The organism is Mixta mediterraneensis (assembly GCF_030283135.1).
Taxonomy (GTDB): Bacteria; Pseudomonadota; Gammaproteobacteria; order Enterobacterales; family Enterobacteriaceae; genus Pantoea; species Pantoea mediterraneensis.
Map to the genome: position 1 here is coordinate 1 of NZ_JASUAZ010000005.1, position 115,343 is coordinate 115,343.

At 52.6% G+C, this 115,343-nt stretch carries 98 protein-coding genes, 4 tRNA genes, 2 other RNA genes and 2 pseudogenes (1 of these 106 running past the window's edge); 30 read left to right on the forward strand and 76 right to left on the reverse strand.

Annotated elements, in window-relative coordinates:
• Positions 1–100 precede the first annotated feature (100 nt).
• From dnaA to QRY16_RS05235, 10 genes are all read left to right on the forward strand, one after another.
• The gene (gene dnaA / locus QRY16_RS05190; protein ID WP_193406678.1) at positions 101–1,507 is read left to right on the forward strand and encodes a chromosomal replication initiator protein DnaA; all 1,407 of its coding nucleotides are present in this window, start codon (positions 101–103) and stop codon (positions 1,505–1,507) included.
• A 4-nt stretch (positions 1,508–1,511) separates the two neighbouring features.
• Positions 1,512–2,612, forward strand: a complete 1,101-nt coding sequence (dnaN, locus tag QRY16_RS05195; protein WP_289775871.1) for a DNA polymerase III subunit beta — start codon at positions 1,512–1,514, stop codon at positions 2,610–2,612.
• Positions 2,613–2,780: 168 nt separating this feature from the next.
• Entirely contained in the window at positions 2,781–3,866 is a 1,086-nt protein-coding gene (gene recF, locus QRY16_RS05200) for a DNA replication/repair protein RecF (RefSeq protein WP_289775872.1), read from the forward strand.
• A 17-nt stretch (positions 3,867–3,883) separates the two neighbouring features.
• On the forward strand, positions 3,884–6,292 hold the full coding sequence (gene gyrB / locus QRY16_RS05205) for a DNA topoisomerase (ATP-hydrolyzing) subunit B (RefSeq protein ID WP_289775873.1): 2,409 nt from the start codon (positions 3,884–3,886) through the stop codon (positions 6,290–6,292).
• Between the two features lie 247 nt (positions 6,293–6,539).
• Complete coding sequence (gene yidA / locus QRY16_RS05210) at positions 6,540–7,346, forward strand: sugar-phosphatase (RefSeq protein WP_289775874.1); 807 nt, start codon at positions 6,540–6,542, stop codon at positions 7,344–7,346.
• Positions 7,347–7,501: 155 nt separating this feature from the next.
• Positions 7,502–8,191 carry a FadR/GntR family transcriptional regulator gene (locus QRY16_RS05215; protein WP_193406709.1) on the forward strand — a complete coding sequence of 230 codons (690 nt, stop codon included), beginning with the start codon at positions 7,502–7,504 and terminating at the stop codon, positions 8,189–8,191.
• Positions 8,185–9,063 carry a 2-dehydro-3-deoxygalactonokinase gene (locus tag QRY16_RS05220; RefSeq protein WP_289775956.1) on the forward strand — a complete coding sequence of 293 codons (879 nt, stop codon included), beginning with the start codon at positions 8,185–8,187 and terminating at the stop codon, positions 9,061–9,063. Before QRY16_RS05215 ends, QRY16_RS05220 begins: the two co-directional genes overlap by 7 nt.
• The gene (locus tag QRY16_RS05225) at positions 9,047–9,664 is read left to right on the forward strand and encodes a 2-dehydro-3-deoxy-6-phosphogalactonate aldolase (protein WP_289775875.1); all 618 of its coding nucleotides are present in this window, start codon (positions 9,047–9,049) and stop codon (positions 9,662–9,664) included. Before QRY16_RS05220 ends, QRY16_RS05225 begins: the two co-directional genes overlap by 17 nt.
• Positions 9,661–10,809, forward strand: coding sequence for a galactonate dehydratase (gene dgoD, locus QRY16_RS05230; RefSeq protein ID WP_289775876.1), 1,149 nt, complete (start codon positions 9,661–9,663; stop codon positions 10,807–10,809). Before QRY16_RS05225 ends, dgoD begins: the two co-directional genes overlap by 4 nt.
• Positions 10,810–11,069: 260 nt before the next feature.
• A complete protein-coding gene (locus QRY16_RS05235; RefSeq protein WP_289775877.1) occupies positions 11,070–11,843 on the forward strand; it encodes an MFS transporter in 774 nt (257 codons plus the stop codon).
• 75 nt (positions 11,844–11,918) lie between these two features.
• Here QRY16_RS05235 and QRY16_RS05240 read toward each other — a convergent pair whose 3' ends face one another.
• Positions 11,919–12,500 (reverse strand): recombinase family protein, encoded by a 582-nt coding sequence (locus QRY16_RS05240; RefSeq protein ID WP_289775878.1) that lies wholly within the window; start codon positions 12,498–12,500, stop codon positions 11,919–11,921.
• A 49-nt stretch (positions 12,501–12,549) separates the two neighbouring features.
• On the opposite strand from QRY16_RS05240, the gene QRY16_RS05245 reads away from it, so the two are divergent.
• Together QRY16_RS05245 and QRY16_RS05250 are read left to right on the forward strand one after the other, a co-directional pair.
• Positions 12,550–13,035, forward strand: coding sequence for a phage tail protein (locus tag QRY16_RS05245; RefSeq protein WP_289775957.1), 486 nt, complete (start codon positions 12,550–12,552; stop codon positions 13,033–13,035).
• On the forward strand, positions 13,035–13,634 hold the full coding sequence (locus QRY16_RS05250) for a tail fiber assembly protein (RefSeq protein ID WP_289775879.1): 600 nt from the start codon (positions 13,035–13,037) through the stop codon (positions 13,632–13,634). The genes QRY16_RS05245 and QRY16_RS05250 overlap by 1 nt, the downstream gene beginning before the upstream one ends.
• Here QRY16_RS05250 and QRY16_RS05255 read toward each other — a convergent pair.
• The 14 genes and pseudogenes from QRY16_RS05255 to pepQ all read right to left on the reverse strand — a co-directional run bounded on the left by QRY16_RS05255 (position 13,606) and on the right by pepQ (position 26,708).
• Positions 13,606–14,052 carry a tail fiber assembly protein gene (locus QRY16_RS05255; RefSeq protein WP_419776111.1) on the reverse strand — a complete coding sequence of 149 codons (447 nt, stop codon included), beginning with the start codon at positions 14,050–14,052 and terminating at the stop codon, positions 13,606–13,608. The genes QRY16_RS05250 and QRY16_RS05255 overlap by 29 nt on opposite strands.
• A 320-nt stretch (positions 14,053–14,372) precedes the next feature.
• Positions 14,373–14,894: pseudogene (locus QRY16_RS05260) on the reverse strand (phage tail protein); the annotation flags it as partial.
• A gap of 2 nt (positions 14,895–14,896) precedes the next feature.
• Complete coding sequence (locus tag QRY16_RS05265) at positions 14,897–15,475, reverse strand: phage tail protein I (RefSeq protein WP_289775880.1); 579 nt, start codon at positions 15,473–15,475, stop codon at positions 14,897–14,899.
• Positions 15,468–16,571: a baseplate assembly protein gene (locus QRY16_RS05270; RefSeq protein WP_021544459.1), complete on the reverse strand. Its 1,104-nt coding sequence runs from the start codon at positions 16,569–16,571 to the stop codon at positions 15,468–15,470. Before QRY16_RS05270 ends, QRY16_RS05265 begins: the two co-directional genes overlap by 8 nt.
• On the reverse strand, positions 16,562–16,909 hold the full coding sequence (locus QRY16_RS05275; RefSeq protein WP_000859115.1) for a GPW/gp25 family protein: 348 nt from the start codon (positions 16,907–16,909) through the stop codon (positions 16,562–16,564). The genes QRY16_RS05270 and QRY16_RS05275 overlap by 10 nt, the downstream gene beginning before the upstream one ends.
• Before the next feature lie 54 nt (positions 16,910–16,963).
• On the reverse strand, positions 16,964–17,476 hold the full coding sequence (locus QRY16_RS05280; RefSeq protein WP_289775881.1) for a phage baseplate assembly protein V: 513 nt from the start codon (positions 17,474–17,476) through the stop codon (positions 16,964–16,966).
• Entirely contained in the window at positions 17,476–18,645 is a 1,170-nt protein-coding gene (locus QRY16_RS05285; RefSeq protein ID WP_289775882.1) for a phage late control D family protein, read from the reverse strand. Before QRY16_RS05285 ends, QRY16_RS05280 begins: the two co-directional genes overlap by 1 nt.
• Positions 18,633–18,845: a tail protein X gene (locus QRY16_RS05290; RefSeq protein ID WP_021544461.1), complete on the reverse strand. Its 213-nt coding sequence runs from the start codon at positions 18,843–18,845 to the stop codon at positions 18,633–18,635. The genes QRY16_RS05285 and QRY16_RS05290 overlap by 13 nt, the downstream gene beginning before the upstream one ends.
• On the reverse strand, positions 18,845–19,729 hold the full coding sequence (locus tag QRY16_RS05295) for a phage tail protein (RefSeq protein WP_006687304.1): 885 nt from the start codon (positions 19,727–19,729) through the stop codon (positions 18,845–18,847). Before QRY16_RS05295 ends, QRY16_RS05290 begins: the two co-directional genes overlap by 1 nt.
• On the reverse strand, positions 19,729–22,167 hold the full coding sequence (locus tag QRY16_RS05300; protein WP_289775959.1) for a phage tail tape measure protein: 2,439 nt from the start codon (positions 22,165–22,167) through the stop codon (positions 19,729–19,731). The genes QRY16_RS05295 and QRY16_RS05300 overlap by 1 nt, the downstream gene beginning before the upstream one ends.
• 552 nt (positions 22,168–22,719) lie before the next feature.
• Positions 22,720–23,256, reverse strand: coding sequence for a menaquinone-dependent protoporphyrinogen IX dehydrogenase (gene hemG / locus QRY16_RS05305; protein ID WP_289775883.1), 537 nt, complete (start codon positions 23,254–23,256; stop codon positions 22,720–22,722).
• 19 nt (positions 23,257–23,275) lie between these two features.
• Positions 23,276–24,727 (reverse strand): Trk system potassium transporter TrkH, encoded by a 1,452-nt coding sequence (trkH, locus tag QRY16_RS05310; protein WP_289775884.1) that lies wholly within the window; start codon positions 24,725–24,727, stop codon positions 23,276–23,278.
• A 32-nt stretch (positions 24,728–24,759) separates the two neighbouring features.
• Positions 24,760–25,377 carry an IMPACT family protein gene (locus tag QRY16_RS05315; RefSeq protein ID WP_289775885.1) on the reverse strand — a complete coding sequence of 206 codons (618 nt, stop codon included), beginning with the start codon at positions 25,375–25,377 and terminating at the stop codon, positions 24,760–24,762.
• Positions 25,377–26,708 (reverse strand): Xaa-Pro dipeptidase, encoded by a 1,332-nt coding sequence (gene pepQ, locus QRY16_RS05320; protein WP_289775886.1) that lies wholly within the window; start codon positions 26,706–26,708, stop codon positions 25,377–25,379. Before pepQ ends, QRY16_RS05315 begins: the two co-directional genes overlap by 1 nt.
• Before the next feature lie 186 nt (positions 26,709–26,894).
• Between pepQ and fadB the strand changes: the two genes are divergently transcribed.
• Complete coding sequence (gene fadB, locus QRY16_RS05325; RefSeq protein WP_289775887.1) at positions 26,895–29,078, forward strand: fatty acid oxidation complex subunit alpha FadB; 2,184 nt, start codon at positions 26,895–26,897, stop codon at positions 29,076–29,078.
• A gap of 10 nt (positions 29,079–29,088) precedes the next feature.
• Positions 29,089–30,252 carry an acetyl-CoA C-acyltransferase FadA gene (fadA, locus tag QRY16_RS05330; protein ID WP_289775888.1) on the forward strand — a complete coding sequence of 388 codons (1,164 nt, stop codon included), beginning with the start codon at positions 29,089–29,091 and terminating at the stop codon, positions 30,250–30,252.
• 72 nt (positions 30,253–30,324) lie between these two features.
• Here the strand turns inward: fadA and fre are convergent, their stop codons facing one another.
• The 3 genes from fre to pepE all read right to left on the reverse strand — a co-directional run bounded on the left by fre (position 30,325) and on the right by pepE (position 33,358).
• Positions 30,325–31,026: an NAD(P)H-flavin reductase gene (gene fre / locus QRY16_RS05335; protein WP_193405753.1), complete on the reverse strand. Its 702-nt coding sequence runs from the start codon at positions 31,024–31,026 to the stop codon at positions 30,325–30,327.
• 41 nt (positions 31,027–31,067) lie between these two features.
• Positions 31,068–32,552, reverse strand: coding sequence for a 4-hydroxy-3-polyprenylbenzoate decarboxylase (gene ubiD / locus QRY16_RS05340; protein WP_193405752.1), 1,485 nt, complete (start codon positions 32,550–32,552; stop codon positions 31,068–31,070).
• An 80-nt stretch (positions 32,553–32,632) separates the two neighbouring features.
• Positions 32,633–33,358: a dipeptidase PepE gene (gene pepE, locus QRY16_RS05345; protein WP_289775889.1), complete on the reverse strand. Its 726-nt coding sequence runs from the start codon at positions 33,356–33,358 to the stop codon at positions 32,633–32,635.
• 208 nt (positions 33,359–33,566) lie between these two features.
• On the opposite strand from pepE, the gene rfaH reads away from it, so the two are divergent.
• Complete coding sequence (gene rfaH / locus QRY16_RS05350; protein ID WP_289775890.1) at positions 33,567–34,055, forward strand: transcription/translation regulatory transformer protein RfaH; 489 nt, start codon at positions 33,567–33,569, stop codon at positions 34,053–34,055.
• Here rfaH and tatD read toward each other — a convergent pair.
• The 9 genes from tatD to udp all read right to left on the reverse strand — a co-directional run bounded on the left by tatD (position 34,052) and on the right by udp (position 42,244).
• The gene (gene tatD, locus QRY16_RS05355) at positions 34,052–34,834 is read right to left on the reverse strand and encodes a 3'-5' ssDNA/RNA exonuclease TatD (RefSeq protein ID WP_289775891.1); all 783 of its coding nucleotides are present in this window, start codon (positions 34,832–34,834) and stop codon (positions 34,052–34,054) included. The two genes, rfaH and tatD, sit on opposite strands and share 4 nt — an antisense overlap.
• A gap of 104 nt (positions 34,835–34,938) precedes the next feature.
• Complete coding sequence (tatC, locus tag QRY16_RS05360) at positions 34,939–35,697, reverse strand: Sec-independent protein translocase subunit TatC (RefSeq protein ID WP_193405749.1); 759 nt, start codon at positions 35,695–35,697, stop codon at positions 34,939–34,941.
• Entirely contained in the window at positions 35,697–36,218 is a 522-nt protein-coding gene (gene tatB / locus QRY16_RS05365; RefSeq protein ID WP_289775892.1) for a Sec-independent protein translocase protein TatB, read from the reverse strand. The genes tatC and tatB overlap by 1 nt, the downstream gene beginning before the upstream one ends.
• A gap of 3 nt (positions 36,219–36,221) precedes the next feature.
• Positions 36,222–36,476 (reverse strand): twin-arginine translocase TatA/TatE family subunit, encoded by a 255-nt coding sequence (gene tatA, locus QRY16_RS05370; protein WP_193405747.1) that lies wholly within the window; start codon positions 36,474–36,476, stop codon positions 36,222–36,224.
• A gap of 110 nt (positions 36,477–36,586) precedes the next feature.
• Positions 36,587–38,224, reverse strand: coding sequence for a ubiquinone biosynthesis regulatory protein kinase UbiB (gene ubiB, locus QRY16_RS05375; RefSeq protein WP_289775893.1), 1,638 nt, complete (start codon positions 38,222–38,224; stop codon positions 36,587–36,589).
• A complete protein-coding gene (ubiJ, locus tag QRY16_RS05380; RefSeq protein ID WP_289775894.1) occupies positions 38,221–38,826 on the reverse strand; it encodes a ubiquinone biosynthesis protein UbiJ in 606 nt (201 codons plus the stop codon). The genes ubiB and ubiJ overlap by 4 nt, the downstream gene beginning before the upstream one ends.
• Before the next feature lie 11 nt (positions 38,827–38,837).
• The gene (gene ubiE / locus QRY16_RS05385) at positions 38,838–39,596 is read right to left on the reverse strand and encodes a bifunctional demethylmenaquinone methyltransferase/2-methoxy-6-polyprenyl-1,4-benzoquinol methylase UbiE (protein ID WP_193405744.1); all 759 of its coding nucleotides are present in this window, start codon (positions 39,594–39,596) and stop codon (positions 38,838–38,840) included.
• Positions 39,597–39,670: 74 nt separating this feature from the next.
• A complete protein-coding gene (rmuC, locus tag QRY16_RS05390) occupies positions 39,671–41,170 on the reverse strand; it encodes a DNA recombination protein RmuC (protein ID WP_193405743.1) in 1,500 nt (499 codons plus the stop codon).
• Between the two features lie 312 nt (positions 41,171–41,482).
• On the reverse strand, positions 41,483–42,244 hold the full coding sequence (udp, locus tag QRY16_RS05395; RefSeq protein ID WP_289775895.1) for a uridine phosphorylase: 762 nt from the start codon (positions 42,242–42,244) through the stop codon (positions 41,483–41,485).
• Between the two features lie 305 nt (positions 42,245–42,549).
• Between udp and QRY16_RS05400 the strand changes: the two genes are divergently transcribed.
• Complete coding sequence (locus QRY16_RS05400; RefSeq protein WP_193405742.1) at positions 42,550–43,386, forward strand: dienelactone hydrolase family protein; 837 nt, start codon at positions 42,550–42,552, stop codon at positions 43,384–43,386.
• Positions 43,387–43,432: 46 nt separating this feature from the next.
• Here the strand turns inward: QRY16_RS05400 and metE are convergent, their stop codons facing one another.
• A complete protein-coding gene (metE, locus tag QRY16_RS05405) occupies positions 43,433–45,703 on the reverse strand; it encodes a 5-methyltetrahydropteroyltriglutamate--homocysteine S-methyltransferase (RefSeq protein ID WP_289775896.1) in 2,271 nt (756 codons plus the stop codon).
• Positions 45,704–45,847: 144 nt separating this feature from the next.
• Here metE and metR point away from each other — a divergent pair, with 144 nt between their 5' ends.
• Together metR and QRY16_RS05415 are read left to right on the forward strand one after the other, a co-directional pair.
• Positions 45,848–46,774, forward strand: a complete 927-nt coding sequence (gene metR, locus QRY16_RS05410; RefSeq protein WP_289775897.1) for an HTH-type transcriptional regulator MetR — start codon at positions 45,848–45,850, stop codon at positions 46,772–46,774.
• 81 nt (positions 46,775–46,855) lie between these two features.
• Entirely contained in the window at positions 46,856–47,335 is a 480-nt protein-coding gene (locus QRY16_RS05415; RefSeq protein WP_193405739.1) for a YehS family protein, read from the forward strand.
• A 106-nt stretch (positions 47,336–47,441) separates the two neighbouring features.
• Here QRY16_RS05415 and QRY16_RS05420 read toward each other — a convergent pair whose 3' ends face one another.
• The 3 genes from QRY16_RS05420 to pldB form a co-directional block, all read right to left on the reverse strand.
• Complete coding sequence (locus tag QRY16_RS05420) at positions 47,442–48,302, reverse strand: carboxylate/amino acid/amine transporter (RefSeq protein WP_289775898.1); 861 nt, start codon at positions 48,300–48,302, stop codon at positions 47,442–47,444.
• Positions 48,303–48,858: 556 nt separating this feature from the next.
• On the reverse strand, positions 48,859–49,659 hold the full coding sequence (gene yigL / locus QRY16_RS05425; RefSeq protein ID WP_289775899.1) for a sugar/pyridoxal phosphate phosphatase YigL: 801 nt from the start codon (positions 49,657–49,659) through the stop codon (positions 48,859–48,861).
• 56 nt (positions 49,660–49,715) lie between these two features.
• The gene (gene pldB, locus QRY16_RS05430; protein WP_289775900.1) at positions 49,716–50,708 is read right to left on the reverse strand and encodes a lysophospholipase L2; all 993 of its coding nucleotides are present in this window, start codon (positions 50,706–50,708) and stop codon (positions 49,716–49,718) included.
• Positions 50,709–50,821: 113 nt separating this feature from the next.
• Between pldB and rhtB the strand changes: the two genes are divergently transcribed.
• Positions 50,822–51,445: a homoserine/homoserine lactone efflux protein gene (rhtB, locus tag QRY16_RS05435; RefSeq protein WP_289775901.1), complete on the forward strand. Its 624-nt coding sequence runs from the start codon at positions 50,822–50,824 to the stop codon at positions 51,443–51,445.
• 132 nt (positions 51,446–51,577) lie between these two features.
• Here rhtB and rhtC read toward each other — a convergent pair whose 3' ends face one another.
• Genes rhtC through pldA form a run of 3 tightly spaced genes read right to left on the reverse strand, consistent with a single transcriptional unit; the run spans position 51,578 to position 54,943 of the window.
• A complete protein-coding gene (rhtC, locus tag QRY16_RS05440) occupies positions 51,578–52,201 on the reverse strand; it encodes a threonine export protein RhtC (RefSeq protein WP_289775902.1) in 624 nt (207 codons plus the stop codon).
• A 12-nt stretch (positions 52,202–52,213) separates the two neighbouring features.
• Positions 52,214–54,040 (reverse strand): ATP-dependent DNA helicase RecQ, encoded by a 1,827-nt coding sequence (recQ, locus tag QRY16_RS05445; protein WP_289775903.1) that lies wholly within the window; start codon positions 54,038–54,040, stop codon positions 52,214–52,216.
• Between the two features lie 24 nt (positions 54,041–54,064).
• Positions 54,065–54,943 (reverse strand): phospholipase A, encoded by an 879-nt coding sequence (gene pldA, locus QRY16_RS05450; protein WP_289775904.1) that lies wholly within the window; start codon positions 54,941–54,943, stop codon positions 54,065–54,067.
• A 193-nt stretch (positions 54,944–55,136) separates the two neighbouring features.
• On the opposite strand from pldA, the gene QRY16_RS05455 reads away from it, so the two are divergent.
• Positions 55,137–55,607 carry a thioesterase family protein gene (locus QRY16_RS05455; protein WP_193405731.1) on the forward strand — a complete coding sequence of 157 codons (471 nt, stop codon included), beginning with the start codon at positions 55,137–55,139 and terminating at the stop codon, positions 55,605–55,607.
• Between the two features lie 41 nt (positions 55,608–55,648).
• Entirely contained in the window at positions 55,649–56,554 is a 906-nt protein-coding gene (gene rarD / locus QRY16_RS05460) for an EamA family transporter RarD (RefSeq protein WP_289775905.1), read from the forward strand.
• Here rarD and QRY16_RS05465 read toward each other — a convergent pair.
• The 10 genes from QRY16_RS05465 to QRY16_RS05505 form a co-directional block, all read right to left on the reverse strand.
• Complete coding sequence (locus QRY16_RS05465) at positions 56,519–57,577, reverse strand: AbrB family transcriptional regulator (protein WP_289775906.1); 1,059 nt, start codon at positions 57,575–57,577, stop codon at positions 56,519–56,521. The genes rarD and QRY16_RS05465 overlap by 36 nt on opposite strands.
• A gap of 98 nt (positions 57,578–57,675) precedes the next feature.
• A complete protein-coding gene (gene corA / locus QRY16_RS05470) occupies positions 57,676–58,629 on the reverse strand; it encodes a magnesium/cobalt transporter CorA (RefSeq protein WP_193406266.1) in 954 nt (317 codons plus the stop codon).
• A gap of 187 nt (positions 58,630–58,816) precedes the next feature.
• Positions 58,817–58,873, reverse strand: coding sequence for a YsgD/CorL family protein (gene ysgD, locus QRY16_RS22195; RefSeq protein WP_419776112.1), 57 nt, complete (start codon positions 58,871–58,873; stop codon positions 58,817–58,819).
• Between the two features lie 66 nt (positions 58,874–58,939).
• On the reverse strand, positions 58,940–61,102 hold the full coding sequence (uvrD, locus tag QRY16_RS05475) for a DNA helicase II (RefSeq protein WP_193406267.1): 2,163 nt from the start codon (positions 61,100–61,102) through the stop codon (positions 58,940–58,942).
• Between the two features lie 54 nt (positions 61,103–61,156).
• Positions 61,157–61,873, reverse strand: a complete 717-nt coding sequence (gene yigB, locus QRY16_RS05480; protein WP_193406268.1) for a 5-amino-6-(5-phospho-D-ribitylamino)uracil phosphatase YigB — start codon at positions 61,871–61,873, stop codon at positions 61,157–61,159.
• Positions 61,870–62,775, reverse strand: a complete 906-nt coding sequence (gene xerC, locus QRY16_RS05485; RefSeq protein ID WP_193406269.1) for a tyrosine recombinase XerC — start codon at positions 62,773–62,775, stop codon at positions 61,870–61,872. Before xerC ends, yigB begins: the two co-directional genes overlap by 4 nt.
• Complete coding sequence (locus QRY16_RS05490) at positions 62,772–63,476, reverse strand: DUF484 domain-containing protein (protein WP_289775907.1); 705 nt, start codon at positions 63,474–63,476, stop codon at positions 62,772–62,774. The genes xerC and QRY16_RS05490 overlap by 4 nt, the downstream gene beginning before the upstream one ends.
• Positions 63,473–64,297, reverse strand: coding sequence for a diaminopimelate epimerase (dapF, locus tag QRY16_RS05495; RefSeq protein ID WP_289775908.1), 825 nt, complete (start codon positions 64,295–64,297; stop codon positions 63,473–63,475). The genes QRY16_RS05490 and dapF overlap by 4 nt, the downstream gene beginning before the upstream one ends.
• Before the next feature lie 29 nt (positions 64,298–64,326).
• Positions 64,327–64,527, reverse strand: coding sequence for an LPS translocon maturation chaperone LptM (gene lptM, locus QRY16_RS05500; protein ID WP_193406272.1), 201 nt, complete (start codon positions 64,525–64,527; stop codon positions 64,327–64,329).
• 147 nt (positions 64,528–64,674) lie between these two features.
• Entirely contained in the window at positions 64,675–67,233 is a 2,559-nt protein-coding gene (locus QRY16_RS05505) for a class I adenylate cyclase (protein WP_289775909.1), read from the reverse strand.
• Positions 67,234–67,547: 314 nt separating this feature from the next.
• Between QRY16_RS05505 and hemC the strand changes: the two genes are divergently transcribed.
• Genes hemC through hemY form a run of 4 tightly spaced genes read left to right on the forward strand, consistent with a single transcriptional unit; the run spans position 67,548 to position 71,583 of the window.
• Entirely contained in the window at positions 67,548–68,489 is a 942-nt protein-coding gene (hemC, locus tag QRY16_RS05510; RefSeq protein WP_289775910.1) for a hydroxymethylbilane synthase, read from the forward strand.
• Entirely contained in the window at positions 68,486–69,226 is a 741-nt protein-coding gene (gene hemD, locus QRY16_RS05515) for a uroporphyrinogen-III synthase (protein WP_193406275.1), read from the forward strand. The genes hemC and hemD overlap by 4 nt, the downstream gene beginning before the upstream one ends.
• A gap of 24 nt (positions 69,227–69,250) precedes the next feature.
• Complete coding sequence (gene hemX / locus QRY16_RS05520; protein WP_289775911.1) at positions 69,251–70,384, forward strand: uroporphyrinogen-III C-methyltransferase; 1,134 nt, start codon at positions 69,251–69,253, stop codon at positions 70,382–70,384.
• Between the two features lie 2 nt (positions 70,385–70,386).
• The gene (gene hemY / locus QRY16_RS05525) at positions 70,387–71,583 is read left to right on the forward strand and encodes a protoheme IX biogenesis protein HemY (protein ID WP_289775912.1); all 1,197 of its coding nucleotides are present in this window, start codon (positions 70,387–70,389) and stop codon (positions 71,581–71,583) included.
• A 538-nt stretch (positions 71,584–72,121) separates the two neighbouring features.
• Here hemY and QRY16_RS05530 read toward each other — a convergent pair.
• From QRY16_RS05530 to trxA, 20 genes are all read right to left on the reverse strand, one after another.
• A non-coding RNA gene (locus QRY16_RS05530) (RtT sRNA) lies at positions 72,122–72,251 on the reverse strand.
• A 33-nt stretch (positions 72,252–72,284) separates the two neighbouring features.
• Positions 72,285–72,414: non-coding RNA, RtT sRNA (locus QRY16_RS05535), on the reverse strand.
• A gap of 32 nt (positions 72,415–72,446) precedes the next feature.
• Positions 72,447–72,523 (reverse strand) — tRNA-Pro (locus tag QRY16_RS05540).
• 21 nt (positions 72,524–72,544) lie between these two features.
• Positions 72,545–72,631 (reverse strand) — tRNA-Leu (locus QRY16_RS05545).
• A gap of 16 nt (positions 72,632–72,647) precedes the next feature.
• A tRNA-His gene (locus QRY16_RS05550) sits at positions 72,648–72,723 on the reverse strand.
• 102 nt (positions 72,724–72,825) lie between these two features.
• Positions 72,826–72,902: transfer RNA gene (locus QRY16_RS05555), tRNA-Arg, on the reverse strand.
• 158 nt (positions 72,903–73,060) lie between these two features.
• Entirely contained in the window at positions 73,061–73,801 is a 741-nt protein-coding gene (gene wecG, locus QRY16_RS05560; RefSeq protein WP_193406278.1) for a lipopolysaccharide N-acetylmannosaminouronosyltransferase, read from the reverse strand.
• A 37-nt stretch (positions 73,802–73,838) separates the two neighbouring features.
• A complete protein-coding gene (gene wzyE / locus QRY16_RS05565; RefSeq protein ID WP_289775913.1) occupies positions 73,839–75,182 on the reverse strand; it encodes an ECA oligosaccharide polymerase in 1,344 nt (447 codons plus the stop codon).
• Positions 75,179–76,246: a TDP-N-acetylfucosamine:lipid II N-acetylfucosaminyltransferase gene (gene wecF, locus QRY16_RS05570; RefSeq protein WP_289775914.1), complete on the reverse strand. Its 1,068-nt coding sequence runs from the start codon at positions 76,244–76,246 to the stop codon at positions 75,179–75,181. The genes wzyE and wecF overlap by 4 nt, the downstream gene beginning before the upstream one ends.
• The gene (gene wzxE, locus QRY16_RS05575; protein ID WP_289775915.1) at positions 76,243–77,493 is read right to left on the reverse strand and encodes a lipid III flippase WzxE; all 1,251 of its coding nucleotides are present in this window, start codon (positions 77,491–77,493) and stop codon (positions 76,243–76,245) included. The genes wecF and wzxE overlap by 4 nt, the downstream gene beginning before the upstream one ends.
• Complete coding sequence (gene rffA, locus QRY16_RS05580) at positions 77,493–78,623, reverse strand: dTDP-4-amino-4,6-dideoxygalactose transaminase (protein WP_193406282.1); 1,131 nt, start codon at positions 78,621–78,623, stop codon at positions 77,493–77,495. The genes wzxE and rffA overlap by 1 nt, the downstream gene beginning before the upstream one ends.
• Complete coding sequence (gene rffC / locus QRY16_RS05585; RefSeq protein WP_289775916.1) at positions 78,610–79,317, reverse strand: dTDP-4-amino-4,6-dideoxy-D-galactose acyltransferase; 708 nt, start codon at positions 79,315–79,317, stop codon at positions 78,610–78,612. Before rffC ends, rffA begins: the two co-directional genes overlap by 14 nt.
• Entirely contained in the window at positions 79,295–80,176 is an 882-nt protein-coding gene (rfbA, locus tag QRY16_RS05590) for a glucose-1-phosphate thymidylyltransferase RfbA (RefSeq protein ID WP_289775917.1), read from the reverse strand. The genes rffC and rfbA overlap by 23 nt, the downstream gene beginning before the upstream one ends.
• Before the next feature lie 18 nt (positions 80,177–80,194).
• Entirely contained in the window at positions 80,195–81,265 is a 1,071-nt protein-coding gene (rfbB, locus tag QRY16_RS05595; protein ID WP_289775918.1) for a dTDP-glucose 4,6-dehydratase, read from the reverse strand.
• Positions 81,262–82,521, reverse strand: a complete 1,260-nt coding sequence (wecC, locus tag QRY16_RS05600; RefSeq protein WP_289775919.1) for a UDP-N-acetyl-D-mannosamine dehydrogenase — start codon at positions 82,519–82,521, stop codon at positions 81,262–81,264. The genes rfbB and wecC overlap by 4 nt, the downstream gene beginning before the upstream one ends.
• A complete protein-coding gene (gene wecB, locus QRY16_RS05605) occupies positions 82,518–83,648 on the reverse strand; it encodes a non-hydrolyzing UDP-N-acetylglucosamine 2-epimerase (protein ID WP_289775920.1) in 1,131 nt (376 codons plus the stop codon). The genes wecC and wecB overlap by 4 nt, the downstream gene beginning before the upstream one ends.
• Positions 83,649–83,658: 10 nt before the next feature.
• Positions 83,659–84,708: an ECA polysaccharide chain length modulation protein gene (gene wzzE, locus QRY16_RS05610; RefSeq protein WP_289775921.1), complete on the reverse strand. Its 1,050-nt coding sequence runs from the start codon at positions 84,706–84,708 to the stop codon at positions 83,659–83,661.
• Positions 84,709–84,735: 27 nt separating this feature from the next.
• Entirely contained in the window at positions 84,736–85,821 is a 1,086-nt protein-coding gene (gene wecA / locus QRY16_RS05615) for a UDP-N-acetylglucosamine--undecaprenyl-phosphate N-acetylglucosaminephosphotransferase (protein WP_289775922.1), read from the reverse strand.
• Between the two features lie 281 nt (positions 85,822–86,102).
• Positions 86,103–87,362 (reverse strand): transcription termination factor Rho, encoded by a 1,260-nt coding sequence (gene rho, locus QRY16_RS05620; protein ID WP_193406289.1) that lies wholly within the window; start codon positions 87,360–87,362, stop codon positions 86,103–86,105.
• A 345-nt stretch (positions 87,363–87,707) separates the two neighbouring features.
• Positions 87,708–88,040, reverse strand: a complete 333-nt coding sequence (gene trxA, locus QRY16_RS05625; protein ID WP_003851963.1) for a thioredoxin TrxA — start codon at positions 88,038–88,040, stop codon at positions 87,708–87,710.
• A 117-nt stretch (positions 88,041–88,157) separates the two neighbouring features.
• On the opposite strand from trxA, the gene rhlB reads away from it, so the two are divergent.
• Together rhlB and ppx are read left to right on the forward strand one after the other, a co-directional pair.
• Entirely contained in the window at positions 88,158–89,450 is a 1,293-nt protein-coding gene (gene rhlB / locus QRY16_RS05630; RefSeq protein ID WP_289775923.1) for an ATP-dependent RNA helicase RhlB, read from the forward strand.
• Between the two features lie 7 nt (positions 89,451–89,457).
• A complete protein-coding gene (ppx, locus tag QRY16_RS05635) occupies positions 89,458–90,942 on the forward strand; it encodes an exopolyphosphatase (protein WP_193406356.1) in 1,485 nt (494 codons plus the stop codon).
• Between the two features lie 64 nt (positions 90,943–91,006).
• Here ppx and rep read toward each other — a convergent pair whose 3' ends face one another.
• On the reverse strand, positions 91,007–93,028 hold the full coding sequence (gene rep / locus QRY16_RS05640) for a DNA helicase Rep (protein ID WP_193406291.1): 2,022 nt from the start codon (positions 93,026–93,028) through the stop codon (positions 91,007–91,009).
• A 175-nt stretch (positions 93,029–93,203) separates the two neighbouring features.
• Here rep and ppiC point away from each other — a divergent pair, with 175 nt between their 5' ends.
• Positions 93,204–93,485, forward strand: coding sequence for a peptidylprolyl isomerase PpiC (gene ppiC, locus QRY16_RS05645; protein ID WP_193406357.1), 282 nt, complete (start codon positions 93,204–93,206; stop codon positions 93,483–93,485).
• Here the strand turns inward: ppiC and QRY16_RS05650 are convergent, their stop codons facing one another.
• Positions 93,486–95,549 carry an AsmA family protein gene (locus QRY16_RS05650; RefSeq protein ID WP_289775924.1) on the reverse strand — a complete coding sequence of 688 codons (2,064 nt, stop codon included), beginning with the start codon at positions 95,547–95,549 and terminating at the stop codon, positions 93,486–93,488.
• A 63-nt stretch (positions 95,550–95,612) separates the two neighbouring features.
• Positions 95,613–96,385: pseudogene (pdeH, locus tag QRY16_RS05655) on the reverse strand (cyclic-guanylate-specific phosphodiesterase).
• Between the two features lie 283 nt (positions 96,386–96,668).
• Here pdeH and kdgK point away from each other — a divergent pair.
• The gene (gene kdgK, locus QRY16_RS05660) at positions 96,669–97,601 is read left to right on the forward strand and encodes a 2-dehydro-3-deoxygluconokinase (RefSeq protein ID WP_289775925.1); all 933 of its coding nucleotides are present in this window, start codon (positions 96,669–96,671) and stop codon (positions 97,599–97,601) included.
• Positions 97,602–98,580: 979 nt separating this feature from the next.
• Entirely contained in the window at positions 98,581–99,453 is an 873-nt protein-coding gene (locus QRY16_RS05665) for an alpha/beta hydrolase (RefSeq protein ID WP_289775926.1), read from the forward strand.
• A gap of 4 nt (positions 99,454–99,457) precedes the next feature.
• Here QRY16_RS05665 and QRY16_RS05670 read toward each other — a convergent pair whose 3' ends face one another.
• The 9 genes from QRY16_RS05670 to bcsQ form a co-directional block, all read right to left on the reverse strand.
• A complete protein-coding gene (locus tag QRY16_RS05670) occupies positions 99,458–100,945 on the reverse strand; it encodes a M16 family metallopeptidase (protein WP_289775927.1) in 1,488 nt (495 codons plus the stop codon).
• Positions 100,946–101,182: 237 nt separating this feature from the next.
• Positions 101,183–102,469 (reverse strand): dicarboxylate/amino acid:cation symporter, encoded by a 1,287-nt coding sequence (locus tag QRY16_RS05675; RefSeq protein ID WP_289775928.1) that lies wholly within the window; start codon positions 102,467–102,469, stop codon positions 101,183–101,185.
• Positions 102,470–102,697: 228 nt separating this feature from the next.
• Complete coding sequence (hmsP, locus tag QRY16_RS05680) at positions 102,698–104,704, reverse strand: biofilm formation regulator HmsP (protein WP_193406941.1); 2,007 nt, start codon at positions 104,702–104,704, stop codon at positions 102,698–102,700.
• A gap of 294 nt (positions 104,705–104,998) precedes the next feature.
• The gene (locus QRY16_RS05685; RefSeq protein ID WP_289775929.1) at positions 104,999–106,003 is read right to left on the reverse strand and encodes a family 8 glycosyl hydrolase; all 1,005 of its coding nucleotides are present in this window, start codon (positions 106,001–106,003) and stop codon (positions 104,999–105,001) included.
• A 12-nt stretch (positions 106,004–106,015) separates the two neighbouring features.
• Positions 106,016–106,459, reverse strand: a complete 444-nt coding sequence (bcsD, locus tag QRY16_RS05690) for a cellulose biosynthesis protein BcsD (protein WP_289775930.1) — start codon at positions 106,457–106,459, stop codon at positions 106,016–106,018.
• On the reverse strand, positions 106,459–110,253 hold the full coding sequence (locus tag QRY16_RS05695; RefSeq protein WP_289775931.1) for a cellulose biosynthesis protein BcsC: 3,795 nt from the start codon (positions 110,251–110,253) through the stop codon (positions 106,459–106,461). Before QRY16_RS05695 ends, bcsD begins: the two co-directional genes overlap by 1 nt.
• A gap of 9 nt (positions 110,254–110,262) precedes the next feature.
• Positions 110,263–112,719, reverse strand: coding sequence for a cellulose biosynthesis cyclic di-GMP-binding regulatory protein BcsB (gene bcsB / locus QRY16_RS05700; RefSeq protein WP_289775932.1), 2,457 nt, complete (start codon positions 112,717–112,719; stop codon positions 110,263–110,265).
• Positions 112,716–114,824, reverse strand: a complete 2,109-nt coding sequence (gene bcsA, locus QRY16_RS05705; protein WP_289775933.1) for a UDP-forming cellulose synthase catalytic subunit — start codon at positions 114,822–114,824, stop codon at positions 112,716–112,718. The genes bcsB and bcsA overlap by 4 nt, the downstream gene beginning before the upstream one ends.
• Positions 114,825–114,873: 49 nt before the next feature.
• On the reverse strand, positions 114,874–115,343 hold the 3' portion of the coding sequence (gene bcsQ / locus QRY16_RS05710) for a cellulose biosynthesis protein BcsQ (protein WP_289775934.1). It continues 334 nt past the right edge of the window; the window shows 470 of its 804 coding nt (coding positions 335–804); its start codon lies beyond the right edge, outside the window; it ends in the stop codon at positions 114,874–114,876.

Here is a 115,343-nt window from a genome sequence, read left to right on the forward strand (position 1 = left end):
GATAGCGGTCGCAGACGCTTTCTTTCGTCTGTGTCAAATATGAACGTTTCTTAGTCTAGCGCCTACTATTCTTATCGAATTTGTACGAGTGGAGTCCGCCGTGTCACTTACGCTTTGGCAACAGTGTCTTGCCCGTTTGCAGGATGAGCTTCCCGCCACCGAATTCAGCATGTGGATTCGTCCGCTGCAGGCTGAGTTAAACGACAATACGCTTGCCTTGTATGCTCCAAATCGCTTCGTACTCGACTGGGTTCGGGATAAATACCTTAACAGCATCAATGCCTTACTAAACGAATTTTGTGGGCCAGATGTGCCTTTACTGCGTTTTGAAGTGGGCACACGTCCGGTTCAACACCCCGCAGCCATCAGCCAGCCTGTTATGGCCAGCGTGAGCACACCTGCTGCGCCTGTGCAGAGTCGTCCGGCACCGACACAAATTCTGCGTCCAAGCTGGGATAACGTCCCTGCTCCTGCCGACGTTACTTATCGGTCTAATGTGAATAACCGCCATAACTTCGACAACTTTGTCGAAGGTAAATCTAACCAGCTGGCGCGCGCGGCGGCACGCCAGGTGGCAGATAACCCAGGCGGGGCCTATAACCCCCTGTTCCTTTATGGCGGAACCGGTTTAGGTAAAACGCACCTGCTGCATGCTGTCGGCAACGGCATCATCGCGCGTAAGCCAAATGCGAAAGTGGTTTACATGCATTCCGAACGTTTTGTGCAGGACATGGTAAAAGCGTTGCAAAACAACGCCATTGAAGAGTTTAAGCGCTACTACCGCTCGGTTGACGCATTGCTTATTGATGACATCCAGTTCTTTGCCAATAAAGAACGTTCCCAGGAAGAGTTTTTCCATACCTTTAATGCATTATTAGAAGGCAATCAGCAGATCATCCTGACGTCAGATCGTTATCCTAAAGAGATCAACGGGGTTGAGGATCGCCTGAAATCGCGCTTTGGCTGGGGATTAACGGTCGCGATCGAGCCACCGGAGCTGGAAACGCGGGTGGCGATCCTGATGAAAAAAGCCGACGAAAACGATATTCGCCTGCCGGGTGAAGTGGCCTTTTTTATCGCTAAACGTTTGCGCTCAAACGTCCGTGAGCTGGAGGGCGCGCTGAATCGGGTCATTGCCAACGCCAATTTTACCGGCCGCGCCATTACTATCGATTTCGTGCGCGAAGCTTTGCGTGATTTGCTGGCGTTGCAGGAAAAGCTGGTCACCATCGATAATATTCAAAAGACGGTTGCTGAGTACTACAAAATCAAGGTTGCGGACCTGCTGTCTAAACGCCGTTCACGCTCAGTCGCGCGCCCACGCCAGATGGCAATGGCGATGGCGAAAGAGCTGACTAACCACAGCTTACCGGAAATCGGCGATGCGTTTGGTGGTCGCGACCATACCACGGTGCTTCATGCCTGCCGCAAGATTGAGCAACTGCGTGAAGAGAGCCACGATATTAAAGAAGATTTCTCTAATCTCATCAGAACATTATCTTCCTGACGCTATGAAATTTATTGTTGAACGTGAGCATTTACTAAAGCCGCTGCAACAAGTCAGCGGCCCGCTAGGAGGTCGCCCGACGCTGCCGATCCTTGGAAATCTGCTGATGCAGGTTAATGAAGGATCGTTATTGCTGACCGGCACCGATTTAGAAATGGAAATGGTGGCGCGCGTAGCATTGACGCAAGCGCATGAGCCGGGTGCCACCACCGTTCCGGCGCGGAAATTCCTCGACATCTGTCGTGGTTTACCGGAAGGCGCGGAAATTAACGTCACGCTGGAAGGCGATCGCATGTTAGTGCGTTCGGGCCGTAGCCGCTTTTCGCTATCGACTCTGCCAGCCAGCGATTTCCCGAATCTGGATGACTGGCAAAGCGAAGTGGAGTTTACGCTGCCACAGGCCACGCTGAAACGCCTGATCGAAGCGACGCAGTTCTCAATGGCGCATCAGGATGTGCGTTATTACCTCAACGGCATGATGTTTGAAACCGAAGGTGAAGAGCTGCGCACCGTTGCAACTGATGGTCACCGTTTAGCCGTTTGCTCTATGCCTGTTGGACAGGCTTTACCGAGCCATTCGGTGATTGTGCCACGTAAAGGCGTTATTGAATTGCTCCGTCTGCTGGACGGGGGAGAAACGCCGCTACAGGTGCAGATTGGGAGCAGCAATATTCGCGCCCACGTTGGTGAATTTATTTTCACCTCAAAACTGGTTGATGGTCGTTTCCCTGATTATCGCCGCGTATTGCCAAAGAACCCCGACAAAATACTGGAAGCGGGTTGTGACGTGTTAAAGCAAGCCTTTGCCCGTGCGGCCATTCTCTCTAATGAGAAGTTCCGCGGTGTGCGTCTGTATATCACTGAAAACCAGTTGAAAATTACGGCGAACAATCCTGAACAGGAAGAAGCCGAAGAGATGCTGGACGTCTCCTACAATGGTAGCGAACTGGAAATTGGCTTTAACGTCAGTTATGTGCTGGATGTGCTCAACGCGCTGAAGTGCGAAAATGTCCGTTTGCTGCTGACTGATTCCGTATCCAGCGTGCAGATCGAAGACGTCGCCAGCCCGGCAGCGGCCTATGTCGTGATGCCAATGCGGTTGTAGAAAATATCGGCCTGGCTTACTTGCCAGTCTGGCCCCGGGCAGTGCTCGTCCCTGGTCACATACTTCAGTATGCTCCCAGGTTCTGCGCGCTGGCCGTAACCAGACTGGCTGCGCCGCCGGGCCTAGATTGCAAATGTTAGGTAAAATCCCCTTCAAGCTGGATTCAATATGGCTTTAACCCGCCTCCTGATTAAAGATTTTCGCAACATTGAACAGGTTGATTTAGCGCTCGCGCCGGGATTTAACTTTCTGGTCGGTGCCAACGGCAGCGGGAAAACCAGCGTGCTGGAAGCGATTTATACCCTCGGACATGGCCGCGCCTTTCGCAGTCTGCAAGCCGGGCGCGTCATTCGCCACGACCAGGCTGCGTTTATTCTGCATGGTCGCCTGGAAGGTAAAGAGCGTGAGTTATCGGTGGGATTGACCAAAAACCGCGCCGGGGAAAGTAAGGTGCGCATTGATGGCAGCGACGGGCATAAAGCCGCTGAACTCGCGCAGCTGCTGCCGATGCAACTTATTACGCCCGAGGGCTTTACTTTACTCAACGGCGGCCCCAAATACCGTAGAGCCTACATTGACTGGGGCTGCTTCCATAACACACCCGGCTTTTTTACTGCCTGGAGTAATCTGCGGCGATTGTTAAAGCAGCGCAATGCCGCATTGCGTCAGGTATCGCGTTACAGCCAGATCCGACCCTGGGACCAGGAACTGGTGCCACTGGCCGAACAAATCAGCCAGTGGCGAGCAGATTACAGCGCGGCGATTTCCGCTGAGATTACCGCCACCTGCGGTCAGTTTTTACCGGAATTTGAATTAGCCTTCTCATTCCAGCGCGGCTGGGACAAAGAGAGCGATTACGGCGAGCTGCTGGAACGCAATTTCGAGCGCGATCGCGCCTTAACTTACACCGCCAGCGGCCCGCACAAAGCAGATTTTCGCATTCGTGCTGAAGGGACGCCGGTAGAAGATTTACTCTCACGCGGCCAGTTAAAACTGCTGATGTGTGCATTACGTCTGGCGCAGGGCGAGTTCCTGACGTGCCAGAGCGGACGCCGCTGTCTTTACCTGATTGACGACTTTGCTTCTGAGCTGGATGACAGCCGCCGCCGCCTGTTAGCGGAGCGGTTAAAAGCCACACAGGCGCAAGTATTTGTCAGCGCCATTTCTGCCGATCATGTAATCGACATGACTGACGAAAAGGGCAAGATGTTCCGCGTGGAACAAGGTAAAATAGCGGTTCAACCTGAAGATTAAATGAGCGAGAAACGTTGATGTCGAATTCTTATGACTCCTCAAGTATTAAAGTCCTGAAAGGGCTTGATGCGGTACGCAAGCGCCCGGGTATGTATATCGGCGATACGGATGACGGCACCGGTCTGCATCACATGGTATTCGAGGTCGTGGATAACGCAATCGACGAAGCGCTCGCCGGTCACTGTAGTGACATTATCGTGACCATTCATGCGGATAATTCCGTATCCGTACAAGATGATGGACGCGGTATTCCAACCGGCATTCACGAAGAAGAAGGTGTCTCTGCCGCTGAAGTTATCATGACGGTGCTGCATGCGGGCGGTAAGTTCGACGATAACTCTTATAAAGTTTCTGGCGGCCTGCACGGCGTGGGCGTTTCCGTCGTTAACGCCCTGTCAGAAAAGCTGGAGCTGACCATTCGCCGCGAAGGCAAAGTGCATCAGCAGATTTATCAGCATGGTGTGCCGCAGGCTCCGCTGACGGTTACTGGTGATACTGAAGCAACCGGTACGCGCGTGCGCTTCTGGCCGAGCCATCAAACCTTTACGAACGTCACCGATTTTGAATACGAGATTCTGGCGAAGCGCCTGCGGGAACTGTCATTCCTCAACTCAGGGGTGTCGATTCGTCTGGAAGACAAACGCGATGCGAAAAGCGACCATTTCCACTATGAAGGTGGCATCAAGGCGTTTGTTGAATACCTGAATAAAAACAAAACCCCGATTCACCCCACGGTGTTCTACTTCTCCACCGAAAAAGACGGCATCGGTGTTGAAGTGGCGTTGCAGTGGAACGATGGTTTCCAGGAAAACATTTACTGCTTTACTAACAACATTCCACAGCGTGACGGCGGTACGCACCTGGCGGGCTTCCGCGCAGCGATGACACGTACTCTGAATGCCTATATGGATAAAGAGGGCTACAGCAAAAAAGCCAAAGTCAGCGCTACTGGTGATGATGCGCGTGAAGGCCTGATTGCTGTAGTTTCGGTTAAAGTACCGGATCCAAAGTTCTCCTCGCAGACCAAAGACAAACTGGTTTCGTCCGAAGTGAAATCAGCCGTTGAGCAGCAGATGAACGAACTGCTGGCGGAATACCTGCTGGAAAACCCAGGCGACGCGAAAATTGTGGTAGGCAAAATCATCGATGCCGCACGGGCTCGCGAAGCAGCGCGTCGTGCGCGTGAGATGACTCGCCGTAAAGGCGCGCTGGATCTGGCGGGTCTGCCAGGCAAACTGGCAGATTGTCAGGAGCGCGACCCGGCGTTATCAGAAATTTACCTGGTGGAGGGGGACTCCGCAGGCGGCTCGGCTAAACAGGGTCGTAATCGTAAAAACCAGGCCATCCTGCCGCTGAAGGGAAAAATCCTTAATGTTGAGAAAGCGCGCTTTGATAAAATGCTCTCCTCACAGGAAGTCGCAACGCTGATCACCGCGCTGGGTTGCGGCATTGGTCGTGATGAATACAACCCGGATAAACTGCGCTATCACAGCATTATCATCATGACCGATGCTGACGTGGACGGCTCACACATCCGTACCCTGCTGTTGACCTTCTTCTATCGTCAGATGCCGGAAATTGTCGAACGGGGTCACGTCTATATTGCGCAGCCGCCTTTGTACAAAGTGAAAAAAGGCAAGCAAGAGCAATACATCAAAGATGACGAAGCAATGGATCAATATCAAATTGCGATTGCTCTTGATGGCGCAACGCTGCACACCAATGCCAGCGCGCCGGCATTAGGCGGCGAACAGCTGGAAACGCTGGTGGCTGATTTCAACAGCACGCAGAAGATGATCAAACGTATGGAGCGCCGTTATCCGATCGCGCTCTTGCGTGCGCTGATTTATCACCCAACGCTGAGCGATTTGAATAACGAAGCTGACGTCACAGACTGGTTGAATAGTCTGGTTTCTTATCTGACCGAACGTGAAGCGCACGGGAGCACGTACTTTGCGAAGGTTCGCGAAAACCGTGAGCTTAACCTGTTTGAGCCGATTTTACGCGTCCGTACTCACGGCGTTGATACTGATTATCCGCTGGATGCTGAATTCATTCAGGGGCCGGAATACCATAAAATCTGCAACCTGGGCGATAAATTGCGTGGGTTGCTGGAAGAAGATGCGTTTATTGAACGTGGCGAACGTCGTCAACCGGTTGCCAGCTTCGAACAGGCGATTGAGTGGCTGGTGAAAGAGTCGCGTCGCGGCTTATCCGTGCAGCGCTATAAAGGTCTGGGCGAAATGAACCCAGAACAGCTGTGGGAAACCACCATGGATCCAGACAGCCGCCGTATGCTGCGCGTGACCATCAAGGATGCGATTGCTGCCGATCAGCTGTTCACGACGTTGATGGGCGATGCGGTTGAACCACGCCGCGCCTTCATTGAAGAGAACGCGCTGAAAGCGGCGAACATTGATATTTAATCGCTGATATTCAGTGAAATCACAAAACCCTTCTTTCATCAGAAGGGTTTTTTTATGTCCGCCATAACCGTTAACGCCCAACAGGCTGGGATAGCTATAACGGCTTTTTCAGGTCAGACAGCAATGAGGCTGAGCCTTGTCTGATCTGAAAACCGATTGATAAAGGTGTCGATAAACTGGTCAATGTGAGCTGAATCGCGCTAGCATTGGAACAAATGGAACCAACCCTGAGCCCTGCGAGGACGTTATGGCAATTAAACTGATAGCGATTGATATGGATGGCACGCTGCTCAACCCGCAGCATTTGATTACACCGGGCGTAAAATCTGCGATTGATCGTGCGCGTCAAAAAGGCGTGTCGATTGTGCTCGCAACCGGTCGACCCTTTGTTGGCGTGCAGCGTTATTTGATGGAGCTGGATCTTCAGGCGGGTCAATATTGCATCAGCAATAACGGTGCGCTCGTGCAGCGTGCAGAAGATGGCGAATGCGTGGCAGAAGTGACGTTAGCCTTTGAGGATTATCTCTACATTGAGCAGCTGGCACGCAAGCTGGGCGTGCATTTCCAGGCGTTCGATAAATCGCATCTCTACACGCCAAATAAAAATATCAGCGAATATACCATCCATGAAGCCAGCCTGACCGGCATTCCGGTGCGTTATCGCTCGGTGGAAGAAATGGATCGCGAAATGCGTTTTCCTAAGTTGATGATGGTTGATAAAGCAGATCTGCTGGATGCTGCTGTAAAACGCTTACCCGCCTACGCGAAAGAGACCTATACCGTCCTGAAAAGCGCACCGTACTATCTCGAAATTCTCGATCGCCGCGTTAATAAAGGCCAGGGCGTAAAAATGCTGGCGGAAAAACTTGGCCTGAGGCCGGACGAAGTGATGGCAATTGGCGATCAGGAAAATGATCTGGCCATGATCGAATATGCGAGCACTGGCGTGGCAATGGGTAACGCCATTGAGTCGGTTAAAAACATCGCGCAGTTCGTGACGAAAACAAATATGGAAGATGGCGTGGCCCACGCTATTGAAGAACTAGTGCTTTAACTTTTCGGCGGCTCGCCGCCGCTCTCACTCTTCTTAAACGCGTCGCAAGCTGTCGATTGTCTGTTTTGTGATCAGGATTGTAGTACAAAGCCGTTTGGTAGTACTACAATTTTCCTGTGCATTTGCCGGGCAAAGGACAGACGAACATGGAACAGCTGGACGTAAGCAAAACCGATCGCATTCTTTTCACGCTAGGCGAAGAAATTGTCTCTGGCCAGTTTGCGCCTGGCCAGGCCTTGCCTGCTGAAAGCGAGTTATGCGAACGCTTTACCACTTCCCGCAACATTATCCGCGAGGTGTATCGCTCGTTAACCGCTAAACGGTTAATTGAGATTAAACGCTATCGCGGCGCGTTCGTTACGCCTCATCAACAGTGGAATTTTCTCGACAGCGACATACTGCAATGGTCGTTAAAACATAACCACGATCCGCAATTAATTGCAGCGATGAATGACGTGCGCGTACTGGTGGAACCGCAACTGGCTCGCTGGTCGGCGGAACGCGCAACCTCGCAAGATTTAGCCAATATCGAGAACGCTCTTAACGACATGATCGCGCATCATCATGATCGGCAGGCCTTTAACGATGCGGATATGCGCTACCACGAGGCGTTATTAAGCTCGGTTCATAATCCGGTCTTACAGCAGCTTAGCACCGCTATCGTTCAGCTACAGAAAGCGGTTTTTGAACGCACTTATCGACTCGATCGTGGCGACATGCCGCAAACGCTGCGCGAACATCAGACGCTGTTTGAGGCTATTCGCCATCAGGATGCGGATGCAGCCGAAGCGGCGGCCCGAACCATGATTGCCAGCTCGACCCAACGTTTGAAGGAGATATCGTGAGCAGCTATATCGCTATCGACTGGGGTTCCACCAACCTGCGTGCGTGGTTTTACCGCGACGGAGAATGCCAGCAAACGCGCCGCTCAGAAGCAGGCGTCACGCGATTAAACGGGCGCAGCCATCAACAGATCTTTGACGACATTACACAAGGCTGGCCCGTTGGTGAATTACCGGTGGTGATGGCAGGCATGGTCGGCAGCAATGCCGGTTGGATACCCGCGCCCTACCTTTCCTGCCCGCTGATGCTTGAATCTATCGCTACGCAACTCACCCATGTTGGTGAAAAACGCTGGATTGTGCCGGGGTTAAGTATTAATCGCAGCGACAACCACAACGTAATACGCGGCGAGGAAACTCAGCTGCTGGGCGCCCAAACATTAGCCCCCGCAGCGGTTACCGTCATGCCCGGAACCCATGCTAAATGGGTCGTCAGCGAAGGCGATTATATTGTTGATTTTCGTACCGTTATGACCGGCGAGCTGCATCACTTATTACTTAAGCAATCGCTTATTGGCAACGGTTTGCCCGAACAGCATCAGGACGCGCAGGCCTTTCAGCGCGGGCTGGAAACCGGCATCAACGACACGTCAATTCTGCCACGGCTGTTTGAAGTTCGTGCGCAGCATCTGCTGGGCGCGCTATCACGTGAATCTGTCAGTGATTTCCTTTCTGGGCTGCTCATTGGACATGAAGTTTCCAGCCAGCAGCGTCAGTTAGCGCTGGCCGGACCGGTGACGCTGGTTGCCAGTCCTCAACTGGCCCAGCGCTATCAACAAGCCTTCACCATGATTGACACCCCGACGCAATGGCTGGATGGCGATCGTGCCTTCCAGCAAGGAATCAGGAGAATTGCCGATGCACTTACCCATTAAATTACCGCTGATAGCCATCTTACGCGGCATTAAAGCAGAAGAAGCCGAAGCGCATATCGGTGCGTTGATTGAATGCGGTTTTGATGCTATTGAGATCCCCCTCAACTCCCCTGACTGGCAGCAGACCATTCCGCAGATGGTCAAACTGTTTGGCGATCGCGCATTGATTGGTGCGGGAACAGTGCTAAAAACGGCACAGGTTGATGAGCTGGCGGCTGGCGGCAGTCGTTTAATGGTGACCCCCAATACCGATGCAGCGGTGATTCAGCGGGCGGTGAAGCACAACATGTGGGTGGCCGCCGGTTGCGCCACTGCGACAGAGGCCTTCACCGCCTTAAATGCTGGCGCTCAGGCGCTGAAAATCTTCCCGGCCTCTGCATTTGGTCCCGCCTATATCAAAGCGATAAAAGCCGTGTTGCCGTCAGATGTGCCGGTTTTTGCTGTGGGTGGTGTTACGCCGCAGAACCTAGCGGAATATCTGGCGGTCGGCTGCGTGGGAGCCGGATTAGGTAGCGATCTGTATCGGGCCGGCCAGCCGCTGGCGCGCACGATTGAGAAAGCACACGCCTTTGTACAGGCTTATCAGGAGGCAATCCGATGAAAATAACTCAATTCACCACTTACCGTTTGCCGCCACGCTGGATGTTCCTGAAAATTGAAACCGATGAAGGCGTATGCGGCTGGGGAGAGCCGGTTATTGAGGGCCGCACCCGCAGCGTTGAAGCGGCGGTACATGAACTGGGCGAAGCCTTGATCGGTCAGGACCCGGCGCGTATCAACGATTTGTGGCAGGTGATGTACCGCGGCGGCTTCTATCGCGGTGGACCGGTTTTAATGAGCGCCATCGCCGGCATCGACCAGGCATTATGGGATATTAAAGGTAAAACGCTTGGCGTGCCGGTATGGCAGTTACTTGGCGGCCTGGTTCGCGACAAGATCAAAGCCTACAACTGGGTGGGCGGCGATCGTCCCGCCGATGTGATAGCCGGTATCGAAAAGCTGCGTGCTATGGGGATTGATACTTTCAAGCTCAATGGCTGTGAAGAGATGAGCCTGATCGACAGCAGCAGCAAAGTTGATGCCGCAGTGAATACCGTAGCGCAGATCCGCGAAGTCTTTGGCAATCAGATTGAATTTGGCCTGGATTTTCATGGACGCGTCAGCGCACCGATGGCAAAGCTACTGATCCATGAACTGGAGCCTTATCGTCCGCTATTTATTGAGGAACCGGTGCTGGCTGAGCAGGCGGAATATTACCCTCGCCTGGCAGCGCAAACTTATATTCCCATCGCGGCCGGCGAACGCATGTACTCACGCTTCGAGTTTAAACGCGTTCTTGAAGCGGGCGGGCTGGCTATCCTACAACCTGATTTATCGCATGCAGGCGGCATAACCGAATGCGTAAAAATTGCCGCGATGGCAGAAGCCTATGACGTTGGCCTTGCCCCCCACTGCCCGCTTGGCCCGCTGGCGCTGGCCGCTTGTCTGCACGTCGATTTTATTTCACATAATGCGATGTTCCAGGAACAGAGCATGGGCATTCACTATAATCAGGGCGCTGAACTGCTGGATTACGTGCTGAATAAAGATGACTTCGCCATGAACGGCGGAGCTTTCTCACCGCTGATGAAACCAGGCTTAGGCGTCGACATCAACGAAGCGCTGGTGATCGAGCGCAGCCGTAATGCACCGGACTGGCGCAACCCATTGTGGCGACACGCCGACGGCTCGGTCGCCGAATGGTAAGTTTCGTCATACTTCACGTTGCAGACGCGGTGGCAGCATTATTTAGCCTTCGTCTGGATCGCGCACCATAGAGGCCGCTGTTTTGTAGCCCGGAAAGAGGTGTGCTCGTGCTGGATATTTATCAGCATAAGCTTTCAGCGCGCGCTCAGGCCTGCTTTCTGCAACGCAGATTTATTGAGGAAATCCTATAAAAAAATACTTTTCTGATTCCGCAATATTGCGGGATCCGAACCCGTTTTACCCTACGTGAGGACATTCCGATGACAGAACATCTGCACCTCAGTACCGTTAAAAAAATGAATTTGCGCATCATGCCGTTCATCATGCTGCTCTACCTTGTTGCCTACATTGATCGCGCTAATATCTCGGTGGCAGCGCTACAGATGAATGCCGATTTAGCAATGTCAGCCGAAATGTATGGTATTGCCGCCGGGATTTTTTATGTCACCTACATTATCTTCGAAGTGCCAGGCAACGTGTTGTTGACGCGCGTTGGCGCCCGGCGCTGGATTGCCCGCATCATGGTGAGCTGGGGGATTATTGCCGCCGGTATAAGCCTGGTGCAGACCCCAACCCAGCTTTACGTGATGCGCTTTCTGCTCGGCGCAGCGGAAGCCGGTTTTACTCCCGGCATTATTTTTTATCTCTCCTGCTGGTATCCGCGTAGCGATCGCGCCCAGGCCATGTCGATGTTCTATATTGGCGCTGCGCTGGCCTCGGTGATTGGCCTGCCGCTTTCAGGCAGTCTGCTGAATATGCATGGCATACTGGGCGTAGAAGGCTGGCGCTGGCTGTTCCTGCTGGAAGGTATTCCCGCGTTTTTCCTCGGTATCGTGACCTGGTTTTATCTCGACGATTCTCCGGCGAAAGCGCGCTGGCTAACGACCGGGCAGCGAAACTGGCTGCAACAAACGATTGCTGCCGATGAGCAACATTCGGCAATTCACCATCACAACTGGTGCGTGGCGCTGAAAATCGGGCGCGTCTGGGCGCTGAGTTTGCTGTGGCTGTTGCAGGCGTTTGGCACCATCTGATGCGCCGCGCGATAAATGCGCCCATTTCCGTGAGATAAATGGCATCGCTGCGGCGTTTCAACATTTGCAAAAGAATTACAATCCTACCGCGTCATCGTTCCTCTGACCATCAACCGGAAAATAACGGTAGAGCGTCGATAACCCCACCCCGTAGATAATGGCCAGTTGCTGGCGGGTATGCCCCTTAGCCAATAGACGTCCAATCTGTTCCCGCTCATGAGGCTTTAATGCGTTGGGCCTTCCACCTATGCGTCCATGTGCTCTGGCTGCTTCCAACCCAGCCAGTGTACGTTCGACGATCAGCTCACGTTCCATCTCCGCCAGTGCTGACATCACATGGAAAAAGAAACGCCCCATGGCGGTGCTGGTATCAATACTGTCTGTTAAAGAGCGGAAGTGGGCACCACGTTCATGTAACTCCGTTATCAGTGCGATCAGGTTCTTAACGCTGCGCCCCAGTCTGTCCAGTTTCCACACGACTAGGGTATCCCCGCTATTAATGCACTTTAAAGCGCGTTTCAAACCAGGGCGGCTGGCAACTTTTCCGCTCATACGGTCTTCAAAAATGCGGTCACAGTTTGCGCTTATGAGGGCGTTACGCTGTAAATCGCTGTTCTGGTCGATTGTTGATACGCGGATATAACCAATGACGGCCATCAATTCTCCTCCTCTATGTCGCGGAGGGAGGATTTTTACAGATTTCGCTATGCGTAACTGCTTTTCCAAAAACCTTGGTTTAGGGGAAGGTTCTGCATTACCTGTCGGTGTGCCTGTTCCATGGCCGTCAGCAACGCCACCGACAGGGTGGCTAAAATGCAACGGAGCATCGTTTACGTCCTCCCAGTACCCTAAGCTGGCCCAGGCATATCCTGCGCTCAGACTGCCTGATTTGCGCGGGGAGTTTATCCGTGGCTGGGATGATGGGCGCGGGGTTGATTCAGGTCGAGTTTTGTTAAGTCCCGAGGGTGACGCTATTAGAAATATTATCGGCCAAATGAATGATGTGCGGTTTAACTCGTACCCCACAGGGAATGGGGTTTTTTCAGTGGCTGATATCGGGCCAGCCTCTGCTGATTCACTAGCCGGAGGATTTGCCAAAGCAGTTAGTTTTGATGCTTCAAGGGTTGTTCCTACCGCATCGGAAAACCGTCCGCGTAATATCGCATTTAATTACATCGTGAGGGCCGCATAATGGCAAAAGCAGAGTTAGACAAAAACCTTATTGCCATAGTGGCCGGTGATATCACCGTATTTAATTATGATGGCGAAACGCGAGAATATCTTTCTTCAACCGTTGAATATTTGGCTGTTGGCGTTGGCCTGCCAGCCAACTCCTGCACCGATGCGCCGGGTGAAAGCAAAGAGGGTTTTGCAATTTGCCGGACTGCGGACTTAATCGCATGGGAGTATCTCGCCGATCATCGCGGAGAAACCGTATACAGCACGAAGACAGGTGAGCGAGTCACGATTTCCCAGCCGGGTGATTATCCGAAAGATACGACTACACAAGCCCCTGCAACGCCGTACGATAAGTGGAGCGGTAGCGAGTGGGTGCCTGATGTAAAGGCGCAGCATGCTGCTGATGTGGCAGAGGCAGAGCGGCAGAAAAACGCATTGCTGACCTCAGCAACGGCGATAATCGCTCCGATGGCAGATGCTCAGGCTGGAGGCTACATCGACGATGCTGACGTGCCGCGCCTGGCCGAATGGCAGCGGTACCGATACAAGCTGACTAAAGTCGATACCAGTACCGCGCCTGACATTACTCTTCCACCGAAGCCGGAGGTGTAGGCCACTTGATATCTGGTGCGCTGTTCGTGTCTACCGCCTCAAGCGCATCCAGATAATCAAGCCACAAATTGTATTGCGCCAGTTCGTCCCCTTTCAGCCTACCAATCGCCGCCTTGCCGGGCCACTGCTTACTGTTCATGTAATCATTGGCTGAATCTATTCTTTTTTGCTTCTCCGCATCAGCAGCAGCAATCAGTTCTTCTCGTGTAGGCGGAGGAATATCAACCCATGCAGGACGGTTGTTTATTGCTCCCAGGCGTTTTCCCACGGGAGGTGCAACCATATAGAAAAGCAACATTTCTTCCTCTGTCATCTCTACAGCATCATCAGGAAATGTACCTCGCAAAATATAATCGCTCATGGCACGTGAATCATAAAACCCACATGTGCTGGCTGAAAAATAAATCACGTTTTTCATAGTTAGTACCCAAAGCAAAGTGCGGTGATGCTGTTATCTCCGCCTGAAAAGTTATAAATCTGTATCGCATTTAATCCCGCAGGCAGGTAAGTCGGGCTAACAGTTATGTCGCCTATGCCATCTTTCGGCGTCAGGACTGCACCAACAAACTGTGTTGGAAATGAAGTAGGAAGCTGAAACCTGTACCCTGCTGGGTCTGTTCCAGGACAAACGCACTCAACCGACTGCACATATATTCCCCCTGGTTGCCTGAACCATATTCCGTTAGCAGTTGCTCCTGCGGCGAAAAATGACATGTCTGGGATCTGATTCGCACCGTTGCCCACATCCCGCTTCGCCGCTTCTTTCAAACCAAGGTTTTTGACAAAGAGCGCCGGGTCAGGAATATCAGCGCCGTTCTGGTCTTTGGCCAGCTTCTCCGCCAGCTTGTTCAACACAGTGGTCGCAAAATTCGGATCGTTGCCGAGGGCATCAGCCAGCTCTTTGAGCGTATCCAGCGTCTCAGGGGCGCTGCCTGCAAGCGCCGCAAGTGCTTTGGCCACAAACTCCGTCGTCGCCAGCTTCTTGCTGTTATCGCTATTTGCAGGCGTAGGCGCTGTTGGTGTGCCGGTGAATGTCGGGCTGGCTTTCGGTGCGTACTGGGTATGCGGGTCTGCTGCCGCGATATGTTTCGCAAGGTCAGAACCGCCTTTTTCAACCTGTTACTTCAGGTACAGCGTGCGGCTGGCCAGTTGTTTACCCTGACGGTTAGAAATTCCGTCAGGCCCGCCCAGAACGGGGTCAGAGACCTCAATCTGGTAGATGCCTTCTTCCCACTGCGGGGTTTCAGGTAGGTTTGCCATAATTAACTGCTCCCGTGGTTATAGCTACCGTCATAGTTGATGGTGTTGTTGTAGCGAATGGCGACAGACTGATACTCAAGGCTCGCCAGATGGCAGCGGGCCGGAGCAAAGGCAGCGAGCGTCTGGCGTAACAGCGCCGCCTGATCGTTAGTAATGGGCTGCTGAAGGATGAAGCGATAGACCGCCCAGGCTTCCGCATCGCCATGGACGAAAAGCCCGTTGTACGTGTGTTTGCCGTCGTAGCCAATCTGGCTAGTGCCTTCAATCAGATCCACTTCGCCGAAGCCGAAACGGCGGATAATTTCCCGGATTGACCACGGCGTCCCTTTATAGTGGTGCAGCTCGATAGCAGATTTGATAAGCATGCGGCGTACATCGTCCGATTCCGCCAGCTCCCAGCCATCGCCAAACAGCGAGAACTGCTCGCCCAGCCATGGCAGCGCGGAACTGTCGACGATATCGACGAGATAGACCATCAGTACGCTCAGGTCGATGTTATCCAGCCGCCCGGCCAGTTTTCCCAGCGTTCTGAGGCTGATATCACCCTCAAGCGGCGGCGGGAGTTGTAGCGGCTCAGCCATCGGACACCCCGGTCATGTTAAGAGTGATCGCCGTGCAGTTTGCCCATTCGTTTTCTGCCACCACCCGCAGTGGCGGTGTCACCAGTTCAACCTGGTACACCCCGGAGACGGACAACACACTGATAATCTGGCTGGGAACAATATCGCGCCCCAGCGTGGCGGTACGTGATGCCACCCAGTTCTGTATGGCGCTGTTGGCGTTGTCCTTTACCGAGTTGGCATCCTGGTCGCGGTAGATCGTGATATTGGCTTCAATGGTGTAATCCACCTGCAGAGGTGTTTTAGCCCGCACGGTATCAGTAAGTGGCCTGACTTTTTCGTCAGAACAGAAACTCTCTACCAGCGTGAGGATGCTGTCGTCCGGCAGGCCGGTACTGAGCAGCGGATACAGCTCTACGGTACCGGGGACCGGGGAAAGCACGGCAACATCGACAATGTTGGGATGGGCCTGCATGGCATGAAAGCGGTATGCCATACGGCTTCCGGCGTTGGTGAATGACTCCGGGGCCAGTTTGATACGCTCGCGGAGCCTGTCATTGTCTTCCTGCTCAGAACCGCCAGAACTGGCCGCCAGATTGGTCACCTGCAGGTCGACGTTATCAATCTCATCGAGCAACTGACTGACCTGCGCAGGCTGCCAGCCGTTGCCTGCGGCTCCCGGCTCGGTACAGGTGGCCGTGGCATTGACAAGCAGCAATCCGGCTTTCAGCACTACGTCCGTATCGGTTGCAAAAATAATGCTGTCGGAAGCGCTGACGCGGGTACCTGCCGGAATCAGCACATCAATGGCCAGTTCCTCATCCACGGAGAACTGGAGCGTGGTGGTGGCAGGCTGCGCGGCCAGTCGGTATACACCAACCAGTTCACCGAGGTAATCAATCATCGGCTCACGGGCAAAGGCGACCAGATTCTGTTTGGCCGCTTCCTGCGCCGCCACCCTGACCAGCATTTCGCGGTATGCCCACAGGTCAATCAACAGGCGCTCAGCCTGAGCGGGGTATAGCGTCTTGCCAGTTGCGGCTTCGTACTGTGCAATCATTTCAGCCGTGATTTTGTCAGCATCACGTTCAATAAAATCGGGTTCTGTCAGCGCCATAGCAACTCCTGAGTCCGGGGTTGTCCGTCAGAGCCTTTCCAGCTCACCCGGAGCGTAAGATGTTCGCCGTCGACGGCGGGTTTAACCGACATAAGCTGGCAGCGAGGCTCCCAGCGGCGAATGGCATCGACGGATTCGCGCACCACATGCGGAATAGCCCGGTCAATAGGCCAGTCGATATAAAGGTGCAGATTGCTGCCGAACTCCGGGCGATGCGGGTCGCTGCCGCGAGGAGTACGCAGGATGATTTGAATGGCCTGCCAGATATCATCCAGCCCCCGGACGATTTCGCCAGGGGCCTGCAGAGCCGGTTGCCAGAATACTGAGGTTGTTTTCATGGGGGCAGTATTGCCCCTGTGCGGGAACGCCGATATTAAAGGCGTTTAAGAAGGTCAGTGGGAATGGTGATTAGAGTTCGGGCCGTCAGAGAGCATGCTGCCTGTCGAGTGGGCATTGCCGTTGATTTCAAGGTTGCCGTTCACCGTGGTGGTGTCAGCGGTCAAATCAATGGTTTTCCCCTTCAGGCTGATACCCACTGCAACCTCGATCACCACATGCTCGATACCACCTTTGACCGTCAGCGTATGGGTCGCACGGTTATAGCTGAACTCTGCGCCATCCGCGTATTTCGTGCCCCGGACATTTTTGTCGCTGAACGGCGGTTTATCGACTTCTGAGTACACCGCGCCCAGAATGACACCATCCTCGCCGTTGACATCGAGCAGCACTTCAACCTGCTCCCCCACGTCAGGGAGCCAGTAATCCTTGTTATCCTGGGTATTGCGCTGCAGCACGTTAAGCCAGTTAGTGCGCAGGTTATCGCATTCCGGCAGACGAACGCGGGCCTGAACCTTGTCGGCATCGACGGCGCTGACCGTACCGACCTGACGAGTGACGCCTGTCATTATTTTTTCTCCTTTATTACCGTGGACGTGCTGCCGTCCGGTTTATAGACGGTCAGCGTCTGGGTTTTTCCGGTCTTTTTACCTTTCTTCGCTTTGCCCTGCGTAACCGGCCCTCGTGCCACTTCCAGTTCGGTGATGTAGCCGCTGTTACGGTCAAACGCATGGCGGGCAGTAGTTATCAGCCATGGCCCGGATAACTGACCAAAACCCACCAGTTCAATTTTGTTGCCTGCAGTCAACTGAGGCATCCCCATCAGCGTCAGCGAGCCGTTCTGCTGGTATTCGTTATGCCTGGCCAGCGCCGAATCTGCTTTAATCCGGGCGCTGTCCGGATCACTGACGCGGCTGTTGACCTTCAGTGAGTCGGCACTGGTGACCTTACCGCCTTTGGTTTGTTTGTCGCTTTCGCTGGTACCGCCATCAGCTTCATAAACGATCAGCTTTTTATCGCTGCTCTTCTGGTGTTTTACCTTCGCGGATTTGTAGACGCGGTTGATGGTGTCACGCAGGGAAAAGCTGGCCACATCCTGCGGCTTTAACTGCCTGATCGGCTCCTGACCGCGTAACGTGGCAAGATGAGAAAAAACCAGCTGGTCGCTGACCACTTTCACGGCATAACCATACTCGCTGGCCAGTCGGCGCAGGAAGCCCACGTCCGTTTCAGCATACTGGGTCACCCGGTCAATTTTGATGGACTCAATACTGCCAACCAGCTTCAGCTGATGCTTTTTGGCAATCCGTCCGGCGATGGCCGCCAGCGTGGTGCTCTCGAAACCACGACTGGATTTTGTCCGCAGGGCGTTGTTGACCGACGTGGCCACGCCCCGGATAGCGACAACGGACGCGGGCGAACTCACCTCGATCTCGTCTATAGAGAACGTACCGCAGGACAGCAGCTTCTCGCCCTGATAACCCATTTTCAGCGTCAGCGTGTCACCCTTGCCCGGATACCACTTATCCAGCCAGCGGCCATCGGTGTCGTCCAGTTCCACCTCAATGGTATCGGACTCGCTTTTGATGTTATCGCTGTAGGTTACGCGGGTGACATAGGGGGCGATATCGGTGGTGATGTTCTTCTGCAGATACCATAGCGTGAACACCGGACTCAGAACATCGCTGACGCCGGTTAACGCTGATGCGGCTTGTGCAGGGCTGTTTATCTCAGCCATGGGGCAATATCCTCTTCTGTACTGGCTTCTTCAGCCTCGATAACCGGAATCAGTAACAACAGCCCGGAGGGCAGCACCGGCGTGATGGCCACGTGTGGATTGGCGGCAATTATCCGGGGATAGCCCAGCGGGTCGCCGTAGTACTGCCATGCGAGAGAGTCCCAGCGCTCTCCGTCACGGGTGACATGTTCAAGAAACATCACACACTCCTCGCCAGAATTTTGGCTGCCATGGTGCTTAACCCCGGCGACATACGGGTGAAGGTGGTGCTGGCGGAGTTAAGCTGCCCGGAAACGGCATCCAGCGCCGCTGCGATATTGCTGCCGTCCACGCCGCTCAGTGAAGACTGTGCCTGTTGTACATACGTGGCCGCATCACTGGTGGCTCTGGCCAGACTGATGGCATCAGGCATGGATTCAGAAAGCGCATTAAATGCCGGAACGCTTTGACCCAACGCCCCGGACACGTTGCCCAGCCCGCTCATCAACCCCGGTACGCGGGTCAGTGCAACGGCGGGGTTATCCTTCATTTTCTGCGCCACCCGAACGGCACTGATGGTGGTCTGGAGAACAGACTGCGCCTGTTTGGCGTAGTTGACGCCGTCGCGGACGTACTGCGCTACCCCGGAAGGTGAAGGAACGGCACCGGAGACCGCCCCGACGCCGGGAACCTGCGTGCGTATTGCGGGTGGCTGTAGCGGGTTTTTCGGGTCGCCGATGTACTCCCGGAGAGACGCGGTGGCATTGACGGCCAGCACGTTGCCGGTGCTGTCGGTCTGCTCGCTGGTCGCAGTAACATCGGTAATCACGAACCAGCCGCGATAGTCACCGTTGCCGAAGACCAGCGCCAGCGCTTGATGGGCCTTCATGGCCGTTCGCAGTCTCGCCAGCTCCACGTCGGGCACACAATAGTGCTGATGGAAGACCAGGCTTATCTGGATTTCGTCCAGCTTATCGCCAACGAACTGCAGGCCGGGCTTACCCTCGATACGGGGATGCTCCGCATAATCGACGCCGAACGTGACCTCGAAGCCGTCCCAGTAGGTAATCAGTTCAAACTCAATATCACCCAATACTGCAAACATCAGCTGTACCTCCTGCGTTGTTGCTGAGCCAGCAGACGCTCCAGCATTTTCTCCAGCTCATGCAGGCTCATATTCAGTGCGCCGGTCAACCCGTCAGGCGCTGCGGTTTCTTTGCCATTGAGGAAAAACTGAGGATTAAAGCTGACCTGGATACCGCCAGATGTTCCGCTGCCAGTTGCAGCTGCGCCACGACCTGAATATCCCGCCGCCATGATTTCCGGCGACGGGATACGGGGAACATCCGGTGTCATTTCAGTGGCCAGACGCTGCCCGGCCAGTGCAGCAAGTGGTGTGGTGCGCTGCAGGCCGATAGCGGCCCCCTGCGCAATGTTGTCACCAAAGCCTATAAACACACGGCTCGGCGAATGAATGCCCAGCTTTTCCTTAAACCAGCCGCCAACACTGTCGCCCATGTCTGTGACGGTAGTTTTGAGCGACTCCCATTTGTTTTTGATGCCGTTTATTAACCCGTCGATAAGATGGCCACCGAAGTCGGTGAACTTCGCTGGCAGATCAACACCGAGGTATTTCAGCGCAGCCGCAAAGGCTTTATAGAGCAGACCAACCGGCGACCAGTTAATCAGCAGCTTACCAATCCCCACGACACCGCCATTAAACGCCTCTTTAATGTCAGCCCAGCGCTGTTTAAACCAGCTACTGACTGCGCCCCAGTTGCGATAAATAAGGTAAGCTGCTGCCGCGACGGCGGTGATGGCAAGACCAATGGGATTCATCAGCAGCGCCCGGCCAATCCAGAGAACGGCCCGTCCGGCGATCATAATGCCGCGAACCAGCCCACCTGACAGCACACCACCCAGTGTTCTGGCTCCTCTGGCGACGGCGCTGAAGCCGGTCACCAGCCAGCGGAGCTTACCGCCTTCACCGAGTGCAAGCGACAGTCGAAGCCAGTTGGCCCGCAGTAAAACGGCATTTTTCCAGACGTTAACAAAGGGGGAAATAAGGAGATTCAGCCCCAGCTTGAGACCGATAGTGGCCATCTTGAAAGCGAGTAATGCTCCTACAACCTTTATGGTGCCGCTGACGATTTGCGGGTTTGCCGCTATCCATTTGCCGACACTGTCCATTAAAGGAATAAAAGTCTCACCCAGTTGGATCAAGGCCGGGCGTAGTGACTCACCAATGCTGATGGCTGCCTCGTTAAAACCAATCTGAGTTCTGCGCCAACGACCTTCGAGCGTATTATTTTGTTTTGCAGCATCCTTATCCAGCGTAGACATTGCTGACGGGGTATTCATTTCCTGCTTGCTGGAAAGGTATTTATCCCAGCCCTGACGCATTGACAGTAAATGGTTAACGGTCTGAATATCAGTGAAGACTTCTGCCAGACCAAATGACTCCATTAGCTTCTGCTGGCCTTCCTGATCGCCTCTTGAGCCTGCTGCTTTCCATTGCTGTAAAAACGCCTTACCTTTACCGTCGATAAAACGGTTGGCAATCATCAGTGAGGCTTCATACTGTGAGAAGCCCTGAGCGACGTAATTCTGCATTGACCCCTGGTAATCCACCCCGGCTTTAGCATATTTCTGGATGGTATCTCCGCGCCCCATCGCCGCCAGCCAGTTTGACATATTGGTGACGGCCTCTTCCGCTGAGCCGCTGCCTTTACCAACTTCCAGACTGGCGACGATCTGGGTTATGGCATCTTTGCCGTAAATACCACGTGCAGCGAAGGCTTTGGCCATACCAGGTAACGCTTTCGCCATATCCTTCAGTTCAAACGAGCCTAGCTTAGCCCCGGTTGCCGCAATCCCAAACGCCTGCTCCAGCTCTTTCGCATCGGTAATTTTCAGCGCATCGCTAAAGGCGTAGGTCATTTTTGCGAGGTCAGTCATATCCGCTTTGGTGGCCGTGGCCGCTTTACCGAGCATCCCGGCAAATTTAGCTGCCTGCTCCGGGTTCATACCATCGGCAACTAACTGACCAACACCCTCTAGCAGCGACTCCTGGAGCTGATTGACCTGAAGGGATGCCCGACGAATGGCAGTACCGATGGCCTGTTCCTGCCTTGAATCCAGATCACCAGTGACACTGATATCCCGCAACTGCGATTCAAACGAGGCATATTGTTTGACTGAGGCCATGACCGGTGCACCCAGTGTTCTGACGATGGCATAGGTTTCTGCTCCCTGGCCATAGAGCGCCATGCGGTTAGCTTTCAGCGCGTCACTGGTGGTTGATACTGCTGACAAACGGCGCTGCTGGCGCTCAATTTGCTCCATTGTGCGGCTTACCCGCAGCAGGTCGCTGTTGAGGCGCTGCATCCGGGAAGAACCCAACTGACCATAGCGTTCTGTTGCACGGGTTAAGGCGTTTTGGCGTTCCTGCAGGCGGCGCGATGTATCGCCCAGGGAATCAAGGGCGCGTCGGGTACCGCTGACGGCTGAGCGGAAGCTGCTCCCGACAATGCCGCCAATAATGACGCCGACTGAAAATTCACTGGTCCGCCACTCGTCGGCAAAGAAGGAAAATTCTTCCCGTTACCGTCCGACTTGCATGTGTTAGGCCTGCCGCCAGCGTTCAATCTGAGCCATGATCAAACTCTTCAATTAAAAGTCTGATTTGCTGACTCCGTTCATTAAAGAACGGCGCAGCGATGCTCTGTGAATTTAACGTCGTAATGAATTACGTGTTCACTCAGCAGAGACTTGATATTTTTTACGTCCGGAGACGCTGATATCAATCCTGCGAGTGTCCACACAGATTGTCTGATAAATTGTTAAAGAGCAGTGCGTACAGCGACTTAACCGGCTGTCGCGAGGTGGCGTATATTACGCTTTCCTCCTGCAGAGTCAACTTCTTTCTGAGAAATTTTTCTCCGGCGGCTCAGTCTCCCGAACCTGCCAGCACGTCATACCGTAAGCCGGTGTGCCGTGTCAGTGGAGGCGCATTATAGGGAATTCTTACGGGCTGACAAGGCTTTATTGCAAAAAAATTATCGTTCGATTTAATTTTCAACAAATCGCTTTTTTTCAAGCCGATTTGCCTGGTAAATGTGCGAAATCTTGCGCAAAGCGCGCTACTTGTTTCCAGTCGGTATACTCCACTTCTTTACCTGGATCAGTTTCACCGCCAGTCATACGCATAATAAGCTGGATCATGATGCGATCGAACCAGCGATAACGCGGATAACGCAATGCGCCAGCAAACACTGCACAACAATCCGGTTGCCACGGCGACTGCTGAAGAAACTTAGCGGTATAAGCATTTGTCTCAGGCGTACGCTTCTCAGGTTTACGTGCTGTCAGATTAACCGAGAAAAAGCCGCTAACACGCTGTTGCAGCTCACGCAGATGATATTTTATAAATTCCATGACCGCAGGATGGAAATGACCATAGCGAATTGAGGCACCAATCAGCACGCGGTCATACGCAGACCAGTTAATGTTTTTGGCGTCTAAAATATTCAGCACATCACATCTCTGCTTCCCTTCTATTTCCGCTGCAATAGAAAAGGCAATCTGTTGTGTTTGTCCATCGCGGCTGGAAAAAAGAATCAGCGCCTTCATGATTAGCAACCTTATTTCATTACTCACGCCAGAAAGTCGGCGTAAACAGTACTAGCAGGGTAAACACCTCAAGGCGACCAAACAGCATAGTGGAGATCAGAATCCATTTAGCCACGTCATTCATTGAAGTAAAATTATCAGCCACCACGCCCAACCCTGGGCCAAGATTATTTAGCGTTGCTGCAACGGCGGCAAATGCTGAGAAGTCGTCCACACCTGTAGCGATAATGGCCAGCATGCTAACAAGAAACACCAGGGCATAAGCAGAAAAGAACCCCCAAACCGCTTCAAGGATACGTTCCGGCAATGCGCGATTGCCCAGCTTGATGGTATAAACCGCATTCGGATGAACTAAGCGCTTCAGTTCACGATTGCCTTGTTTACAGAGCAGCAGAATACGAATGACCTTCAGTCCGCCCCCGGTTGAACCCGCACATCCGCCAATAAAAGCAGAACAAAGCAGTAATACCGGCAGGAAGAGAGGCCAGTGCGCAATGCTGTCGGTGGTGAAGCCGGCGGTGGTCGCCATGGAAACAACCTGGAAGAACGCCTGATTCAGGGTTTGCCAGCCACTGCTATAGACATTATGGAACCATAACACCAGCGTACAGATCAGTATTAACGTCATCTGCACGCCAATAAACATGCGGAATTCTGGATCACGCCAGTAAACGCGAAGATTGCGTCCACTGAGCAATGAGAAGTGCAAGCCATAATTACAGCCGGAAATCAGCAGAAACACCGCCACAATGGTATTAATGGCGCCACTGTTAAAGTAACCCAGGCTGGCGTCATGAGTAGAAAAACCCCCAATAGCAATGGTCGAGAAACTATGACCGATAGCATCGAACATCGGCATACCAGCCAGCCACAGCGCCAGCGCACAGGCCACCGTCAGTAACACATAGATGAGCCATAAAGTTTTAGCGGTCTCGGCGATACGTGGACGCATTTTATTGTCTTTCAACGGACCAGGCATTTCAGCACGATAGAGCTGCATTCCGCCTACGCCCAGAATCGGCAGAATCGCCACCGCCAGGACGATGATCCCCATTCCGCCGAGCCATTGCAGCATCTGGCGATAAAACAAGATCGCTTTAGGCAACGAATCCAGTCCCACCAGCGTGGTTGCGCCGGTTGTTGTTAAGCCAGAAAACGATTCGAAAAAGGCATCGGTAACCGAAAGGTGTGGTTGCTCGGCGAAGATAAAGGGCATCGCCCCTACGCTGCCCAGCACCGTCCAGAATAGCACGACAATCAGAAAGCCTTCGCGCGGTTTCAATTCGGACTTCTGCTTGCGGTTCGGCCACCACAATAACGAACCAATCACCAGCGCCATCATAAACGTCTGGCTAAAGGCGCGACCGGCACCATCGCGATAGATCAGCGCAACCAGGCCTGGCAAGATCATCGTGACCGAAAAGAGAATCACCAGCAGACCGACAATGCGGGTAATGGCGCGAAAATGCATTCAGCCGTTCCTTTAAAAAGATGTTGAGAACACTAAGGTATAAGTGGGATAAGCGCTAATGCGCCCCGACTAAAGTCAGACAAATTTTGTCTGAATCCGTCGATTTTTCCATAAGGTAAAGCAAGCGTCAGAGAGATGCGTTCAAGATACTGGCTTTCCTCGACTCTGCCCTCAAAGCGTTGCAATAACCGTTCGATTTCGCTGAGCTGTGCATAATCGCATTGTAATGAAAACAGTTTCATCGGCACTTTTCGCGTGCGCGTTAGCTGTTTTAATCCCTGCTGAACGCCACCACCGTAGGCTTTGACCAACCCGCCGGTTCCTAGCATGATGCCGCCGTAATAGCGCACCACCACTGCGGTTATCTCACCAATATTCGCACCCGACAATTGCGCCAGCATCGGTTTGCCCGCAGTACCGGAAGGTTCGCCATCATCGGAAAAACCCAACTGCTGTGAATCATTTGGCGCACCGGCAATCCAGGCGTAGCAGTGATGTCGCGCGCCGGGATGTTCATTCTTTATCTGCTGAACAAATGCGCGCGCCGCTTCAACCCCGTCGGTATGCGCCAACACGGTAATGAAGCGGCTTTTCTTAATCGTCTCCTCGCTGACGCTCAGCGCGTCAGCGGGAATGTCGAAGGCATCCATCAGGCAAGATGCAAATCGCGCGTCATGTTTTCAATGCGATTGGCGTGTATTACTACATTGTCCTCAATACGAATACCACCAAACGGCTTTAACGCATCAACGGCTTGCCAGTTAATGTGCTGACTCAATTTCCCGGTACGCAACGGCGCAAGCAGGGATTCGATAATATAGAACCCAGGTTCAATGGTCATTACCATGCCCGGCTCCAGCACGCGGGTACAACGCAGATAAGGATATTGTGACGGGGCAGCAAGATGCGTACCGTTATCATCCTGCATAAATCCAGCTACATCATGTACCTGCAATCCCAGCGGATGGCCTAAACCGTGCGGCATAAAAGGACCGGTAATATCTTCAGCCACCAGCGCTTCTTCACTCAGCCCTTGAACCAGGTCAAATTTCAGCAACAGCCTGGCAATGCGCTGGTGCATTTGCAGATGATAATCGGTGTAACGTATGCCCGCTTTCAACGTTGCAATCAGTGCCAGCTCTTCCGTATTCATCGCGTCAACTAAACTGGCATACAGCGATCCGTTCTGCGCGGCATAGCTACGGGTTAAATCGGCAGCATAACCAAGATATTCAGCACCAGCATCAATCAGGAAGCTATGGCGTTTCGCTGGCGACTGATGATCTAACCTGGTGTAATGCAGCACCGCAGCATGTTCGTTCAAGGCGATGATGTTGCCGTAAGGGACATCCGTGTCGCGATGACCTGTCGCCGTCAAATAGGCCTGATTAATATCGAACTCGCTCAGACCGGCAAAAAATGCCTCTTTTGCCGCATGATGACCGGCGACGGCCAGTTTCTGCGCCTGTCGCATGCAGGCCAGTTCATATTCAGTTTTAATACTGCGATGATAATGTAAGAAATCGATCACCGCTTTCGGGTTCATGTTGCCCGAAGAGATACCTAGCTGAGCGGCTCGTTCAATCACCGGACCGATATAGGCCACATTATCGCGTCGGGCAGGCAACTGTTGTGCAATCTCATCAGCTTGCTTCAAACCAACCACGTCAACTGCTTCAGTCCAAAAACCATTCGGCAGCGGTTCAACGTTGTGCCAGCAATCGACCGGCGAATAGAACCATAATTTAGGTTTATTCACACCATCGATCCAGAGCCAGCAATTGGGAACCTGCGTCACAGGAACCCAGGCTTTGAACTGCGGATTCACCTTGAAGGGATAGTGATGATCATCCAGAAATACCGTCAGCAATTCGCCGGAATGGATCAGCATGGCATCAAGCTTGTTGCGCGCCAGTACCTGCTGCGCTCGTTGTTGTAACGTAGCGATATGTGCGTGATACAGGTTCTTCAGTGAATCCATTGCTGTTTCTCCAGAGTCGCGAAATCGCCGCAGTTTAGCACAGCCGTAAAACGGATGCCGCGTTCCGGACGGCTGTGATCTTGTTAGCAAATCCACAAAGAGCTGTTTGCAAAAAAATAACATCACTCCCACACTCTCGATCATCTGGTTGGACCAGATTACCTTTCGCGGTTTCAGGAGACGCACATGCTCTACCAAGGCGCAAATCTTTCACTTCGCTGGCTGGACGATGGTATTGCCGAGCTGGTTTTTGATGCAGCCGGTTCCGTAAACAAGCTTGATACACAAACGGTGGCGAGCCTGGGCGAAGCTATTTCCGTGCTGGAACAGCAGGCCGCCTTACACGGCGTATTGCTGAGTTCGGCGAAACCAACCTTTATTGTCGGCGCGGACATCACTGAATTTTTGTCTTTATTTGATGCCCCAGCCGAGAAACTCAGCCACTGGCTGCGTTTTGTGAACGGCATCTTTAATCGGTTAGAAGACTTACCCGTACCGACCATTGCCGCGATTGATGGCTATGCATTAGGTGGAGGATGCGAATGTATTCTGGCAACCGATCTGCGTGTCGCGACACCCGCCGCGCGTATTGGCTTACCAGAAACTAAATTAGGCATTATGCCTGGTTTTGGCGGTAGCGTGCGCTTGCCGCGCCTGCTCGGAGCTGACAGCGCGTTGGAAATTATCGCGGCGGGAAAAGAGATAGATGGATGCAAGGCTCTGCAGCTGGGTTTAGTGGATGCGGTAGTGGAAAGCGATAAGTTGCGGCAGGCTGCCATCACCATGCTAAAAGACGCCGCGGTTGAAGGCAGCTGGCGCAAGCGTCGTGCGCCAAAATTGCTTCCCCTGAAGCTTAGCCCGATTGAAGCGGCAATGAGTTTTACCCTCGCCAAAAGCATGGTGATGCAAGCCGCCGGCAAACATTATCCCGCACCGATTACTGCGGTTAAAACTATTGAAGCCGCCGCTGCGTTGGATCGCAATGAAGCTCTAAAACTGGAAACCGCAGCGTTTGTGCCGCTGGCACAATCCGATGAAGCCCGTGCGCTGGTCGGCATTTTCCTTAACGATCAATATGTAAAAGGACTGGCAAAAAAACGCGGCAATGAAAGCAGTGCGCCAGCGCAGGCTGCAGTACTGGGCGCGGGGATTATGGGCGGAGGTATTAGCTACCAGTCCGCGTGGAAAGGCGTGCCGGTCATCATGAAGGACATCAATTCACAGGCGCTGGCGCTCGGTATGAATGAAGCCAGCAACCTGCTGAATAAACAGCTGGAACGCGGAAAAATCGACGGTACTAAACTGGCCAGCGTGATCGCGGCTATCCAGCCAACGCTGGATTATACCGGTTTTGAACGAGCCGACGTCGTGGTGGAAGCGGTGGTTGAAAATCCGCAGGTGAAAGCGAAAGTGCTGGCCGAAACCGAATTGCATCTGCGTAAAGACGCTGTCTTAGCGTCGAACACGTCCACGATCCCCATTAGCCAACTGTCGCAGGCGCTGCAACGCCCCGAAAATTTCTGCGGGATGCATTTTTTCAATCCGGTGCCGCGTATGCCCCTGGTTGAAGTGGTGCGTGGTGAGAAAACCAGCGAAGCGACGATTAGCAAAGTCGTGGCATGGGCCAGCAAAATGGGTAAAACACCGATTGTGGTCAATGACTGCCCCGGTTTCTTTGTCAATCGTGTGCTGTTCCCCTATTTTGCCGCCTTCAGCCTGTTATTACGCGATGGTGCTGACTTCCGTCAGATAGATAACGTGATGGAGAAACAGTTTGGCTGGCCGATGGGCCCGGCCTGGCTATTAGATGTGGTTGGCCTTGATACCGCCCACCATGCGCAAAGCGTCATGGCTGAAGGTTTCCCTCAGCGTATGAAAAAAGATTATCGTGACGCCATCGACATGCTATTTGCTGCCGGACGTTACGGCCAAAAAAACGGTAAAGGGTTCTGGTGCTGGGAAAAGGATAAGAAAGGCAAAGCGAGAAAAGCGCCTGATTCAGAAGTGGATGCGCTGCTGCAACAGGTTTGCCAGCCGAAACGTGTATTCAGTGATGAAGAGATTGTTAACCGCATGATGCTGCCGATGCTGAGCGAAGTAGTACGCTGCCTGGAAGAGAATATTGTCGCCTCGCCTGCCGAAGCAGACATGGCGCTGGTTTACGGACTTGGCTTCCCACCGTTCCGTGGCGGGGCGCTGCGCTATCTCGACACGCTTGGCAATAGTAATGTCGTCGATCAGGCGAAACGCTACACCGCCCTTGGCACGCTGTATGAACTTCCCGCGCTGTTAGTGCAGAAAGCACATCAGCATGAAAGCTGGTATCCCGCCGCCAAACCAATTGACGAAGCCGTTCTTCAAGGTGTCTGAGGTGATGAACATGGAAAATGTAGTAATTATTGATGCCGTGCGCACGCCAATGGGCCGTTCAAAAGGCGGCGCATTCCGTCACGTACGCGCTGAAGATCTTTCCGCGCACCTGATGCGTGAATTGCTGAGCCGTAACCCGGCGGTAAATGCCGCCGCGCTGGATGATATTGTCTGGGGCTGCGTGCAGCAGACGCTGGAACAGGGTTTCAATATTGCACGCAATGCGGCGCTACTGGCAGAGATCCCACATTGCGTCCCGGCAACCACCGTCAACCGTCTGTGCGGTTCCTCAATGCAGGCATTACACGATGCCGCGCGCGCCATTATGGTCGGCGATGCGCACAGTTGTCTGGTCGGCGGCGTTGAACACATGGGACATGTTCCGATGAATCACGGCGTTGATTTTCATCCAGGCTTAGGCCGCACCGTGGCTAAAGCGGCGGGTATGATGGGATTAACCGCCGAAATGCTGGCACGTATGCATCATATCAGCCGTGAGCAGCAAGATGCCTTTGCCCTGCGTTCGCATCAGCGCGCCTTACACGCTACCCAGCGTGGTGATTTTCAGCGTGAGATTGTGCCAACCTATGGACATGACGCCGATGGCGTGCTGAAGCGCTATGATTTTGACGAAGTGATTCGTGAAGATACCAGTCCTGAAGGATTAGCCGCGCTTAAACCGGCGTTCGATCCGGTGAATGGAACCGTCACTGCTGGCACATCCTCTGCTTTATCAGATGGTGCCGCCGCCATGTTAGTAATGAGTGAAAGTCGCGCCCGTGAGCTCGGTCTGGCACCACGCGCACACATTAAAAGCATGGCCGTGACAGGCTGCGATCCTTCCATTATGGGTTATGGCCCGGTTCCCGCCAGCAAGCTGGCGCTGAAACGCGCCGGGCTCAGCATCAGTGATATTGACATCTTTGAACTGAACGAAGCTTTTGCCGCCCAAACGCTGCCCTGTATCAAGGACCTGGGCTTATTGGATCAGTTAGATAACAAGGTTAATTTGAACGGCGGTGCAATTGCGCTTGGGCATCCGCTGGGCTGCTCCGGTGCGCGTATCAGCACTACGCTGCTGAATATTATGGAACGACGCGATGCCCAGTTCGGCCTTGCGACAATGTGTATCGGTCTGGGCCAGGGCATCGCTACCGTATTCGAACGTCTGTAATACGTTGGGTATTAATATGGCTGTTCTTTCCCGCCTGTCAGGGGCGGGCTTTTTCTGCCTGCGATTCGCCCATCAAATAAAAGCGAAAGCATCGCCATACATTTGCGCTTCAATCGCACCACGCTCGGCACAGAACCGGTCACGGGCAATCTTCGCCATCTCAAAGCGACCAGCAATGTAGATCTCATGCTCACTCAGCGAGCTGTAATCCTGCATCACTGCCGTTAATACCGTCCCCGAACGGCCTTGCCAACCCTCTTCTGGCTGCTCAACTACCGGGATTACCGTTAGATTAGGATGCTTAACCGCCAACGCGTTCAGCTCTTCCAGATCATATAAATGCTTCAGTTCACGGCCACCCCAGTAAATGGCAATATCGCGATCCGGCTGCTGTGCCAGCGCAGTGAGCAGAATAGAACGCGCATAAGAGAAGCCGGTTCCACCAGCGATCAGAATCAGCGGTTTCGTACTGTCTTCACGCAGCCAGGCATCACCATGTGGAATATCGACGGTAATCTGGCGATCATCACGGATACGATCCATCACCGCCATCGCATACAGATTTAGATCAGAAGCCCCAATATGCAGCTCAATAATGTCTTTTTCCATCGGCGTGGATGCCAGCGAAAACGGGCGCTTATCACGTTCGTCCATCACTACCATCAAATACTGTCCCGCGCGAAAGTTAAAATCCGCTTCTGGGATCAGGCGAACGCGATACACCGTGTCGGTAATCGCTTCAACTGAAGTTACTTTACAGCTTAACGTTGTCATGCGTTCCCTCTGTCGGGTCGTCTTTATGATTGTGTTCACCGTCAGCGTTGTGGCGGCTGATCCAAAATACCTAACTCATCCCAGATGGCATCAATACGCGCGGTGACAACAGGATCTTTGACAATGGGCGTTCCCCATTCACGCTGCGTTTCACCTGGCCATTTGTTAGTCGCATCCAGTCCCATTTTCGATCCCAGGCCGGAAACCGGCGAAGCGAAATCGAGATAGTCAATGGGTGTATTCTCGACCAACACCGTATCACGTGCTGGATCCATGCGCGTGGTAATTGCCCAAATCACATCGTTCCAGTCGCGCGCATTTACGTCGTCGTCACACACAATAACAAATTTGGTGTACATGAACTGCCGCAGGAATGACCAGACGCCAAACATTACCCGTTTAGCATGGCCCGCGTACTGCTTTTTAATCGTCACTACCGCCAGGCGATACGAACAGCCTTCCGGCGGCAAATAAAAGTCAACGATCTCCGGGAACTGCTTGATAAGAATCGGTACAAGCACTTCATTCAATGCCACGCCTAATACCGCCGGTTCATCGGGCGGGCGTCCGGTATACGTTGAATGATAGATCGCCTGATGGCGCTGCGTGATATGCGTCACGGTAAACACCGGAAAACTATCTACTTCATTGTAGTAGCCGGTGTGATCGCCGTAAGGTCCTTCCGGCGCCATATCGCCGGGCTCAATGTACCCTTCCAGGACGATTTCCGCACTGGCTGGCACTTCCAGATCGCTGGAAAGGCATTTCACTACTTCGGTTTTATTGCCGCGCAGCAAACCGGCAAATGCATATTCTGATAGCGTATCCGGCACCGGCGTGACCGCACCAAGGATGGTGGCTGGATCGGCACCCAGAGCGACCGAAACGGGAAAGCGTTTGCCAGGATGCACTTTGATCCATTCCTGATAATCAAGCGCGCCACCACGATGCGAAAGCCAGCGCATGATTAAACGATTTTTCCCAATCACCTGCTGGCGATAAATACCCAGATTCTGACGCTCTTTATGCGGCCCGCGCGTAACGGTCAGTCCCCAGGTAATAAGCGGTGCCGCGTCGCCAGGCCAGCATTTCATCACTGGAATACGCGATAAGTCCACTTCGTCACCGCTAAACACTACCTCCTGACAAGGCGCATTACGCAGACGCCTGGTCGGCATGTTTAATACCTGTTTGAACTGCGGCATTTTATCGAACAAATCACGGAAGCCTTTTGGCGGTTCAGGCTCCTTTAAAAACGCCAGCAATTTACCCACTTCACGCAGTGCGCTGACTTCTTCTTGTCCCATGCCCATTGCCACACGTTTCGGCGTGCCAAACAGATTACACAGCACCGGCATGTCGTATCCTTTCGGGTTTTCGAACAGCAATGCTGGTCCACCAGCACGCAAGGTACGGTCGGCTATTTCAGTCATTTCCAGTTCGGGGTCGATCGCCTGAGTAATGCGCTTTAACTCACCACGCTGCTCAAGTAGCGCGAGGAAGTCTCTTAAATCCTGATATTTCATGCAGCTTTAGCTTTCCGGCCAGAGTGAAGCGGCCATTATAGGGCCGAACATCTCGGTGTGTTGAGGTTTATGCGGCATCCTTATTTACAGCGAAAAGGAACCAGCGGTTGCAGTGCACTGACATCGTGATACGCCTGAATCGGCTGGTTATGACGGAACACTTTGAAGTCGTCGTCCCACACGCTGAAGTAACTAAGGCGATTATCGCTCACATGCAGAAAACTGCCTTCACGCAGTGCAATCACCGATTCTGCAGGATTAATGGCGCAAAACTCCGCCAGCCGCACATCACGGGTTTCACCCCTATGCCCGCTGACGTCCGCATCACTATAGTGTGGATTGATTTGTACCGGAAAAAGACCCAGCGCAGGTAACACCACGCTACTGCGAACCGGCATATCATTGGTTGTGCGGATAGTCGGCGTCGCCACGTTACAGCCTGCGCTCCAGCCAACATAGGGTACATTGCGTTCACGAACCGCACGCTGGATCGGCATAATTAAACCTTTTTCATGCAGCATCTGGTTTAAAAGCCACGTATTACCACCGCTGACTAGAATTAATTCTGCCTGATCAACAGCTTCAGGAGGCGATGAAAATTCCTGAATGCAGCGTACAGTAATGCCCAGCGACGCACTGAGATCGGCGGCACGCTGTTGCTGATCGCCACGAATAATCGCATAGGGAATAAAGAGCGCAGACGTGATCCTGCGCTGGGCAATCATCGTATGCAGCTGCGGCTGTGCGTAATCTAACAACGGTGCATCATCCGCCAGCTTGCCATTGCTTAACAGAAACAACTCCATCAGGTGATCCTTTTCACTCCGGTAATGGACATTGAGTCTGATACAGAGGGTAGCGGGACGTCAATTTTCAATCTGCTTTTCTGAAAGCATCTCGCAAGTTAAGAAAAGTCTCGGTTTATTTTTATCAGACGCCCCTTTCCGGGTTTCGATGCGCTATAACTCTGGCAGCAGGTTTGGTATTCTTAGCGTCCATTCGATGGGAGCGGTTATGGAATCCTGGTACTTACTCTATTGCAAACGTGGGCAGCTCTTGCGCGCTAAGGAGCATCTGGAACGGCAAGAAGTGAATTGCCTCAGTCCGATGATTGCGCTGGAAAAGATTGTGCGCGGCAAACGCACCACGGTAAGTGAACCGTTGTTTCCTAATTATCTGTTCATCGAATTTGATCCAGAATCGATTCACACTACCACGATTAGCAGTACACGCGGCGTCAGCCATTTTGTACGCTTCGGCGCAACGCCCGCGACGGTGCCATCCGCTGTTATCGAAGCGCTGCAAACCGATGCGCCGCAAATCCTGTTCGATCCAGACACCCCACAAATCGGTGACGAAGTGATCATCACCGAGGGGACTTTTGAAGGGTTACGCGCTATTTTTGCTGAACCCGATGGCGAAACACGTTCCATACTGCTACTCAATTTGCTTAATAAACAGGTAATGCGCAGCGTCGATAACAAACAATTTCGCAAGCTTTAAGCCAGTTTGAACAGCGTCCGGGCATTCTGATCCACACAGGTAGCCAGATCTTCAGCATCCTCTGCGCGCCAGTTAGCGACCTGCTGAACAAGATGCGGCAGAAAGCATGGCTCATTGCGACGAGAAGGTGGACGTGGACGCATATCGCGTGGCAACAGATAGGGCGCATCCGTTTCCAGCAGCAGGCGATCAGCTGGAATCAGCGGCAACATCTCACGTAGTTCCAGCCCACGGCGCTCGTCACATACCCACCCGGTAATCCCAACCGACAAACCTAATGCCAGACAGGCTTCCAGCTCATTACGCGTGCCCGTAAAGCAATGTATCACTGCGCCAGGCAGTTTCGGTAACCACGGCTCCAGTACCGCAACAAAGCGCTCATGCGCTTCGCGACAGTGCAGGAATACCGGCATATTCAGTTCCGCCGCCAGGGCTAATTGCGCATCAAAGGCATATTCCTGTTGCTGATGTGCAGATAAATTGCGATTGAAATCCAGGCCGCATTCACCAATTGCGACGACTTCTGGCTTTTCTGCCAGGCGGCGCAATGTGCTGGCGATTTCCGTTGACCATTCGCTGGCATGATGCGGATGCACGCCCGCCGTAGACCAGCAATAGTTTGGCTGTCCGGCAGCCAAACGCTGCGCCTGCTGGCTTTCCAGCGCATTGGTGCCGGTAATTAACATGCCGGTGACGCCCGCTTCACGTGCGCGTTTAACCACCTTTTCCCGATCGGAGGCGAATTGCGTGCTGGTCAGGTTTACACCGATATCAAACATAACTCTTCCCGTTATTTATAAAAAAGTCATAAACAAAAACCGCCCACATAGGCGGTTTGGATTCAACTTTAGCCCGCCAGGGCGGGGCACTCAGAACACAAACGTCAGGATTCGGTGTTATGTTCCTCATCCTGCTGTCGGCGGCCTTTCCCCACATAGTAACGAGAAAAGAATACGCCGACTTCAAACAGGCAGTACATCGGAATAGCGAGCAAAGTTTGGGAAAAAACGTCTGGCGGTGTCAGCAGCATGCCAACGACGAAAGCTCCCACCAGAATGTAAGGCCGCTTCTTTTTCAGATCCTCTGGACTGGTAATACCGGTCCAGCACAGCAATACGATGGCTACCGGAACCTCAAACGCTACGCCAAACGCCATAAACAGCGTCATAACGAAATCAAGGTAACTGGTGATGTCGGTTGCGATAGTCACACCCTGCGGGGCCGTTTTAGCAAAAAAACCAAACGCCAGCGGGAACACGATAAAGTAGGCAAACGCCACGCCGATATAAAACAGGAAGGTGCTAGAGAACAGTAGCGGCATGACCAGCTTGCGCTCATGCCGATACAACGCCGGTGCGATAAATGCCCAAACCTGATACAGGATCACCGGCACGGCGAGAAATACCGACACAATAATGGTGAGCTTTATCGGGGTGAAAAAGGGTGATGCCACATCCGTTGCAATCATGCTGGCACCAACCGGCATCTGACTGATCAGCGGTGAAGCCACCAGATGGTAGATGTCATTAGCAAAATAAATCAGCGCCAGGAAAATCACCAACACGGCGATAATGCAGTTCAGCAGGCGCTTACGCAGCTCAATCAGATGGCTGATGAGCGGTTGAGTATCTTCAACGGCCATTATCGTTCATCACTTGCAGAAGAGGGGGTTGCTGTGCTGCGCGCGGTGCCTGAAGCCTCGTCAGGTTTCGCCACCGACGTGGCTTCATGGCTGCCGGGAACCTGTGCAGGTGCGCTGGCCTGGCCTCCGGCGGCTGCGGGCGTCACAGGATAGGAAGTCTCGGCAGGTTGCTGCTGCGGAGCGTGAATGGTATTCGCTTCATCTTCCTCTTTTTCAATATCAACGCTCTGTTGATAAGAGCGTTTCATTGAATCTGCGGTTTTACGGAGCTCTTCCATTGACTCTTTTAGCTCAGGCGACAGCGTGCCGCGACCCGCCTCTTCGACCTTTTTCAGGCTGTCCTGCAATTCCTGCAGCTTCAGCTCCTGCGCCAGCTCATTTTGCACATTGGCTGCCAGCGAACGTATCGCCCTGATCCAGCCGACTACGGTTTTCACCGCAACCGGTAAACGTTGTGGGCCAAGTACGATCAACCCAATAACGAACACCAATACCAGTTCACTAAAACCAATATCGAACACGGTTTATACCTGCTTGTCGTTCTTGGCTTCTTCTTTGTTAGCCGAGGTTTGCTGTTTATCCGCCAGCGTTTTGGCGTTGAAGTCAGCATCCTGCTCTTTCGGTTGATCCTTTTTATCGTCCTCATCGCCCATGGCTTTTTTGAAACCACGAATAGAGGAACCTAAATCCGAACCCAGATTGCGTAATTTATTCGTACCAAACAGAAGTACAACGATTACGGCAATGATGATTAATTGCCAAATACTGATACCGCCCATGAGATAGCCTCTAATATTCTGTGAAAATTATTGCGTAATGTGTCGCGGAGAACCCTTATAAATTCGGGCCAGAGCGAGCGACATTACCGCTTTTTCGGTTGAACTGACAATCAGTTTGTCTTACGCCAGCCAATTAACCAAGAGACGAAACCCGCCGCCATTAATACAGCAGGAAAGAAGTCCCAGTCCGGTCGACTCAATAAGGCCACCGTACCACTTAATAGCAGCGTGGCGCCGACGCCAAACAAATACCGCGCCTGATGATGACGGGTACGCTGCGCATTGAGATCGCCCACTAACTTATCGACACTATGCCGTAAAAGCTTATGCTGACGCATGCTGTCATAGAACAGCTCCGGCAGTTCCGGCAATTTTTCTGCCCAGAACGGTGCTTTATCTTTCACCGCCCGAATGATGGCTGGAATACCAACCTGATCTTTAATCCAATCCTCAAGAAAAGGTTTTGCCGTCTTCCACAAATCCAGTTGTGGATAGAGCTGTCGTCCGATCCCTTCTATATAGAGTAGCGTCTTTTGTAACAGCACCAGCTGCGGCTGCACTTCCATATTGAAGCGGCGCGCGGTATTAAAGAGGTTCAGCAGTACATGACCAAAGGAAATCTCGGCCAGCGGCTTTTCAAAAATGGGTTCGCAGACAGTACGAATCGCAAATTCAAAGTCTTCAACGTTCGTATCTGGCGGGACCCAGCCTGAATCAACATGTAATTCCGCGACTTTCCGGTAGTCACGATTAAAGAAAGCGATGAAATTTTCGGCTAAATAACGTTTATCTTCTTTATTGAGCGAGCCAACGATGCCGCAGTCGATACCGATATATTGCGGATCTTCAGGATGGTCATAACTGACAAAAATATTGCCCGGATGCATATCGGCATGGAAAAAGCTGTCGCGGAACACCTGGGTAAAGAAGACCTGCACGCCACGCTCGGCCAGCAGTTTCATATTTACGCCGTGTTGCTCAAGCGTCGCCACGTCTGAAATCGGAATACCGTAGATCCGCTCCATGACTAACATCGACTCGCTGCAATAATCTGAATATATTTCAGGCACATAAAGCATGCGGCTGTCTTCGAAGTTGCGGCGTAACTGAATGGCATTCGCTGCTTCGCGCAGTAAATTCAGCTCATCAATCAAGGTTTTTTCATAATCCCGCACCACTTCCAGTGGACGTAAGCGGCGTCCATCCGGCAACAAACGCGGCACCCAGCGAGCCAGACGGTAGATCAGTTTCATGTCCGCTTTGATTACTGGCAGGATGTCCGGGCGAATCACTTTGATGACAATTTTTTTACCGTTCGATTTGAGTGTTGCAGTGTGTACCTGTGCTATCGAGGCTGAAGCCAGCGGCTTGATGTCAAAATCATCAAACCAGCTTTCAATCGGAGCGCCCATCGAACGTTCAATTTGTGCTTTAGCTTTAACGCCGTCAAAAGGCGCAACGCGGTCCTGCAAAATCGCCAGCTGATCGGCAATCACCGGCGGAAACAGATCGCGACGCGTTGAGAGCATCTGACCAAACTTAATCCATACCGGGCCGAGCTGTTCCAGTGCCATGCGCAGACGCGCACCTGTCGCTGCTTCAGAATGTTTGTTAGGGATCCAAAAAATGCAGCGACGCCAAAGGCGAAGCGGAAGAGTAATGCGCATTCGGGGAATTAATTCATCAAGGCCATACGTCAAAAAAACCTTAACGATGAAGTACAAGCGGCGGATTTCACCAAAACTCATTTCGCCTCCAGCTGCGCTAAACGCGTACTGAGCGCATCAAGCGAACGTTCCATCGCGTCTATCTCCTCAGAAAACCAGGCGAGTTCTAACGCGCCGGGTGCAACGCGCCACTCTTCGGTAATCGCCTGACCTAAATAATCCTGTCGCCGTTGCACTTCACTTTTGATAAAGCGCAATGCACGCTGCACGCCCTGGCTAATACCCTGGGCGGCAATATCACCCGTCCACGGTGCCAGATATTCGGCAGGATCCAGCTCGGCCAGATCCATTAGCGCAGAAAACTGCTGGACAACCTGTAAGTCTCCTTCAACTTCCAGCTCGCCGCTACGGATCAGGCGGGTAAGCTGTTGACGGTCTCGCAATTTCGGCAGCGTTTTCAACTGGGTAATTACCGTGCAATCACTGCTGCCCCGCCAGTCACCCAATACATCCAGCTGTTGTTCGCTGAACACCAGCACCAGCGGATGGGAAAATTCATTCAGGCGCAGCGTCAGTACTTTACCGGCCAGACGTTGACGCGCCGCTTTTAGTCCGCAGTCACGATACAACACGCGGTTTAGCACGGTCTCAATACCGGCAGTGATTAAGGGCGTAAAAGTCATCACCATACCGTTTAAAACTTAAATCCGCGGTGTAGCGCGACGATGCCGCCGGTCATGTTGAAGTAGGTGGTATTTTCAAAACCAACATCATTCATCATCGCCTTTAGGGTTTCCTGATCGGGGTGCATGCGGATTGATTCAGCCAGATAGCGATAGCTTTCTGCGTCTTGCGCCACCAGTTGTCCGATGCGTGGCAGGATGTGGAATGAATACGCATCATAAGCTTTGCTCAACGGCTCAATGACGGGTTTGGAAAATTCCAGTACCAGCAAACGACCGCCCGGCTTTAGCACGCGAAACATGGAAGCCAGCGCTTTCTCTTTTTCAGTCACGTTACGCAGGCCGAAGGAGATGGTAATGCAGTCAAAATAATTATCCGGGAACGGCAGCGCTTCGGCATTTGCCTGAACATAGTTGACGTTGCCAACCACACCACGATTACGCAGCTTCTCGCGGCCCATTTTCAACATTGAGCTATTGATGTCGGCCAGTACCACCTGACCCGTTTCGCCCACCAAACGGGAGAATTTTGCGGTCAAATCGCCGGTTCCACCCGCCAGATCCAGGACACGCTGTCCACGGCGAACGCCGCTGCTGTCGATGGTAAAACGCTTCCAGACACGATGGATGCCAAACGACATCAGGTCGTTCATCACGTCGTATTTTGCCGCTACGGAATGAAACACGTCCGCGACTTTATCGGCCTTCTCACTTTTAGCGACCGTCTGAAAGCCAAAATGGGTGGTTTCCTGCTGTGATTCATCTGCCATCGGTTTACCTGCTCCACAAATAATTCTTCCCGAAGTGTATCAGAGTCACGGAGGTCAGGCACGTTGCGCCCGTGCTATTCGTGGAGACGTCTCACACGTAAGCCGCTGTCATCCGCTTCGTTTTCCTCTTGCTGCTCGTCAGCAGGTTCACTTTCTGGCCTGGCACGTTCCACCAGCAACGGATTAATGGAACGCTTCACCTCAACGCCAAGATCGCGAAATACTTCAGTTTGCGCGATCAAATTGCCGCGCCCCTCTGCCAGTTTTTTCATCGCTTCACGATAGCTGTTTTGCGCTTTATCCAGATTGACGCCAATGCCGCTCATGTCGTCAACAAACAGCCGCATTTTATCGTATAACCTTGCCGCGCGATCAGCGATACGCTGCGCATTGCGACTTTGGTGCTCATAGCGCCAAAGGTTATTGATTGTACGCAGCGCAACTAACAGTGTGGTTGGGCTGACCAGCATAATATTTTGCTGCAACGCTTCGCTGATTAATTCAGGCTGACGATCGATTGCCAGCAAAAAGGCCGGTTCTACCGGGATAAACATCAACACATAATCCAGCGATCGTAAACCGGGCAATTGTTGATAATCTTTGCGTCCCAGCAAGCGGATGTGTCCGCGCATTGCGCTGATATGTGCCTGAATTGCCTGTTCGCGATCGGCTTCACTTTCCGCATTAAAGTAGCGTTCATACGCCACCAGCGTCATTTTGGCGTCAATCACCACATCTTTGTCTTGCGGTAAACGGACGATGACATCGGGTTGCATCCTGCCCTGCTGTTCTGCCTGAATGCTGACCTGAGTTTCGTATTCATAACCTTCGCGTAGCCCGGATGCTTCCAGTACGCGGCTCAGGACCACTTCTCCCCAGTTGCCTTGAATTTTATTGTCGCCTTTTAGCGCCTTTGTCAGATTGATCGCTTCTTGCGCCATCTGCGCATTTAACTGCTGAAGCTGGCGGATTTCATGGGTTAGCGTATGGCGTTCGCGCGCTTCTACTCCAAAACTTTCATGCACCTGACGACGAAAACCGTCCAGCTGTTCACGTAGTGGACCGATCAGGCTGTTCAGGCTTTGACGGTTTTGCTCATCGACGCGCCGCCCGCTGTTTTCAAAAATACGATTGGCAAGATTTTCAAACTGGGCGCTGAGGCGCTGTTCACTGTTGGTCAGCAAGCGCTGTTTCTCTTCAGCGGCAAAGCGCGTTTCTTCAAGACGAATGGTAACTTCGCGAAGTTCAGCTTCCTGGGCGCTGTTCACTTCCAGCTGATTACGCAACTCGCGATTCAGCTGTTCGCTTTCACCGCGCCAGTAATCAAGCTGCTGCAGGCGCTCATTGGCCCCGCTCAGCGCACCATGCAGGTGATGCAATTCCTGCTCACGCTGTTGCGATTGTTGCTGAAGTTGTTCGATATGCTGTTGCTGACGCTGCTGTGCCGCTTCTAACAGACGACGCTCGGTAGCAAAACTGGCTAATTGTTGGCTGGCGCGTAATTGCGCCAGCATCCAGCCAATGCCCAGGCCGGCCAGCGCCAGACAGGCACTGATGATGATGTGCTGATCCATGATTCCCCCGCCACATACGTTGCTGAGAGAAAAGGTAGAGTCGCACTGTATGAATGTCCAGACAATTTTGCCCGACAGGCAGGCCTTACGCCGCCTTAAAAGCCCCTTGTCGGTTTGCAATGCCCGCCAGGAAGCACGGCGCTGGCAACCCGCGCAACAAAGTAGCGTTTTTCCATAGCGGGATCGGGAAAAAGGAAGCGCGATCGGGAAACATCGTATTGCATATAAGCATTCGCAGGCTCAGCTGAAGCAGGCGGATTTAAACCAGGCAGCAGGCGGCTCTCTCACTCCTGAAACCTGCTGCCGTGCGCGTTATAGCAAGCGACGCGCCGCTTCTACGACAATCTTCACCGCATCGCTTTCGGTCTGTTTCATGGTTACCGCATCCGGGATCTCTTTCTGCGTGCGATTGACGATAACACCCGCCACCATACCAGCACGCAGTCCCTGACTGGCGCACATGGTTAATAACGTCGCGGATTCCATCTCATAATTCAGCACCCCCATTTGCTGCCACTCTTTCATCGATCCCTGAAAGCGGTTTACCACACGGCCCGAGAAGGTGTCATAGCGTTCCTGGCCTGGGTAAAACGTGTCGGACGACGCGGTAACACCGATATGGGTGGTGGCTCCGCACGCTTCTGCGGCCGCAACCAATGCGGTCGTGCAGGTAAAATCGGCCACCGCTGGAAACGCCATAGGGGCAAAATGCAGGCTGGCACCGTCTAAACGCACGGATGCGGTGGTCACTAAGACATCACCCACATTTATATGCGGCTGAATCGCGCCGGTCGTGCCAACGCGCAGAAAGGTGCGCACACCAAGTTGAGCCAGCTCTTCAACCGCAATTGACGTTGACGGGCCACCGATACCGGTCGAACACACGACAACCGGCTTGCCGTCCAGTTTTGCCAGCCACGTCGTAAATTCGCGGTGCGACGCCAGATGCTGTGCATTCTCCATTAACCCGGCGATTTTTTTAACGCGCTCTGGATCGCCAGGCACAATGGCTAAAGTCGCTCCCTGCAAATCGGCTTTGGTAAGGCCAAGGTGGAAAACGTCAGATTGTGACATATCAGACTCCTGATTGAAGGAAAGTAACGCGCCACTCTACGTCAGCCTGCGCGATAAATATGTGATAGCAATCAATATAAAAAATGAAAATTACATTTCATATCAAAATAAATGTGATGAATATCACGCATTAAGATCAAGTCATCCTTCACTGCTACAAGCGGTGCTGTGTAACCCGTCATCGCAATGTTAAAGAGATAGGTGATTTTATCTGTTGCTAACTCTGCTACCCCTTGTCTGGTCCATGTGAGATCTGGCCAGGCTATAGTTACGTGATCGCGCTATTTGCTTGCACGGAGAGAACAATGAAAACCGAAGATAATATGGCACAAAAATCTGCTGGAGGCGGCTTTGCACCTGCGGTACAACCCACTGCTTCTACAACCATTATTACTGAAAGCCCTGCTATTCAATCCGGCGAAACCTCGGTTCCAAGTCAGGGCGAGAATATGCCCGCGTTTTATGCCAGGCCAAAAGATGTTGAAGGGCCGTTACCGATGGTCCTGGTGGTGCAGGAAATTTTCGGCGTACACGAACACATTCGTGATATTTGCCGCCGTCTGGCGCTGGAAGGTTATCTGGCCATTGCGCCCGAACTGTATTTCCGCGAAGGAGATCCGAGCGAATACGATGATATTCCGACGTTGTTTAAAGAGCTGGTAAGTAAAGTACCGGATACGCAAGTGTTATCTGATCTTGACCACGCCGCAAACTGGGCGTCTCGCCACGGCGGCGATATTCGCAGAATGGGCATTACCGGTTTCTGTTGGGGTGGTCGCATCAGCTGGCTTTACGCAGCGCATAATCCGCAGCTTCGTGCCGCCGTAGCATGGTATGGTCGCCTGACAGGCGATAAATCCATGAAACAGCAAAAACATCCGATTGATATTGCCGTTGATTTATCCGCACCCGTTCTGGGCTTATATGGCGGTCAGGATGACGGCATTCCGCTGGAAAGCGTTGAACAGATGCGCCAGGCGCTGCATGCCGCCAATGCCAAAGCTGAAATCATCGTCTACCCCGAAGCCGGACATGCATTTAATGCTGATTATCGTCCAGGCTATCATGCCGAGTCTGCCAGAGATGGCTGGGCGCGTATGCTTGCCTGGTTCAGGCAATATGGCGTTGCGCCATCCGCTTAGTAAAAAAGGGGCGCCTCAGCGCCCCAACACTTCAATACCAAACCGTTTAAACAGTTTCACCACGCAATTTTTTCGCCGCTTTTACCATGTTAGCCAGCGCCTGACGCGTTTCGGTCCAGCCACGTGTTTTCAGGCCGCAGTCTGGGTTTACCCATAAACGCTCTTCTGGAATACGCTGCGCCGCTTTTAGTAACAGCGCCTCCATCCACTCCACGCTCGGCACGTTTGGCGAATGAATGTCATACACGCCTGGGCCAATTTCGTTCGGATATTCAAAAGTTTCAAAAGCTTCCAGCAGATCCATATCTGAACGTGAGGTTTCAATGGTGATCACATCCGCATCCAGCGCCGCAATAGAATCCATGATGTCGTTGAACTCGCAATAACACATATGTGTATGAATTTGCGTGTCATCTTGCGCTACGGCTGCATTCAGACGGAAAGCGTCAACCGCCCAGGCCAGATAGGCAGCCCAGTCTGACTGATGAAGCGGCAGACCCTCGCGTAACGCCGGCTCATCAATCTGAATAATGCCGATACCGGCTTTTTCCAAATCTTCCACTTCATCACGCAGCGCCAGCGCAATTTGTCTGGCAATGGTTTCACGGGTCACGTCTTCACGCGGAAACGACCAGCAAAGAATCGTTACCGGACCGGTCAACATGCCTTTTACCGGCTTGTCAGTCAGCGATTGCGCATATTTCGCCCATTCTACGGCGATAGCTTCAGGACGGCTGACATCACCGATGATTACGGGCGGCTTCACGCAGCGCGAACCATAGCTCTGCACCCAACCATTTTGCGTAAACACGAAACCATCCAGATGCTCGCCGAAATATTCGACCATATCGTTACGTTCGGCCTCTCCATGCACCAGCACGTCCAGCCCTAAACGCTCCTGCTCAACAATCGCCTGCCTGATGTGTCCGGCAATACCAGTGCGGTAGTGATTGCTGTCCAGACGACCCTGTTTGAAGTCAAGACGCAGCCCGCGAATTTCGGTGGTCTGCGGGAAAGAACCGATAGTGGTGGTCGGCCAGGCCGGCAGGTTAAACCGTTGGCGCTGCGCTTTCGCACGTTCGCCATAGGCGCTCTGACGCTCACTGTCCTGGGCAGTAATGGCTTGCAGACGTTTGCCAACGGCGGCATTGTGCACACGGCTTGAGTGAGCGCGTGCACGAACTGGCGCACTCCACGCTTCCAGCGATGCCGCATCGTGGTTATTCAGCGCGTTACTTAGCAAAGAAAGCTCTGCGCACTTCTGAAGGGCAAAAGCAAACCAGCTTTTCACTTCTTCGTCCAGACGCGTTTCCACGCTCAGATCAATTGGGCTGTGCAGCAGCGAGCAGGAGGTGCCAATCCACAGTTGTTCACGTTGACCTGTCAGCGGTTGCAGGCGCTCGAACCAGCTGCTCAGATCGGCACGCCACACGTTACGGCCATTAATCACGCCAAGCGAAAGCAGCCAGGAAGCCGGAAGTTGCTGGTTCAGCGCCTGAATGTCATCACGTCCGTGCACCAGGTCAACATGCAGTCCCTGCACTGGCAGTTCACGAATCACATCAATGTTCTGACCGATACTGTCGAAGTAAGTCGTCAGCAGCAGTTTGCTCTGGCCTTGCAGTGCAGCGTAAGCCGGTTTAAAGGCGTCGCGCCAGGCTTGTGGCAATTCCAGCGCCAGGGCAGGCTCATCAATCTGTACCCACTCAATATCTCGTTTAGCCAGTTCAGCTAATACTTGCTGATACACCGGCAAAATAGCGTTCAGTAACGACAGGCGATCAAATTGTTCGCCCTTTACTTTACCCAGCCACAGATAGGTTAGCGGGCCAAGCAAAACCGGTTTGATTTTGTGACCCAGCGCCAGCGCTTCGTCAACTTCATCCAGTAACTGCGTCCAGGTCAGTTTGAACTGCTGGCCTTTGATAAATTCCGGCACCATATAGTGATAATTGGTGTTAAACCATTTGGTCATTTCAGCAGCAGCGGCAGGCTCGCCCGTCGGCGCCCGGCCACGACCCAGGCGGAACAGCGTGTCGAGATCGACAGAACCTTCTTTATTCTGGTGGCGCGCGGGTACATTTCCCAGCAGCAGGCTGGTGGTCAGCACATGATCATACCAGGCGAAGTCCCCCACCGGCAGCAGATCTACTCCCGCGTCTTTCTGTTGTTGCCAGTGACGTGCCCGCAGCTCGCGGCCTACCGCCAGTAATTCTTCCTGGCTGCTGTGACCGGCCCAGTAGCTTTCCTGGGCCTTTTTTAGTTCGCGATGCAGGCCAACACGTGGAAAGCCGAGAGTATGGTTCAGAATGGTCATTTGCTGTTCTCCAGATATTCTTTCACTTTGGCTTAGGACTGGCAGCCAAAGATGTTTAGCCGTCCAGATGTTTACACCGCTATATTCTGCGGGTACTGTATGTTCCTCAAGCGCAATTTGTTCAATTCGATATGAAGGACTCTCATGATCGAACTCAAGCACCTGCGGACGCTTCAGGCTCTGCGTAATACGGGATCGCTGGCTGCTGCGGCTGCCCAGCTCCATCAGACGCAATCAGCGTTGTCACATCAGTTCAGCGATCTGGAGCAGCGGCTGGGATTCCGCCTGTTCGTCCGTAAAAGCCAGCCGTTGCGATTTACGCCGCAGGGAGAAATTTTGTTACAGCTGGCAGAACAAGTGCTGCCGCAAATTCAGCAGGCACTGCAAGCCTGCCACGAGCCACATCAGACCACGTTGCGTATAGCCATTGAATGCCACAGCTGTATTCAATGGCTGACGCCAGCACTGGATAACTTCCGTCAGAGCTGGCCGCAGGTGGTGATGGATTTCAAATCCGGTGTCACCTTTGATCCGCAGCCAGCGCTGCAGCAGGGTGAGCTGGATGTAGTGCTGACCTCTGACATTCTGCCGCGCTCCGGCCTGTTCTATTCACCCATGTTTGATTTTGAAGTGCGATTAGTTCTGGCGCCGGATCACCCACTGGCGCAGGTTGAACATATCTCCCCGGAAGATCTTGGCGATGAAGTGTTGATGATTTATCCGGTGCAGCGTCAACGGCTTGATATTTGGCGTCATTTCCTGCAACCCGCTGGCGTTAGCCCAGCGTTGAAAAGTGTCGATAACACCTTGCTATTAATTCAGATGGTGTCGGCACGCATGGGCATTGCCGCATTGCCGCACTGGGTCGTGGAAAGTTTTGAAAAACAGGGATTAGTGGTGACGAAAACGTTAGGTGACGGATTATGGAGTCGGCTTTATGCAGCCGTTCGTGACGGCGAGCAGCGCCAACCCGTGCTGGAAGCCTTTATCCGCTTTGCTCGCCAGCATGCCTGTGATCATTTGCCTTTTGTACGCAATGCCCAACATCCGGGAATGCTGTTGCAGCGATAATCCAGCCCATAAACCTGCGCGAATGCCGGCAAAATCCCCTATAATGCGCAGCCTGTCGACTGACCATAAGAAGATTTCACCATGACTAACAATGATATTCTGCGCAGCGTGCGCTACATGCTCGATTTGAGCGATGCCAAAATGGTGGCAATTTTTGCGCTGGCAGGCTGCGATGTGCCGCAAGCCGATGTGCAAACGTGGTTGAAGAAGGATGACGACGCGGCATTTCGTCCGTGTCCAGACGTATTGATGGGTTACTTCCTGAATGGATTGATTTTCCATCGCCGCGGCAAAAGTGAAGATATGCCGACTCCTTCCATTGAGCGCAAAATGAATAACAATATTTTCATGAAAAAGTTGCGTATTGCCTTCGATTTGAAAACTTCTGATATTCCTGACGTGCTAAAACGCGCCAACTTTACGGTTTCTCAGGCAGAAATAGGCGCTATCTTCCGTAAACCCGATCATAAGAACTATCGCGAATGCGGCGATCAGATTATGCGTAACTTTCTCAAAGGGCTGGCGATGATTCATCGGCCTAAAACGGGTAAACCTGCCTGAGTTCCGCTACATCGCTGTTCAGCCAAAAAAGGCGATCCCGACCCATAAAGCTGTGCGATCGGGCTCGCTCTTCCTGATTTATCGTCATTCAATCATGTTGTTAAATTTACTTCGGGCTATGCCCAATTACCCAGCGTTTATGCACCCATAGCGACGCGATAATCACTAACGCACCCGCGATAAAACCTGGCCAGTGTGGCTGTTGCTGCCAGATGGCCAGGTTAACCAGCAACCCGGCTGGCACATGCATATTGTTCATAATGCCCAGCGTTCCTGCATCAACCTGGGTGGCGCCGTAATTCCACATGAAGTAACCCAGACCAGAGGCCGCTACGCCTAACCACACCAAAATGCTCCATTGCAGCGATGTAGTCGGAAGTTTGCTGGGATTTCCCCATATGCTCCAGGCGATAGCTGCGATCATGACGGCGCCCAGGTAAAACCAGGAAAACGCCGTGTGCTGCGGCATCGGGCGCGTTTCCTGTAGCCGCTTATAGCCCACCATTCCCGCCGCAAAGCAGATATTCGACAGCTGTACCAGCATCAATCCAAACCAGAAGTTATCGCTGACTTTGTCATAGCGAATGATTGCTGCCCCTGCGACGGCCAAAAGTGCGCTGAATAGATAGCCGATGCGCAGCGGCCGCTTGCTGATCAGATCATAAATCAGGGTTACATACAGCGGCGTCATTACGGTGAACAGCAGGAACTCGGACACGCTAAGGTAAAGGTAGGCTTCAAAACTTATCAAATACATAATGCCTAATTGCAGCATTCCCACCAGCATATAAAGCAGTAGCGTTGAAGGGCGATAGCCACGCCAGCGCAAGAATGGCAAAAACACCAACGCCGCCAGCGACAGCCGCATGAAAACAGAGAACCAGGTATCAACCTGGCCAGCAAGGTATTCTCCGATCAGGCTAAAAGAAAAAGCCCAAAGAATGGTGGTAACAATCAATAACAGCACGGTAACAGCCCCGATTTTGACGAATGCGCCAGTTTAAACAAAGTGCCAGAAGAAGGCTGTTTTATCTGGTTTACAACTGCATCAAAAATAGGCAGACACGCCTCTTTTTTCGAACCGTCCCCTAAAAGCGAACGTTCACTTTCTTAAAACAAAAAAGTCCTGACGCATAATGTGCCATTTTTGTTCACCAACCCACCGCCCGTTACAGAAATGAAGCGCTTTCGCGACTTGTCACAGCAACACGCTGAAACCATTCCTGTTCTCTGCCAAAGGATGCTATTTCCTTTTATGAATACGCTGATATTCCCGGCTCGCTGCTGTGTGGCGGGATACCGGATAAAATCTTCGCGGTCATCACCTGCAGCCGGGCTATTCGACGAGCCTGGCGCCGCTGGTGCTATTGTGGATTATTGAATGGAACGAGAGTTACTTAGCGATAATTGTTGGCTGCGTTCTGGCAGTGATTCTGCTGTTGTTAAGCATGAAACGGCCATAACACAAAAAAACGGCGGGCTGAGCTGCTAAAAAAGGCCGGTTGTACTAACCGGCCATTCCGTTATGACATAAATAAGGCTCGCAACGCCTGCGGCACGGCATCTTCTGCATTCGTGCCAATTACCTCTAAGTCAGGCAAGGTATCTTTTAACCGCTGCTGTGCGTTTCGCATAATGTAACCCTTACCCGCCATGCTCAGCATTTCAACATCATTCATACCATCACCAAAGGCAATGCACTCTTTCAGTGAGTAGTTTAGCCGCTTTGCGACGGCTTCCAGCGCATGGCCTTTCGACACGCCGCCCGCCATCACTTCCAGACAGGTTGGCAGCGAAAAACTCACGTTCACGCGATCGCCCCAGCGCGCTTCGATTGCCTGTTCCAGCGGGATCAGCTGCTCAGGATCTTCGCAGGTAAAAAAGACTTTGCTGATGCCATCGGTCGGTAACAGGCCTGGCTCATAGACTTGATAATTGAATACCGACTCGCGGAAATAATCCTGTTCAGCCGGACGTGAACGACTCACAAGCCACTCATCATCACGATAAACGTGCGTCAGAATTTCAGGATGATGGTATTGCAAGCCATAAAGATCGCTCGCAATATCCTGATCCAAATTAAGGCTAAAGATCAGTTCGCCATCAGCATTGTGCACACGGGTACCGTTTGAGGTGATCATGTAAGCCGGAATGCCAAGCTTGTCACGCATCTGACCAACATCAATATGATGGCGACCAGTCGCGAAAACGAAGTGAATGTCATACACCATCAGTTTTTGCAGCGTTTCGCGGGCAAAAGGGGTAATACGATGTTCGGGGGAAAGCAGCGTGCCATCCAGGTCGGATGCAACGATGTGATACATGAAAACCTCGGGTATCTGGTTCAGAAGGCCGTAGCCACTCAGGTAAATGAAACTATCTAACGATGAGACGAAAAGAAGTCGATCACCGTATTCAGCGCTTCGGCGCGCATTTCGTCTTTTTCAAACAAGATCTCATGTCGCGCGCCCTGTATTATTCGCGGCGTTCCACCTTCGCAGGGATGACCTGCCGCTGCCATCGCGGCACAAAAGAGATCCTGCGAACGGTTGTCCACGACACGATCGTCGCTGGCTTGTAATAACAAAACTGGCGTGGTGATTTTGTCCACCTGGCTAATAATGTTGCGGCCAGCGTGAATGCCTTCCCGCACCCAGTGATAAGTGGGTCCACCGACGCGAATCGCCGGATCGTCAGCATAAAAACGCAAATTACGACGATAACGCTCTGCGCTGTGTGTTAACCGGTTAATGCCAAACGGGTGCGCCCGCCAACGTCCGGTGCCTAATGCATAGCCATCACGCAAGGCGGGACGTTTTTCAGCCCAGTCGAGAATACGGTGCGCCATCCATTCTGGTAACGGCAGAGCAATGCCAAACATCGGCGCCACCAATGCCACACCGTGAAACGCCTGCGGCTGGCGCGTCAGAAACAACGTCAAAATCGCGCCACCCATTGAATGCGCCAGGGCATAACGCTGTTGATAGTGCCCGCCAACGATCTCTTTTAAATAGAGCGTTTCCAGATCATCAACGTAATGGGTAAATTCAGCCACATGACCACGATGCGAATCTCCCAGTAATCGATCAGATCGACCCTGCCCGCGATGATCAAGGATGATCACGTCAAAGCCACAGTGAAACAGATCGTACGCCAGCTCAGGGTACTTTACGTAACTCTCAATGCGGCCCGGCACAATTAAAATGACACGCGTATGTTGCGGTGAAGTGAAGCGCACATAGCGCAGGGTAAGATTTTCTACCCCGGTAAACTCCCCTTCTTCGCGGCGATGCCAAAAGTCCAGCAGCGGACCGGTCGCAAAGGCGGCGAATGCTTTTTCACGCCGAAGCCAGCTGGCTTTGTGTTGATTCATTCGCCCTCCTGTTTACGCTGGAAAAGTGTCTGATCTGCCGCGTGTCGCCCATAGCGCCGCGTTTATTTCTGGCGTATTGTGTCACACTTCCGACCATACAGGGAACGTGGCCCATGACCATCGAATGGTGGCTGACCTATCTTTTTACCACCTCAATTCTCAGTTTATCGCCCGGCTCTGGAGCGATTAATACCATGAGTACCGGCATTAGCCACGGCTATCGCGGGGCAGTGGCCTCCATTGCTGGCCTGCAGCTTGGTCTGTCGCTGCACATCGTGCTGGTCGGCGTTGGCCTTGGCGCACTGTTTTCACACTCGCTGCTGGCGTTTGAAATACTTAAATGGGCAGGCGCAGCGTATCTGGTCTGGCTTGGCATTCAGCAATGGCGTTCAGCAGGCGCTATCGATCTTAAGGCCGTATCCAAAGCGATGCCACGCCGTCGCCTGTTTAAACGAGCGCTGCTGGTAAACCTCACCAACCCGAAAAGTATCGTGTTTCTTGCCGCGCTGTTTCCGCAATTTGTCCTGCCGCACCAACCACAACTGGCGCAGTTTCTGGTGCTGGGCATAACCACGGTAGTGGTGGATATTCTCGTGATGATTGGTTATGCCACATTAGCAACACGCATCGCAATATGGATTAGAGGACCAGACCAAATGAAGCTGCTGAATCGCTCATTTGGCGGAATGTTTATTGCAGTCGGCGCGCTACTGGCCTGTGCAAGAAAAGTTGTCTGACTGGCCCCTTTTTTCTTTATACCGGCCGCTGGGTCACAGCCCGCTCGGTAGCGGTCAGTGCGCCGTCCCATATGATATTACGTGAGGAGGACGAGCCTTGCCCGATGCCGGGCGGGTCAGGTAAACCCGCGCTTAACGTGCGATGATCAAATGAATACCGAATCCGGCGAATAATACGCCCGCCATGCCATCTACCCACTTCGCTAAACGCTGATATTTGTCCCGCACCCACGGCATGGCAAAAATCGACGCCACCAGCGTAAACCACGCGAACGTCTCGCCGACAATTAACAGAAACAGCCCCCAACGCTCCATCGCCCCCACATCGTTACCCACAAACAGTGAGAAAACGCTACCGAAGTAAATAATCGCTTTTGGATTCGACAGGTTGGTGAGAAAGCCTTTCAGGAAGCTCATGCCTTTATTAGGCAGCGCGACTGTTGGCTCTGGCGAATGGGGCTGCTTATGGCGCTGACGTGCCGAACACATTAACTGCCAGCCCATCCACAACAGATAAATACCGCCGCCAACCATAATAATTTGGTGCAGCCACGCCATTTTCTGCAGAATCAGATGCAGGCCCATCAGGGCGACACCCGCCCAGATAACAATGCCCAGCGTGATGCCAAACACGCCCATCATCGCTTCTTTGCGGGAGCGGCTGGCCGCCGTTTGCGACACAAAAAAGAAGTCCGGGCCAGGACTCATCAGCGCCACCAAATGTACCAGCGCAACCGTAGCAAATAACATCAACATAACTGGCATCCTTTATTCTTCATCAATATGCTCTTTGATCATCACCAAAAAGGGTTTACCAAAGCGCTCCAGCTTGCGGTGTCCAACGCCGTTAACGCTTAACATCTCTGATGCGCTAAGCGGTATCTGCTCCGCCATTTCAATTAACGTGGCATCGTTGAATACCACATAAGGCGGGATATTTTCTTCATCAGCGATGGCTTTACGTAACTTACGCAGTTTGGCAAACAGTTTGCGATCATAGTTGCCGCCATGAAACTTCGCCGAACCGTTGTACTTAGATTTGGCGGTAATCAGTCGCGGCACCGCCAGCATCAGCGGCACTTCGCCGCGCAATACCGGACGTGCCGCTTCAGTCAGCTGCAAAGCTGAATGCATAGCAATATTTTGCGTCACCAGACCCAAATGGATTAACTGACGCAGTACGCTCACCCAATGTTCATGGCTGTGATCTTTACCCAGGCCATAAACGGGCAGTTTGTCGTGACCCTGTTCACGGATACGCTGATTATTTGCGCCGCGCAGAACTTCAACAATGTAACCCATGCCGAAACGTTGCCCAACGCGATAAATACCGGAAAGCGCTTTTTGCGCTTCGACTAATCCGTCATAACGCTTGGGTGGATCAAGGCAGATGTCGCAATTGCTACAAGCCTGCTGGCGACCTTCACCAAAGTAGTTCAGCAGCACGAGACGACGACAGGTTTGCGCCTCGGCAAAGGCATTCATCGCGTTCAGTTTGTGACGTTCTATATCCTGCAACGGACCCGGCGCTTTCTCTTCAAGGCACTTACGTAGCCATGCCATATCGGCCGGATCATACAACATCATCGCTTCTGCGGGTAAACCGTCACGGCCAGCGCGACCGGTTTCCTGATAATAGGATTCGATGTTGCGTGGAATATCGAAGTGCACCACAAAACGTACGTTGGGCTTGTTGATGCCCATGCCAAACGCCACAGTAGCCACCACGATTTGCAAGTCATCCCGCTGAAATGCTTCCTGCACCCGGGCACGCTGTTGGCTGTCAATACCGGCATGATAAGCCCCTACGCTCAGGCCACGGCTCTGCAGCCGTGCAGCGGTATCCTCTACTTTTGCCCGGCTATTACAGTAAATAATGCCGCACTTGCCGCGCTGATCCTGTACATAGCGCAACAGCTGATCGGTGGGTTTAAACTTCTCCACCAGCGTGTAGCGAATATTAGGACGATCGAAGCTGCTGATCTGGATCAGCGGATCATGCATGTGCAGCAGGTTAACGATGTCGTTACGGGTAGTTTCGTCGGCGGTGGCGGTCAATGCCATGACCGGGAGATCAGGGAAGCGCTGACGCATTTTCCCCAGCGCGCCATATTCCGGGCGGAAATCATGGCCCCATTGTGAAATACAGTGTGCTTCATCAACCGCTAGCATTGACGGCTGCCAATGCGCCAGATTTTCAAGAAAGTTGTCCATCATCAAGCGTTCTGGCGCGATATACAGCAGCTTCACGCGCCCGGTACGGCAATCTGCCATCACCGCCTGCTGCTGCTCACGCGTCATCGTAGAATTCAGGCAAGCCGCTGCCACACCGTTGGCCAGCAACTGATCAACCTGATCTTTCATCAGCGAAATGAGCGGTGATACCACCAGCGTCAGCCCGTCACGCACCAGCGCGGGGATCTGATAACACAGCGATTTACCACCGCCGGTCGGCATCACCACCAGACAATCCCGCCCATTCAGCGCTTCATTGATAATTGTTTGCTGTCCGGGGCGAAATTGTTGATAGCCGAAGGTATTTTGCAATACCTGCTGCGCCAACGCTTCTTGATTAAGAACTGCCGAGGTTGCCACTGTATTCCTGTTTTACGTCGTTGATCAGAAGAGGTCGTTCAGCGTCACGCCCACACCAATTCGTGTTTGACGATGGTTGTAGTCGATCAGCGATTCGCCATAACCGCTGTACAGCTGGGTATAAAAGCGAACATGTTGCGTGACAGGATAGCTCCAGCCCAACTGCGCGCCGCCATAACCGGTATTCCAGTTGTATTGGCCTTCCACACTGAAGATATTGTCACCCATCATGTAACCGAGCTTCAGGCGGTAATAACCCATGTATTTGGTCATGTCTGGGTTATCATCATTTTTTTCATTCTCGGGGATGCGATACCACGGTTTGATTTCAGCCAGAAAATTGTCATGTTGCGCCATCAGGCGTGCGTAGACACGGTTCCAACTGCGTGAAGTCGGGTCACTACGGCCATTTGATTCATGGTTCAGACCCACTTCAACATCCCGTAACGTCCAGCCCGCGAAGGAGTAATCTGTCGCCCAGCCCAGAAAAATTTGCGGTTCGTAGTTAGTTTCACGAAACGGCGCAGACTGGCTTTGATTCGATAGCTGCCACCACGAACGTTGCGTATAAGACGCCCCTAATACGGAATTATCGCCCAGAATACCGCGCCACAGAGGAAATGCCAGACTGAGCTGAAATTTCACTTCATCTTTACGGGCATCCTTACCCCAGCCATAAGAGGAAATCGCCTCTTTATTCATGTTGCTGGTATAGGTGTAGAGTACGTAGTTGCTTTCATACGGATAAAGCACGAACGGGTTATCATGCTTTTCCAGCATGTTGGCAATAATACTACCGCGGACTTGCGGTGTATCATGGATTTCTCGAATCGTGGCTTCATCTGCCTGCGCCAAAGCAGAAAGTAACAGCATTGCCGCCAATAAGGCGCGGTACTTACGCATAAAATTCTCCGATGAGCGCTGCGTACTTAAAATAGCGGTGTGAATATCTTAAAAAAGCAGGTCATTCTACACGCAAATGAACCTTAAGATGAGCGCAGATTTCCTAAACTGGAAAGCCCCTCGCGAGGGGCATAGAATACATATCTCATTAAAATTTCGCGCCATTTGGCGATCATTTTCGGGACAATAAACCATGTCATCAGGGCTGTTGACTCAGCAGGAAGCGCGCCGCCTTATCGGTGAAATTTTTGTTTATCATATGCCGTTTAATCAGGCATTAGGGCTGGAGCTGGATCGCCTTGAACCTGAGTATGCGGAACTGAGCTTTGCCAATAAAACCATGCTGGTTGGCAACGCCGCACAGCAGATACTTCACGGTGGCGTGATCGCTTCAGTATTGGATGTCGCGGCAGGCATGGTCTGTGTGAGCCACGCGCTAACACGACAGGAAAATATCAGCGAAGAAGAGTTACGTCAGCGCCTGTCGCGCATGGGAACCATTGATATGCGCGTCGATTATTTACGCCCAGGGCGCGGCGAACGCTTTACTGCCACTAGCAGCCTGCTGCGTGCCGGTAATAAAGTCGCGGTAGCGCGCGTCGAACTGCATAACCAACAAGGCGACTATATCGCTACGGCAACTGCCACCTATTTGATTGGATAACCCTACGCGGCATACGAAAATCGCCGCTTTTTGGATGGTATATGGATACACAACAAACGCGCCAGGGCATTGGCTTTGCTCTTGGCGCTTACTTTATTTGGGGCATTGCGCCCGCCTATTTCAAGCTAGTTAAAGAGGTTCCGCCTACCGAAATTATGACGCATCGCGTAATTTGGTCCGCGCTGTTTATGCTGATTTTAATTACCCTGAGCCGCAGATGGGGACAAGTACGCAGCGTGCTGCGCCAGCCCAAAAAGGTGCTGATTCTCGCAGTAACCGCACTGACCATCGGCGGCAACTGGCTGCTGTTTATCTGGGCGGTGAATAATCAGCATTTGCTGGAAGCCAGTCTCGGCTATTTTATCAATCCGCTCATTAATGTGTTGTGCGGCATGCTGTTTCTGCGGGAACGCTTCCGCCGCCTGCAATGGCTGGCGGTGCTGCTGGCGACATTAGGTGTACTGGTGCAGCTTTGGCAGTTTGGATCGCTGCCCGTTATCGCCCTTGGCCTGGCATTGAGCTTCTCCTTTTACGGCCTGATACGTAAAAAAATCCAGGTCGATGCGCAGAGCGGCATGTTAATTGAAACAATGTGGCTGTTTCCGCTGGCTGCCCTCTATCTGTTTGGCTTTGCCGACAGTAGCACCAGTCATTTAAGTGCGAACCCGATGAGCCTGAATTTCAAGCTGATCGCGGCCGGTATTGTCACGACCATTCCGCTGATGCTGTTCGCGGCGGCCTGCACACGCCTGCGTCTTTCAACAGTGGGCTTCTTTCAGTATCTTGGCCCAACGCTGATGTTTCTGCTGGCGGTGCTGTTTTATGGCGAAACCATTACCTCAGATAAAATGGTGACCTTTGGCTTTATCTGGCTGGCGTTAATCGTGTTTATTTTCGATACCGTCTACCATTCAGTTCGCGCCCGCTCGCGGGTGAGCATAGCGTGAAATAAAGCGCGCCAGGGCTGGGTCCGTCAGCAAAATGGTGAACAGGCGCAGCGTTTGCAGCGCCATCACAAATGCAATGTCCACCCGGCTGCCCGCCGCAATGATCGCCACCGTGTCCAGACCACCTGGGCTAGTGGCGAGATAAGCCGTCATCAAATCAATGTGCAATACCCGCGTCAGTAACCACGCTGAACCGCCACATAACAGCATCAGGCCAATGATTGAGACGATCATTTGTGGCAATGTCCGCAGCGCTAACAAAAATACCGGGCGAGTAAAGCGCAGGCCGACACTCCAGCCAATTAACGCGTAAGCCAGCGCCAGTAGCCACTCTGGCACCTGCAACAGCGCAACGCCGGAAGAGTGTAATCCCGCGCCCACCAGTGCAGGCAACAGCAAGGCGCCAGAAGGTATCCGCAGCCTGGTGCCGAGCCATGCGCCCGCAAACATCACGCCTAACGTTATCAGAAATCCCTGATTCAGCGGCGGAAACCACACCTGAGAAACGCTGTGCGCCGAGTCCCCCAGACCGATGCGCGCCACAATGGCTGCCGCTGTCGCAACAAACAAAACGCGTAAATATTGCATGAACGCCACTAAACGAACGTCGGCACCAAAGTCACCAGCCATCGCGACCATGGCCGATGCGCCGCCTGGCGAGGATCCCCATGCGCCAGTCGGACCAAGCAGATCGCTGAAGCGCACCAGCAAAAAACCGGATAAGCCGCTGGCAGCCAGCGTGAGCATCAGCACGGCTACCACTACCGGCCAGTCTTGTAGCAGCGGCGTCAGGATTGATGGCGACAGGGTTTGTGCAATCATGCAGCCCAATACCGCCTGCGCCAGTAGAAAAAAACGCTTATTAATGCGCAGCGACGCACCTGACAGCCCCATCACAACACCGACAATCATCGGCCCCAGTAACAGCGCGGCAGGAACGTGAAAAGACTGGAACAACACACCTAACAAAACCGATGCCACCAGCAGCAACATCCATTGTGTGCGCAACGAGAGAGAGTCCATAAAGGTTGGATATATTGAGAAAAAGAGGTTTCAGATTACGCAGATTTGCCAGCGGGAGCCAGCAAAACGGGCCGCGTTAAACGGCCCGTAACAAAAAATCATAACCAGTTTTTACGCTTGAAATAGAGATACGGTGCCAGACCGGCAAGGATCATCAGGCCAATGGCTGCCGGATAACCAAAGCTCCATTTCAGCTCTGGCATAAAATCAAAGTTCATGCCGTAGCTTGATGCCACCAGTGTCGGCGGCAAGAATACCACTGAAACTACCGAGAAGATTTTGATGATGCGGTTCTGCTCAATGTTGATAAAGCCCATTGCTGCCTGCATCAGAAAGTTCACCTTCTGAAATAACGATTCGTTGTGTGGTAACAGCGATTCAATATCGCGCAGGATTTCACGCGCCTGTTCTAACTGGTTGCCCGGCAAACGCGCCTTACGCACCAGAAAATTCAGCGCTCGCTGGGTATCCATCAAACATAAACGCACCTTCCAGCCAATATCTTCCAGCTCGGCCAAACGCGAAAGGGCCTGATCATACTCTTCGCCCTGTTGGCCTTCCATGATCACCCGGCTGAGTTTTTCCAGCGCGCTGTAGATGTTCTCGATTTCATCCGCAAGCTGTTCGATTTTGGTTTCAAACAGGTCCAGCAGCAGTTCATAAGCGTTGCCGTCAATCAGGGTTTGATTACGGGCGCGCATGCGATACAGGCGAAACGCCGGGAGTTCGCGTTCACGCAAGGTATACAGGCGACCTTCACGGATGGTAAAGGCTACGGTGGCGTTTCCGGCATGGTCTTCAGCATCTTCATAAAAGAAAAAAGAGTGAATGTGCAGGCCATCTTCATCCTCGAAGAAACGGGCGGATGCTTCGATGTCTTCCAGTTCCGGACGCGTTGCCAGGCTTTGGCCTAACTCGGTTTGTACACGCTCACGTTCGCCCTCTTCCGGTTCGATCAAATCAACCCAGACCGACGTCGTCAGTTTATGCGTTTCGTCTTCAAGTTCCAGGCGCGTCAGACGGCTTTGATCAAGTTTAAATGCGCTCAGCATAGCAATACTCCCCATTGCAGACTTAATGGGACAAGGCTGTACGCCGTTCTGCGACTCAAAACGGGCACGGCTAACACCTGAACACGGAAACGCGCGTTTCAAGAAGAAATCAAAGCTGACTCATGCGACGGGATTAAAAAGGGAGGTCGCTGATAACCGCTAAGGCTACCCGCGTAAAGAGGTAGCCTTAGATGTTATTCCTGTTAACCAGGTAATCGAGCCAGCATCGACTGGGCGTGTCCAAGGCATTGTCCTCTCATGATAATAGTGGGCGCATGTTACGCTGAGACGAAAATGTCGTCAACAGGCGCTAAAGCGTTTCCAGTTTGGCGTAGGCGACCACTAACCATTTGATTCCCTGCCCATGAAACGCGACCTGAAGTCGGCTGTGTTCACCGCTGCCTTCCAGATTGACGACGGTGCCTTCACCAAATTTAGCATGCTTTACCCGCTGACCAAGGGCAAAGCCGCTGTCGTTTTTCGTCACCTGTGTACCCATACGTTGATGACTGACCGGGCGGCTTACGCTGGCGCGCAGGCGCACTTCTTCTATGCAGGCTTCGGGCAGTTCGCCAATAAAGCGCGAAGGACGGTGATACACCTCTTTACCATATAAACGACGGGTTTCCGCATAGGTCAGCGTCAGTTTTTGCATCGCACGCGTCACGCCCACATAGGCCAGACGACGTTCTTCTTCCAGGCGCCCCCCCTCTTCCAGCGACATCTGGCTGGGGAACATACCTTCTTCCATACCGACGATAAATACCTGGCTGAACTCCAGCCCTTTTGCCGAATGCAGCGTCATTAACTGTACTGCATCCTGCCATTTATCCGCCTGGCCTTCGCCAGCTTCCAGCGCGGCGTGCGATAAGAATGCCTGCAATGGCATAAGATCTTCGTCTTCATCCTGATAGCTGAACTGGCGCGTTGCCGTGACCAGTTCCTCAAGGTTTTCAATACGTGCCTGGCCTTTTTCGCCTTTCTCCTGCTCATACATCAGCCACAAACCTGAATCTTTGATCACCCGATCGGTTTGTACGTGCAGCGGCATGTCGGCAGTTTCTGTTGCCAGTGAATCAACCAACTCGCAAAAGCGTTGCAGCGCAGAGGCGGCACGACCTGCCAGTGCTCGCGTCTGTAATAACTCACGTGTCGCCTGCCACAGAGTCAGCTGTTTTTCACGCGCGGTTTGACGCACCACGTCCAGCGTACGATCGCCGACGCCGCGCACCGGCGTATTCACCACGCGTTCATAGGCAGCATCATCGTTACGATTGGCCATTAAGCGCAAATAAGCCAGCGCATCTTTAATTTCCTGACGTTCGAAAAAGCGCATGCCGCCATAAATGCGATACGGCATGCTGCTCTGCAACAGCGCTTCTTCCAGCACACGCGACTGGGCATTGCTGCGATACAGAATTGCACAGTCCGCCAGCGCGTTGCCGTTTTCATGCCAGGCCTTGATGCGATTCACCACAAAGCGCGCTTCATCCAGTTCGTTAAAGGCACAGTAAATGGAGATCGGCTCGCCGTCGCTGCCATCGGTCCACAGCTCTTTACCGAGGCGACCATTATTATTGGCAATCAAGGCGTTAGCCGACTTCAGAATATTATTGGTAGAGCGGTAGTTTTGCTCAAGACGAATGGTTTCTGCGCCAGGAAAATCCTGCAAAAAGCGCTGGATATTTTCGACCTGGGCGCCACGCCAGCCGTAAATCGACTGATCGTCATCGCCAACGATGATTACGCGACCGCTGTCACCTGCCAGCATGCGTATCCAGGCGTACTGAATGTTATTGGTATCCTGAAATTCGTCCACCAGCACGTTGGTAAAGCGTTCGCGATAGTGATTCAGAATATGCGGCTTGTTGAGCCAAAGCTCGTGGGCGCGCAACAGCAGCTCGGCAAAATCCACCAGCCCGGCGCGGTCACAGGCTTCCTGATAGGCCTGATAAATACGCAGCCAGGTTTGCTCAACTGGATTGCCATAGTTCTCAATGTGTTGGGGTCGCAGCCCTTCGTCTTTTTTACCGTTGATGTACCACATGCCCTGGCGTGCAGGCCATTGCTTATCATCAAGGTTCATAGCTTTGATCAGGCGTTTTAGCAGACGCAGCTGGTCTTCGCTGTCGAGAATTTGGAAATCCTGCGGCAAACCGGCATCAAGGTGATGCGCACGCAACAAACGGTGTGCTAAGCCGTGGAAGGTGCCGATCCACATTCCCCCCTGACTGGTGCCAATCAGCTGATCGATACGGTGGCGCATCTCCGCCGCCGCTTTGTTGGTAAATGTCACCGCCATAATCGAGTAAGGCGAGCAATTCTCTACCGACAGTAGCCAGGCAATACGATGCACCAGAACGCGCGTTTTTCCGCTGCCCGCGCCTGCCAACACCAGCAGGTTACTGCGCGGTGCCGCCACGGCATCGCGCTGTTTGTCATTCAAGCCATCGAGCAGATCAGAAACGTCCATAAGCACCAATAAGTCAGAGAAGATAAAGCAAAATACTGGATAAATTCACAGCCATTATAGCAGCGAGGTAAGGGATGCCAACTGTGAAATTTCAACGTGCGGCAGCAAGCGTGCATCATTGATGTGCATCAAATTGCCCTGACGCAGATTAATCCAGCAGGCCTGCATGCCGCAGCGCAACGATCCAGCCACGTCGGTAGTGAGATCGTCGCCCACGTGAAGAATATGCTGCGGCGCGATGTTGAGGCGTTCAGCCGCCAGGTGATACATATCCTGCCACGGCTTGGCGCGTCCATCGGGACCGGCACGCAGCGCGAACTGGAAGTAATCGGCAATGCCCATTTTTTCTGGCTGCGCATTGCCATTGGTGATCGCCACCAGCGGCACTTTTTCAGCCAGCAATTTTAAGGTTTGGTGTGTCTCTTCCGGCATCTCAACTTCGCTGCGCCATTGATGGAAAACCGCCATTACCTGCGCTGCGCCGGAAAAAGCCTGCTCAGGAGGCAATCCGGCATTCAACATTGCCAGCTCTACCGAACGGCGACGCCACTCTGAGACATCGTGATAAATTTCTGGTTCACGTCGTAGCAGCTCGTCACGCAGCGCCTGATAGGCTTCCTGGGTGAATTCCTGTAATGCGGGATGAAATCCCTGCAGCGCAGCATGGGATTCAGCTGTGGTTTTACGGATCACCGGATAATTGTCGTAAAGCGTGTCATCAAGGTCAAAGGTAATGGCTTTGATCGCTGCCAGGGGGCGATAAAACTTCATGTTTTCTTTCCTCGTTTGGCGCGGGGATGCGCAGCATCATACACCGAAGCCAGATGCTGGAAATCGAGATGGGTATAAATTTGCGTGGTGGCGAGGTTGGCATGCCCCAGCAACTCCTGCACCGCCCGGAGATCGCCACTCGACTCCAGTAAATGGGTCGCAAAAGAGTGGCGAAGCTTATGCGGATGGATATGGCTGGCGACGCCCTGTCTGATGCCCCACTGTGCGAAGCGTTTTTGCACATTACGCGCCGAGATACGATGACCACGCGTGGACAAGAACAATGCATCATCCTCACAGCCAAAACTGACGCGTAATGGCAACCAGTGTTCAAGCCAGGTTACGGCAGTGCGGCCAATCGGTACGCGGCGCTCTTTGCTGCCTTTACCCATTACCCATACCTCACCCGAGGCCATATCAATATGGCGGCAATCCAGGTTCACCAACTCAGAAAGACGTAATCCACCGCCGTACATGACTTCCAGCATGGCGCGATCGCGCACCGACAACGGGTCGTCAAAATCAATTTCCAGCAGCTGATTTACTTCATCGACATCAATATTTTTTGGCAGGTGACGCGTTTTGCGGGGAGTCGCAATCCCTTTGGCTGGATTAGCACATAACATGCCCTGGCTGACTTGCCAGTCGAGAAAGCTGCGTAACGCGGAAAGGCGCAGCGCAAGGCTGCTGGCCGACAGGCCGGTGCGGCGACTACGCGCAGCCATAGTTCGCACTTGCGTAGGTTCCAGCTGCGTCCAGGCACTGATTTTCATCTCATCGGCAATAATCACCAGTGCCGCAAGCTGTCGCGCATAGTTACTTTGTGTGAGCGGACTAAGCTGGCGCTCCACTTTCAGGTAGCGCAGAAACTCGTCGATGGCACTCTGCAGCGGGCTGCTCATGCGCGTTCTATCCAGCGCATCAGCAAATCAGGCATCATTTGTGCCAGATGCTGCAACAGCAAGGTGCCCATACCAGACTGATAGTGCTGACTGTCGCGGCTGCTGAAAATCAGCACGCCTAAATCGCCGTTATCGCCCATTAAAGACATCGCTACCGAGCCAATTGCTTTAGCCTGCGGCAACAGCAGCAGCAATTCCGGGCCATTAAGGCTGCCCAGATAATGATGCGCATTGCCAAAGCGCTGGATACGTAATGGCTCAAACACCTGACGCGACAGCCCCAGCTGGATAAAGTCGGAAGGTGCGCCAACATGCCATTTATCGCTGAACAGACGAACATTCGCGCCTGCCAGGCCCAGCTCGCGCGCCCAGCGATGCAGGCGATTCAACATTTCCTGTAACGAGTCGGCCGCCGCCAAATGCCCTTGCAATGACAGCAGGCGATCAAACAGCTGATGATTATTGGTGGCCTGCTCCATCAGTAAAGTGATCTCTTCTTCCAGCTGCTGGATATGATTACGCTGGCGCGCCATATGCCATTCCACCAGCGATACGCTGCCACGCACCGGATGCGGCACCGCCATTTGTTCGACCTGGCGGGCGTTGCGAATAAAAAAATCGGGATGCTGACGCAGATAATCGCTTACGGCCTGATCGTCCAGCAAGACCGTATTGTCGGCTTGCTCTTCGATAATTTTCATAGATGAATAAACCCATCGTAAACATGTGTGGCTGGACCCGTCATATATAACGGTTGTCCAGCGCCTTTCCAGGCGATATGCAGCGTACCGCCAGGCAAATCGACCCGAACTTTCGGTGCCAAAATCCCCTGCTGAATGCCGCAGGCAACCGCAGCACACGCACCGCTGCCGCACGCCTGAGTTTCACCCGCGCCGCGTTCATAAACGCGCAGGCGAACGTGTTCAGGATTGACCACTTCCATAAAGCCAACATTGACGCGTTCCGGGAAGCGTTCGTGGCTTTCCAGGACCGGGCCTAAAACTTCAACTTGCGCTGTTTTGACGCTTTCGACCTGAATCACACAATGCGGATTCCCCATCGATACCGCACCAAACATCACTGTCTGTTCGGCCACACGCAGCAGGTAGAGATTTTCCGCCTTATTCGCACGGAACGGCACCTGCTGCGGTTCAAAATTCGGCTGGCCCATATTGACGCACACCTGATCGTCTGGCGTGACGCTCAGTACCATACGTCCGGCCTGGGTGCTGACGCGAATGTCGTTCTTATTGGTCAAGCCTTTCAGCTGCACAAAACGGGCAAAACAGCGCGCGCCATTGCCGCATTGTGAGACTTCGCTACCATCGGCATTGAAGATACGATAGTGGAAATCGAGATCGGGATCGTAAGGCGGCTCGACAATGAGTAGCTGATCAAAGCCGATCCCCAGATGACGATCGGCCAACCGGCGAATCAGTTCAGGCGAAAAAAAGACGTTTTGTGTGACTGCGTCCACAACCATGAAATCGTTGCCAAGGCCGTGCATTTTGGAGAACTGCATTTTTTGCTCCGCCGGATACGCCATAGAAATTAGTTCGCCTGAACGCCCGAATCGCCGCTCACTAAACCGCCAACATCCGCTTTAGTCGCGGCTGCTTTTTGCGCCTCCGTTGGTGCTTTTTGTGTTTTCGGCTGTGTCTGCGGCGGGAAGTAAAGCGGTCCTTTCAAGCCACAGCCTGCAAGGCTTGTTAGCGCCAAGGCGATTCCCAACAGGCTAATTACTCTCTTCATTCTTTATGCTCTTCATGTCCTTTACCTGGATGCTTATCATCGCAGTTGAAGTTGGAAAAGCAACAGGAAATGCCCGCAAATAGCGTGAGCGTTGTGACAAGCTGTGAAGTTGGCGGTTGCCCGTTCAGAACGGGCAACCTGCCGGGATTAGTGTACCTGGTAACGCGGCTGATAGTCGCCGTGGTCGTTATCCGGTTGAGAAGCGCACAGCTGCGCCAGCGTCTGACTGCGGAAAGGGATCACCTGAAAACGCTCACCCGTGTTCACAATTTGATAAAACTGCGGCAGGTTAAAGTTAATGAAACTAGAACCGTAGGTGAAGCGATCGTGCGAAGAGGAGTAGAAGCGGCTGACGTCGCGTACCAGCTCCTCTTTGCTGCCTTCACAGTGGTGATAAACCTCAACCCGGTTGGTTTCATCCAGAATATAGATATTGAAGCCGCGATCGTTGGTCGTATCTTCAAAGAAGAACTGGATAATCCCTTCACTTGCATAGGCGTTAACGACCGGCGGCAGCGGCGTTTGGTTGGTTTCCACTTTGATCGATAAACCATGCAGTTTGTTATTAGAAATCGCCCCATAAAATTCAACGGCGTTTTCTAATTTTTGCACCGAAACACTCATGCGTTCAAAGAACAGACCCCATGTCTCGCCCGCCATGCGCAGCGCTTTAAAACGCCCCGGTTCCTGACGCGTACTGGAAAGACGCAGCTCAATGCATTCCGACGCCAGCTGTTGTACGCGGGTACGAATTAAACCGCGCAGATGCTGACTGTAACAGAACACTTCCACTGTATCTGGCGGTGACGCATCCTGATGCATTTTGCCCAGAATCGTTTTCAGACCTTCGATCATCGCCTGTTCGCCGCTGAAATGCAGAGTACGGACTTCATTCCACGAGTTGCGATACAGCAGATCGATGCTGCCAATTAAGCATTGCTGCTGTTGGCCAAAGCTGAAGACATCCAGCTTACGGAAATCAAAATGCACCACCTGATTACGGAACGCTGAGGTCGGATCGTATTCGAGGTTAACGATAATGGCCAAATGGCGAATTTCACAGGGGCTATACAACGCTTTTGCCGTCGGTGAAGGCACTCGCAGCGGGAAATGGCTGGAGACATCGTTTACCAGCTCCTGCAAACGCGCCAAATCACAGATTTCATTCCCTTTAATATGCAGGCGCGTTTTGCTGGTTAACAAACCATTAAACCACGCCCATGCCACCAGCTTGTTCAGATAGCGGTTATATTCCAGCGGCTGATGGCTAATAATCGAACTCATATCCGGTGACTGATTATACAGATACCAGCCGGAACGGTTTGCACGCCCCGGCGGCACATGGATAAAGGTCAGGTTCTCTTCCGACAGGTCAGGCGAGATTTGCGGGTTCACCAGGGTGACTTTACCCGGCAAAGCTTCAAATGCGGCATACAGTTTACGTGTCAGCACGCCAATATCCTGCGGGCTGGCGCTGACACTTAAATTGTTGCGGCGGGCAAAGCGGATCAGATTGCGATAGCTTTGCATCATCGCATCCAGCAATTCATTATGGGCTTCGCGGACACGCTCAATTTTCCACTCAGCGCGGTTATCCAGAATCGCGAGTTTTTCTTCATCCCAGCCCCACTCTTTCACCAGCTGCGACAAAATTTCACGCCGCCAGCCAGAGCGATGAGAATGCTCTTCACTGGTGAGTTTTTCGCATACTTTGAGGTAGAAACAGCGACGAACCAGGTCGAGTCGCGCCTGGTCGTCAACGCTGGTCAAATAATGCGTGACGCGTTCCAGCATCATGCAATAGGGATCAAGACCGAAGCAGACAATTTCACCATCATGCAGGCGCTGTTTAATATCCATAGCCAGCAGTTGTGTGTTGGGATATTCCCAGCTGTATGCTTCCAGCAGCAGGGTTTTCAGCACTGCTTTGTACGGCGAATCAATACTTTTATAGAGTTGCCACAAGCTGGCCCCGAAATACTCTTCCGCTGACAGAGTGCCGAGACCGCCTATATCCAGCCATTCGTTGGGCGTTAACACCCCTTTAGCATAAAGCGACATCACGTATTCGTCGTAATGGTGCTCTTCTTCGCCCGGCACCATATTCCACAGAATACGCTTGCCAGCCATGCGTACCGCCGTGCGGTAGAACTCGTCCAGCAACAAAATATGTTGGGTAGATCCGCAATCTTCGCCGCCGAGGTTACCGCTTTCGTTATGGCGGAAACGGTTTTCATCAATCAGAAAGAAGCTGACTTCAACACCCATCGACACGCACCATTTCTGCAACAAAGTACACTTGCGTTGCAAATTGAGGCGTTCTTCATTGTCGAGCCAGGATTGATGGCAAACCCAAATATCAAGATCTGATACGCTGTTTTGGCCCACGGACGACGTGCTGCCCATTGAATAGATGCCGGTAATGGGCATTTCGCCTTTAGGCGCATCCGCCAGCGCGAAGTCGCGATCGCCCGTCAAATCAGCCAGTAATCGAAGCTGATTTTCTTCAGGCGTGAAGAAGCTGATGCCATGTGGAACGTTACCTTCAAGGTAACCCGGCATCAGCGGATGTTGATAATGTAATAAGGTTGGCAGCAGACTGTAGACGCGCTGGAAAGCGGGTCCCATGGCAGCCAGCGCACGATCAATTCGCAGCTGATTGATGGCATCCAGTCTCTGTTTCAGTGTCTCAATGTAGAGGTACAAGACGTTTCGCCTGATAGTCCCAGTGTTTAAGCAACTTGTTTCCAAACTCTGCCGCTTAATAATAAAGATGTCGTGCAGATTATTGCTGGAAACGTGATCAATCTATCACTCGACAGGTTGACCGTAAAGAAAGTTGCGCTACTTAACAGTTTAGCACGTTCCTGCTAGCGTCCCGCCTTTTCGGACTCTCACCCTCGGTTTCCCTCGGTTAATACGGGGAAATCCAGCAGCGAACCGTTTTCAATCCGTTGAAACTGTCAGCATTCCCCTATCGATGATAGGATATTCGATGAACGATCAAAATGGTTAACAGCATGTTAGACAAAATTTTCAGAATTGCTACAAGACAAAGCCCTCTCGCTTTGTGGCAGGCACAATATGTACAGCAGCGCCTTATGAGCGCTCACCCCGGCTTGCGCGTTGAGCTGGTCCCAATGGTCACCAAAGGTGACATCATCCTCGATACACCACTGGCTAAGGTTGGTGGTAAGGGCCTGTTTGTTAAAGAACTCGAACTCGCTATGCTGGAAAATCGCGCCGATCTGGCGGTACACTCTATGAAAGATGTGCCGGTAGATTTTCCCGCAGGTTTAGGACTGATGACCATTTGTGAACGCGACGATCCACGTGATGCGTTTGTTTCTCATCATTACGAATCGATTGACGAACTGCCGCAGGGCGCGGTTGTGGGTACATCCAGCCTGCGCCGCCAATGCCAAATCAGTGCACGTCGGCCTGATCTGGTCATTAAATCGCTGCGCGGTAATGTGGGAACGCGTCTGGGCAAGCTGGACGCCGGTGAATATGACGCGATTATCCTTGCCGCTGCGGGATTAAAACGTTTAGGGCTTGAAGAGCGTATTCGCCAGCCAATGCCAGCAGAAATTTCTTTGCCTGCTGTCGGCCAGGGCGCGGTAGGCATTGAATGTCGCCTTGATGACAGCACGCTGATCGGGTTGCTACAGGCGCTGAATCATGAAGATACCGCTGTGTGTGTCAAAGCTGAACGCGCGATGAATACGCGCCTTGAAGGCGGTTGTCAGGTGCCGATCGGCAGTTTCGCGCTGTTAGAAGGCGACCAGCTTTGGTTGCGCGGCATGGTCGGCGCTCCAGACGGCAGCGCAATGGTTAGCGGTGAGCGTCGTGGCTCACGCGATCAAGCGGAACAAATGGGCATTTCGCTGGCGGAAGAGTTACTTGACGGCGGCGCGCGCGAAATTTTGCAGGCTGTTTATCAAGGGCAGCCTTCCGCATGACCATCCTGGTGACTCGCCCGGAACCCGCAGCGGCAGAGTTAGTGACGCGTCTGCATGCGCTGGGAAAACAGGCGTGGAGCTTGCCGCTAATTGAGTTCGCCCCAGGCGGCGATCTCGATCGCTTGCCCCAACAGTTAGCTGATTTACGCCCTGGTGACCTGGTTTTTATGCTTTCACAACAGGTTATCCATTTTGCTCATCCGGCGATGCAGCATGCAGCCGCAGCATGGCCGGCTGACGTAGTCTATTATGCAATTGGACGTAGCACTGCGCTGGCGTTTCATACCATCAGTAGTTTGCATGTGACTTATCCTCATGCCCAAGAAACCAGTGAAGAACTCATTCAGCTGAATGCGTTACAGCAGGTCGAGCACAAACGTGCCTTAATTTTACGTGGCAATCCTGGCCGCGAATTGCTGGCCTCGACGCTACGCAGCCGAGGGGCAGAAGTCACGTTTAGCGAATGTTATCAGCGCTGTGAGAAACAGTACGACGGCGCGATTGAAGGTAAACGCTGGCGCGAGCGCGGTATTACAACTTTAGTCGTGACCAGCGGTGAAATGCTGCAACAGCTTTTTTCGCTGTTCCCCGCAATTGATCGTGAGGAATGGTTGCTTAACTGTCGACTACTGGTCGTCAGTGAACGTTTGGCTACCCTGGCCGCAAATTTGGGTTGGCAGGATATTCAGGTAGCCGATGGTGCCGATAACGACGCGCTGCTGCGTGCGTTACGCTGAACTTAACAATGGGATGTGCCACATATGACGGAACAAAAAGACTCCTCCGCCATGGTTGAAGAAACCACCCCAGCGGTTGATCACTCTCCTTCCTCCAGCAACAAGTCGCCGCGTAATCATAAAAACGGTACTCTGGTGCTGGGCGCAGTGGCGATAGCGATCGCGCTGGCGATGGGTGCCGGTTTATACCTTAATGGGAAACATCAGGCCGATTTACAGGCACAAACCAACCAACGCCTGAGCGAACAATTAAACGCCCTGCAACAACAGGCGAATAACGATAAACAGCAGCTTACGCAGCAGCTAACCAGCGCCGAAAGCGCGCTACAAGCCGCGCAGACACAGCAGGCCAGTTCCGCAAAGGAGCTGGAAACGCTACGTGAAAAAATGGCGGTAATTTCTGGTAATGACGTGCGTAGCTGGTTACTGGCGCAGGCAGATTATCTGGTTAAACTGGCAGGCCGAAAATTGTGGAGCGATCAGGATGTGACCACCGCGGCTGCGCTGCTGAAAAGCGCAGATGCCAGCCTGGCAGATATGAACGACCCGAGCGTAATGAATGTTCGTCGTGCGCTCACACAGGACATCAGTACACTGTCAGCCGTAAGCCAGGTCGATTATGATGGCATTATTCTCAAGCTGAACCAGCTATCAAACGGCGTCGATAATCTGCGTCTGGCCGACAATGATAGCGATGATGCGCCGATGGATAGTGATAATGGCGAGCTTTCCAGTTCGGTGCGCGAGTGGCGTCAAAACCTGGTGAAAAGCTGGCACAACTTTATGGATGATTTCATTACCATCCGCCGCCGCGACAACACGGCACAGCCGCTACTGGCACCGAATCAGGACGTTTATCTGCGTGAAAATATCCGGTCGCGTCTGTTGATCGCCGCGCAAGCCGTGCCACGTCATCAGGACGAAATTTACAGGCAATCAATTGATACTGTTTCGACGTGGGTCCGTGCCTGGTACGACACTAATGACGCCGCGACCAAAGCATTTCTTGCCCAGCTGGACGAGTTAAGCCAGCAAAATATCCACATGGATCTGCCTGATAACCTGGAAAGCCAGCCATTGCTGGAACAGTTGATGCAAACTCGCGTGCGAAACCTATTAGCACAGCCTTCCGTCGCTGCTAATCAGCAGGGAGGCTAAATATGCTCAAGGTATTTATCCTGTTTGTGCTGTTAATTGCTGGCGTGGTTTTTGGCCCGATGATCGCCGGTCATCAGGGCTACGTCCTTATTCAAACCGATAACTGGAACGTAGAAACCAGTGTAACCGGTTTGGTGATTATCTTAATTATCAGCCTGTTGGTGATTCTGGGTGTGGAATGGCTACTGCGTCGTCTGTTCCGCACCGGCGCGCGTACACGCGGCTGGTTTACCGGACGCAAGCGTCGTCGTGCCCAGCGCCATACCCAGTCAGCGATGATGAAGTTAGCTGAAGGCGATCACAAGCAGGCCGAAAAGCTGTTAGCGAAAGATGCCGACCATGCAGATGTGCCGGTCGCTAATTATCTGCTGGCGGCAGAAGCAGCGCAGCAGCGGGGCGATGAAATTCGAGCGAATCAGCATCTGGAACGCGCGTCTGAACTGTCTGACAACGATGTGATCCCAGTGGAAATTACCCGCGCACGTATTCAGCTGGCCCGTAATGAAGACCATGCTGCCCGTCACGGCATTGATCGCCTGCTGGAAGTTGCACCCCGTCACCCTGAAGTGCTGCGTCTTGCCGAAAAGGCGTACGTTCGCACTGGTGCATGGAGCGCGTTGCTGGATATTCTGCCTGCCATGCAGAAAGCGCAGGTAGGCGATGAAGCTCATCAGACAGCGCTGCAACAGCAAGCCTGGCTGGGTTTGATGAATCAGGCGATGGCCGATCAAGGCAGTGATGGCCTGAAGCGTTGGTGGCATAACCTGAGCCGTAAAACCAGACAGGAAACGGCGCTGCAAGCAGCGATGGCGGATCATCTCATTGAGTGTAATGACCACGCTACCGCGCAGGAAATTATACTGGATGGTCTGAAACGGCATTACGACGATCGTCTGGTGCTGCTGATGCCACGCATTAAAAGTGATAATCCAGAAGCGCTGGAAAAAGCGTTACGTCAGCAGATCAAACAGCACGGTGCAACACCACTGCTGCACAGCACACTGGGTCAGCTATTAATGCGTCATGGGGAATGGCAACAGGCTGCTGACGCGCTACATCAGGCGCTGGCACAACGTCCGGATGCTTTTGACTATGCTTTGTTAGCGGATGTCTATGATCGACTGCGTCGCCCGGAAGAAGCAGCGAAAATGCGTCGTGAGGGGTTATTGCTGACGTTAAAGAACAATCCTAACGCTTAATATCATTACTTTTTTCACGCCGGGCTTGCCCGGCTTTTTTTTTGCCTGCCACTTGTTAAACGGCAGGCAAAAAAACACCTGCCAGAAGCAGGTGTAAGATCAGGTCGGTAAGACAACTGGAAGGTACCCGACTCAACGTGGTGTCAGTTAACCCTGTAAAGCTTGCGCGATACAGGCAGCCAGACAACAGGTACCCAAAATTGGCTCTGCATCATTCCTGGGTTTATGTAGCATTCGCAGACATAAGAAATGGAATGAGCATCTACGGTTAGATTATTGCATAAAGCGTGCCATTGTAGCACTAGACTTAAAAAAATTTTATTTTCAGTAAGTTGCTTAATATATAAGACCGCGCATCGCAGACATGTGTCGGTGTTAAGCGACGAAGAGGAAGATCACTGTCGCTATTTTACGACAAGCCTGATAAATCCTGTAATAACCTATTTTAATCAATAGGTTAATCGTCTCACATCAACAACAGTATCTGTTAAGATTTTACCTGACCGAAAAACTGCCTTTTCAGAACAATTCCTAAAACTAGTCGGCGAGAGAGGATGACGCTTCCCGCTGAGAGGCGCCCTGCGGGCCGTTGCTGAAGCAACGTTGTCTCGCTTCGCTCGGCTCAAACCTCCTTCGGAGGTTCTCATCCTCATTGACTTCAGGCGAAAAAAAACCTGCCTTTTCAGGCAGGTTTCTAAAATTGGTCGGCGAGAGAGGATGACGCTTCTCGCTGAGAGGCGCCCTGCGGGCCGTTGCTGAAGCAACGTTGTCTCGCTTCGCTCGGCTCAAACCTCCTTCGGAGGTTCTCATCCTCATTGACTTCAGGCGAAAAAAACCTGCCTTTTCAGGCAGGTTTCTAAAATTGGTCGGCGAGAGAGGATTCGAACCTCCGACCCTCTGGTCCCAAACCAGATGCGCTACCAAGCTGCGCTACTCGCCGATTTTTTTAATTTGTTTTGCCTGGTGCGAAGAGAGGGACTTGAACCCTCACGTCCGTTAAGACACTAACACCTGAAGCTAGCGCGTCTACCAATTCCGCCACCTTCGCGTATCCCAGCAAAATCTGGGGTGGCTAATGGGACTCGAACCCACGACAACTGGAATCACAATCCAGGGCTCTACCAACTGAGCTATAGCCACCACTGTACTGAATGTTGCAAGTAAAAAAACTTACAGCATTTAATTCTTTACTGCTTACTAACTCGGTAATAAAACCACCGCAGCTCTTGCGCACAAACTCAATGGCGCGCCCGACAGGATTCGAACCTGAGACCTCTGCCTCCGGAGGGCAGCGCTCTATCCAGCTGAGCTACGGGCGCGTAGCGCCGTTGCGGATGTGCATACTAGAGATAAGCGCCCATCGTGTCTAGTGCTTTTTAAATAAAAAAACGCGTTTGATTACGCTTTGTGCATTTCGTCGACAAATACAGCGCTTATCTCACTTGCGCTGAAAAAAACGCAGCATTTATCAGCAACATCAGAGATCCCCCCGCCAGTGATAGCGAAGATATTTCACTAGCTTTAACTGCCTGCGCCAGCGGCTCGGCTGTGTCATTAGACGATACAGCCACTCCAGCCCTAATTTTTGCCATATTTTTGGTGCACGCTTCACACGCCCGGTAAAAACGTCATAGGTGCCGCCTACGCCCATATAGAGCGCATGCGGCCAGTGTTGCCGACAATCCTGCATCAACAATTCCTGACGCGGCGATCCCAGCGCGACCGTCACCAGCCGGGCGCCACTGGCTGCAACGCGCATAAAAAGCGCTTCACGGTCGGCAGGGGCAAAGTAGCCATCCTGAGCGCCAACAATATTCACATTCCACTGGCGACGCAGTTTGTCGCAGGTTTCATCCAGTACCGCTTGTCGCCCGCCGATTAAGAACACGGGTGTGCCTTCGCGACCGGCTCGTTCCATTAATGCTTCCCACAAATCCGCACCGGCAATACGCGCTACCGCCGCGTTTGGGTATTTCTTGTGGATTGAACGCACAATACTGATGCCGTCAGGATAGTTAAATTCGGCTTGCTGCAATAGCGTCCGTAACCGCTCATCATGCTCAGCAGTGAGCATTTTTTCCGCATTAATCGCCACTAATGTGCCGCTACGCACGCCCTCTTCCGGCATGAGAAAATCAACAAACGACGCCATGCTGTCGAAACCATACAGCGCGACGCCGCGAATAGAGTACTGCGGCGTGTCAGGTAACTTTGTCATAGTCGTTTTATCTTTTTTCCTCAATCCCAAAGGCTAATCAGGACGAACGTTGTAATACTCGCCCGTCCCGGCTGCGAATTAACCCAGCACGATCCAGTAACCAAAAAAGTAATTTTGCGACGCCCAAACAGGCAGCAAAAATAATGCAGAAAAACACCACGCGCGAACCAAAGGCATCCAGTCCTTCGCGCGCCAGTACAATCATATTGAACACGGCACCAAAGCAGAAGCTTTGCAAAATAGCGCCGCTGTAGCGATTCGTTTCGTTGCAGCCTCGCGTGTACAGCGCATCAAAGGCTTTAATAATCATACCGACCGCAATGGCACCCAGCGGAATCGCCCAAACGCCGCCCATCACCAGCAGCGAGCCGATCAACGTTGGCGAAATTGCCAACCCGGAATGGTTATTAAGCACGTCCCAGGTAAAGTAATTGGCGCTGTTCAGCACTGTGGCCGGGCGTTCTGGCCATAGCCAACTCGGGATAAATACATAGAAATCGCGCCATAATGGCGCCAGAAACTGAAATTCTATCTTGTGATAGTTATCCAGCAGCAACGCCAGATTTTCCCACGGAGAGAAGGTATCGCGCGTCAGATAAAGAAAAGTGTAGAACGCCTCATTGCCCATGACGTCAAGGTTATAACGCCGCAATGCCAGCCAAAACATACCGCAAATTGCCATCACGCCCGCCGCTGCCAGCATCCATAAAGTAATCCAGCCGCGGGTAATGCCGATAAATAAAAACAGCGCAAAAGCGATGATGATGTTAGCACGCGTCCCGCCCACTAGCGCGTAAGTCAGCAAGCCAAACGCGACGGTCACTACCAGGAAAAGCAGCCAGTTGCGCTGTGAAGGGCGCAGGAAATAGGGAATAAGCATCGCCGGAATAAAGAAATAAAAGAAGCGCTTGAGCGCTACGCCGGATACTTCACTGGAAAAAATTTGGTTATACGCGGTAAGCCTGAACAGCAAAAATCCATTGTGCAGGAAAAATACCGTGACAGTACCCAATGCGACTAACGCCAGAATCAGGCAGGTTAAATGTGCTTCTACCCGATTTACCTGTAACCAGGGTTTAGCAGGTGGCGCGTTGATCGGCCTGAGCCGCACCTTATAGCCAATGTAATAGATAGCGTAGAAAGCGCCTGCTGAGAGTAACGCCTGCAACAGAAATTCCGGCGGCACCACTTCGGTATTAAAGCGAAACACCAATATACACGTTAGCGGAAAACCGAAATAAAAAGTCAGTAAAAATAACAGGGTAAAGAACAGATGGAAGTTAAACCGCACCCGCTTAAATTCCCGCCAGGTTAAGGTCAGAATAAAGCCGAGTGACAGCAGATAAACCACCAGCAGACCGCTAAACTGCGTCAGGTTCATGACGGTTCCTCTTCGCAAAGGCGTAACGCTGCCCGCCAACCCGCCAGATAACCTGGGGCAAAAAAAGCGATGGTCTGTTTATCACAGTCCGCAAGCTGGCGCCGCGCCTCCGCCACCACGGCTGTGTTGAGCGCATCTTCGCTGAACAGTACCGGAAGTTGCTGTTCAGCGACATCCCGCCAAAAAGGGTTTTTGCGACTGATAACAAACGGCACGCCAGCCTGAATGAGCAGACACAGAGTGCCGATGCCTTGCTGGCGTTCGAACATAAAATAGCCTAAATGGCAGCGTGTAAGCAGTGCTAAATAATCCTTAAACGCCAGATTATCGCGCAATAACCGCACTTGCCCGGCCGGAAACAGTGCCTCCGCCGCCGTTTTAACGCGTTCAATATAGGCATCATTATTCGGCGGATACCCCAGCGGCACCACAACCTGTACCTGCGTGCCAAACTGCTGGCGGATAGCGTTTAGACCTTCTGTGTGGCGGTTGCTGGCATCACCTGAATTACCGAGCAGAATCGTAAAATTCTCTTCCGGTTCGGCTTTTAACACCGCAGCCGGCATTTTAGTTGGAAAATAGAGTAGCGATGCCGGAACGCTGCCGTGGCGTTGCTGGTATTGGTGTAAATCGCCGCGCGTGGCAAACACCCGCGCGACTCTGCCCTGCGCGATGCGACGCAACAGATAAAACAGACGAAACTTTAGGCTGCGCGAATCCTCATACAGATCGGCCCCCCAGACATGCCAGAAAATCTGCGAGCGACGCACTTTACCACTTAACAGCGCCAGCCAGATCCACGGATTAAACTGACCATGGCAGAAAAAACGTTGCTGACGACATTTCGCCCGTTGGATAAGCGCTTGTGCCAGCGCTTTCTTACTGCTGAACGTTTCGATATACAACGCGCTAAACATCTGCATATTTTCCGGCTGCTGCGTGACGACCATAAAATGACGCAGCAATGCGGACGGCTGCTCAACGCTCATTATGTCGTTGAAAAAGCGCAGCACCGTTATATTGTGATGGGGAATATCGGATCCCAAAACGTGAATCAAAGTCATTTTTTCCGACAATAAATAATGAAAGCGCCACAGCAAAGGGCGAAATAGCACACATAGGTGAACATATAAGCTTGCGCAGCCCCCGTAACGCCATGTTGTGGAATGAGCCAACGGGAAAAGAGCGTTAGCAAGATGAACTGGCTGATTTCCGTCAAAACATATAAACGCAGCGAGGCTTTGGCGATCACCAGATAGCCAAAAACGTACGCGCCCACTTTAAACACGTCACCACACAGCTGCCAGACAAACAGATCGCGCATACCGCGAAAGGCATCAGAAAATAGCAGATCAATGGCCACATCACGTAACAGCCAGACACAGAAACTGGCGGCGGCTACGGCAGGCAATACAAAGCGCAATGCACGAGCAATTTCCCGGGCAATGTCGCGCTTATGCTCCAGACGTGCCAGCGTAGGCAATAACCAGACGCTAAAGGTCGCGGTAATAAACTGTAGATAAGCGTCAGAAATGCTGGTAACACCTTGCCACAAGCCAACTTGCGACCAGCCTTCCTGCGTTGCCAGTAAATTACGCATCATCACCCAGGCGACGGGCAATGTAATGGCGGTAATCAGTGCCATTACGGTGTATTTTGCCAGATTACGTGCAATATCCGGTTGCCATTGCGGACGTAGCCAGCTCAGCGGCAGCGGTATACGCTGCTTCAGCACCACTATCGCCGGTAGCAACACGAGCGCGGGCACCAGCGCCAGTCCAGTCAGCGCGCCTTGATACCCGCCCAGCCACCAGCACAACACATAGCCAGCCACGCCGATTACGCTACCAAAGATCAGTGCCAGCGCATTGCCGCGAGCATCGCGGTAACCTTTAAGCAGCGCCAGCGTCAGATTAGCCCAGGCAATGCCGAGCTGTAAAAACGCGACAGCGCGGATCACCGCCTGATAACGAACATGACCAAACAGCGCTTCGCTGACTGGCGCTGCGGCCAGCAAAAACACCAGCGCCAGCAGCGTAGAGAACCCGGTGACCATCGCCGACGCGGTGCCGACTACCGCACGTAGCCATTCTGGATGCTGCTGTGACTGTGCCACATATGTTGTCACACCATTGAAAATGCCAGCGCCCGCGAGCACGCCTAATACGGTAATTAACTGACGGAAGTTTCCTGCCTGTCCAACGCCTTCCGGGCCAAAGCTCACCGCCAGCAGTTTAATCACCAGCAAGCCCGCAATAATTTTTATCAGCGTGGACGATGCCGTCCACACCGAGGCTTTGGCTAAGGACATCAGGAAAAGAAGCTCAGTAAGGAACTGATAACCGTACTTTGGTTATTGTCCGACAGGTTATAAAACAGCGGGAGCCGCAGCAGGCATTCGCTCTCTGACGTGGTAAAACGGTCCTCGCCGAAAAAGCGTGAAAAACGCTGCCCTGCGGGTGAACTGTGCAGCGGAATATAGTGAAAGACGGTAAGAATTTCTGCCTCTTTCATCCAGTCGATCAGCGCCTGACGATCGTGTTGATCGCGCAGTTTTAAATAGAACATATGCGCATTATGTTTACAGTCGGCTGGGATGGTTGGCAGCGTGATACGACCTTTCGCTGCCAGCGGTTGTAACGCGTCGTAATAACGTTGCCACAAGCGCAAGCGTTGCTGATTAATGCGGTCGGCGGCTTCCAGCTGCGCCCAAAGATACGCCGCCTGTAAATCAGCCATTAAATAGCTGGATCCCATGTCACGCCAGGTATATTTGTCCACCTGTCCACGGAAGAACTGGCTGCGATTGGTGCCTTTTTCACGGATAATTTCTGCGCGATCGATCAAACTGGCGTCATTGATAAGCGTTGCTCCGCCTTCACCGCCTGCCGTGTAATTTTTAGTTTCATGAAAACTGAAACAGCCAATATGCCCGATACTGCCAAGCGCACGGCCTTTATAACCCGACATCACGCCCTGCGCCGCATCTTCTATCACGAACAGATCATACTTCGCTGCCAGCGCCATAATCGTGTCCATTTCGCAGGCCACGCCCGCATAATGCACCGGCACAATCGCGCGCGTTTTATCAGTAATGGCCGCTTCGATCAGTCTTTCATCTATGTTTAACGTATCGTGGCGAACGTCAATAAATACAATTTTTGCACCACGCAGCACAAACGCATTGGCGGTAGAGACGAAGGTGTAACTTGGCATGATCACTTCATCGCCAGGCTGAATATCGATCAACAGCGCCGCCATTTCCAGCGAGGCAGTGCAGGATGGCGTCAGCAAGACCTTTTTACTCCCGAAACGTTGCTCCATCCATTGCTGACAGCGACGCGTAAAACCGCCATCGCCGCACAGTTTGCCGCTGCTCATTGCCGATTGCATATAGTCGATTTCGGTGCCCACAATCGGGGGCGCATTAAATGGAATCATGACCTTTCCTGTAGAACCAGTACGCGGTACTTTCCAGCCGCGCACCGCTGCGTAAATAGAGGCGCATCGCCGTAAGATTGCTGAGTTGTGTCGCGACGCGCAGCTGCTCCAGCCGTCGCACCCGGCCCCAGTCAGCCGCTGCAAGCATCAAACGCTGGCCTATGCCGTTACCCTGTGCATCTGGCAGCACCGCCAGCAGGCCGATGCGCGCAGCGCCCTCAACTTCACGCAGCGAGACAAATCCTTGCAATGCGCCGGTTTCATCGCTGGCAATCAGGCACTGATTATCGAAAGTACCGCGTACCGCATTTTCAATCCATTGCGCATAAAATCGGCCGCTGTCTTTAGCAGCATACCAGGGCGCACGAAAACGACTTTGGCTAAAGGCCCGGCTAGCCGCGTCGCGCAGAGCGGGGATTTGTGATTCCCGCGCGATCCGTACACCGGTTTGGCGTTCGGTACGTTTGATATTGAGCGCTAAATCCGCCTCACCTTCCACCAGCTGGAAGCCATGCTGGCTGAGCGAGTCCAGCACCCCGGTTTGCTCAGCAGGTACTTTCATTTGCAGCAGCGCGCAGGGATGTTGCACCGCCGTTGCCAGCGGCAATTCGCCATTGAGATCCAGCCGTACGGTGTCAACACCGAAAAACTGGCTTTCCCAGGCTTGCGGATTAATATTGACGAGGACGGGCATGTAACAAATCCAGTAAATACTGGCCATAGCCAGTTTTGATTAAGGTCTCACCGGCGGCACGAAGCTGATCGTCACTTAACCAGCCATTGCGCCAGGCTATTTCTTCCAGACAGGCGATTTTAAAACCCTGACGCTTCTCAACCGTCTGTACAAACATGCTGGCTTCAACCAGGCTGTCATGAGTTCCGGTATCAAGCCAGGCAAAGCCGCGACCTAGCAGTTCAACCGATAATGCTCCGCGCTCAAGGTACATTTGGTTGATAGCGGTGATTTCCAGCTCACCGCGCTCAGAAGGTTTAACCTGTTTCGCAAATTCAACCACCTGGCGATCATAAAAATACAGGCCGGTAACCGCCCAGCGTGATTTTGGTTGCTTCGGCTTCTCTTCAATCGACAGTGCATTGAAGTTTTCGTCAAACTCCACCACACCAAAACGTTCGGGATCCATAACCTGATAGCCAAATACCGTTGCGCCCTGATTGCGCTGCGCCACTTTCTTCAGTTTAGGGCTAAATCCCTGACCAAAATAGAGATTATCGCCCAGAACCAGGCAGCAGCTATCGTTGCCAATAAACGATTCGCCAATAATAAACGCCTGCGCTAAGCCATCCGGGCTGGGCTGTACCGCATAAGTCAGCTGAAGGCCAAATTCACTGCCATCGCCCAGTAAACACTCAAATTGAGTGCGATCGTCCGGCGTGGTAATTAACAGAATGTCGCGGATCCCCGCCAGCATCAGCACAGACAGCGGATAATAAATCATCGGCTTGTCATAAACCGGCAGCAGTTGTTTCGAAACGGCCCGCGTAATCGGATGTAAACGCGTGCCCGATCCGCCTGCCAAAATGATGCCTTTCATCTCTGCTCCTTACGCGGGTTATTGCGACAAGCCGAGGCGCTCACCATGATAGCGGTCATCAAGAATTGCCTGCCACCAGTTGGGATTATCGAGATACCAGATAACCGTTTTGCGCAGGCCGCTTTCAAACGTTTCCTGTGGCGTCCAGCCTAGCTCACGGGCAATTTTACTGGCATCAATGGCATAGCGCTGGTCGTGACCAGGGCGATCGGCAACATAGGTGATCAGGTCGCGATAATTTGTCAGGCCGGCGGGTTTACGATCTGCGGCCAGCTCTTCCAGCAACGCGCAAATCGTTTCTATTACCTCAATATTCTTGCGCTCATTGTGGCCACCGATATTGTAGTTTTCGCCCACTTTGCCACTGTTTACCACGGCGTAAAGCGCGCGCGCATGATCTTCAACATACAGCCAGTCGCGAACTTGTTGCCCGTTGCCATAAACCGGTAAGGCTTTACCTGCCAGCGCATTGATGATGGTGAGCGGAATCAATTTTTCAGGAAAGTGGCAGGGGCCGTAATTGTTTGAACAATTGGTGACGACCACGGGCAAGCCGTAAGTACGCAGCCAGGCGCGAACCAAATGATCGCTGCTGGCTTTAGTTGCGGAATAGGGGCTGCTTGGCGCATAAGGCGTGGTTTCGGTAAAAAATGACGCCTCGTCATGAAGATCGCCAAAGACCTCATCAGTAGAAATATGATGGAAAATAAAGGATTTTTTCCGTTCGTCCGCCATCGCATTCCAGTAAGAACGCGCGGCTTCAAGCAGCTGATAAGTGCCTACAATATTGGTTTCTATAAAAGCAATCGGCCCATCAATTGAGCGGTCAACATGACTTTCTGCCGCCAGATGCATAATGCAGTCGGGCTTATAGTGCTTCAATACCCGATCCAGCTCTGGACGATCGCAAATATCCACCTGTTCATAAGCGAAACGCGTATTCTGAGAGACGCTTGCCAGCGATGCAAGATTGCCCGCATAGCTGAGCTTATCTACCACCAATACGCGATGATCGGTTTCGTTGATCAGATAACGCACCAGTGCTGAGCCGATAAATCCGGCACCGCCAGTAATCAGAAACTGTTTCATCGCCACACGCCTTTGGCATCCACAATCCAGCCTTGTGTAACCTGCGCCGCATCGATGGCGCGGAATTCACGGTGATCGACTAACATCACCAGCAGATCGGCCTCAGCAATGGCTTGCTCACAGGGGACCAGCCTGGCGTGTTTGTTCAGCGTGGAAGGGATCTGGCTGATATTTGGCTCTACTACCCAGGTTTTACCGCTATGCCATTCAGCAATCAGCTGGGCGACACCCATCGCCGGGCTTTCGCGTAGATCATCAATATTGGGTTTAAATGCCAGACCAAAACAGGCGATGGTTAACTCGCTGGCACGCTTGCCAGTTTGGGTCAGGCACTCCGCCAATGCTTTTTTAACCTGATCCAGCACCCAATGCGGCTTGGCATCATTAACCTCACGCGCGGTACGAATCAGGCGTGCCAGTTCAGGATTTTGCGCCACAATGAACCAGGGATCGACGGCGATACAGTGCCCGCCTACGCCAGGGCCAGGCTGGAGAATATTGACGCGTGGATGGCGATTCGCTAAGGCGATTAATTCCCAGACGTTAATTCCCTGATCTGCACAAATCAGCGATAATTCATTAGCAAAAGCGATATTAACGTCACGAAAACTGTTTTCGGTGAGCTTGCACATTTCTGCGGTGCGTGCATTGGTTTCAACGCAGTCGCCTTTTAAGAATAGGCGGTATAGCTCGCTGGCGCGCGCGGAACAGGCGGGCGTCATGCCACCAATCACCCGATCGTTATTTATCAGTTCCACCATCACCTGACCGGGCAATACCCGCTCTGGGCAATACGCGATAAAAACATCCGGCGCATCATCCTGCTGGGGAAAGCGCAAATCAGGGCGGACCGCCGACAGCCATTCAGCCATTTGCTCGGTGCTGCCAACCGGCGAAGTGGATTCCAGAATCACCAGATCGCCTTTTTTCAGCACCGGGGCGATCGATTCGGCCGCCGCTTTGACGAAGCGTAAATCGGGTTGATGGTCGGCCATAAATGGCGTTGGGACTGCGATCAGAAAAGCATCCGCGGCCTCCGGCTGCGTGGTTGCACGCAAATCGCCTCGCGTCACGGCGTCATGCACCACACTGTCTAAATCGGGTTCGACAATGTGAATCGCTCCACGGTTGATGGTTTCGACAGCGCGCGCGTTGACATCTACGCCCACCACCTTTTTTCCTTTTGAAGCAAAAACGGCAGCGGTGGGCAGCCCAATATAACCCAGCCCAATCACGGAAATGGTTTCAAAACTCATAAATCAACTCTGCTATCTTGTAAGGCTTGCAAAATGCGTCTGCAGGCTTCGCCATCACCATAAGGATTGTGAGCGTGGCTCATTGCCTGCCAGGCGGCTTCATCCGTTAGCAACTGGCTTACTTCATTGACGATTTTTTCAGTATCGGTGCCGACCAGTCTCACCGTTCCTGCTTCTATTGCTTCCGGACGTTCAGTCGTATCGCGCATCACCAACACCGGTTTACCCAGCGACGGCGCCTCTTCCTGAATGCCACCAGAATCGGTAAGAATCAGCCAGGCACGGTTCATCAACCAGACGAACGGTAAATATTCTTGCGGCTCGATCAGGACGATGTTTTCGATGCCGCTGAGAATGCGCTTTACCGGTTCGCTGACGTTAGGGTTGAGATGTACCGGATAGACAATTTGCGCATCGGGGTGCTGGCGGGCGATTTGCGCCAGCGCACTACAGATGCGTTCAAAGCCATCACCGAAGCTTTCGCGGCGATGGCCGGTGACCAGGATGAGCTTTTTGCTGTTTTCGAGAAACGGATAGGACGCTGCCAGCTGGGCATTGAGAACGCTGTCATCCAGGATCCGATCGCGCACCCACAACAGCGCGTCGATGACCGTATTGCCGGTAACAAAGATACGTGCATCCGCCAGGTTTTCCCGCAACAAATTCTGGCGGGAACGCAAAGTGGGAGTGAAGTGCAGGCTGGCAAGATGCCCTGTCAGCTTGCGGTTAGCTTCTTCCGGCCACGGTGATGACAGGTCGCCAGTGCGTAGACCGGCTTCAACATGACCCACAGGAATTTGCTGATAAAACGCGGCAAGGCTCGCCGCCAGCGTGGTGGTGGTATCGCCATGAACCAGGACGACATCGGGTTTGAAGTCGAGTAAAACGGTTTTCATGCCCTGCAAAATGCGACAGGTGATCTCGGTTAAACCCTGTTCAGGACGCATGATGTTGAGATCGTAATCAGGCTGCAGCTTAAACAGGCGCAGCACCTGATCGAGCATTTCACGGTGCTGCGCTGTCACGCACAGGCGGGATTCAAAGGCCGGATCTTGCGCCAGTGCTTTCACCAGTGGCGCCATTTTGATGGCCTCTGGGCGAGTACCAAATACTGTCAGAACTTTCACACTGTTTCTCTCAATGACGCGGTTCTAACATCGGACGCGGACGGCGCGCTAACGCCACACCAGCACCCACCAACGCGCCAACGGCGCCCCACATGATCATCATGAACAGACGACGCGGGCTGTCACGCGAGACAGGTTCTTCCGGCGTGCGCAAATAGCGATAGGTCTGGAATTTATTGTTCAGCGTCAGACCGGCCTGCAATGTTGTGAGCATGGCTCTGTTCTGATCATAACTTATATCGTAAGTCGGACCGGTCGCCTGCAATGTCTCTAACTGGCCTTGCAGCATCGGTTGACCCAGCAAAAACAGATCGCTGTCTGCCAGATTTTCTCCGGCTTCACGCGGCTGCTTTTCATGAATTCCTTGCTGGCTGGCGATCTTTAATGCCTGCTGTAAACGGTGCTGCTGGCGTTGGAACTGTGCGTTTGCCACATCTTCCTGACGTTTGACCTGTGCCTGTAACTGCGCGCCACGTGCCTGCCAGGCACCTTTGAGCTCCGCGTTTAAATGACGTGCTGCCCGTTCGCTGGCGTAAGCAATGTACTGTCGCAGCAGGTTATTGGCATCGCTGGCCGTTTCGGCTTTCAGTTTGACGTTATCAAACGTGTTACGCGCTGTATCGCCAGGCGTGAACTGGATATTACCGATCAGATCGTCCAGCAGGGCCGCATCGTTATGCGCATTACCGGTTTTGCGGCTTTTATAATAGTTGGTTTGCTGCCAAAACTCGCGGCGTGTATCCCACGATGACAGCTGCATGGTGAATTCCTGATACACCTCATCCATTACGGTGGGCGAAGGCGCGCTCAGCGTAAGCGCGTTATTGCGCACATCGAGATTGCCAAGAAACTGCTGTTGGGCATAGTACGAACCCAGCATGTTTACCGTTGGGCGATCGGTAATCGCTGTGGTGCTCCATACCTGCTTCATCAATAGCGTTGCCAGCCAGGCAACCACGGCAAACAGCAGCGCAAAACCGACAATCCAACGCTTTCCACGCCATAAACAGCAGCACAGGCCGCGAATATCCAGTTCGTTCTCCACAACGTCAGAGGGCATAACAGGGGTATCCTTTATAAGATCTTATCAGGGTAATTTTTTCTTCGCGTCTCGGGCGCTATGGATACGACGTTTAATGCGCCGGATGCGTCGCGCAACACGCCACGCATGTTTCAGGCAGTAGCCGTAAACCATAAAAGCAAGCAGAAACAGCACCAGCATCACCCATTCGGGGATAAAGGCAAGATATTCACCCAAGACACCAATCCCAGCGAAAATCGCCGCAGCAATGGTAATTAGCATAAATGCCTGTCGTGAGCTAAACCCGGCACGCATAATTAAATGATGAATATGCTGACGATCGGCAGAAAAAGGACTCATGCCTTTACGCAAACGGCGATACATAATCGCGACCATATCCATCAGAGGAATAGCGATTAGCCACAGCGCGGTAACCGGCGTGATTGGATGACTCAATCCCTGGGTCGTCTCCAGCAAAATCCAGATGATGGTGAAACCGATCATCGTACTGCCTGCATCGCCCATAAACACTTTATAGCGACGACCGAGGAAACCGAGATTGAGCAGGATATAAGGCAGCGTGGCGGCAATCATCGCAAAGCACCACATGGCGAGACTGGTTTGGCCGTCAAAATAGAGAATAATACCCATCGCGGCAAAGGTGACGGAGGAAAGGCCGCCAAGCAGCCCGTCAATGCCGTCCACCATATTAAAAGCGTTAATCGCTGCCCACACGGCGAGCAGGGTCAGGACGTAGCCAAACGGCCCAACAATCAACTCCACCGGACCGATAATAAAGCCAAGGCTGAGCAGATAAAGTTTGGCTCCAACGATCATTACCACCGCAACAATGGCCTGCACGACAGCGCGAATTTTGACGCTAATATCAAAGCGATCGTCCAGTGCACCCACTAACACCAAAACCCCCGCGCAGCCCAAAAAGAGTAGCGCGTGCGGCAAATAATAATTGGTAATCGCGAAGGTAAAACAGATGCCGGCGTAAACAGAAATGCCACCAACCAACGGAATCGCTCCGTGATGGCGTTTACGCGAATTGGGCATGTCAACCAAACCAATTTTTTTAGCTGCTTTACGAGCAAAAAAGAGGAATATTAAAGAAAAGAGAAAAATTAAACCAAGCTCAGTACTCATAGTGAGTAAATTCACGTTAAACGCTCTCAGCTAACATCTTGGACAACGATACGCGAAAATCTCCTGCTACCGCTGCGCCAGAATCCGAATTCTGCATCAAGAAGTGTGTGAATGTTCAATAATTCACCACCACTACCACAGTCATTATCAATACTCCTGTCAGAGTTCAATCCTATAGCTCAGAAATGAAAAACGCCACGTTAAGACGTGGCGTAGGTGCGATTTCCTGCTCATTTCAGCTAAAAAAGCTGAAACAATCGGTCAGATGACTTTTGACGAGATCAGGAACGCTTCATCATGTCGAAAAATTCATCATTGGTTTTGGTCATTGCCAGCTTGTTGATGAGGAATTCCATTGCGTCGATTTCGCCCATCGGGTGAATAATCTTACGCAGAATCCACATCTTCTGCAGCTCTTCCTGCGTGGTCAGCAGCTCTTCTTTACGCGTACCGGAACGGTTGTAATCAATCGCCGGGAAGACGCGTTTTTCAGCAATTTTACGTGAGAGATGCAGCTCCATGTTACCGGTGCCTTTAAACTCTTCGTAAATAACCTCGTCCATCTTCGAACCGGTATCAACCAGCGCGGTCGCGATGATAGTCAGGCTGCCGCCTTCTTCCACATTACGGGCTGCACCGAAGAAACGCTTCGGACGGTGCAAGGCGTTGGCATCCACACCACCGGTCAATACCTTACCGGAAGCAGGAACTACGGTGTTGTAAGCACGCGCCAGACGCGTAATGGAGTCGAGCAGAATAATCACATCTTTTTTGTGTTCGACCAGGCGCTTAGCCTTCTCGATCACCATTTCAGCAACCTGAACGTGACGGGAAGCCGGTTCATCAAAGGTGGAAGCAATCACTTCACCTTTAACCAGACGCTGCATCTCAGTAACTTCTTCAGGACGCTCGTCAATCAGCAGCACCATCAGTACGCAATCCGGGTAATTATACGCCAAGCTCTGCGCAATATTCTGCAGCAGCATGGTTTTACCGGCTTTCGGTGGCGCCACAATCAGACCACGCTGACCGCGACCGATTGGCGAAGCCAGATCCAGGACGCGCGCGGTCAGGTCTTCAGTTGAGCCATTACCCCGCTCCATACGCAAACGGTTGTTAGCATGCAGCGGCGTGAGGTTTTCGAACAGAATCTTGTTGCGCGCGTTCTCCGGCTTGTCATAGTTGACTTCGTTAACCTTCAGCAAGGCAAAGTAACGCTCACCTTCTTTTGGCGGGCGGATCTTGCCAGAAATGGTGTCACCAGTGCGGAGGTTAAAGCGGCGGATTTGGCTGGGAGAAACGTAAATATCATCGGGACCGGCGAGGTAGGAGCTGTCTCCAGAGCGGAGGAAACCAAATCCATCCTGCAATATCTCCAGCACGCCATCACCAAAGATGTCTTCGCCGCTTTTCGCGTGCTGCTTCAGGATTGAGAAAATAATGTCCTGCTTGCGCATGCGAGCCTGGTTTTCCAGCCCCATATTTTCGCCGAGGGTAATCAGCTCAGAAACCGGCGTGTTCTTTAATTCGGTAAGATTCATAGTGATGGGTTCTTAAACTCGGGGTAATACTCGGAATGTTTGTCGTGAGTAGTATGGCAAATAATCCATGCCTGTTAATGGCTCTTTTCGACTCTTCTCGACGATCATCGTCAGGGATGGCGACTGGAAGCGAGGAGACGGTCGATTGCGATGCCTAAGTTGGAGCTAACCGTCAGATTGCAGAACCGCTGTTATAGGTACAGTGCGACAGGGTTCAACAAAGGAAAACTTTTAGATGCTAACTACTAGGTAAGTGCGTAATGCAGCTTTGGTAAATTAGCACACCTGAAAGCGAACGTCCAGCGGCAGGAAAAAAATTCGCCCGTGCTGAACGTTCGGCCCCGATTAGGCCAGGTTGGCGTTCAGGAACTCTTTCAGTTGACCTTTGGACAAAGCGCCCACTTTGGTCGCGGCGACTTCACCGTTTTTAAACAGTAGCAGCGTCGGAATACCACGAATACCGTATTTCGGCGCGGTGCCTGGATTGTCGTCGATGTTCAGCTTAGCAATGGTCAGTTTACCATCGTACTCTTCTGCGACTTCATCAAGAATCGGGGCGATCATTTTGCAAGGACCACACCATTCAGCCCAGAAATCTACCAGTGTAACGCCGTCAGCTTTTAGCACGTCGGTGTCGAAACTGTCATCGGTCAGGTGAACGATTTTATCGCTGCTCATGTTTTACTCCACAAGATTATGCCTGGCGAATTGGCGTAAAATATACCAATGTAGGTTGACTTTATTTCATAGGATACGCTTTCGTAAAGCGATAATAAGCTGATATTCTACCACACTATGAGCAAAACACACTTAACCGACCAGAAGTTTTCCGACTTCGCCCTGCACCCTCTGGTGGTGGAAGCCCTTGATAAGAAAGGCTTTCATAACTGTACGCCGATTCAGGCGTTAGCACTGCCTTTTACGCTTTCAGGGCGTGATGTCGCAGGTCAGGCGCAAACCGGTACCGGCAAAACGATGGCGTTTCTGACGTCAACGTTTCATCATCTTCTCTCAAACCCTGCGGCGGAAGGTCGTCAGGTCAATCAGCCACGCGCATTAATTCTGGCACCAACGCGTGAACTCGCGGTGCAAATCCATGCCGACGCAGAACCCCTGGCCTCCTCAACCGGGCTGAAGCTCGGCCTGGCTTATGGCGGCGATGGCTATGACAAACAGCTTAAAGTGCTGGAAAATGGCGTTGATATTCTGATCGCCACCACCGGTCGCTTAATCGACTACGCGAAACAGAATCACGTTAACCTCGGCGCTATTCAGGTAATGGTGCTGGACGAGGCCGATCGCATGTTCGATCTCGGCTTTATTAAAGATATTCGCTGGCTGTTCCGCCGTATGCCGGCTGCTACCCAGCGTCTGAGCATGCTGTTTTCTGCCACCCTTTCCTATCGCGTGCGTGAACTGGCGTTTGAGCACATGAACAACGCCGAATATGTCGAAGTGGAACCCGAGCAAAAAACCGGACACCGCATCAAAGAAGAGCTTTTCTATCCGTCTAACGAAGAGAAAATGCGTCTTCTGCAAACCTTGCTGGAAGAAGAGTGGCCCGATCGCGCAATCATTTTCGCTAACACCAAACATCGCTGTGAAGATATTTGGGGCCATTTGGCCGCCGATGGTCATCGCGTCGGTTTATTAACCGGTGATGTAGCACAGAAAAAACGATTGCGTATCATTGATGACTTCACCAAAGGTGATGTCGATATTCTGGTTGCTACCGATGTTGCCGCACGTGGCCTGCATATTCCTGCTGTCACCCACGTCTTTAACTACGACCTGCCGGACGATCGCGAAGACTACGTTCACCGCATTGGCCGAACCGGACGTGCCGGTGCCAGTGGTCATTCCATCAGCCTGGCGTGCGAAGAATATGCGCTGAACCTGCCCGGCATTGAAGAATATATTGGTCACAATATTCCGGTCAGCAAATACAACAGCAATGCACTGCTGAGCGAATTGCCACCGCCAAAACGTCTGGCGCGTAGCCGTTCGGGCAACGGACCTCGTCGTGGCGGCAACAATAGCAACCGTCGCGGCGCGCCACGTAACAACAACCGTAAACGTTCGAGTTAAGCTCACCATGCTAAGCGCATCGTCACTTTATGCTGCGATTGATTTAGGTTCTAACAGCTTTCATATGTTGGTGGTGCGCGAAGTGTCTGGCAGTATTCAGACCGTCGCGAAAATTAAGCGCAAGGTGCGCCTTGCTGCAGGTCTGGATAAGAGTAACCAGTTGTCAGCCGAAGCGATGACGCGCGGCTGGCAGTGTCTCAAGCTGTTTTCTGAACAGCTGCAGGATATTCCCTTTGATCAAATTCGCGTCGTGGCAACCGCCACGCTGCGTCTTGCGGCCAACGCACAACAGTTCCTTGAAACTGCGCAGCAAATTCTCGGTTGTGACATCAACGTCATCAGCGGCGAAGAAGAAGCGCGCCTGATTTATCAGGGTGTGGCGCATACGACTGGCGGTTCCGATCGGCGTTTAGTTGTGGATATTGGTGGCGGCAGCACCGAATTAGCGACTGGCGACGGCTCTCACGCCACAGTGCTGTTCAGCTTGCCGATGGGTTGCGTGACCTGGCTGGAGCGTTTTTTCAGCGATCGCCATCTGGCAAAAGAAAATTTTGCACAGGCTGAACAGGCGGCACGCGAAATGATTCAGCCCGTTGCGGCACAACTGTGCGAACAAGGCTGGCAAGCCTGCGTAGGCGCGTCGGGCACCGTTCAGGCGCTACAGGAAATCATGGTGGCACAAGGGATGGATGAGCGCATCACCCTGAGTAAACTTCAGCAGCTAAAACAGCGTGCCATTCAGTGTGGCAAGTTAGAAGAGCTGGAGATTGAAGGCCTGACGCTGGAACGCGCATTGGTTTTCCCCAGCGGCCTGTCTATTTTGATCGCTATTTTCCAGGAACTGCGTATCGAAAGCATGACGTTGGCAGGCGGCGCGCTACGGGAAGGGCTGGTTTACGGTATGCTACATTTGCCGATCGATCGCGATATTCGCACTCGTACGCTGCAAAATGTTCAACGCCGCTTCAGTATTGACATTGAGCAGGCCGGGCGCGTACGTCAGCTGGCGGAAAGTTTTTTCCGTCAGGTCAGCACGCCATGGAAACTCAATCAGCGCTGTCGTGATTTACTGCTTAGCGCCTGCGCCATTCATGAAATCGGCCTGAGCGTCGATTTCCGTCAGGCTCCTCAACACGCAGCTTACCTCGTTCGTCATCTCGACCTTCCCGGCTTTACGCCCGCTCAGAAAAAACTGTTGGCCTGCCTGCTGCAAAATCAAAGCGGCAGTATTGATCTGGCATTGCTGACTCAGCAAAACGCCGTGCCGCCACGTTTAGCAGAGCGTATGTGTCGTTTACTGCGGTTAGCGATTATTTTTTCGAGTCGTCGACGCGACGATACGTTACCCGCGGTGCGATTGCAGGCGGATGATGATGCGCTGCATGTGACGTTACCGGCTGGCTGGCTGGATATACACCCGTTGCGGGCTGAATTGCTTGAGCAAGAGAGCCACTATCAATCCTATGTTCACTGGCTCCTCACCCTTTCCTGAGTCGAACCCGCTGCTTCTACTGATGGCTGCCTATGCCCAACGCCCATCGTCCGATAAACTCACCTTACGCTTTCTTTGCTTTTTCCAGCATTGCCCGTAATCCGGCTACGCGGCTCTGACCCGTTTTCATGCGCTCCTCGGCGCTCACTGCTTTGCGCTCGGTTTCCCACACCACATCGTCCTGCGGCAGCTCAAGTAAAAAGCGGCTTACCTCCGGGCGTACCAGCTCACCGTATTGACGCCGCTCGCGACACTGGGTAAAGGTCAGCTCTTTCTGCGCCCGCGTGATGCCTACATAGGCAAGACGCCGTTCTTCTTCGATATTATTCTCATCGATGCTGCTCTGATGCGGCAGTAAACCTTCTTCCATGCCGACCAGGTAAACATACGGAAACTCCAGCCCTTTTGAGGCATGGAGCGTCATCAGCTGAACCTGATCCAGTTCTTCATCGTTCTCACCACGTTCCATCATGTCGCGCAGGGTAAAACGCGTCACCACCTGAGCCAGCGTCATCGGCTCATCCAGATCGGTACCTTCCAGCATTTCGGTCATCCACTGGAACAGCGTATTAACATTTTTCATGCGCATTTCAGCGGCTTTTGGACTGCCAGATGTTTCAAACAGCCAGCTTTCATAATCAATACCGCGAATCAGGTCACGCACCGCATTGACGGGTTCGCGCCCGGTAAGTTGAATGATCTCATTCAGCCAATGCGTAAAGCGTTGCAAATGCTCCAGTCCACGTCCGTTCAGCGTTTGCCCCAGCCCAACGTCAAAGCTGGCGTTAAACAGACTTTTGTTACGAAGACTGGCCCATTCGCCCAGTTTTTGCAGCGTAGCCGGACCAATCTCGCGACGTGGCGTATTAACAATGCGCAGAAACGCGCTGTCATCATCGGGGTTAGTTAATACGCGTAAATAGGCCAGTAAATCTTTGATTTCCGGGCGCGAGAAAAATGAAGTACCACCCGAAATACGATACGGAATGCGGTTCTGCATCAGCTGCTTTTCAAATACGCGTGACTGATGATTGCCGCGATAAAGAATGGCGTAATCTTTGTAAGCTGTCTTGTGGATAAAGTGATGCGCGATCAACTCACCCGCAACGCGCTCCGCTTCATGCTCTTCGTTATTCGCAGTCAGCACCTTTAGCTGATTTCCTGGACCCAGTTCGGAAAACAAGCGCTTTTCAAACACGTGCGGGTTATTGGCGATCAGAATGTTGGCCGCTTTGAGAATGCGCTGTGATGAACGGTAATTCTGTTCAAGTTTGACAACTTCCAGCGCCGGAAAATCGTCTTTTAACAGCACCAAATTTTGTGGTCGTGCGCCGCGCCACGAATAGATTGACTGATCGTCATCGCCCACCACGGTAAAGCGCGCACGCGCGCCGACCAACAGCTTGACCAGTTCATACTGGCTGGTATTGGTATCCTGATACTCATCGACCAGCAGATAACGAATACGCTGCTGCCAGCGTTCGCGCACTTCCGCATTGCGCTGCAGCAGTAGCGTCGGCAACAAAATTAAATCATCAAAATCCAGGATGTTGCAGGCTTTCAGATGTTGATCATACAGGGCATAGCAATGGGCAAAAATATTATCGCGTTCGGAACGCGCCAGCGCAGCAGAACGTGGCGGATCGACAAGATCGTTTTTCCAGCCTGAGATAGTAGAGATCAGCAGCTGCAGCTGGGACTTATCTTCCTCCAGCCACTGTTTGGTCAACTCTTTAAGCAAGGCAAGTTGATCCTGATCGTCAAACAGCGAAAAGTTCGATTTGATGCCCAGCGCGGCCGTTTCGCGTTTAATGATCTCCAGACCCAGAGTATGGAAAGTGGAAATCATCAAGCCACGAGCTTCTTTGCGGCCCAGCGTTTGCGCCACACGCTCCTTCATTTCACGCGAGGCTTTATTGGTAAAGGTCACCGCCGCAATATGACGTGCCTGATAACCACATTCCCGGATCAGGTGCGCAATTTTATTGGTAATGACGCGGGTTTTTCCCGATCCCGCACCCGCCAGCACCAGGCAGGGGCCGGTGACAAATTCGACAGCACGTTGTTGGCCGGGGTTTAGACGCATAACGGAAATTCACTCAGTTGGCAGAGAAAAAGGTATCACACCTGCTTTCGAACGACGGCAGCCAGACAGGCTCTGGCAACTGACGTTAATAAGTCACGGGAGAGGCAACCCACGCCCCTACAGGTCGAAAGATAGGGTTATAATGGGCGACGATTATACACAACGAGACACCGACATGGCGAAAACCGCAGCGGCTTTACACATCCTCGTGAAAGAGGAAGCGCTGGCTAAAGCGTTATTGGCGAAACTGGAAAAAGGCGGCAATTTCCAACAACTGGCAAAGAAACACTCAACCTGCCCCTCCGGGCGAAATGGCGGTGATTTAGGTGAGTTCCGCCAGGGACAGATGGTCCCGGCTTTTGATAAAGCGGTTTTCACCTGCCCACTGTTAACGCCTTATGGACCGGTGAAAACCGCGTTTGGTTATCACATCATTAAAGTGCTTTACCGCACCTGATCACTTCTTATTTTTCATCTGCTGCAAAATATTGCTGCACTGATTATCTTCATTATCGCTCGGTGAAATCAGTGCCAGCAGCGCAGCAGCAGGCGCCACAACGGCACCTAACGCCACCGCCGCAGCGCCGCGTGCAATCAGCGGCCCGCTTTTCACACCAGCGTCTGGATTTTTGAACGTGCCACGCACATAGAGCGGCGATCGCAGCGTGATGATGCGGACGCCCTTACTTTCTGGATTAATAGAAAGATCCATGCGTTCACTGGCGAAATTAGCGTTACCGCTAATATTGATCACCGCGTTCTCGGTATCAAAGACAAACAGATTGGGCGTTGCTAAGCCGTTTTGCAGTTTAATGTCGGTAGCCGCGCAGTTAATCTGTACTTGATCGTCGCCAAACAGTTTACCAACCACGTAGTTACCGACATTCAGACCGGCAATCTCCATCAGGTTGCGGCTAATCAAACCATCATTCATCAGCAGTTTTAGCTGCCCATTGCTGGTCGCCAGTAAATCTGCCACTGAATTACCCTTGCCGGTGAGGCTGGCATCCCCATTCAGTTGCCCCAGGCTGTTTTGCATGGCCTCAACGTCAGGGAACAACTGGCGCAGACGCAGTTTACGTGCGTGAATATCTGCACGACCGCGCATCGGCGAATGATCGCCTGCCAGATGAATGGTGCTATTCAGATTACCGCCCGCAATGCCAAAGCGCAGCGGATCTAACAGCAGGTCACCGTTCTTAAGCTGCAAATGGGTATAAAGATCGCTTAACGGCAGCGAATTACTGTGCTCAATACGCTTGCCGCTGAACTTCACATCGGCATCCATCACGTCCCAGTTTTTAGTATCGAACTTGTCATGCGGCAATACGCGATCGGCTGGCTGCGTTGATTTATCGCCGCGTCGTGCTTTAGCCTGCTCGGTTTTCTCGCTGCCTTTACCCGACTTCACGCCAATCAGCGGACCCAGATCGGCCATTCGTAGCTGGTTTGATGTCAGTTCGCCCTTCAGTCCAGGGCGCGGCTTACCCTGGGTGTACGTCAGCGACCCGTGAATATCGCTGTCGCCGATATGGCCGTTGAATTTTTCATACTGGAATACCGGCCCCTTCTCACCCGCGAATTTAGCAATCAGATGACCATCTGTTTCGTACGGCGGCGTGTCCGGCAGCAGCACACCGGTTAAACCGTACAGGTTAGCCAGCGTATCGCCAGAAAAGCGCAAGCGCACATCCAGCCCGCCCAGGTTCATGGGATCGGTTAATCCGCCCGTTATCTGTACACGCGTAGTACCGTTGCGTACATCCGCCTGAATCGGGAAAGGAGTCGTCTGGCTGCGCAGCGACAACATGCCGCCAATTTTGCCCTCGCCATCCAACCGTTCATTTTTGTAAGTGCCCTTCGCCTGCCAGCCAAAGACGAAATCACCCGCGCCCTTTTGCTTATCGTCGCCACCGGCTATCTGTGCATAAGGCACCGGCTTACCCAGCGGATTAATCTTCACCGTAACGTCCGCTTTGTTAATGGCGTCGCGATAACGAATTTGTCCCTGATCGAACAAAATATTATCAAGGCGGAATGACCATGCTGACGGCGCAGCGTTTTCATCTTTTTGACTGCCGCTGTTGGCAAGATTAAACGTCCAGTTATTCTTCTTATCCGCTGTTTGGATCAGGCGCGCATTGGGCTGCTCCAGTTTAATCCACGGGATAAAAACTTCTTTATGCAGCAGGGCTAACGGTGCCAGTGTGGCGTCCACGCGCTGTAAATGAACCATAGTCACATCGGGAATTTCGGGCGGGTTGCCCAACATAATGTCCTGCGCATGCAGATGCGGCCATGGCACCCAGCTACGCCAGCCAGGTTCTTCGCGGTTGCGCTCCCAGGCCACGCCCAAATCACCACGAATGGCAAAAGGACGATTCAGTTCAGTCGAGACTTTCTGGTTGATGGTTGGCTTCAGACGATTCCAGTCAAAGGTGGCAATCACTACGATAATCACCACAACCAGCAACAAAATAATCCCGACGATCCAGCTAACAATTTTTCCCGTACGCGTCATTTCGCTTTCTCCTTACCCTGCCACGGTCTCCGTTAAAGATAGACGAGACAGCGAGGAACGACATCAGAGAAGCTGGACAGGAAGATGATTTAACTCAGAAAAGGAACCGGCTTTGAAAAGAAATACCCTTGTGCCGCGATGGCTGGAGAGGATTGCACTTGCTGCCACTCTTCCTCCGTTTCAACCCCTTCGACAATGACCCCGTTGCAATAATGGTTGATTAACGCCAGCAGCATGGAAAACAAGCTGCGCCCTTCATCTGTTTTACGCAGCAAAATAAACAGCTCGCGCGACAGCTTAATATAGTCGTACTTCAGCTCGGTCAGCGCGGAGAAATTCGCCATGCCAGAACCGAAATCATCCAGCCACAGCGGGCCCAGCTCTGGCATCTGCGCCACAATCTCTTTCTGCGGCAATACGTGGTGTTCGGTCAGCTCAAATCGCACCCACGGCAAACGTGCGATCAGGCGGCGGATTGATGGATGTTTTTGAATCGACAGCAGCGAAGGGCTATCAATATTTACTGACGCAACAATATTTGTTCGCTCAAAAAAGGCCGACCACTGGGTTAATAACTCCAGCTGCTCATGCATCACATGCAGCCGTTGCGTAATATTAAGTGCGGCGAAATAGTTTTCCGACGACAGCTTCTTTTTCGGCGCGGACGGGTGTGTTATCGCGGCCAGCAGTTCAATAGCCAGCAACCGTCCCGATACCTGATATATCGGCTGAAAAGTGTAAAATCGCTGGCACTGCTGCCAGAAAAGGCGCGTTTTCTGCGAGGGATTGTAGTCAGTCGAAGAAGGGAGCCTGGGACTTATGCTCTTCATCACCATGGTATTTTCCTGGTTGGGGGCAAGCGCCTGGATGCGGCAACCCAGCGGCAATTATCGGTCGTAATCGGGATAACTTTATTTATCTTTTAGCGATAATAAATCGTTGAGTGTACCAATAAGGTTACCGAGATAATCGCTAAAACAAGCCGAAACTTGTTCGCTTTATCAGGCCGATAGGAGTGCTATCACGACTTAAGTGGAATTAAAACGGCGTTTTAAAATCATTGACGTCTGCCATACCAGACGTAAGACTAGGGCGATATTCCACTACAGGCCGAAAACCATGACGCAAAAAAAAATCGCCATTATTGGCGAATGCATGATTGAACTGTCCGAAAAGGGTGAAAACATTAAGCGCGGTTTTGGCGGCGACACGCTAAACACAGCGGTATACATGGCTCGCCAGGTTGATGACACTCAACTAAGCGTGGATTACGTCACCGCGCTGGGTACGGATACCTTCAGCGATAAAATGATCGCTGCCTGGCAACAGGAAAGAGTCAAAACCGGGCTGATTCAGCGGCTGGATAATAAAATGCCGGGGTTGTATGTCATTGAAACGGACCCGCATGGCGAACGCACTTTCTGGTACTGGCGCAGCGACGCCGCCGCCCGTTACTGGCTCGATAGCCCCGAGAGTGACAGGATTTGCCAGCAGCTAGAACGTTACGATTATCTGTATTTAAGTGGCATCAGTCTGGCGATTCTGCCCGTTTCCAGCCGTGACAAGCTAATGGCATTGCTGGCGCGTTGTCGCGCTAACGGCGGCAAGATCATTTTCGATAATAACTATCGTCCACATTTGTGGTTCGACAAAACCGAAACGCAGACGGCTTATCGCAACATGCTGAACTGTACCGATATGGCTTTTTTGACGTTAGATGATGAGCATTTTCTGTGGGGCGAGCAACCGCTTAGTGAGGTGATCGCGCGTACACGGGCAGCGGGTGTCAGCGAAATCGTTATCAAGCGCGGCGCGGAATCTTGTCTGGTGGCCATTGATGATAATTCATTAATTGATGTAGCAGCCGTGCGCCTGGCAAAAGAAAAAATCATCGATACCACTGCGGCAGGTGACTCGTTTAGCGCCGGGTATCTCTCTCTACGTCTGACGGGCGCATCGCCAGAAGCAGCCGCTGAACGCGGTCACCTTATCGCCAGTACGGTGATTCAGCATCGCGGGGCCATTATTCCTCTGGACGCTATGCCGAAATAATATAGCGCCCCAGTTACTGGGGCGTTTTTTACTTAATATTTTTAATACATCAATTAATATTCAAATTTATTTACTCACCTCTTATTAGCAAAAAAAATTAAATAATCCACTAATAAAGAAGCCGCCTGTGAAGCTATTTTTTGATCCGAATCGTATTAATGCTTTATTTGCCTTTACTCTATAGCTTATTTCTTTTATATCTGTGCCTGTCTCACAACGAGAGAGCAATCTGGAATATTGATCATGAAGGTAAAGGATTTACTGACGTGAATATTCTGTGACTCAGTTGTAAGATACGCTGAACAGGGTTACTTACCTGCCCTGTCCAGCAGTGAGCGTGTGACTATTGATAGTAATTAAAAAAAGCTTTTACCATCAATATGGATTAAGATAATTCTCGCGCTCGTACAATAATAATTAACGTTATATTGTTATTATAATAATAGAGTGATATTTCAACACCAGCTTATGTTGTTTTGCCGTAATGAAAAAACATAGAGCGTTTCGATGCCGTTTATATACTCTCCGGCATTTATGGCTTTTTCATCTCTGCTTCCGTGAATTTTCTCGTATAGCGGAAAAGGAATGCGGCCCTCGTGGTTTTTAGGCAGCCTTTGGCTGCCTTTTTCCTCTATTTTTATCAAAACATCCTGACAAGAAAGTCATGAATGAACCTGATAACTTTTTGTTGATGAGAGATAACAATGCCCGTATTAATTATTGAGGAAAATATCGTTGGTTCCAATAATCATTCTATAAACGTTATAAATTATCATTGCCCTTCCCTTATAAAATCCTATTCCAATCAAAAAATTATAGTAAATCCCCTTCCCCAGGCACAGTCTGAATCTACTTATTCTTGCCGTTTTCAGATGGACGACAGGGTTAAAAAAGGCCATCTTTTAACCAATAACAGCAGGAGGCTGTTTACCCGGCCGCGAACAAAACAATTAAAACAGCTCTCGTATCAGGACACGTTATGAATACAGAAATCATCAATATCTGGCCGCACGGAGACGCCCCAGGTGCCAGCGATTCGCACGCTCAACCGAAAATTGTTGATATGGCAAAACAGTACGAGCCATACGATCGAGCCGCCACGGGCATACGCTGCCCGGAGATGGCGATTTGGCATCCGGTTGAATCTAATGGCATCACCTTGCTGGTCGCGCCTGGCGGCGGTTACCATCGCGTGATGATCGATCGTGAAGGCAGCGCGCTCGCCACATTTTTCACCTCAATGGGTTACACGCTGGCGGTAATGACTTATCGCCTGCCATACGATGGCCATCATGAAGGCCCGGATGCGCCGCTGGCCGATGCGCAACGTGCGGTGCGAGTACTACGCGAGCGCGCGCAGCGTGGCCTGAATGGTAAATATATTGTCATGATGGGGTTCTCCGCAGGCGGCCATGTTGCTGCCAGCCTGGGTACGCGTTTCGCGGAAAAACTCTATCCAACGCAGGATAGCGCTGAAAATTACGCTCCACGTCCGGATGCGATGGTGCTGATTTATCCGGTGATCAGTATGCGTGAAGGACTGGTACATGAGGGTTCACGCACCCGTCTGTTAGGCGCCTGGCCGGATCAGAAAACGATCGATGCTTATTCAATGGAAACGCGCGTACATGCTCAGGTGCCGCCGACATTATTGATCCACGCCGCCGATGATGAATCGGTATCCGTGAATAACAGCATGGTCTTTTTTAGCGCATTACGGGCACACAATGTGCCAGCGGAAGTGCATTTTTATCAGAAGGGCGGACACGGCTTTGGTATTCGGGGCCTGGCAGATTTGCCCCTCGCCAGTTGGCCCATGTTGGTGACCGAATGGCTCAGGGCAAAAACCTGAGAAATTAAGAAGCCGGTGGTGCTGTATCACTGTCCGGCTGAGCAGCATCACCGCCCGTGGCCGGAACCGCTGACGGTGCCATTACTTTATCCCAGTTGCTTTGTAGCATTTTCACATTAGTTTCTGCTTCGCCTTCCGGCTGGAGCAACATCATCATCAGTTCCTGACTGAGTTGCTGACGCAGTTCCTGATTCAGCTGATCGCGCGTTAAACCAGCCAGAAACGCCTGACGCAATTTCTGATACTGCTCAGGGGCGATGTCCACCACTGAATTTTGCTGGGAACGCAGACGCTGACTCATCAGAACATCGGTATCCGTGCGGGCATAGGTGGCAAACAGCTTGTTCAGCTCCAGCAACTTTTGCGCCATCAGCGCATCAAACTCTTCCTGCGGCAAGCCGTTATCCCGCACTTTCGCCAGTTCGCGTGCCACCAGGTTCATATTCTGTTCCAGCGAATCGTTACGCGCATCCATATTGATTGAGCATTGGGCGCGTTGATAGAGCACGCGACAATCAAACCCAACCTGTACCCCCTGCGCTTTACTGTCGCTTAATGCGCGCTGCACATGCCAGAACAGCGCTTCACGCGCTAAATCTCCCTGCCAGTACCGTTGCAGATTATGTGAATCACGAATCGGTTGCCAGGGCGTGTCCCATACCAGCGACAAGCGATCCTGGCTCATATTGCCATTTACCAGATTTACCGGTTCATTCGGCAGCGGTGAAAGCGTCGGCAACGGCGCAGGCGCGTCACGTTTACCTTTCAGCGGTGAGAAGGCTTTATTGATTTGTTCCGACAAACTGCGGCTGTCAACGTTACCGACCACATACAACGTCATCGCATCCGGCGTATACCATTGCTGGTAAAATTCCTTTAATTGCGTTAAATCCACCGGCGCGCGTGGCTGCTCAGCGGGATCATGCGCTAACAGCGCCGAGCCTTTCAGGCGATAGCGCCACCACACATCCTGGGTATTTGCCGGCCAGGTTGCGACGGGATCGGAAGCAGAGAGCGCGGTATTCACTACCTGTTCGGTAATTGACATATTGCCTGCGGTAGCCGCCAGCCAGTTCAGCGCTTCTTTCAGCAGCTCCGGGCGGTTATTGGGCAGGCTAAGGTTGTATTGAGTGAAATCATAGGACGCGATAACCGGCGGCAGCGGATGCTGTGGATCCATCGCCTGTTGCCATAAAGCACGTTGTTGACTGGTATCGAGCGCGGCGTTATGCACCATGGCAAGGCGCGGCAGCAGATGACTGAAGCCTGCCTGTTGCGTTCCTTCCACCAGCGAGCCGGTATTAACCACCATCCGCAGTTCGATACGATCGCTCGGACGTTGCGGCGTTGTCAGAAGCTGCCAGTTAAATCCGTTATCCAGTTTGCCCTGCTGCCAGGCCGGATCCGGTTGCAGCGTTTCTGCCTGTACACCATAGCTGGTTGCAGCCAGCATTAATCCACCCATCAAAAGCCGAATTCTGGTGCCCTGCATGTAAACCCCTACTCAAACAATGCAAAAAATCATTATCGCTGGCACGATTTGCCGCTGTTATTAGCGAACCGGCAGAATGCCGGACCGCGCTGTTATCCCTCAACAAAGACTTTGACCACAGGAAGGTCAGGATGTCGCGCAACGAAGTGAAAAACATTTTGAGGTTCATTATCCAAATGCCCGCTGTCAGGGCAAGTGACAGCGGGCATTTGTGGGGATTTAAGAGAAGATCAATGATTAAACGGTGGGTTCAGACGCTTTTTTCACCTTATTTTCGCCTGACAGAGTTTCTTTTAACTGCACTTCATCCAGCTGATCGACCCACTTTGCAACGACTATTGTCGCCACGCCGTTGCCGACCAGATTGGTCAACGCACGCGCTTCTGACATAAAACGGTCGATACCGAGAATCAACGCCAGGCCCGCCACCGGCAAATGCCCTACCGCTGAAAGCGTTGCTGCCAATACGATAAAGCCGCTGCCAGTCACGCCCGCTGCGCCTTTAGAAGAAAGCAGCAGTATGATCAACAAGGTAATTTGATGGAAAATATCCATATGTGCATTGGTCGCCTGGGCAATAAAAACGGCGGCCATCGTCAGGTAAATCGAGGTACCATCAAGATTAAACGAATATCCCGTTGGAATAACCAGCCCTACCACCGATTTCTTACAGCCCAGGCGCTCCATCTTATCCAGCATGCGCGGCAGCGCCGATTCGGAAGAGGAAGTGCCCAGCACAATCAGCAACTCTTCTTTGATATAAGCGATGAACTTGAAGATATTGAAGCCGACTACGCGCGCAATCAGACCTAACACCACCGTCACAAACAGAACACAGGTAATATAGAAGCAAACGATCAGCTGGCCGAGTTGCACCAGTGAACCCACGCCATATTTGCCGATGGTAAAGGCCATGGCGCCAAAAGCACCGATTGGCGCAAGGCGCATGATCATATTGATAATGCCGAAAATTACCTTCGAGAAGCTTTCAATAACGTTGAAAATCAGCGTGCCCGTATTACCCAAACGATGCAGCGCAAAGCCAAACAGGACGGCGAACATCAGCACTTGCAGAATGTTGCCGCTGGCAAATGCCCCAATCACGCTGTTGGGGATCACGTCCAGCAAAAAAGCAACCACGCCCTGCTGCTCGGCCTGGTGTGCATACATTGCCACCGCTTTGGCATCAAGCGTTGCCGGATCAACGTTCATTCCCGCGCCAGGCTGAATGACGTTAACCACGACTAACCCAATAATCAGCGCAATAGTACTGACTATTTCAAAATAAAGCAGCGCAACCGCGCCCGTGCGGCCAACGGCTTTCATACTTTCCATGCCAGCTATACCGGTCACCACCGTACAAAAAATAACGGGAGCGATGATCATTTTGATCAGTTTTACGAAGCCATCACCTAACGGCTTCATCTGAGTCCCTAACTCCGGATAAAAATGGCCCATCAAAACGCCGATGCCGATGGCAACCAGCACCTGGAAGTAAAGGCTTTTAAACAGCGAGGTTTTCATAAACAGGTGTCCACTAGCGACAGAAATGACGATATTGTCGGATTCGTTATCATGACCGGCAGACTGGTATATCCAGACATCACCGGTAGTCGAAAAATAACATTCTGTTTACGGGATTAATACAGGCTTACAAAGCCCAGGGAAATGATACAGACATAATTCTGAACTGAAACGCTTCAGCTTTGACTCTTGTAACTAAAATTCTTGCAAAATCAATAAAGCAGGTGATTATTCTGGTCGTGCCAGCTTTCTCATCCATTGCTGATTGAACCGTGTCAGAGAAACGGCTTCCGAGTAGAGATAGCCCTGCCCGATGCGAATTCCGCGCGCCAGCAGCCAGTCACGCTGTTCACAGGTTTCAACACCTTCGGCAATAACATCAAGATCGATAATATCGGCGATAGCCGCCACAATGCGCACCATGGTGTCGTCAACAGGCAGCGCCGACACAAAGCTGCGATCCATTTTCAGTTTATTCACCGGCAAGGCTTTAAACTGATGCAGGTAATTCAGGTTGGAATAGCCCATGCCGAAATCATCCAGTGCGACTGCCACACCGGTTTTCTGCAGCATACGCAACAGCGACATAGCCTGTTCCGCATCACCAATCTGTGCGGTTTCGGTTATCTCCAGCACAAAAGTGCCAGGTGCAATACGATGACGTTCCAGTAATGATTGCAGATGTGTCACCATGCTGGCGTCGCGCAACTGCACCGCTGAAATATTTACGCTGAGGGGAATCATCACCCCATGTTTCTGCCAGGCCGCCAGGATACGGCAGGCTTCTTCAAACACCCAGCGACCAATAGCAGAGATGACGCCAAGCTCTTCGGCATTGGCGATAAATTCTTCCGACAAGCCATAGCTACCGTCCGGCTGACGCATACGTAGCAGCGCTTCCGCGCCAGCTAATTCACCCGTTTGCATGTCAATTTGCGGCTGGAAATAGAGCGCAAACTGCTCGTCGTGCAGACCCTGTAAAATATCGTGCTCCTGGGTTAAACGCTTCTGTGCACGCTCGGTTAACGCAGCGTCGAAAAACAGTATCTGGTTTTTGCCTTGATGTCGCGCCGACATCATCGCCGAGGTGGCGCGATCCAGCAGCTCATTGGCGCTGAGCGGCTCGTCATCACGTAATGCCAGACCAATACTGGCGTTGGGCCGTAGCTGCAATTGCTGCAGGTTTACCGGCTGATTAAGGCGAATCATCAGATTGCGGGCTAAACGCATGGTACGAAACGGGTTATTAGCCCGCTTCATCAGCAATGCAAAGTCGCTGGTACTGGTTTGCGCTAGCAATGTGTGGTCGTCAATCGTGCTGCGAATCTTTTCTACCAGCGTCAACATCAAGGTATCGCGCTGCTCATCACTCAGTACACCGTTGGCTTCCTGCAACGTTTCAATGCGGAGCACCATCAAGCCAAACGGCTTAGCGCGATTACGTGTGTGCTGGTCGAGCAAGGCAAGGAACAGCGCGCGGTTTGGTAAATCAGTAACATCAAAGTGCGTCGTCAAACGACTCATTTCATCATGTACCGACTCAAGTACCTGCTGATTGCGGTTATAACTGCGGATCAACATGCCGATTTCATCATCATGATGCCCCTGCGGTAGCGTCAGCTTATGCGCCAGGATCGACTGCGGCGGCAACTCCTGCAATTCACGGGAAATGTCGCGTAGCGGATGGATGATCAAACGGTTGATGCACCAGCTAACGGCCACCGAAAGGATCAGCGCCAGGAGCAAATAAGTGGTGATCATCGTCGAAAACGTACTGAGGATAAACTGATATACGCGCGATGAGTCAGCCTGTAACAGCAAATATGCCAGGGGCTTCGGCGAGCCGGTGTTTTCGACGGAATAAAGGGGCAGCGTGATTTGTACCGGCAGCTCAAACAGCCGCGCCACTAAGCGTGGCACCGGTTTTTCTGGCACAAAGTCGGCATGCAGTACCTGAAATGCGTTTGGCAGCATCACGTCAGCGCGCGACAGGATTCCCGCCGGTCGGAGAGAGTGCAGAATGCGTTCGGCTTGCGGAATATCGGCTTTCAGTACCGCTTCAGACAGAGGCTGACGCACGGTATGCGCGATATTTTCCATTTGCTGGGCGTAGTCAATCCTGCGCTGCTGCACAAAATGAAACAGTTGGATAACGATAAAGATACTGATGGTGATGACCGCAACCAGCGACACTGTCGCCATCTGCTTTATCGTAAGCGACCGACTTACCCGCAAAAATTCTCTCCCGGCTATAAAAAAGCTCAGTTATCAGACAGGAAAATGCGCAGCAAGTATATCCCAGCGCAAGGTTTTTTTTGAGGGAGATGCAGCATGACGAAGCAGAATCAGAACAACGCACTTTATTTAAAATCCGTCTACGGCACGGGCGACGGGGGCTGTCCCGATCCCTTCCCCGCGCCGTATTCCCAGGCCGGCCATTTAACGTCGCGTCGATAATGTCCGCCAGCGTCAGTCGCAGTCGTGCTTTTTCACCTGACGCTAGCGGCTCACTTTGTGCAGTAATAAACGCTACCGTTTCTCCTGACTGGCTAACCATGTCAGCAATTGCAGGCTGGCCGAGAAGTAATTTTGATCCGACGAGAGGTTATCGCTCAGGTATCCGGTTTCACTCATCGTCAAATCACGAATCGCCAGTAAGCCGCCACCCAGATTGTAAGGCGCGGGTGTATTCGCCAGCACATCAAACCAGGCGGGCGTTTGCCGCCGATCGTAACCTTGCCAGACCCGCTGAAAGGGTGCCAGTGCCTGACTGTGCGGATCGTACCACCAGATATTCAGGGGGATGCGGATCGCGTCATAACTAAAACGGTTCGAATAACCCAGCGCGGGCGCTGCCGAACCATCGGCGTTCAGCGCGACCCAATCCAGCGGCAAGCCGGTTTGGCCGAAATGCATCTTGCTCAGCAAATCCGTGCCGTCGTTAATCAGTCTGGTCCAGACCTGAAGGTGGCTGCGTTGGGCGAACGCTTGCCAGGCGGCAAATAAAAAGTAGGATGGGTTCAGCACGATATAACTGTTTTTATTAAAGCCCTGCGCGCCCGGTAGCATGACTGTATGATCAGCAAAAGTGATCACATTAAGCTTCACGATTGCGCGCTGTATGCGTTCTGAGGCCTGCTGATAATCTTCTCTCTGCCACTTTTGCGCACCACGCTGCAATGCCCAGGCAAGGAGCACGTCACCGTCCGAGGCATTGTTTTTATCCGCCACCGGATCGTCTGCGCCCGGCGTGTAGCGCCAGTAAAACAGATCGTTTTGCGGATTGCGCAAGTGAGTACGCGTCCATTGCCACAGCCGGTCAAAGGTGGCGCGATCGTCATTCGCAACCGCCAGCAACATGCCGTAGCCCTGACCTTCGGTATGGCTGACATTATTATTGGCGGTATCGGTGATGCGCCCGTCTGACGTCATAAAACGGCTTTTAAACGTTTCCCAGCCATTTGCGGCGGCTTGTGTACTAACGGCCATCACCATGAAACACAATACCCAACGCCACCAGCCCTTAGCTCTCATCCCAGCATCCTGTTAATAGCGATAATGCAACGTGCTGCCGTCATTCCGTTCAAGTGTGACCGGGACTGTCGCGCTGCCGCCCTGACCCTGTAACCAGCCCGAATATAATCCCGCCAGCACCGCACCAAAGGCAGATTGCCAGTCAGCCCCCCCCTGCACGTTGTCACCCGCTGGCAACGCATGATGCTGTAACAGTAGCGCATTATTTTGCGGTTGTAGCTGCACAAAGCCCCAGTTGAAGCGCGCCAGCTGTAAGTTAATTTCACGCTCCAAATCTTGCACGCTATGCGCTTCTGGCAAAGGATAGCGCGCCGCCAGCGCTTCGCCCCGGTTCTGCAAAAAGGCTTCCGCCTCTTCCTGACCGGCATTCGCCACCATACCTTCCAGCAATACGCTAACCAGATCAAACCAGCCGGGCTGATGCGGGTGTGAAACCCCGCCAAAATGCTCACTCATTACTTTTCTCCGAACATGTAACGGAAGTACAACTGCGCCGTGCTTTCGTTGTAATCACCAAAGGTGCCATAGCCAAGCTGGCCGCCAATCGTCACGTCTTTATTAACTTTATAATCGGCACCGGCATGCAGGTTATAGCCGATACCGTTTTTGCTGTTACCTGAATAGTAGGACGCTTTGGCGTAACCCAATGAAGCCAATTGATTCATGACGGCCTGCGCCTCGGGATCATTCGGGAAGTAAGCACTTTTATCCTGACTGTAGGTTTGATAGCCGACTGAGCCGCCAACGCTGACATTTAAATCATCGAACTTACGTGAAAAATCAACCGGGAACGACACTGATGCATAGTTCTGTGGACTAAAATAACCACCCTGACCGTACGTGAAATAACTGAGGTTTTTCGAGAAGTCCATCCAGGATAAGCTCATGCCCACTTTGAGTTCGCGATCGTCATAATGGAAAGGCCGAACATAGGCGCCCGCTGTGGCCTGGATGCTGTTATTGCTGGCAACGTTTTCACCAAGATAACTATAAGCCCCGCCACCGGCGTAGAAGCCTGCATCGCCATTATCGTAACTCAGCAAGGCATTGCCGCCGTTTTTAGTGACGCGCCCCCATTTTGTCCCAGACGCCTTATCCGTTACGCCGACATAAGACAACAGGCTGTCGGTCATCGCGCGGCGTTCGCCGGTCAAAATCAACGTCAGGAAGTCAGTCAGCTTTGGCGACCATTGAACGCCGCCTACCAGCGTGCTGAGATCCTGACCCAGCGGGGTGCTACCCAAATCAATTTTGTAGTTACTGCCTTTTAACGCCAAATTCAGTTCAACACCTGTCGCTTTTTGCGAGTCAGTGGAAGCGCTCGGTACATCGTTCACGGTGGCGCCACCCAGAGCGACCACGGCACCCTGAATCAGTGGATTCGCACCGAAGCGACGCCACGCATCACCCGACGCGCTGCCTGCAGTGAGAGAGACCGGCGTCATGGTGAAGTCGAAGCGTGATTCGCCAAACGGCACGGTGGAGAAAGTCAGCGGTGCTTTTGCTTCGGTGATTTTGCTCAGACCCGACTCACCATCACGTCCACGTATCTGCATCGCGCCCTGTACCCAGGTTCCGGTTTTTTCCTGCAACGTGTCCATCATGCTGTCGATCTGATGCAGCATCTGTACCTGCTGCGAAGGTACGCCGGGGCCGCCTGCCAGCGTGACGCCAACGGCACTGCTGGTTGACGCAGGCGTTGCCTGCCACGGCAACACCGTGCCATACCCACCCACCGGGGATGTACTGCGGTTGATAAACGGATTGTCGGCCAGCGCCTGGCCGCCCACGGTTGGCAGACCTTCGCCTTGTGCGCCTTGCAGCCCAATTAACTGCCCACGTGCGTTGCGCAGATAAACCATCGCCTGAGAATGGTCGCCGTTGGCTTCCGCCACACGCGCCATTAGCAGCAGATGGTCGGGCGCCTGCGTACGCGTCAGACCGCGCGTCAGGTCGTTAGCCCGCTGTATATTGTGCTGTGCCAACGCAACGTTGATCGCACCAACCCGCGCCTCTTGCGTTGACGTGTCCTGCGTCATCAGATAGTCATAGATGACGGCCGCATCCTTATTCATCTTGCCGTCCTGATACAGACGCGCCATGGCGAACATAAGATCGCGATTTTGTGGATCGTGTTGCAGTGCGCCGATCAGCTTGTCATAGGCTGCCGCATACTGCTTCTGCTGACGCAGACGATCTGCTTCATTAATAAGGTACCCATTTCGAATATCGGCCAGTTGGGCGGGCGTGCTGCGCGCCTGTAATTCCGGGCTGCTGAGAAAGTTTTGTGCTTCGCCACCTAGGCCAGCCTGATTCAGCACCGCCATCTGCGCAGCATATTCACCCGCATTGCCCTGCACACCGCGCTGCATATTTCCATGCACCACTGCGACCGCCGTTGTTAAATCGCCAGCCTTCATCAGTTTCTGCGCCAGATTACCCGCATCGATCGGATTGGCTGGCGGGTTTGTAGCCAGCGCTTTCAGCGTGTTGGCTGCGGCGGCACTGGAGCCCTGCGCCAGGTACTGATCGGCAATATGCATTTGCAGATTGAAATTCACGCGCTGCGCCAGTTGTCGCATATCACGCATCTGATCAGCGGACGGAATACGCGTCAGCAACACGCTGGCCTGCTGCCAGCCGCCGTTTTCGCTGGCATACAGCGCGCCGGCATACAATTCGTTACTACTGGCGCCGCTGCGCATAACCGGTTGCATCACGCTGGCCGCCTGTAAATTGCTGCCCTGCTGACGATACAGACGAGCCAGGTCGAGACGCAACCAGCCGTCGTTTGGATACCGTTGTATGCCCTGTTGCAGCGTAGCAAGCGCGGCGCTGGCATTGCCCGCTGCCAGCTGGCGTTTGGCCTGCTGACGGATGGGATCGGTGCTGCTGCCACGCGGCGCGGTGCTTTGCTGCACGCTGTCCGGCAAGGACGCCAGTAACGAACTGGCTTCAGCGCTACGGTTTTGTTGACGCAGCACGTAAAACAACCCCTCTTTTGCGCTGCGATTGTCTGCATCGATTTGTAAAACAGATCGATAAGTTTGTTCTGCCTGCTGCAGCTGATTACTGTGACGCTGTACATCGGCACGAAATAATTTAGCAGCAATACCTTTCTCGCCTTCGGCCTGGCTCAGCGGTTCGCTCAAGGCCAGAGCCTGCGCATTATCGCCACTTTTTAGCGCCTGCTGCGCGTTAGCCAGTTGCGCATAGAAATGTGCATCATTGGCCTGTTTCTGGCGTTCCGGCCCTTGATCGCCACCTAACTGTGCAGCGCGTTGCAGATAATCGGCGGCTTCCTGATAACGTCCCGCGCGCTGGGAAACATAACCCATCCCTGCCAGCGCATCGGCATCCTGGGGGTTAGCACTCAGCACTTTTTCAAAATTACTTTGCGCGCCGCTTACGTCGCCGCTATTCAGATCGGTAAAACCTGCGCCTTTCTCAGCGCCCCCGACATGACTGTGGTAATAATTCATTACCGCCGTGTCCTGTGGGTGACGTTGTTGCCAGGTTTGATAGATCGCAGCATCGGAAGCTTGTGGAGCGAGCCATAACAGCGCCTGACGCAGCGAGCGGTCGGCATCTTTGTTGCCATCTGCCAGCGAACTCAGCACATCAATCCCTTCGCGACGCGTCGATTCCTGATACGTCAGCGCTTTACCCAACGCCTGCTTCGCCGCAGTATCTTGTGGATGTTCAGCCGAGAACTGCCGCAGCGCCTCTGCTGCCTGCGGCAACAGCGTGCGGTCACCCGCCATGGTCAGATAATATTCTGCGGCGACGCTGGCTGGCGGCGCGTTGCCATTGAAGGTGCTGCGCCACGTCTGCAGCGCCGCCGCGATATTACCGCTGCGTGCCTGCTGGCGTGCCAACGCGAGCTGCGCCTGTGGAATGGTTTGCAGTTGGCGGGCGGTATCCAGCTCGCTTAAGTGCGCATCATCCGGCGAAACATGGCTGAGCCATGCGCGATATTGCGCAGCGCTGACACTGTCCCCGCTTTGCTGTGAATAAAGCGCCAGCAGATACAGCGCCTGGGTATTGTTGGGTTCAACCATCAACACCTTTTGCAGCGATGCTTTTGCCAGATCGTCATGAGCTTTCTGATGCCAGTAAGTGGCCTGATCAAACAGCGCCTGTAACGCAGGGTTTATCATCTCAGCCGCGAACAGCGACTGAGAGAGCGACAGTGCGCTGCCCAGCAATAGTGCGTGACGGATGCCGGCATTCAACAGATTCTTTTTCATTTTTATTCCTTACTTCTTGCCGGAATCGCGATCGTTTTTTACATTGAGGCGGCGCTGCGCGTGGCGCTGCAATATCATCCACGCTGCGCTTCCTGTCAGTGCTGAGAGCAACAACGCCGCCAGCGCCATCAAAACGGAATGCTGGTTGGCATACCACATCACCATCATGTACCAGGGCATTTCACCGCTCGGGAACTGTGAGCCAACGCGGAAACTGCGGATGCCGTTTTCATCAGTAATGATGGCCGTATCCCCCCGAATCCCGGCGTTGATGCGTGCTGAACTTAAGTCGCTATGCAGACGCAACAGCTGCTCATCGCTGGTGGCAATGGTCATCACCACCAGGCGATCCGGGTTCCATGGCGAGCGATAGCTCAGAAAGCCACGCCACGCTTCGTTCGATGAGAAGTAACGATCGGCATCCAGCTGCTGGCGATACCAGTCACCCATTAGCCAGGCGCGGGCTTTTTCCAGCGTATCCGGCTCTTTGACGCCAAGCGTGTTGCCGCTGGCTTCGTAAGGTGAGTTCACCAGCATCGCCTGATTAAAGTTGCTGTTGTCCGTGGTGCTGAGCGCCAACACATCGCTTTGCTGCAAACGCGCCAGATTGGTGCCCCCATTCGGCATGCCAAACAGCACCTGATTTTGTATCAGCGCAACGCCCGTAGCGTTGCCGGCACGGGCTGCCAGATCCAGTAAGGTTGAGATTTCAGCATCGGAGGGCTTTTCCGGCAGCAGTAGCATGGTCTGGCTAAAGTCTGCCAGACGCGAGAATGGAAACGATGCCCCAACAAAGTAAGACAGATTGGGCAGCAGGCTGAAGTGACGCGTGTGGCTCAAATCAATCCATGAATCTTCTTCGATGCGGCTTTTAATGTTGTTATTCAGCAGCACACCGCATGGCGCATCGCTCTTTGGCGCGATATTAAAATACAGCACCAACTGGTTGTCGCCGTAGATCAGATAGGGATCGAGGTCGATCCGATACTGTTCCTGGCGCGCATCACCTCCCAGGCGACGCCAGGCACTTTCCAGCAGGCCGACTTTATTCACCGTCAGGTTGCGTAAGAAAGTGCCGTTCAGCATCACGTTAAGTAACGAGGTATTTTCATCCAGCCAGCTTTCTGACGGAAAGCGATAGTGCAAACTCACCGGCACCGTATCGCCATCCCACAGGAACAGATCGGGCGCAGCACGGAAATTTACGCGTAATGCATCATGCCAGAGGCCAGTGCTGGTCAGGCTTTGATCTTTTCGCAACAGTTCGCTCAAACGCACCGGACGGCTGGTGTTGATCCAGCGCGGCGCATCGTACGGTTTACGGCTGGCGAGCATCTGCGGCTGCACCAGCAGGCTGCTGGCATCCATGGTCAGTGGCTGCGTGGTCAGGCGATAAGCGGCCTGACGCAGCTGCGTTTCATTTTCGCCGATTACCAGCAACAGCTTGTAAACCGGATTATTGGGGTTATCCACCATTTGCAGCTGTGGACCCGTGCTCGTCGGGAACGTCAGCGAGCCAATCCTGTCGCCAGGATGGCCCAACAGGATGCCGTTTTTTTCCGGTAATTCGCCACGCACTACCGGGAAACGAATACCGCGATAGTCGCTCTGAATACCAAGCCAGGATGCAATCAATGTCGCGGCGCTGACCGAATCTGGCGCCACATCACTGGCGAAACCAAACGTCACGCTCGCCGCTGACATGCGCTGTGGATCGAGGAACGGGCGGGGGAAATTACGCAGGCTGGTGCCGATGTTCAGCTGCTGTCCCTCAAGGGAGAGCGTGGTTTTCGGCAAAATAGTAACCTGATACTGTCCCGCGCTCTCTTTCTCGCACAGCAATTTGTCTGCGTCATTGATTTTGAAACTCAGATTGTTGCTGGATACCACCATGGCTGGCGGAATATCCAGCTGATAATCACTGACATCGCTGTCGCCAGCACCTAGTGGCAAAGTCCCCAGCGGCTGACCGTTCAGCATCAGCTGCAGGGAGGTGTTACGCGCGGCCAGCGCTGACGACACGCGCAGCGACAGATTGAGATGCGCATTGGTCACCACTTCATCATTGGGCAGCGTAAAAACGATACCGGATTGCAACTGACCACCAGACAGCGTGATGCCCTGGGTTTGGCCCATTTGCGCGACGGTAATAGCGCTGCTGACTGGCTGATTCAGCGACGCGCTGACGATTGGCGGCGGTACATCCACTGGCGCGGTGACGGCCTGGCCTGGCGCATAAGGTAATGCTCTGGCTGCCGCTTCCAGTTGGGGGTCGGCACTTTCCTGCTCTTCTGCTGGCGTCGTCTGTGACAAGGCGCTGCTATCCTGCGTCACCACAGGCGCAGCGCTGTTTACCGGTGCATCATTGCTGTTGCCATCCACTAACGGCGTTTCAGACCAGGCTGGCGCCAGCAACAGCGCGACTGCCAGCGGGCTTGCCAGCAGCGTTTTTTTCAGGATTTTCATGCTGCGCTGTCCTCTTTCGCGGCAGCGCGCTGAGCGGCTCTCCTTCGCTTCGCCTGGCGGTCTTTCCAGGTTAGCCAGAACAACTCAAAAACGGTACGAACAATGGTGCCGAGAGAAACCAGCGGATTATCTTTCTTATATTCCGGCTGAATCCATGCATCGGCGCGTGCCAGGACCACGCGCACCAGCTCGCGACGACGCGACAGCGGCATGGCACCAAAGCTCAGGCGAATACATTTTTCGTCCGCGGAAATTTTGCTTACCGGAATAGTGATCGTGCCGGACTTTAACAGCAGATCGATCTCTTCGATTTCATCAGACTCATGGTGACCCTCTGGCGCATCCAGCAGCGTGCCCCCCATCGACATATCGCTGGTCATGGTGCGTAACGAAATCCCGCTGGCGTAGTGGATAATCGCCGGAATTTGCACCTCAATACGGATAGTTTTACGCACCTGACGGGTTTCACGCGCGACGGCAATCGCCGCCATCAGGATGATCAGGCTGAAAGCTGCCCAGCCGACGTTCAGGGCAATAACATAAGGATCAACGCCGAAGTAGTCATGCATTACCGCGCGCACTATGCCAGCCACAATGCTAACGGAAAGCAGCAGCGCAACGATGACATGAGGACGCGCGATATGAAAATCAAAGAAGCCCTGATCCAGTACGCCGCCCTTATCCGTTACGTTAAATTTACCGTGTTTCGGTGACAGCATGGTCAGGACCGTCGGGATAACCAAATGGAAACACATGACTGTTTCATAGATTTCACCCCAGAAGGTGTAACGGAAACGGCCATTCATCCGCGAGTTGACGTAGAGCGACATCACCAGATGGGGTAATACATAAGCAAAAATCAGCGGCGCCAAAGAGTGAATAATATTGAGGTTAAACAGTAAATAAGCCAGCGGCGCGGTCAGAAACGCAACACGCGGCAGAGCAAACTGGAAGTGCAGCATAGCGTTGAGATAACACAAACGTTGCTGCCACTTCAGGCCCCGGCCTAGCAGCGGATTATCAACGCGAAAAATCTGCGTCATACCACGCGCCCAGCGGTTACGCTGAATAATGTGCAGACCAAGACGTTCTGTCGCCAGACCAGCCGCCAGCGGAATTGACAGAAACGCCGAGCCCCAACCCAGGCGCTGCATTTTTAGGGCGGTATGCGCATCTTCCGTCACGGTTTCAACCGCAAAGCCGCCGATTTGCTCCAGCGCCGAACGACGGATCACTGCACAGGAACCGCAAAAGAAAGTCGCATTCCAGTTGTCATTCCCCTGCTGAACCGGACCATAAAACAGCGCTCCCTCATTGGGAATATTGCGCGCTGCCCGCAGGTTCCGTTCGAACGGATCGGGTGAATAGAAGTAGTGCGGCGTCTGTAATAGCGCCAGCCTGACATCTTTCAGGAACGGACCAACGGTAGCCTGCAGGAAAGTGCGGGTTGCCACGTGATCACAGTCAAACACGCAAATCAGTTCACCTTTTGTGATTTTCATTGCGTGATTAAGGTTACCGGCTTTGGCGTGTCTGTTGTCATCACGGGTGATGTAGCCGATACCCACATCGGCGGCAAATACGGCAAACTCGCTGCGCTTGCCGTCATCCAACAAATAAATTTTTAACTTATCGCGCGGATAATCAATACACTGCGCCGCCAGCACGGTGTCGCACACGACCTCAAGGCTTTCGTTATAGGTCGGTACGTAAATATCCACCGTTGGCCACAGACTGGTATCGTCCGGCAGCGGTTCGATAGTACGTTTTAATGGCCAGATAGTTTGCAGAAAGCCAAGAAGTAATATTACCCAGACATAAAGCTCAGCCAAATATAAGCCGATGCCCATGATGGCTTCAATTTCTGAATTAAAATGCAGCGTCTCTGTGGTGCGCCACCAAATATATCGGCTGGACATCAGCGCAGAAAGGAGCACCATAACGACAGTTACTTTCCGACTTTTACTGAAACCCAATAGAAACATCATACCGATGCTGATTAAGCCAAAAATATACTGCTTTTGGCTATCCATCGGCGTAATGATGATCACCGCGGCGACAGGTGCAAGCACCAGCAGCAGCAGGTAAAACCCGACTTTACTCATGAGTCACCCTGAGGGAGCTTATTTTAAATGGCTTTGCGCTACCCGGCTATTAATAGTGATTGGTACGAATGGGTTCCTGAAATTCACCGTTACCAACGGTGATATGCAAAATATTCGCGACGCGTTTGGCAATCAATTCAATATCAAATGCTGCGGCAGAGGCAGGACTGAAATCATAAACCGATTGCTGGGAAGCATTTGCTTCACCCACACTTTCATCACGATGAACGACACCTAATAAATTATCGCCTAAGCGCTGTTGCATAAACGTTGTCACGTCACGATTAATATTACGGCGGTTATCGCACTGGTTCAGCACAAAGAAATGTCCGTGCTTACTATTTAGTGGCTGACCAATCATTCGGTTCTCTTCTATTTGCGGTAAAAGAGAAACCGATGCGGTATCCGCTAACATCGCGACTAAATGCATATCGGCTAATGCGGCTATGGCTTTTAACGCAGGACCTGGGCCTGGCGGAAAATCGGCAACGATGACCAGCCCCGGATAATTCAGCACCG

What these genes read in the sequence shown, in the direction of transcription:
- dnaN (WP_289775871.1), top strand. Translation starts at nt 1,512, where the DNA reads ATGAAATTTATTGTTGAACGTGAGCATTTACTAAAGCCGCTGCAACAA.
- recF (WP_289775872.1), top strand. Translation starts at nt 2,781, where the DNA reads ATGGCTTTAACCCGCCTCCTGATTAAAGATTTTCGCAACATTGAACAG.
- gyrB (WP_289775873.1), top strand. Translation starts at nt 3,884, where the DNA reads ATGTCGAATTCTTATGACTCCTCAAGTATTAAAGTCCTGAAAGGGCTT.
- yidA (WP_289775874.1), top strand. Translation starts at nt 6,540, where the DNA reads ATGGCAATTAAACTGATAGCGATTGATATGGATGGCACGCTGCTCAAC.
- QRY16_RS05225 (WP_289775875.1), top strand. Translation starts at nt 9,047, where the DNA reads ATGCACTTACCCATTAAATTACCGCTGATAGCCATCTTACGCGGCATT.
- dgoD (WP_289775876.1), top strand. Translation starts at nt 9,661, where the DNA reads ATGAAAATAACTCAATTCACCACTTACCGTTTGCCGCCACGCTGGATG.
- QRY16_RS05235 (WP_289775877.1), top strand. Translation starts at nt 11,070, where the DNA reads ATGACAGAACATCTGCACCTCAGTACCGTTAAAAAAATGAATTTGCGC.
- QRY16_RS05240 (WP_289775878.1), bottom strand. Translation starts at nt 12,500, where the DNA reads ATGGCCGTCATTGGTTATATCCGCGTATCAACAATCGACCAGAACAGC.
- QRY16_RS05245 (WP_289775957.1), top strand. Translation starts at nt 12,550, where the DNA reads ATGCGTAACTGCTTTTCCAAAAACCTTGGTTTAGGGGAAGGTTCTGCA.
- QRY16_RS05250 (WP_289775879.1), top strand. Translation starts at nt 13,035, where the DNA reads ATGGCAAAAGCAGAGTTAGACAAAAACCTTATTGCCATAGTGGCCGGT.
- QRY16_RS05255 (WP_419776111.1), bottom strand. Translation starts at nt 14,052, where the DNA reads ATGAAAAACGTGATTTATTTTTCAGCCAGCACATGTGGGTTTTATGAT.
- QRY16_RS05265 (WP_289775880.1), bottom strand. Translation starts at nt 15,475, where the DNA reads ATGGCTGAGCCGCTACAACTCCCGCCGCCGCTTGAGGGTGATATCAGC.
- QRY16_RS05270 (WP_021544459.1), bottom strand. Translation starts at nt 16,571, where the DNA reads ATGGCGCTGACAGAACCCGATTTTATTGAACGTGATGCTGACAAAATC.
- QRY16_RS05275 (WP_000859115.1), bottom strand. Translation starts at nt 16,909, where the DNA reads ATGAAAACAACCTCAGTATTCTGGCAACCGGCTCTGCAGGCCCCTGGC.
- QRY16_RS05280 (WP_289775881.1), bottom strand. Translation starts at nt 17,476, where the DNA reads ATGACAGGCGTCACTCGTCAGGTCGGTACGGTCAGCGCCGTCGATGCC.
- QRY16_RS05285 (WP_289775882.1), bottom strand. Translation starts at nt 18,645, where the DNA reads ATGGCTGAGATAAACAGCCCTGCACAAGCCGCATCAGCGTTAACCGGC.
- QRY16_RS05290 (WP_021544461.1), bottom strand. Translation starts at nt 18,845, where the DNA reads ATGTTTCTTGAACATGTCACCCGTGACGGAGAGCGCTGGGACTCTCTC.
- QRY16_RS05295 (WP_006687304.1), bottom strand. Translation starts at nt 19,729, where the DNA reads ATGTTTGCAGTATTGGGTGATATTGAGTTTGAACTGATTACCTACTGG.
- hemG (WP_289775883.1), bottom strand. Translation starts at nt 23,256, where the DNA reads ATGAAGGCGCTGATTCTTTTTTCCAGCCGCGATGGACAAACACAACAG.
- trkH (WP_289775884.1), bottom strand. Translation starts at nt 24,727, where the DNA reads ATGCATTTTCGCGCCATTACCCGCATTGTCGGTCTGCTGGTGATTCTC.
- QRY16_RS05315 (WP_289775885.1), bottom strand. Translation starts at nt 25,377, where the DNA reads ATGGATGCCTTCGACATTCCCGCTGACGCGCTGAGCGTCAGCGAGGAG.
- pepQ (WP_289775886.1), bottom strand. Translation starts at nt 26,708, where the DNA reads ATGGATTCACTGAAGAACCTGTATCACGCACATATCGCTACGTTACAA.
- fadB (WP_289775887.1), top strand. Translation starts at nt 26,895, where the DNA reads ATGCTCTACCAAGGCGCAAATCTTTCACTTCGCTGGCTGGACGATGGT.
- fadA (WP_289775888.1), top strand. Translation starts at nt 29,089, where the DNA reads ATGGAAAATGTAGTAATTATTGATGCCGTGCGCACGCCAATGGGCCGT.
- fre (WP_193405753.1), bottom strand. Translation starts at nt 31,026, where the DNA reads ATGACAACGTTAAGCTGTAAAGTAACTTCAGTTGAAGCGATTACCGAC.
- ubiD (WP_193405752.1), bottom strand. Translation starts at nt 32,552, where the DNA reads ATGAAATATCAGGATTTAAGAGACTTCCTCGCGCTACTTGAGCAGCGT.
- pepE (WP_289775889.1), bottom strand. Translation starts at nt 33,358, where the DNA reads ATGGAGTTGTTTCTGTTAAGCAATGGCAAGCTGGCGGATGATGCACCG.
- rfaH (WP_289775890.1), top strand. Translation starts at nt 33,567, where the DNA reads ATGGAATCCTGGTACTTACTCTATTGCAAACGTGGGCAGCTCTTGCGC.
- tatD (WP_289775891.1), bottom strand. Translation starts at nt 34,834, where the DNA reads ATGTTTGATATCGGTGTAAACCTGACCAGCACGCAATTCGCCTCCGAT.
- tatC (WP_193405749.1), bottom strand. Translation starts at nt 35,697, where the DNA reads ATGGCCGTTGAAGATACTCAACCGCTCATCAGCCATCTGATTGAGCTG.
- tatA (WP_193405747.1), bottom strand. Translation starts at nt 36,476, where the DNA reads ATGGGCGGTATCAGTATTTGGCAATTAATCATCATTGCCGTAATCGTT.
- ubiB (WP_289775893.1), bottom strand. Translation starts at nt 38,224, where the DNA reads ATGAGTTTTGGTGAAATCCGCCGCTTGTACTTCATCGTTAAGGTTTTT.
- ubiJ (WP_289775894.1), bottom strand. Translation starts at nt 38,826, where the DNA reads ATGACTTTTACGCCCTTAATCACTGCCGGTATTGAGACCGTGCTAAAC.
- ubiE (WP_193405744.1), bottom strand. Translation starts at nt 39,596, where the DNA reads ATGGCAGATGAATCACAGCAGGAAACCACCCATTTTGGCTTTCAGACG.
- rmuC (WP_193405743.1), bottom strand. Translation starts at nt 41,170, where the DNA reads ATGGATCAGCACATCATCATCAGTGCCTGTCTGGCGCTGGCCGGCCTG.
- udp (WP_289775895.1), bottom strand. Translation starts at nt 42,244, where the DNA reads ATGTCACAATCTGACGTTTTCCACCTTGGCCTTACCAAAGCCGATTTG.
- QRY16_RS05400 (WP_193405742.1), top strand. Translation starts at nt 42,550, where the DNA reads ATGAAAACCGAAGATAATATGGCACAAAAATCTGCTGGAGGCGGCTTT.
- metE (WP_289775896.1), bottom strand. Translation starts at nt 45,703, where the DNA reads ATGACCATTCTGAACCATACTCTCGGCTTTCCACGTGTTGGCCTGCAT.
- metR (WP_289775897.1), top strand. Translation starts at nt 45,848, where the DNA reads ATGATCGAACTCAAGCACCTGCGGACGCTTCAGGCTCTGCGTAATACG.
- QRY16_RS05415 (WP_193405739.1), top strand. Translation starts at nt 46,856, where the DNA reads ATGACTAACAATGATATTCTGCGCAGCGTGCGCTACATGCTCGATTTG.
- yigL (WP_289775899.1), bottom strand. Translation starts at nt 49,659, where the DNA reads ATGTATCACATCGTTGCATCCGACCTGGATGGCACGCTGCTTTCCCCC.
- pldB (WP_289775900.1), bottom strand. Translation starts at nt 50,708, where the DNA reads ATGAATCAACACAAAGCCAGCTGGCTTCGGCGTGAAAAAGCATTCGCC.
- rhtB (WP_289775901.1), top strand. Translation starts at nt 50,822, where the DNA reads ATGACCATCGAATGGTGGCTGACCTATCTTTTTACCACCTCAATTCTC.
- rhtC (WP_289775902.1), bottom strand. Translation starts at nt 52,201, where the DNA reads ATGTTGATGTTATTTGCTACGGTTGCGCTGGTACATTTGGTGGCGCTG.
- pldA (WP_289775904.1), bottom strand. Translation starts at nt 54,943, where the DNA reads ATGCGTAAGTACCGCGCCTTATTGGCGGCAATGCTGTTACTTTCTGCT.
- QRY16_RS05455 (WP_193405731.1), top strand. Translation starts at nt 55,137, where the DNA reads ATGTCATCAGGGCTGTTGACTCAGCAGGAAGCGCGCCGCCTTATCGGT.
- rarD (WP_289775905.1), top strand. Translation starts at nt 55,649, where the DNA reads ATGGATACACAACAAACGCGCCAGGGCATTGGCTTTGCTCTTGGCGCT.
- QRY16_RS05465 (WP_289775906.1), bottom strand. Translation starts at nt 57,577, where the DNA reads ATGGACTCTCTCTCGTTGCGCACACAATGGATGTTGCTGCTGGTGGCA.
- corA (WP_193406266.1), bottom strand. Translation starts at nt 58,629, where the DNA reads ATGCTGAGCGCATTTAAACTTGATCAAAGCCGTCTGACGCGCCTGGAA.
- uvrD (WP_193406267.1), bottom strand. Translation starts at nt 61,102, where the DNA reads ATGGACGTTTCTGATCTGCTCGATGGCTTGAATGACAAACAGCGCGAT.
- yigB (WP_193406268.1), bottom strand. Translation starts at nt 61,873, where the DNA reads ATGAAGTTTTATCGCCCCCTGGCAGCGATCAAAGCCATTACCTTTGAC.
- xerC (WP_193406269.1), bottom strand. Translation starts at nt 62,775, where the DNA reads ATGAGCAGCCCGCTGCAGAGTGCCATCGACGAGTTTCTGCGCTACCTG.
- QRY16_RS05490 (WP_289775907.1), bottom strand. Translation starts at nt 63,476, where the DNA reads ATGAAAATTATCGAAGAGCAAGCCGACAATACGGTCTTGCTGGACGAT.
- dapF (WP_289775908.1), bottom strand. Translation starts at nt 64,297, where the DNA reads ATGCAGTTCTCCAAAATGCACGGCCTTGGCAACGATTTCATGGTTGTG.
- lptM (WP_193406272.1), bottom strand. Translation starts at nt 64,527, where the DNA reads ATGAAGAGAGTAATTAGCCTGTTGGGAATCGCCTTGGCGCTAACAAGC.
- hemC (WP_289775910.1), top strand. Translation starts at nt 67,548, where the DNA reads ATGTTAGACAAAATTTTCAGAATTGCTACAAGACAAAGCCCTCTCGCT.
- hemD (WP_193406275.1), top strand. Translation starts at nt 68,486, where the DNA reads ATGACCATCCTGGTGACTCGCCCGGAACCCGCAGCGGCAGAGTTAGTG.
- hemX (WP_289775911.1), top strand. Translation starts at nt 69,251, where the DNA reads ATGACGGAACAAAAAGACTCCTCCGCCATGGTTGAAGAAACCACCCCA.
- hemY (WP_289775912.1), top strand. Translation starts at nt 70,387, where the DNA reads ATGCTCAAGGTATTTATCCTGTTTGTGCTGTTAATTGCTGGCGTGGTT.
- wecG (WP_193406278.1), bottom strand. Translation starts at nt 73,801, where the DNA reads ATGACAAAGTTACCTGACACGCCGCAGTACTCTATTCGCGGCGTCGCG.
- wzyE (WP_289775913.1), bottom strand. Translation starts at nt 75,182, where the DNA reads ATGAACCTGACGCAGTTTAGCGGTCTGCTGGTGGTTTATCTGCTGTCA.
- wecF (WP_289775914.1), bottom strand. Translation starts at nt 76,246, where the DNA reads ATGACTTTGATTCACGTTTTGGGATCCGATATTCCCCATCACAATATA.
- wzxE (WP_289775915.1), bottom strand. Translation starts at nt 77,493, where the DNA reads ATGTCCTTAGCCAAAGCCTCGGTGTGGACGGCATCGTCCACGCTGATA.
- rffA (WP_193406282.1), bottom strand. Translation starts at nt 78,623, where the DNA reads ATGATTCCATTTAATGCGCCCCCGATTGTGGGCACCGAAATCGACTAT.
- rffC (WP_289775916.1), bottom strand. Translation starts at nt 79,317, where the DNA reads ATGCCCGTCCTCGTCAATATTAATCCGCAAGCCTGGGAAAGCCAGTTT.
- rfbA (WP_289775917.1), bottom strand. Translation starts at nt 80,176, where the DNA reads ATGAAAGGCATCATTTTGGCAGGCGGATCGGGCACGCGTTTACATCCG.
- rfbB (WP_289775918.1), bottom strand. Translation starts at nt 81,265, where the DNA reads ATGAAACAGTTTCTGATTACTGGCGGTGCCGGATTTATCGGCTCAGCA.
- wecC (WP_289775919.1), bottom strand. Translation starts at nt 82,521, where the DNA reads ATGAGTTTTGAAACCATTTCCGTGATTGGGCTGGGTTATATTGGGCTG.
- wzzE (WP_289775921.1), bottom strand. Translation starts at nt 84,708, where the DNA reads ATGCCCTCTGACGTTGTGGAGAACGAACTGGATATTCGCGGCCTGTGC.
- wecA (WP_289775922.1), bottom strand. Translation starts at nt 85,821, where the DNA reads ATGAGTACTGAGCTTGGTTTAATTTTTCTCTTTTCTTTAATATTCCTC.
- rho (WP_193406289.1), bottom strand. Translation starts at nt 87,362, where the DNA reads ATGAATCTTACCGAATTAAAGAACACGCCGGTTTCTGAGCTGATTACC.
- trxA (WP_003851963.1), bottom strand. Translation starts at nt 88,040, where the DNA reads ATGAGCAGCGATAAAATCGTTCACCTGACCGATGACAGTTTCGACACC.
- rhlB (WP_289775923.1), top strand. Translation starts at nt 88,158, where the DNA reads ATGAGCAAAACACACTTAACCGACCAGAAGTTTTCCGACTTCGCCCTG.
- ppx (WP_193406356.1), top strand. Translation starts at nt 89,458, where the DNA reads ATGCTAAGCGCATCGTCACTTTATGCTGCGATTGATTTAGGTTCTAAC.
- rep (WP_193406291.1), bottom strand. Translation starts at nt 93,028, where the DNA reads ATGCGTCTAAACCCCGGCCAACAACGTGCTGTCGAATTTGTCACCGGC.
- ppiC (WP_193406357.1), top strand. Translation starts at nt 93,204, where the DNA reads ATGGCGAAAACCGCAGCGGCTTTACACATCCTCGTGAAAGAGGAAGCG.
- QRY16_RS05650 (WP_289775924.1), bottom strand. Translation starts at nt 95,549, where the DNA reads ATGACGCGTACGGGAAAAATTGTTAGCTGGATCGTCGGGATTATTTTG.
- kdgK (WP_289775925.1), top strand. Translation starts at nt 96,669, where the DNA reads ATGACGCAAAAAAAAATCGCCATTATTGGCGAATGCATGATTGAACTG.
- QRY16_RS05665 (WP_289775926.1), top strand. Translation starts at nt 98,581, where the DNA reads ATGAATACAGAAATCATCAATATCTGGCCGCACGGAGACGCCCCAGGT.
- QRY16_RS05670 (WP_289775927.1), bottom strand. Translation starts at nt 100,945, where the DNA reads ATGCAGGGCACCAGAATTCGGCTTTTGATGGGTGGATTAATGCTGGCT.
- QRY16_RS05675 (WP_289775928.1), bottom strand. Translation starts at nt 102,469, where the DNA reads ATGAAAACCTCGCTGTTTAAAAGCCTTTACTTCCAGGTGCTGGTTGCC.
- QRY16_RS05685 (WP_289775929.1), bottom strand. Translation starts at nt 106,003, where the DNA reads ATGAGAGCTAAGGGCTGGTGGCGTTGGGTATTGTGTTTCATGGTGATG.
- bcsD (WP_289775930.1), bottom strand. Translation starts at nt 106,459, where the DNA reads ATGAGTGAGCATTTTGGCGGGGTTTCACACCCGCATCAGCCCGGCTGG.
- QRY16_RS05695 (WP_289775931.1), bottom strand. Translation starts at nt 110,253, where the DNA reads ATGAAAAAGAATCTGTTGAATGCCGGCATCCGTCACGCACTATTGCTG.
- bcsB (WP_289775932.1), bottom strand. Translation starts at nt 112,719, where the DNA reads ATGAAAATCCTGAAAAAAACGCTGCTGGCAAGCCCGCTGGCAGTCGCG.
- bcsA (WP_289775933.1), bottom strand. Translation starts at nt 114,824, where the DNA reads ATGAGTAAAGTCGGGTTTTACCTGCTGCTGCTGGTGCTTGCACCTGTC.